Annotated in this window: 102 protein-coding genes, 1 tRNA gene and 3 pseudogenes (1 of these 106 running past the window's edge); 45 read left to right on the top strand and 61 right to left on the bottom strand. The window is 38.4% G+C overall.

Annotated features, from left to right (window positions below; genetic code table 11):
• The 9 genes from EV693_RS04100 to leuD form a co-directional block, all read left to right on the top strand.
• Positions 1-141, top strand: partial view of a hypothetical protein gene (locus tag EV693_RS04100; RefSeq protein ID WP_132501110.1) — the 3' portion only. Its footprint begins 42 nt before the window's first position; 141 of the gene's 183 nt are visible here — the last part of the coding sequence; its start codon lies off the left edge, out of view; it ends in the stop codon at positions 139-141.
• A 5-nt stretch (positions 142-146) separates the two neighbouring features.
• Positions 147-365: an MFS transporter gene (locus tag EV693_RS09750; RefSeq protein ID WP_165904871.1), complete on the top strand. Its 219-nt coding sequence runs from the start codon at positions 147-149 to the stop codon at positions 363-365.
• Between the two features lie 300 nt (positions 366-665).
• Entirely contained in the window at positions 666-905 is a 240-nt protein-coding gene (locus tag EV693_RS04090; protein WP_132501109.1) for a hypothetical protein, read from the top strand.
• 100 nt (positions 906-1005) lie between these two features.
• Positions 1006-1314, top strand: coding sequence for an ElaB/YgaM/YqjD family protein (locus EV693_RS04085; RefSeq protein WP_132501108.1), 309 nt, complete (start codon positions 1006-1008; stop codon positions 1312-1314).
• 63 nt (positions 1315-1377) lie between these two features.
• Positions 1378-1776, top strand: coding sequence for a phage holin family protein (locus EV693_RS04080; protein ID WP_132501107.1), 399 nt, complete (start codon positions 1378-1380; stop codon positions 1774-1776).
• A gap of 11 nt (positions 1777-1787) precedes the next feature.
• Positions 1788-2060 (top strand): hypothetical protein, encoded by a 273-nt coding sequence (locus EV693_RS04075; RefSeq protein ID WP_132501106.1) that lies wholly within the window; start codon positions 1788-1790, stop codon positions 2058-2060.
• Between the two features lie 173 nt (positions 2061-2233).
• On the top strand, positions 2234-3250 hold the full coding sequence (gene hemB, locus EV693_RS04070; RefSeq protein ID WP_132501105.1) for a porphobilinogen synthase: 1017 nt from the start codon (positions 2234-2236) through the stop codon (positions 3248-3250).
• Positions 3251-3631: 381 nt separating this feature from the next.
• The gene (gene leuC, locus EV693_RS04065; protein WP_132501104.1) at positions 3632-5038 is read left to right on the top strand and encodes a 3-isopropylmalate dehydratase large subunit; all 1407 of its coding nucleotides are present in this window, start codon (positions 3632-3634) and stop codon (positions 5036-5038) included.
• Positions 5039-5171: 133 nt separating this feature from the next.
• Positions 5172-5777 (top strand): 3-isopropylmalate dehydratase small subunit, encoded by a 606-nt coding sequence (leuD, locus tag EV693_RS04060; RefSeq protein WP_132501103.1) that lies wholly within the window; start codon positions 5172-5174, stop codon positions 5775-5777.
• A 68-nt stretch (positions 5778-5845) separates the two neighbouring features.
• On the opposite strand, the gene EV693_RS04055 is transcribed toward leuD, so the two are convergent.
• Positions 5846-6736 carry a transcriptional regulator GcvA gene (locus tag EV693_RS04055; RefSeq protein WP_132501102.1) on the bottom strand — a complete coding sequence of 297 codons (891 nt, stop codon included), beginning with the start codon at positions 6734-6736 and terminating at the stop codon, positions 5846-5848.
• Between the two features lie 478 nt (positions 6737-7214).
• On the opposite strand from EV693_RS04055, the gene EV693_RS04050 reads away from it, so the two are divergent.
• The 4 genes from EV693_RS04050 (at position 7215) to EV693_RS04035 (ending at position 13976) form a co-directional block, all read left to right on the top strand.
• A complete protein-coding gene (locus tag EV693_RS04050) occupies positions 7215-8261 on the top strand; it encodes a branched-chain amino acid aminotransferase (protein WP_132501101.1) in 1047 nt (348 codons plus the stop codon).
• 125 nt (positions 8262-8386) lie between these two features.
• Entirely contained in the window at positions 8387-8743 is a 357-nt protein-coding gene (locus tag EV693_RS04045; protein WP_132501100.1) for a RidA family protein, read from the top strand.
• A gap of 299 nt (positions 8744-9042) precedes the next feature.
• On the top strand, positions 9043-11451 hold the full coding sequence (locus EV693_RS04040) for a sialidase family protein (RefSeq protein WP_132501099.1): 2409 nt from the start codon (positions 9043-9045) through the stop codon (positions 11449-11451).
• Positions 11452-11582: 131 nt separating this feature from the next.
• Positions 11583-13976: a sialidase family protein gene (locus tag EV693_RS04035; RefSeq protein WP_132501098.1), complete on the top strand. Its 2394-nt coding sequence runs from the start codon at positions 11583-11585 to the stop codon at positions 13974-13976.
• Positions 13977-14116: 140 nt separating this feature from the next.
• Here EV693_RS04035 and gap read toward each other — a convergent pair whose 3' ends face one another.
• The 13 genes from gap to yhbY all read right to left on the bottom strand — a co-directional run bounded on the left by gap (position 14117) and on the right by yhbY (position 26783).
• On the bottom strand, positions 14117-15121 hold the full coding sequence (gene gap, locus EV693_RS04030; RefSeq protein ID WP_132501097.1) for a type I glyceraldehyde-3-phosphate dehydrogenase: 1005 nt from the start codon (positions 15119-15121) through the stop codon (positions 14117-14119).
• Positions 15122-15269: 148 nt separating this feature from the next.
• Positions 15270-16064: an acyl-ACP--UDP-N-acetylglucosamine O-acyltransferase gene (gene lpxA / locus EV693_RS04025; RefSeq protein WP_132501096.1), complete on the bottom strand. Its 795-nt coding sequence runs from the start codon at positions 16062-16064 to the stop codon at positions 15270-15272.
• Between the two features lie 24 nt (positions 16065-16088).
• Positions 16089-16550, bottom strand: coding sequence for a 3-hydroxyacyl-ACP dehydratase FabZ (gene fabZ / locus EV693_RS04020; RefSeq protein WP_132501141.1), 462 nt, complete (start codon positions 16548-16550; stop codon positions 16089-16091).
• A gap of 65 nt (positions 16551-16615) precedes the next feature.
• On the bottom strand, positions 16616-17638 hold the full coding sequence (gene lpxD / locus EV693_RS04015) for a UDP-3-O-(3-hydroxymyristoyl)glucosamine N-acyltransferase (protein ID WP_132501095.1): 1023 nt from the start codon (positions 17636-17638) through the stop codon (positions 16616-16618).
• Positions 17639-17641: 3 nt separating this feature from the next.
• Positions 17642-18310: an OmpH/Skp family outer membrane protein gene (locus EV693_RS04010; protein ID WP_132501094.1), complete on the bottom strand. Its 669-nt coding sequence runs from the start codon at positions 18308-18310 to the stop codon at positions 17642-17644.
• An 84-nt stretch (positions 18311-18394) separates the two neighbouring features.
• Positions 18395-20800, bottom strand: a complete 2406-nt coding sequence (gene bamA / locus EV693_RS04005; protein WP_132501093.1) for an outer membrane protein assembly factor BamA — start codon at positions 20798-20800, stop codon at positions 18395-18397.
• Between the two features lie 52 nt (positions 20801-20852).
• Positions 20853-22169, bottom strand: coding sequence for an RIP metalloprotease RseP (gene rseP, locus EV693_RS04000; RefSeq protein ID WP_132501140.1), 1317 nt, complete (start codon positions 22167-22169; stop codon positions 20853-20855).
• A 19-nt stretch (positions 22170-22188) separates the two neighbouring features.
• Positions 22189-23058 carry a phosphatidate cytidylyltransferase gene (locus tag EV693_RS03995; protein WP_132501092.1) on the bottom strand — a complete coding sequence of 290 codons (870 nt, stop codon included), beginning with the start codon at positions 23056-23058 and terminating at the stop codon, positions 22189-22191.
• Between the two features lie 31 nt (positions 23059-23089).
• Positions 23090-23803 carry a polyprenyl diphosphate synthase gene (gene uppS, locus EV693_RS03990; protein ID WP_132501091.1) on the bottom strand — a complete coding sequence of 238 codons (714 nt, stop codon included), beginning with the start codon at positions 23801-23803 and terminating at the stop codon, positions 23090-23092.
• Positions 23804-23890: 87 nt separating this feature from the next.
• On the bottom strand, positions 23891-24595 hold the full coding sequence (gene gloB / locus EV693_RS03985) for a hydroxyacylglutathione hydrolase (protein ID WP_132501090.1): 705 nt from the start codon (positions 24593-24595) through the stop codon (positions 23891-23893).
• Between the two features lie 62 nt (positions 24596-24657).
• Positions 24658-25575 (bottom strand): N-acetylglucosamine kinase, encoded by a 918-nt coding sequence (gene nagK, locus EV693_RS03980; protein ID WP_132501089.1) that lies wholly within the window; start codon positions 25573-25575, stop codon positions 24658-24660.
• 23 nt (positions 25576-25598) lie between these two features.
• A complete protein-coding gene (locus tag EV693_RS03975) occupies positions 25599-26312 on the bottom strand; it encodes a phosphatase PAP2 family protein (protein ID WP_132501139.1) in 714 nt (237 codons plus the stop codon).
• Between the two features lie 156 nt (positions 26313-26468).
• Positions 26469-26783, bottom strand: a complete 315-nt coding sequence (gene yhbY / locus EV693_RS03970) for a ribosome assembly RNA-binding protein YhbY (protein ID WP_132501088.1) — start codon at positions 26781-26783, stop codon at positions 26469-26471.
• Between the two features lie 124 nt (positions 26784-26907).
• Here yhbY and EV693_RS03965 point away from each other — a divergent pair, with 124 nt between their 5' ends.
• Entirely contained in the window at positions 26908-27669 is a 762-nt protein-coding gene (locus tag EV693_RS03965; RefSeq protein ID WP_132501087.1) for a glycosyltransferase family 2 protein, read from the top strand.
• Positions 27670-27763: 94 nt separating this feature from the next.
• Here EV693_RS03965 and trpA read toward each other — a convergent pair whose 3' ends face one another.
• From trpA to EV693_RS03930, 7 genes are all read right to left on the bottom strand, one after another.
• A complete protein-coding gene (gene trpA, locus EV693_RS03960) occupies positions 27764-28570 on the bottom strand; it encodes a tryptophan synthase subunit alpha (protein ID WP_132501086.1) in 807 nt (268 codons plus the stop codon).
• Positions 28567-29763 (bottom strand): tryptophan synthase subunit beta, encoded by a 1197-nt coding sequence (trpB, locus tag EV693_RS03955; RefSeq protein ID WP_132501085.1) that lies wholly within the window; start codon positions 29761-29763, stop codon positions 28567-28569. The genes trpA and trpB overlap by 4 nt, the downstream gene beginning before the upstream one ends.
• A gap of 137 nt (positions 29764-29900) precedes the next feature.
• The gene (locus EV693_RS03950; protein WP_132501138.1) at positions 29901-30653 is read right to left on the bottom strand and encodes an SDR family oxidoreductase; all 753 of its coding nucleotides are present in this window, start codon (positions 30651-30653) and stop codon (positions 29901-29903) included.
• A gap of 100 nt (positions 30654-30753) precedes the next feature.
• Positions 30754-31206, bottom strand: a complete 453-nt coding sequence (locus EV693_RS03945; RefSeq protein ID WP_132501084.1) for a YcgN family cysteine cluster protein — start codon at positions 31204-31206, stop codon at positions 30754-30756.
• Between the two features lie 25 nt (positions 31207-31231).
• Positions 31232-31552, bottom strand: coding sequence for a YbjQ family protein (locus EV693_RS03940; RefSeq protein ID WP_132501083.1), 321 nt, complete (start codon positions 31550-31552; stop codon positions 31232-31234).
• Positions 31552-32142 (bottom strand): RdgB/HAM1 family non-canonical purine NTP pyrophosphatase, encoded by a 591-nt coding sequence (rdgB, locus tag EV693_RS03935; RefSeq protein ID WP_132501082.1) that lies wholly within the window; start codon positions 32140-32142, stop codon positions 31552-31554. Before rdgB ends, EV693_RS03940 begins: the two co-directional genes overlap by 1 nt.
• A gap of 26 nt (positions 32143-32168) precedes the next feature.
• Positions 32169-33104 carry a Kdo(2)-lipid IV(A) acyltransferase gene (locus EV693_RS03930; RefSeq protein ID WP_132501081.1) on the bottom strand — a complete coding sequence of 312 codons (936 nt, stop codon included), beginning with the start codon at positions 33102-33104 and terminating at the stop codon, positions 32169-32171.
• A gap of 196 nt (positions 33105-33300) precedes the next feature.
• Between EV693_RS03930 and hpf the strand changes: the two genes are divergently transcribed.
• From hpf to argE, 3 genes are all read left to right on the top strand, one after another.
• Positions 33301-33627: a ribosome hibernation-promoting factor, HPF/YfiA family gene (hpf, locus tag EV693_RS03925; RefSeq protein WP_132501080.1), complete on the top strand. Its 327-nt coding sequence runs from the start codon at positions 33301-33303 to the stop codon at positions 33625-33627.
• 78 nt (positions 33628-33705) lie between these two features.
• Positions 33706-35967, top strand: coding sequence for a heavy metal translocating P-type ATPase (locus EV693_RS03920; protein ID WP_132501079.1), 2262 nt, complete (start codon positions 33706-33708; stop codon positions 35965-35967).
• A gap of 1 nt (position 35968) precedes the next feature.
• Positions 35969-37126: an acetylornithine deacetylase gene (argE, locus tag EV693_RS03915; protein WP_132501078.1), complete on the top strand. Its 1158-nt coding sequence runs from the start codon at positions 35969-35971 to the stop codon at positions 37124-37126.
• 65 nt (positions 37127-37191) lie between these two features.
• On the opposite strand, the gene EV693_RS03910 is transcribed toward argE, so the two are convergent.
• From EV693_RS03910 to EV693_RS03895, 4 genes are all read right to left on the bottom strand, one after another.
• Complete coding sequence (locus tag EV693_RS03910) at positions 37192-38505, bottom strand: NCS2 family permease (protein WP_132501077.1); 1314 nt, start codon at positions 38503-38505, stop codon at positions 37192-37194.
• Between the two features lie 132 nt (positions 38506-38637).
• Positions 38638-39837, bottom strand: coding sequence for a cystathionine beta-lyase (gene metC, locus EV693_RS03905; RefSeq protein ID WP_132501076.1), 1200 nt, complete (start codon positions 39835-39837; stop codon positions 38638-38640).
• Positions 39838-39874: 37 nt separating this feature from the next.
• Positions 39875-40438 carry a methylated-DNA--[protein]-cysteine S-methyltransferase gene (locus EV693_RS03900; RefSeq protein ID WP_132501075.1) on the bottom strand — a complete coding sequence of 188 codons (564 nt, stop codon included), beginning with the start codon at positions 40436-40438 and terminating at the stop codon, positions 39875-39877.
• A gap of 65 nt (positions 40439-40503) precedes the next feature.
• The gene (locus EV693_RS03895) at positions 40504-42126 is read right to left on the bottom strand and encodes an outer membrane protein transport protein (RefSeq protein ID WP_243694565.1); all 1623 of its coding nucleotides are present in this window, start codon (positions 42124-42126) and stop codon (positions 40504-40506) included.
• A 350-nt stretch (positions 42127-42476) separates the two neighbouring features.
• Between EV693_RS03895 and EV693_RS03890 the strand changes: the two genes are divergently transcribed.
• The 10 genes from EV693_RS03890 to iscX all read left to right on the top strand — a co-directional run bounded on the left by EV693_RS03890 (position 42477) and on the right by iscX (position 49508).
• On the top strand, positions 42477-42761 hold the full coding sequence (locus tag EV693_RS03890; protein ID WP_132501074.1) for a YfcZ/YiiS family protein: 285 nt from the start codon (positions 42477-42479) through the stop codon (positions 42759-42761).
• Between the two features lie 188 nt (positions 42762-42949).
• Entirely contained in the window at positions 42950-43396 is a 447-nt protein-coding gene (locus tag EV693_RS03885) for an Rrf2 family transcriptional regulator (RefSeq protein ID WP_132501073.1), read from the top strand.
• A gap of 66 nt (positions 43397-43462) precedes the next feature.
• Positions 43463-44677 carry an IscS subfamily cysteine desulfurase gene (locus EV693_RS03880; protein WP_132501072.1) on the top strand — a complete coding sequence of 405 codons (1215 nt, stop codon included), beginning with the start codon at positions 43463-43465 and terminating at the stop codon, positions 44675-44677.
• A 154-nt stretch (positions 44678-44831) separates the two neighbouring features.
• A complete protein-coding gene (gene iscU / locus EV693_RS03875; RefSeq protein ID WP_132501071.1) occupies positions 44832-45215 on the top strand; it encodes a Fe-S cluster assembly scaffold IscU in 384 nt (127 codons plus the stop codon).
• A 120-nt stretch (positions 45216-45335) separates the two neighbouring features.
• Positions 45336-45659, top strand: a complete 324-nt coding sequence (gene iscA, locus EV693_RS03870) for an iron-sulfur cluster assembly protein IscA (protein WP_132501070.1) — start codon at positions 45336-45338, stop codon at positions 45657-45659.
• 34 nt (positions 45660-45693) lie between these two features.
• Positions 45694-46212, top strand: coding sequence for a Fe-S protein assembly co-chaperone HscB (gene hscB / locus EV693_RS03865; RefSeq protein WP_132501069.1), 519 nt, complete (start codon positions 45694-45696; stop codon positions 46210-46212).
• A 66-nt stretch (positions 46213-46278) separates the two neighbouring features.
• On the top strand, positions 46279-46911 hold the full coding sequence (locus EV693_RS03860) for a DUF2625 family protein (RefSeq protein WP_132501068.1): 633 nt from the start codon (positions 46279-46281) through the stop codon (positions 46909-46911).
• Positions 46912-46949: 38 nt separating this feature from the next.
• A complete protein-coding gene (gene hscA / locus EV693_RS03855) occupies positions 46950-48821 on the top strand; it encodes a Fe-S protein assembly chaperone HscA (RefSeq protein ID WP_132501067.1) in 1872 nt (623 codons plus the stop codon).
• A 151-nt stretch (positions 48822-48972) separates the two neighbouring features.
• Complete coding sequence (gene fdx / locus EV693_RS03850; RefSeq protein ID WP_132501066.1) at positions 48973-49314, top strand: ISC system 2Fe-2S type ferredoxin; 342 nt, start codon at positions 48973-48975, stop codon at positions 49312-49314.
• Positions 49314-49508 carry a Fe-S cluster assembly protein IscX gene (gene iscX, locus EV693_RS03845; RefSeq protein WP_132501065.1) on the top strand — a complete coding sequence of 65 codons (195 nt, stop codon included), beginning with the start codon at positions 49314-49316 and terminating at the stop codon, positions 49506-49508. Before fdx ends, iscX begins: the two co-directional genes overlap by 1 nt.
• A gap of 137 nt (positions 49509-49645) precedes the next feature.
• Here the strand turns inward: iscX and EV693_RS03840 are convergent, their stop codons facing one another.
• Both EV693_RS03840 and EV693_RS03835 read right to left on the bottom strand, forming a co-directional pair.
• The gene (locus EV693_RS03840; RefSeq protein WP_132501064.1) at positions 49646-52420 is read right to left on the bottom strand and encodes a TonB-dependent receptor; all 2775 of its coding nucleotides are present in this window, start codon (positions 52418-52420) and stop codon (positions 49646-49648) included.
• 228 nt (positions 52421-52648) lie between these two features.
• Positions 52649-54580: an ABC transporter ATP-binding protein gene (locus tag EV693_RS03835; RefSeq protein ID WP_132501063.1), complete on the bottom strand. Its 1932-nt coding sequence runs from the start codon at positions 54578-54580 to the stop codon at positions 52649-52651.
• A gap of 79 nt (positions 54581-54659) precedes the next feature.
• On the opposite strand from EV693_RS03835, the gene EV693_RS03830 reads away from it, so the two are divergent.
• The 4 genes from EV693_RS03830 to EV693_RS03815 all read left to right on the top strand — a co-directional run bounded on the left by EV693_RS03830 (position 54660) and on the right by EV693_RS03815 (position 57482).
• The gene (locus EV693_RS03830; protein ID WP_132501062.1) at positions 54660-55283 is read left to right on the top strand and encodes a MarC family protein; all 624 of its coding nucleotides are present in this window, start codon (positions 54660-54662) and stop codon (positions 55281-55283) included.
• A gap of 78 nt (positions 55284-55361) precedes the next feature.
• A complete protein-coding gene (gene moeA / locus EV693_RS03825; RefSeq protein WP_132501061.1) occupies positions 55362-56591 on the top strand; it encodes a molybdopterin molybdotransferase MoeA in 1230 nt (409 codons plus the stop codon).
• A gap of 19 nt (positions 56592-56610) precedes the next feature.
• Positions 56611-57363, top strand: coding sequence for a molybdopterin-synthase adenylyltransferase MoeB (moeB, locus tag EV693_RS03820; RefSeq protein WP_132501060.1), 753 nt, complete (start codon positions 56611-56613; stop codon positions 57361-57363).
• Positions 57364-57406: 43 nt separating this feature from the next.
• Positions 57407-57482, top strand: a tRNA-Asn gene (locus tag EV693_RS03815).
• Positions 57483-57689: 207 nt separating this feature from the next.
• On the opposite strand, the gene EV693_RS03810 is transcribed toward EV693_RS03815, so the two are convergent.
• Positions 57690-58730 carry a glycosyltransferase family 9 protein gene (locus EV693_RS03810; RefSeq protein ID WP_132501059.1) on the bottom strand — a complete coding sequence of 347 codons (1041 nt, stop codon included), beginning with the start codon at positions 58728-58730 and terminating at the stop codon, positions 57690-57692.
• 168 nt (positions 58731-58898) lie between these two features.
• On the opposite strand from EV693_RS03810, the gene argG reads away from it, so the two are divergent.
• Positions 58899-60230 carry an argininosuccinate synthase gene (argG, locus tag EV693_RS03805; protein ID WP_132501058.1) on the top strand — a complete coding sequence of 444 codons (1332 nt, stop codon included), beginning with the start codon at positions 58899-58901 and terminating at the stop codon, positions 60228-60230.
• A 74-nt stretch (positions 60231-60304) separates the two neighbouring features.
• Here argG and EV693_RS03800 read toward each other — a convergent pair whose 3' ends face one another.
• From EV693_RS03800 to EV693_RS03660, 29 genes and pseudogenes are all read right to left on the bottom strand, one after another.
• Complete coding sequence (locus EV693_RS03800; RefSeq protein ID WP_279432608.1) at positions 60305-60655, bottom strand: DUF5358 family protein; 351 nt, start codon at positions 60653-60655, stop codon at positions 60305-60307.
• 215 nt (positions 60656-60870) lie between these two features.
• The gene (locus EV693_RS03795) at positions 60871-61479 is read right to left on the bottom strand and encodes a sigma-E factor negative regulatory protein (RefSeq protein WP_132501056.1); all 609 of its coding nucleotides are present in this window, start codon (positions 61477-61479) and stop codon (positions 60871-60873) included.
• 67 nt (positions 61480-61546) lie between these two features.
• The gene (rpoE, locus tag EV693_RS03790; protein ID WP_132501055.1) at positions 61547-62119 is read right to left on the bottom strand and encodes an RNA polymerase sigma factor RpoE; all 573 of its coding nucleotides are present in this window, start codon (positions 62117-62119) and stop codon (positions 61547-61549) included.
• Positions 62120-62253: 134 nt separating this feature from the next.
• Positions 62254-63780 (bottom strand): apolipoprotein N-acyltransferase, encoded by a 1527-nt coding sequence (lnt, locus tag EV693_RS03785; RefSeq protein WP_132501054.1) that lies wholly within the window; start codon positions 63778-63780, stop codon positions 62254-62256.
• Complete coding sequence (gene corC, locus EV693_RS03780; RefSeq protein ID WP_132501053.1) at positions 63777-64661, bottom strand: CNNM family magnesium/cobalt transport protein CorC; 885 nt, start codon at positions 64659-64661, stop codon at positions 63777-63779. Before corC ends, lnt begins: the two co-directional genes overlap by 4 nt.
• A gap of 111 nt (positions 64662-64772) precedes the next feature.
• Positions 64773-66680, bottom strand: a complete 1908-nt coding sequence (parE, locus tag EV693_RS03775; RefSeq protein WP_132501052.1) for a DNA topoisomerase IV subunit B — start codon at positions 66678-66680, stop codon at positions 64773-64775.
• 170 nt (positions 66681-66850) lie between these two features.
• On the bottom strand, positions 66851-67876 hold the full coding sequence (gene holA, locus EV693_RS03770; RefSeq protein WP_132501051.1) for a DNA polymerase III subunit delta: 1026 nt from the start codon (positions 67874-67876) through the stop codon (positions 66851-66853).
• Positions 67876-68388 carry an LPS-assembly lipoprotein LptE gene (locus tag EV693_RS03765; protein WP_132501050.1) on the bottom strand — a complete coding sequence of 171 codons (513 nt, stop codon included), beginning with the start codon at positions 68386-68388 and terminating at the stop codon, positions 67876-67878. The genes holA and EV693_RS03765 overlap by 1 nt, the downstream gene beginning before the upstream one ends.
• Positions 68389-68535: 147 nt before the next feature.
• Complete coding sequence (locus EV693_RS03760) at positions 68536-69750, bottom strand: peptidoglycan DD-metalloendopeptidase family protein (protein ID WP_132501049.1); 1215 nt, start codon at positions 69748-69750, stop codon at positions 68536-68538.
• Positions 69751-69814: 64 nt separating this feature from the next.
• Positions 69815-70309: a LysM peptidoglycan-binding domain-containing protein gene (locus tag EV693_RS03755; protein ID WP_132501048.1), complete on the bottom strand. Its 495-nt coding sequence runs from the start codon at positions 70307-70309 to the stop codon at positions 69815-69817.
• A gap of 12 nt (positions 70310-70321) precedes the next feature.
• Entirely contained in the window at positions 70322-70906 is a 585-nt protein-coding gene (locus tag EV693_RS03750; RefSeq protein ID WP_132501047.1) for a YqaA family protein, read from the bottom strand.
• Positions 70907-71683 carry a 5'/3'-nucleotidase SurE gene (gene surE / locus EV693_RS03745; RefSeq protein ID WP_132501046.1) on the bottom strand — a complete coding sequence of 259 codons (777 nt, stop codon included), beginning with the start codon at positions 71681-71683 and terminating at the stop codon, positions 70907-70909. It abuts the gene before it with no gap.
• A gap of 35 nt (positions 71684-71718) precedes the next feature.
• Positions 71719-74301, bottom strand: a complete 2583-nt coding sequence (gene leuS, locus EV693_RS03740; RefSeq protein WP_132501136.1) for a leucine--tRNA ligase — start codon at positions 74299-74301, stop codon at positions 71719-71721.
• Positions 74302-74414: 113 nt separating this feature from the next.
• On the bottom strand, positions 74415-75638 hold the full coding sequence (locus EV693_RS03735) for an MFS transporter (protein ID WP_132501045.1): 1224 nt from the start codon (positions 75636-75638) through the stop codon (positions 74415-74417).
• On the bottom strand, positions 75619-77499 hold the full coding sequence (locus EV693_RS03730) for a hypothetical protein (RefSeq protein ID WP_132501044.1): 1881 nt from the start codon (positions 77497-77499) through the stop codon (positions 75619-75621). The genes EV693_RS03735 and EV693_RS03730 overlap by 20 nt, the downstream gene beginning before the upstream one ends.
• Positions 77483-77878, bottom strand: coding sequence for a hypothetical protein (locus EV693_RS03725; RefSeq protein ID WP_132501043.1), 396 nt, complete (start codon positions 77876-77878; stop codon positions 77483-77485). Before EV693_RS03725 ends, EV693_RS03730 begins: the two co-directional genes overlap by 17 nt.
• A gap of 36 nt (positions 77879-77914) precedes the next feature.
• On the bottom strand, positions 77915-80869 hold the full coding sequence (locus tag EV693_RS03720) for a non-ribosomal peptide synthetase (protein WP_132501042.1): 2955 nt from the start codon (positions 80867-80869) through the stop codon (positions 77915-77917).
• Entirely contained in the window at positions 80811-81362 is a 552-nt protein-coding gene (locus tag EV693_RS03715) for a hypothetical protein (protein WP_132501041.1), read from the bottom strand. The genes EV693_RS03720 and EV693_RS03715 overlap by 59 nt, the downstream gene beginning before the upstream one ends.
• Positions 81363-81385: 23 nt before the next feature.
• Complete coding sequence (gene rlmC / locus EV693_RS03710; protein ID WP_132501040.1) at positions 81386-82567, bottom strand: 23S rRNA (uracil(747)-C(5))-methyltransferase RlmC; 1182 nt, start codon at positions 82565-82567, stop codon at positions 81386-81388.
• 84 nt (positions 82568-82651) lie between these two features.
• Positions 82652-83383, bottom strand: a complete 732-nt coding sequence (locus EV693_RS03705; protein ID WP_132501039.1) for a TerC family protein — start codon at positions 83381-83383, stop codon at positions 82652-82654.
• A 61-nt stretch (positions 83384-83444) separates the two neighbouring features.
• Complete coding sequence (gene mutH, locus EV693_RS03700; RefSeq protein WP_132501038.1) at positions 83445-84125, bottom strand: DNA mismatch repair endonuclease MutH; 681 nt, start codon at positions 84123-84125, stop codon at positions 83445-83447.
• A gap of 58 nt (positions 84126-84183) precedes the next feature.
• Complete coding sequence (recN, locus tag EV693_RS03695; protein WP_132501037.1) at positions 84184-85869, bottom strand: DNA repair protein RecN; 1686 nt, start codon at positions 85867-85869, stop codon at positions 84184-84186.
• 593 nt (positions 85870-86462) lie between these two features.
• Positions 86463-86726: a major capsid protein gene (locus EV693_RS03690; RefSeq protein WP_132501036.1), complete on the bottom strand. Its 264-nt coding sequence runs from the start codon at positions 86724-86726 to the stop codon at positions 86463-86465.
• Positions 86727-86938: 212 nt separating this feature from the next.
• Entirely contained in the window at positions 86939-88441 is a 1503-nt protein-coding gene (gene putP / locus EV693_RS03685; RefSeq protein ID WP_132501035.1) for a sodium/proline symporter PutP, read from the bottom strand.
• Between the two features lie 89 nt (positions 88442-88530).
• A complete protein-coding gene (metG, locus tag EV693_RS03680) occupies positions 88531-90615 on the bottom strand; it encodes a methionine--tRNA ligase (protein ID WP_132501034.1) in 2085 nt (694 codons plus the stop codon).
• 212 nt (positions 90616-90827) lie between these two features.
• Positions 90828-91954 (bottom strand): annotated as a pseudogene (locus EV693_RS03675) (IS1595 family transposase).
• 288 nt (positions 91955-92242) lie between these two features.
• Entirely contained in the window at positions 92243-94972 is a 2730-nt protein-coding gene (locus EV693_RS03670) for a DEAD/DEAH box helicase family protein (protein WP_132501033.1), read from the bottom strand.
• A complete protein-coding gene (locus tag EV693_RS03665) occupies positions 94972-97032 on the bottom strand; it encodes a site-specific DNA-methyltransferase (protein ID WP_132501032.1) in 2061 nt (686 codons plus the stop codon). The genes EV693_RS03670 and EV693_RS03665 overlap by 1 nt, the downstream gene beginning before the upstream one ends.
• A gap of 12 nt (positions 97033-97044) precedes the next feature.
• Positions 97045-97380, bottom strand: coding sequence for a helix-turn-helix domain-containing protein (locus tag EV693_RS03660; protein WP_165904870.1), 336 nt, complete (start codon positions 97378-97380; stop codon positions 97045-97047).
• Between the two features lie 120 nt (positions 97381-97500).
• Between EV693_RS03660 and EV693_RS03655 the strand changes: the two are divergent.
• A pseudogene (locus tag EV693_RS03655) lies at positions 97501-98472 on the top strand (IS1595 family transposase); the annotation flags it as partial.
• Positions 98473-98885: 413 nt separating this feature from the next.
• On the opposite strand, the gene dsbB reads toward EV693_RS03655, so the two are convergent.
• Positions 98886-99422 carry a disulfide bond formation protein DsbB gene (gene dsbB, locus EV693_RS03645; RefSeq protein ID WP_132501030.1) on the bottom strand — a complete coding sequence of 179 codons (537 nt, stop codon included), beginning with the start codon at positions 99420-99422 and terminating at the stop codon, positions 98886-98888.
• Between the two features lie 33 nt (positions 99423-99455).
• Positions 99456-100997, bottom strand: coding sequence for a sodium/proton antiporter NhaB (gene nhaB / locus EV693_RS03640; protein ID WP_132501029.1), 1542 nt, complete (start codon positions 100995-100997; stop codon positions 99456-99458).
• Positions 100998-101180: 183 nt separating this feature from the next.
• Here nhaB and fadR point away from each other — a divergent pair, with 183 nt between their 5' ends.
• Entirely contained in the window at positions 101181-101897 is a 717-nt protein-coding gene (gene fadR, locus EV693_RS03635; RefSeq protein ID WP_132501028.1) for a fatty acid metabolism transcriptional regulator FadR, read from the top strand.
• Positions 101898-102007: 110 nt separating this feature from the next.
• Here the strand turns inward: fadR and mscL are convergent, their stop codons facing one another.
• Both mscL and hemG read right to left on the bottom strand, forming a co-directional pair.
• Positions 102008-102418, bottom strand: a complete 411-nt coding sequence (gene mscL / locus EV693_RS03630) for a large-conductance mechanosensitive channel protein MscL (RefSeq protein WP_132501027.1) — start codon at positions 102416-102418, stop codon at positions 102008-102010.
• 133 nt (positions 102419-102551) lie between these two features.
• Complete coding sequence (gene hemG, locus EV693_RS03625) at positions 102552-103076, bottom strand: menaquinone-dependent protoporphyrinogen IX dehydrogenase (protein WP_132501026.1); 525 nt, start codon at positions 103074-103076, stop codon at positions 102552-102554.
• 141 nt (positions 103077-103217) lie between these two features.
• On the opposite strand from hemG, the gene ubiE reads away from it, so the two are divergent.
• The 11 genes and pseudogenes from ubiE to EV693_RS03575 all read left to right on the top strand — a co-directional run.
• Positions 103218-104048: a bifunctional demethylmenaquinone methyltransferase/2-methoxy-6-polyprenyl-1,4-benzoquinol methylase UbiE gene (gene ubiE, locus EV693_RS03620; protein ID WP_132501025.1), complete on the top strand. Its 831-nt coding sequence runs from the start codon at positions 103218-103220 to the stop codon at positions 104046-104048.
• Between the two features lie 42 nt (positions 104049-104090).
• Entirely contained in the window at positions 104091-105110 is a 1020-nt protein-coding gene (gene galE / locus EV693_RS03615; RefSeq protein ID WP_132501024.1) for a UDP-glucose 4-epimerase GalE, read from the top strand.
• A 117-nt stretch (positions 105111-105227) separates the two neighbouring features.
• Positions 105228-105875, top strand: a complete 648-nt coding sequence (gene adk / locus EV693_RS03610) for an adenylate kinase (protein ID WP_132501023.1) — start codon at positions 105228-105230, stop codon at positions 105873-105875.
• A 221-nt stretch (positions 105876-106096) separates the two neighbouring features.
• On the top strand, positions 106097-107932 hold the full coding sequence (locus EV693_RS03605) for an ABC transporter ATP-binding protein (protein WP_132501022.1): 1836 nt from the start codon (positions 106097-106099) through the stop codon (positions 107930-107932).
• A gap of 244 nt (positions 107933-108176) precedes the next feature.
• Entirely contained in the window at positions 108177-109571 is a 1395-nt protein-coding gene (gene mltF / locus EV693_RS03600) for a membrane-bound lytic murein transglycosylase MltF (RefSeq protein ID WP_132501021.1), read from the top strand.
• Between the two features lie 41 nt (positions 109572-109612).
• The gene (locus EV693_RS09475; protein ID WP_165904869.1) at positions 109613-109753 is read left to right on the top strand and encodes a hypothetical protein; all 141 of its coding nucleotides are present in this window, start codon (positions 109613-109615) and stop codon (positions 109751-109753) included.
• Between the two features lie 49 nt (positions 109754-109802).
• A complete protein-coding gene (locus tag EV693_RS03595) occupies positions 109803-111773 on the top strand; it encodes a site-specific recombinase (RefSeq protein WP_132501135.1) in 1971 nt (656 codons plus the stop codon).
• A 142-nt stretch (positions 111774-111915) separates the two neighbouring features.
• Positions 111916-113199: an aminopeptidase PepB gene (gene pepB / locus EV693_RS03590; protein WP_132501134.1), complete on the top strand. Its 1284-nt coding sequence runs from the start codon at positions 111916-111918 to the stop codon at positions 113197-113199.
• 206 nt (positions 113200-113405) lie between these two features.
• Positions 113406-113615 (top strand): ESPR domain-containing protein, encoded by a 210-nt coding sequence (locus tag EV693_RS03585; RefSeq protein WP_165904868.1) that lies wholly within the window; start codon positions 113406-113408, stop codon positions 113613-113615.
• A pseudogene (locus EV693_RS09745) lies at positions 113591-113911 on the top strand (hypothetical protein); the annotation flags it as partial. The gene EV693_RS03585 and the pseudogene EV693_RS09745, both read left to right, overlap by 25 nt.
• A 51-nt stretch (positions 113912-113962) precedes the next feature.
• The coding region (locus tag EV693_RS03575) for a hypothetical protein (protein ID WP_207906475.1) at positions 113963-115343 on the top strand (1381 nt) is incomplete at its 3' end.

Here is a 115343-nt window from a genome sequence, read left to right as displayed (position 1 = left end):
GCACTTCTTTCAATGTTGCTAGCGCTGGCAATCAATATGTACCTTCCAGCATTTTTGGAAATTGCAAAAGATCTAGACGTTTCTCAAGAAAAAATACAAAGCAGTCTAGCTATTTTTACTTTTAGATTTGCGATTGCCTAACCATTTTGGGAGCTATTTCCGATAATTTTGGACAAAAAACGATCATTTTGTTTGGAATCACAGGAAGTACAATATCCTCTTACTTTTTAACTCAAGTGAATACTATAGAATACTTCTATCTATTACGTTTTAGCCAAGGTATTTTCGATGCAGCACCTATTGTCTTGGTTGGTGCAATCATTCGAGATCGTGTTAAACGAAATCATCTATCTCAATTAATGTAGAATATCATGATTATCGCAATGATCGCCCCTCTCATTGCCCCATTATTGGTGTCTATTTAACCAAGTGGTTTCATTTATTTTAGTTGCTTGGAAAATCTATGAAATCCTCCTACAACCAAGCAACAAAATGCCACTAGGCTTTACAACAATCTTGCCTCTCTTATATCGCATAAACCTACACTGGGCTACATTATACTCAGCGGTTTTTCACTCGCTGGACTATTTTGTTTTCTGACTTCAGGCTCTGTTGTTTATATCGGCTTGTATGGCGTTTCACCCGAATATTTTGGCTACTTTTTTATGATGAACATCTGTGTATTAATGACAATGACTTTCATTAATAGCAAACTTGTTATCAAAGTCGGCTCAGAAAAAATGTTACAAATAGGATTGTCAGTCCAAACACTCTCAGGTATTTTCATCGCCCTTATTGCTGCTTTTCGGCTCGGTTTTTGGGCAATGGCAGGCTGCATTATTATCGCTAGACTCGCCTATTACTTTTTAGCTTATCGCCAAAACATAAAAACGAAAAGAGTATAAACTACTAAATTTGACATAGTATAGTAAAGATGTTAGAAATGTATTCGGCTATTGAGAATACTTTCGTAGCCAATTGACCGTAATGTTTAAGGAGAAATCTATGAGTAAATTTGATGCTAAGCGTGAAGAGCTTTTATCTGAAGTGCGTGATATCCTCACGAGTGCAGAGGCACTTTTTGATGAAAAAAGCAAAGCGAGTGCTGATGACTTGAAAAAATTAAAAGCTAATTTAAATAGCCGCTTTGAACAAGCAAAAGCATATTTCTCTGAATTGCAAGAAGAAACAACTGAAAATGCAAAACAAGTTGCTAAGCAAGCTGATGCTTTAGTACAAGATAATCCGTACAAAGCAATTACTGTTGCAGGCGTGATTGGGTTATTACTTGGATTATTAGTCAGCAAACGCTAATTTTACTGGTTTTAAAATGGCTGCAAGATAAGCAGCCATCTTTTTATTTACTGAGGAAGATCAATGCTACCAGTCAAACAGATTAAAAATAGTATCAAAAATACAGTGGTTACTGTCCTTGAACTAGCTCACGTCCGCCTTGATATGGCTCGTATTGAGTTAGTGCAACAAAAAAATTATCTTATTACAACATTAATTGCTGTTTTCGTTATCTTTGTTTCATTGTTGGTTGCGTTTTTAAGTTTATTATTCGGACTTCACAGCGTGCTTGATCCCGAAATGCAAAAGATTGTCTTCTTTTCCATCAGCGGAGGAGCAATGCTGGTGTGTCTGCTAATGGGCATCATCATTTTACGCTCTCTTAAGAAACAGAGCCATTTTATGACACAAACCCTAAATGAAATTCGTAGCGATATTATTGCGATAAAAAGTACATTAGAAACTCCATTAGAGCGTGAATAAGGAAAATAATAATGAACCATTATGAAGAAGAAACCGCCCTATTAAAAATGAAAGGTGATGCACTTAGAACAAAATTGCAAGCTCAAACACGCTCAAGTAAAAAAGAGATTTATTCTCCCTTTACTAATGGCTTGAATGTATTACAAACGACATTAAAAGCCCCTATTGGTCGGTCTTTACTTGTCGCAGTATTTACCAAGCTATTTTTAACGCCCCGCAGACTTGCTTTGCTCGGATTGGGAGCAACAGCACTTTACCTACTTAATAAAAACTCAAACAAATAAAAATATTATTCTTCCGCTGGGGGAGCTTGACTGCTTCCCTTGTTTACTGCTCTTCAACAACATTCTTTTCCAGCAGTCTCTCCCTAATTGCTTGTACTTTATCACAAACTAAAATTACTCTAGAATAGCATTCAAGCCATGAATATTTACACAATCTATAGATAGGAACTCGTATGCAAATTATTTCTTCCTCTTTTCCACAACGCCGTATGCGACGTTTGCGTAAACACGATTTTAGCCGCCGATTGATGGCAGAAAACCAACTAACCGCCAATGATTTAATCTACCCTGTTTTTGTTATAGAAGGCGAAAATCAACGAGAAAAAGTACTTTCAATGCCAAATGTAGAAAGATTAACTATCGATCAACTATTGATTGAAGCAGGTGAACTAGTCAAATATGGCGTACCTTTAATTGCTTTATTTCCTGTTGTAAATAACGAGCAAAAATCACTAATGGCAGAAGAAGCCTACAATCCTGATGGACTTGTACAACGAGCGGTGCGAGCATTAAAATGTACCTACCCTGAATTGGGCGTAATGACCGATGTTGCGTTAGATCCTTTTACTACCCACGGACAAGACGGCATTATTGATGAGACAGGTTATGTCCTCAATGATACCACCACTAACATTTTAGTGAAACAAGCTCTTTCACACGCTCAAGCAGGTGCAGATATTGTTGCCCCAAGTGATATGATGGACGGACGCATTGGCGAAATTCGTAACGCATTGGAAAAGAATGGCTTTATTAACACGCAAATTATGGCGTACTCGGCTAAATATGCCTCAAATTATTATGGCCCATTTCGTGATGCCGTGGGTTCGGCTGGTAATCTTAAGGGCGGCAATAAATTCACTTATCAAATCGATCCTGCTAATAGTAACGAAGGGTTGCACGAAGTCGCTCTGGATATTCAAGAAGGGGCTGATATGGTAATGGTCAAACCTGGAATGCCTTACTTAGATATGGTTTGGCGTGTCAAGCACAGTTTTGGTGTTCCCACTTTCGCCTATCAAGTTTCTGGCGAATATGCTATGCATATGGCAGCTATTCAAAATGGCTGGCTTAAAGAGCAAGAATGCATTTTAGAAAGTTTACTCTGTTTCAAACGAGCAGGTGCTGACGGCATTCTTACCTATTTTGCAAAAACGGTTGCAAAATGGTTATATGAACAAACTCATCAGTAACCCCAATAAATGCCTATTATGTCAATAGGCATTTATTTTTTAGGATTTGTTATTTAGAAAATCTATCTCTTCCAGCCATTATCGCCTACATAACCACCTAAAAAATAGAGCAAATTAAGCATAATTATCTAAACATACAACAATATTAATAATTTTTTACTTATTTATCAGCATAAAAAATGCTATTTCTCATTAAAATAGCATTTTACATTGTATTTTAGAACAGTTATATTCTTTGCCTCTTGTCAGCGGTACAAACCGCCAGAGAATGGCCTCTCTATAGTTCCTATGATAGCTGATGGCGTTGTTAAATTTAATGCAAAATTTTTTGCAAAACCTACCGCTTACATTATTACTTAAGTTTAAGAGCTGGATCGCACTATGAAAAAAACATTATACGAAAAATTATTTGATGCCCATATCGTTCACGAAGCCTCAGGCGAAACACCTCTACTCTACATTAATCGCCATCTTGTCCACGAAGTTACCTCGCCGCAAGCGTTTGACGGTTTGCGGGCTATGGGACGAACTGTTCGCCAACCGCGCAAAACTGTTGCCACAATGGATCATAATGTCCCAACAAATAGCCGTGATTTAGCAGGCTCTGGCGAAATGGGACGAGTTCAGATGGTTGAACTTGCTAAAAATACCGAACAATTTGGCGTTACTCTCTATGATATTAATCACATCAATCAAGGTATCGTACACGTTATGGGACCAGAACAAGGGCTAACATTACCTGGAATGACCATTGTCTGCGGCGATTCTCATACCGCTACACACGGTGCATTTGGGGCATTAGCCTTTGGTATTGGTACATCTGAAGTAGAACACGTTTTAGCCACTCAAACGGTAAAGCAAGCCCGAGCTAAAAAAATGAAAATAGAAGTTCGAGGCAAAGTGCGTGAGGGAATAACGGCGAAAGATATTGTACTTGCTATCATTGGCAAAACAACAATGGCTGGCGGCACTGGACACGTCGTCGAATTTTGTGGTGAAGCGATTCGTGATTTATCTATGGAAGGAAGAATGACCGTCTGTAATATGGCGATTGAGCTAGGTGCAAAATCAGGTTTAATTGCACCAGATGAAACCACTTTTGCTTATCTTAAAGATCGTCCATCAGCACCAAAAGGGCAAGATTGGGAAGATGCAATTGCTTACTGGAAAACGTTACATACTGATGAAGGTGCCGAGTTTGACACGGTCGTTACATTAGAAGCCGCAGAGATTGAACCTCAAGTTACTTGGGGAACAAACCCAGGTCAGGTGATTAGCGTAAACAGCCCAATCCCAAATCCTGAAACGATTTCTGATCCGATTGAACGCCAATCAGCAGAAAAAGCCTTAGCTTATATGGGATTACCACACAGCATTAAGCTTACTGATGTATCAATTGATAAAGTGTTTATTGGCTCTTGCACTAATTCACGCATTGAAGATTTGCGAGCTGCCGCAGCGGTTGCTAAAGGGCGAAAGATTGCACCTAATGTACAAGCTCTTGTCGTCCCTGGCTCTGGTTTAGTCCGAATGCAAGCTGAACAAGAGGGACTAGATAAAGTCTTTATTGAAGCAGGATTTGAATGGCGTCAGCCTGGTTGTTCAATGTGTTTGGCAATGAACAATGACCGCTTACTCCCAGGTGAACGTTGTGCTTCAACCAGTAATCGTAATTTTGAAGGTCGTCAAGGACGTGGTGGACGTACCCACCTCGTAAGCCCAGCAATGGCAGCGGCGGCGGCAATTTTTGGTAAATTTGTAGACGTTCGCAATATTGAGTTACATTAATCGTGCTGATACAGCGAGTAGCGGCAATGACAGTAAGCTATTACTAGCGGTCAATTAGCCCAATTGTGTTGCAACACAAAGACTAACATCAAGCAGATAAAACTGATTAAGACATTCATAATAGGAAGATAAAATGGCAAGAGAATTTAAACAGCATACTGGCATCGCTGTTCCACTTGACGCTTCAAATGTGGATACAGATGCTATCATTCCAAAACAATTTTTACAGAAAGTTACTCGAGTAGGATTTGGAGCACATTTGTTTCACGAATGGCGTTTTTTAGATGATGAAGGTAAACAGCCTAACCCTGATTTTGTCCTTAATTTTCCACGCTATCAAGGTGCAAGTATTTTGTTAGCTCGCGAAAATTTTGGCTGCGGCTCGTCTCGAGAACACGCCCCTTGGGCATTAGATGATTATGGTATCCGAGTGATCATCGCACCAAGTTTTGCGGATATTTTCTATGGCAACAGCCTCAATAATCAAATGTTGCCGATTCGATTAAGTGAAGAAGAAGTGGACGAATTATTTAAATTTGTAAATGCAAATGAAGGAGCAAAAATTACTGTTGACCTTGAAGCACAAACTGTTTGTGCCAATGGGAAGAGCTATTCATTTGAAATTGATAGCTTTCGCCGCCATTGTTTGCTGAATGGGTTAGATAATATCGGCTTAACCTTACAACACGCTGAAAGTATCACACAATATGAAAGTAAAATCCCTACTTTTTTACGTTAGTTCATTATAATAACACCACGCCATAAATTTATTTTTATGGCTTATCTGTTGATTATTTTTCATATTAATTATCTTTTCATTTCCCCTACAATCCATTCAACAAAACATTGCACTTTGGTACTATTTGCAGCCTGTGGCGGATACACCACATAAAATGCTTTTTCATCGTCTAAGCCTGTAGGGAATGGCTCAATCAAATTATGCTGATCCAACTCGTGTTGTGCTAAAATTCGATTGGCAATTGCAATTCCCTGCTCGTGCATTGCCGCTTGCAATGCCATAAACGTATGACTAAACATATAGCCAATTTCCTCAACATCAATGGCATCTGCAAGCTGAAAATGTTCAATGGTTCGCTTCCATTTATTACGACTGAAAACATGCAACAATGGCTTACCAATTAAATCTTGTGGCGTAGTAAGCGGATTTTTTTCTAAAAATTTAGGTGAAGCTAAAATCACCAAGGGTGATTCCGTTAAACGAATGGACTCTAAATTCTGCCAACGTCCAGAACCATAATAAATTGCGACATCAATCTCTTTACCCAATAATCCATCATCTTGATCCACTCCTTTAATTCTTACCTCAATATCAGGAAATTGTTGGTGAAAATCGTTTAGCCGTGGTACTAACCAGTGCATACCAAAGGTTTGTGGCACACTGATAGTTAATATCTGACGATTATTTTTTAGCTTAAGTTTATCGGTGGAAATGGCAATTTGTTCTAATAGCGGTCGAATTTCCTCAAAATATTGCAAGCCCAGCTCCGTCAGCTCCAATAATCGATTTCGCCGATGAAATAACTGAATACCGAGGAAGTCTTCTAATAACTTAATTTGATGACTCACTGCAGCTTGGGTAACAAATAATTCTTCCGCCGCTTTCGTAAAATTTAAATAACGAGCGGCAGATTCAAACGCCTTGAGTGCATTCAGTGGAGGAAGTTTTTTATTAGTCATAGCCGATAACTCATACTATTAGATTATTTTTTTTGATAAAGAAAATAAAAAAAATTCGTTTGTTCAATAGGTCAGACATCTCTAGAATACTGACCGTAGCTGAGAAAACGTATCAAATACTGTTTTGAGGGTTTTGCTCAAGTACAATGTTGTGTTTGCATATAGTCTAAGAGTCTTAACTTTATAAATCTTAATGTTGAGAGCCTAGACGTTGAGTGGTTAAGGCTACTCATTCACTTCCTGTATATTTTTAACCGTTTTGGTTCTATGCCACCCATTTGGGTGGTTTTTTTACGACTAAAGCTCAGCAGAAAACCCTATCATTCTAACAGAAATCCTAAAAGTCGCTACCAAAAGCATTTACTCTTATTTATTTTTAATCATTTTTGCCTTTTCCCTATTTTATTTTTATGACAATAGTGTAAATTTATTGGTATTTTTCATATAACATATTATATAACAATAAAGGACAGACACAATGGCAGAGCAATCCCAACAGATCCAACGACCTGAACAAATTGATTGGCAAAATATTGGATTTTCCTACATAAAAACGGATTACCGCTTTATTGCACACTGGAAAGGTGGCGAATGGAGTACAGGCGAGTTAAGCACGGACAACACCTTACATATCCACGAAGGTTCAACTGCTTTACACTATGGACAGCAGTGTTTTGAAGGCTTAAAAGCCTATCGCTGCAAAGATGGTTCAATCAACTTATTTCGCCCAGACCAAAATGCAAAACGTCTTCAAGCAAGCTGCGATCGCCTGCTTATGCCACAAGTTCCAAATGAACTTTTTATTCGAGCTTGTAAAGAAGTAGTCAAAGCAAATGAGCACTGGCTTGCCCCTTATGGAACAGGAGCAACTCTTTATTTACGTCCTTTCGTGATTGGCGTAGGGGAAAATATCGGTGTTCGTACCGCACCAGAGTTCATTTTTTCTGTTTTCTGCTGTCCTGTTGGTGCATATTTTAAAGGCGGTTTAGCTCCATCAAATTTCTTAGTCTCAGACTATGACCGTGCAGCACCTGCTGGTACTGGGGCAGCAAAAGTTGGTGGTAACTACGCAGCCAGTCTTTACCCTGGGAAAATAGCAAAAGAGCGTAACTTTAGCGATTGTATTTACCTTGATCCCAAAACGCACACTAAAATCGAAGAGGTCGGCTCGGCAAATTTCTTCGGTATTACCAAAGATAATAAATTTATCACGCCTGATTCACCATCAATTTTACCGAGTATCACCAAATATTCACTACTCTACCTCGCCAAAGAGCGTCTAGGGTTAGAGGCTTTAGAAGCTGATGTTTATATGGATAAATTAGATCAGTTTGCAGAGGCTGGAGCTTGCGGCACTGCGGCGGTCATCACGCCAATCGGCGGTATTCAATATGGCGAACATTTCCACGTTTTCCATTCAGAAACAGAAGTGGGTCCAATCACTAAACGTTTATACGACGAGCTTGTCGGCATTCAATTTGGCGATATTGAAGCACCAGATGGCTGGATTGTTAAAGTTGAATAATTAAAAGTACGACATAAGCGGTCAATTCAAGCGAAATTTTTGCAATTTTTTGGACTACATTGACCGCTTCATTGGCTACTTAATCGTGGCTGTTCAATAATTTTTATATAGACCATAGGAATACAATGATCCAACGTTTTTATGTGAGTAACCGACTATCTGAAATGGCTATCCACAATAATGTAGTTTACCTCGCAGGGCAAGTGCCTGAAGATTCCAGCCAAAATATGTACCAACAAACCCAACAAGTATTAAGCACTATTGACAACTTGCTGGCGGAAGCAAAAACGGATAAACACCATATTTTAATGACACAAATATTTTTGGCTGATATGTCTGAATATGATGAGATGAATCGTGCGTGGGACGAGTGGGTGTCAATTACCAACGCTCCACCTCGTGCAACCGTCGAAGCCAAATTAGCCAACCCAGCTTGGAAAGTTGAAATAGTCATTACCGCAGCTTGCTATACACAGGATTGAGGGGAGAAAATTTTAGGTTTGGGGAGGAAATCTCCCTCTAAAAACATTCTTTAAAATTTAGTTTCTGTTGAATAACAGTCGATAAATAAAGCTAATTTTGTTTTTATATCCTGCATATTGGTTTGTTTTTAAACCAACCAATCAAAATATCACCATATTTATTTCAAATTTGTGAACTTGATCACAGATTTTTTTCTCATTTTATATTACCTTACACCCTGTATAAAATTTAGCAATATCGCTGTATCGCTCAAATTTTATATGAGTGATTTCCATATATAACTCTTGAGGAATAAAAAATGAAAAAAGCCAAGCCTTTCTATCCCCTCACATTACTTTTAGTCGCAACACCTGAAGCTTTCTCCACTAATTCTTTTTGGAAAAATGATCTTAACGAAAATCTCACCAACATCACCAAACGAGCAGGTCTTGATAATTTCAGTCAAAATGTAGCAGGTCGGCCTTGGGCTGGTACTGGTCCAAATGGTGAAGTTGCAGGCACGATGCCATTACATTACAGCCGTATTCCTGCAATGACGGTTACTGATGACAATAAGCTTATCGTAATGTTTGATTTACGTTGGAATAACGCTTTTGATCAAAATCGTATTGATCCTGGTGTGGCTGTTTCTGCTGATGGTGGACACACTTGGGAAAGAAAAACGGCTTGGACATTTAATGATTCAAAAGCTCCTACTCGCCGAGCAATGGATCCGACCATTTTATACAATAGTATTGATGGCAGTATCTATGCGATGCACGGTACTTGGGCAGATGGAAATCAAAACTGGTTTAGAGATCGTGTCAACTATTTTAACGATAATCTTTGGGCGGCAACTATCTACAAATCAACAGATGGTGGCTTAACGTGGGAGAAAAGTGCAGAATTTAGTAAGCAAAACAATGCCGATATCCTTGAAAAAGTGAAAATGCGTAGACAGCCTGTCGTTGGTTTTTTGGGTGGTGTAGGGTCAGGGATTGTAATGCGTGATGGTACTTTGGTCTTCCCAATTCAAACCGCTCACGGACTTGGAAAATATAACGGCAGTATCGCCACCACTATAATGTATTCCAAAGATAATGGTAAAACGTGGGATATGCCAACCATTGATAATGCACTCGCACCAAATCAAAGCTCATTAGAAAATATGGTATTTGAGATTGGCGATAAGTTGGTGATGACAGGGCGAGAAGACAACAGAACCAAAGCGAGATGGGCATATTATACGCAAGATTTAGGCAAAACGTGGCAAGTTTACGAACCAGTCAATGATTTTAGTACTACGACCGCCGCTCCTTCTCAGGGTTCATCAATTTATGTAACGCTGAAAAATGGTCGCCGAGTGCTGCTTGTATCTAAGCCTGATGGCAACGGTAATGATGGCTACAAACGAGGCAATCTCTCCCTTTGGATGTTAGATGCCAAAGATCCCAACCACAAACATAAAGTTGCCGTAATCCGTCCAGATTCAGGAAACGGAGCAGGGGCGGGTTATTCCTCTTTAGCCTATAAAGAAGGGAACTTATTTATTGCTTTTGAAGATGACGGCGATATTACAGTAAAAAATTTAGCTGAACATATGCAAGCGATTGAAAGTAAAGCTCTTGAGTGGAATTTACCTGATGAAATCCAAATTGAAGTGGACAATATCAATCAGTTAGCTCATTTAAATCAAGGACAGAAAGATGAACTTGTTGCCAAAATGCGAAAAGCTAATGATTACGCTGTCGCACAATCTATTGCAATTGATCAGGCGATGTCAACGTTAAAAGGTGATCGTTCTAATTTTGATAAGCAAGCTCAAAAATTGGTGAAAGCCTTACCATCTCAACGCCAGCTTTTCACCAACGTGCTAAACCAGATTGCACAGGTAACACATTCAGCAGACAAAACCTATTTGGATTATAATGCAGTACAATCATTGTCTGATGAATTGAAAGCACGCTTCTTTGCATTAAGCCAGACAAAATTAGATTTCCCACAATACCGTAGTCGTACAGAAAAATTGCAATCCTATAATACCGATATTCTCTACCGCCCATTTGAGCATTTCTTCGTTCACCACAGCATCGGTTCAAAACATAACTATTCAACTGTTGGATTTAATACTCAACTTAGTGAAAACTTTCGTGCAGGCTTTTTCATTGAGCATAGCAACAGGGAACGTGAAAGTTACCATTTTGGAATTAGAGCAAAATATGATAGTAATCGCCATCAACTTTCAGGCTTTGCTCGCTATCGCACCGTCAAATATGACGACTTTTTAGAACAGCATAAAAATGCAGATATTTATCTCAATTATGGCTACTACTTCCCAATAAATTCAAAACTAACATTAACGCCAGCATTGGGTGCTTATCTGTCTCACGGCTATCGCAGCTTGATTGATGAAGATGTTGCAATTCGGAAACATACGGCTTATGCCACAGATCTTAGTCTTAATATTGTCTATAAATTAGACAATGTAAATGCATATATCCGTCCAAACGCTGCCTTAGTTAAAAATAGTACGCTACTCGCCCAATCTAACGATAGCAATAACCGCTATAAATTAAATGATGGTACACAAATGGTTTATTCTGTCAGTACAGGAATTGAAAAGCACTTTACCAATGGTTTAACTGTGGGTACAGAGGTAAAACTCCAAAAAGACAGTTCAAAATCCTCACAAACTCACTTTGGCTTAAATGTCGGTTATAAGTGGTAATAGGATAAGGATTAGTTGATTTTACCAACTAATCCTTTTTTGAACCCAATTTATCCCTGCTTTAACTATATGTAGCCGATATATTTAAAGATATTTAGATAAATATTCTCACTCACAATAAGGATATCAATATGAAAAAGCTCAACCCACTTTCACCTTTATCACTACTTTTACTTACCGCCCCCGTCTCTCTTTCTGCTAATACCTTTTGGAAAAGCGATCTTAATGAGAACCTGACAAATATTACCAAACGAGCTGGCTTTGATAACTTTAAGACCAACGTTGAAGGTAAACCTTGGGCAGGTATTGGTCCAAATGGCGAAGCCGCAGGCACTGCACCACTCTATTATAGCCGAGTCCCTGGAATGGCAATTACCGATGATAATAAAATGGTTGTGATGTTTGACTTACGCTGGAATCACGCTGGTGATGAAGGACGTATTGATCCTGGTGTCGCCGTGTCTGTCGATGGTGGACACACTTGGGAACGAAAAACCGCTTGGGAATTTGAAAATTCTAAAATGCCAACTCGCCGCACAATGGGAGCAACGGTTTTATATAACAGCATTGATAACAGCCTCTATACAATGTATGGATCTTGGGCTGGTGGGCATAAAAACTGGGATAGAGATCGTATTAATTATTTCAATAATAATATTTGGTCTGCATTGATAAGAAAATCGACTGATGGTGGTTTAACTTGGGAAAAGCATTCTGAATATAGCAAAACACAAAATCTTTCTGTATTCTCAAAGGTGAAAAGACAAGGATCTCCAACGATTGGCTTTTTAGGTGGTATTGGATCAGGCATTGTTATGCGTGATGGCACTTTAGTCTTTCCAATCCAAACAGTGCATTATAATGGGATTGCAACAACGATAATGTATTCTAAGGATAACGGTAAAACTTGGGATATGCCGACAATCGATAATGCGTTAGCACCAAACCCTAGCTCAGTTGAAGCTATGGTGTTTGAGATTGATGACAAATTGGTGATGACTGGACGAGAAGATAATCAATCTAAGGCGAGATGGGCCTATTATAGCCAAGACCTTGGTAAAACGTGGAAGGTGTACGAACCTGTCAATAATTTTAGTACAACGACCGCCGCTCCTTCTCAAGGCTCATCAATTTATGTTACTTTAAAAAATGGTCGCCGAGTGTTGCTTGTTTCCAAACCAAATGGTAATGGTAACGACGGATATGCAAGAGGAAATCTTTCTCTTTGGATGTTAGATGCAAGAGACCCAAATCACAAACATCAGGTTGCCATTATTCGTCCAGATTCTGGTAATAAGGCTGGTGCAGGTTATTCTTCTCTTGCCTATAAAGAAGGGAACCTATTTATCGCATTTGAAGACGATGGTGATATTACAGTAAAAAATTTAACCGAATATATGGATATTATTCAAAGTAAAGCTCTTGAATGGAACTTACCAGATGAAATCCAAACCGAAGTAGACAATATCAACCGACTCGCTCACTTAAATCAAGGACAAAAAGACGAACTTATCGCTAAAATGCAAAGAGCCAATGATTATGCAGTGGTACAATCTATTGCAATAAATCAGGCAATGTCTACATTAAAAGATGAAAATTTTGATCTTTATCTCCAATCTCGAGAAATCGCAAAAGCCTTACCTTCCAAACAAAATCTATTCAAGGCTCTTTTTGCTGAAATAAACGAAGTAACCCAAAAAGAGAGCAAAACCTATTTAGATTACAATGCGATACGTTCACTCTCTGATGATCTAAATACTCGTTTTTTTGCTTTGAGTAATGCAAAATTAGATTTCTCACAATATCTTGAACGTGCAGAAAAATTGCAAGCCTATAACACGGATATCCTCTACCACTCGTTTGATAATTTCTTTATTCATCATAGCCTAGGTTCAAAAAACAATCGTTCAGCAATTGGGCTTAGCTCTCGTATGAGCCACAATTTACAAGCAGGCTGGTTCTTTGAATATAACAATAAGACCAATGATAGTTATCACTTTGGTGCGAGGGCAAAATACGCAAACAATCAGCACCAAGTTTCAGGTTTTGTTCGCTACCGTACCGTCAAACACGAGGGATTTTTAGAACGTAATAAAAATGCCGATGTTTACCTAAACTATGTTTATCATTTCCCAATTGACCAACAATTAACCTTAAGCCCATCATTAGGAGCTTATATTTCTCACGCTTACAATAGCTTAATTGATGAAGACGTATTAATTGATAAACATCTCTCTTATGTGAGTGATATTGGGCTAAATATTAGCTATCAGCTAGGAAATTTAAATGCACATATTAGACCTAATGTAGCCTTTGCCAAAAGCAATACTGTACTTACACAGTCTAACGATCAACATAACCGCTATGAGCTGCAAAATAAAACCCAAGCGATCTATTCAGTTAGCACAGGTATTGAAAAACAATTCACTAATGGTTTAACTGTTGGTACAGAGATGAAACTCCAAAAATACGGTTCAAAACCATCAAAAGCGAATGTTGGTCTAAATATTAGTTACAAATGGTAAAAAACTAAGAGGACAATGAATTAAAATGCAAGTGGCAAGATTAACTTGCCACTTTTGTATAAATATTCAAATAGAAATAGGATATAGAAACGGCACCTAAACTATCCAAGATGTTAGGTGCCGTTGTATTTAATCTAAAACTAAGCTTTGTAATTATGAACTAATGCAACTAAGTCCAATACTTTATTTGAGTAGCCAGTTTCGTTATCGTACCAAGAGACTAATTTAACGAAAGTATCAGTTAATGCGATACCTGCTGCTGCATCAAAAATAGAGGTTTCGGTTTCGCCATTGAAATCTGTTGAGACAACAGCATCTTCCGTATAGCCCAAAATACCCTTCATTTCATTTTCAGAAGCACGTTTAATTTCTGCACAGATTTCAGCATAAGTTGCTGGTTTTTCAAGATTTACGGTTAAATCAACAACAGAGACGTTTGCTGTTGGAACACGGAATGCCATACCAGTTAATTTACCGTTTAATGCTGGCAACACTTTACCTACCGCTTTTGCTGCCCCTGTTGATGACGGAATGATGTTTTGTGCTGCACCACGACCACCACGCCAGTCTTTTGCAGATGGACCATCTACTGTTTTTTGCGTTGCTGTTGTTGCGTGAACAGTTGTCATTAGACCATCTTTAATTCCAAATTTTTCGTGGATTACTTTTGCTAATGGTGCCAAACAGTTTGTAGTACAAGATGCGTTAGAAACAATATCTTGTCCTGCATAAGCATCAAAGTTTACACCGTTTACAAACATTGGAGTGTTGTCTTTAGATGGACCAGTTAAAACTACTTTCTTCGCACCTGCAGTGATATGCTTACGAGCTGTTTCATCATCTAAGAATAAACCTGTTGCTTCAACGGCAACATCTACACCAATTTCATTCCATTTTAAATTTGCTGGATCACGCTCAGAAGTAACACGGATTGTTTTACCGTTCACAACTAATTGTCCGTCTTTCACTTCTACCGTGCCGTTAAAACGACCGTGTGTTGAATCATATTTAAGCATATACGCCATATAATCCACATCAATTAGGTCATTAATACCGACTACCTCAACGTCATCACGTTGTTGTGCTGCACGGAATACGATACGACCGATACGACCAAAGCCGTTAATACCAATTTTAATTGCCATAAGATTTTACCTATATTAAAAGTTAAACGAAATTTTTTCTTTATATAAAATGCATAAAAGCTTCGGAGATTATACCACAATCTTCTCTTAACACAAATTACACCAAAGCGAATAAGCGGTACGTTTTTACAAAATATTTGCAACAAGATTAACGAATAATGCCTCGAGTTGAACGCTTAAAGAAGTCTAAAAAGAGACTAATCGCTGCTTCTGTTTTTGCATAATGTTCAATTTCTGGGATCACTTCTTCCAATGTTTTGCCACTACGATAAATTAATTTATATACGTTGCGAATGGCGTGCATTGTTGCCTTTTCAAACCCTCGACGCTTTAACCCTTCAAGATTAACGCCAAATGGTTGAGCGTGATTACCTTGTGCCATCACATATGGAGGTACATCTTGACTAACCATTGAGCCGCCACCAAGCATAACGTGTGCTCCAACGATAACAAATTGGTGAATTGCCGACATTCCACCCACAATCACGAAGTCATCTAGAGTAACGTGCCCTGCAAGCGTCCCATTATTTGCGATAATACAACGATTACCAATGTTACAATCGTGTGCAATGTGAGTGTTAATCATAAACAAATTATCATCACCTACTTTTGTTACGCCCCCACCTTGGATTGTACCACGATGAATAGTTACGCTTTCTCGAATACGATTACGGTCGCCAATGATGGTTTTAGTACTTTCACCTCGATATTTTAAATCTTGATTTATTTCACCAATACTGGCAAATTGGAAAATTTCATTCTCCTTACCAATTTCTGTATCGCCTTGAATCACAACGTGTGAATGAAGTTTTGTACCTTTACCTATTTTGACGTCTTTTCCAATGACACAAAATGGTCCAATCTCAACATCAGCACCAATTACCGCACCTTGCTCAACAACAGATAATGGGCTAATTTTTGCTGAAGAATTTATATATTGCATAAGATTACCCTTCTATGTTAAGAATTATTTACGTGCACACATTAAATCAGCTTCACACACTACCTTGCCATCTACAAATGCTTTGCCTGTAAAAAGACTAATTCCACGGCGTTCTTTTAAAAAATTCACTTCAATCAACATTTGATCACCTGGTACAACAGGGCGTTTAAAACGTGCATTATCAATTGAGGCAAAATAGTAAAGTTCATCTTCTTTCAACTTGCCGTAGCTTTTCACTGCCAGCACGCCTGTCGCTTGTGCCATTGCCTCTAGAATAAAAACACCTGGAAAAACAGGCTCTCCTGGGAAATGCCCCGTAAAGCAAGGCTCATTCACACTGACATTTTTAACCGCTTTTAGCCATTTACCTTCTTCAAAATCAATCACTCGATCCACTAATAGGAATGGATAACGATGAGGAAGAATTTGCATAATTTCCGTCACTTCAATAATTCGAGCTTCTCTACTTTCTACTGGCTGTTCCATTTGAGTTGATTGTTCCATTGTTAAAATTTAAACCTCTTTAATAATTACAAAATTTTTTAGTGCTATTATTCGGCTAAACGCTTTTCTACCGCTTTTAAACGCTTATTCATTTCATCAATATTCATTGTCAGTGCTGCGGTTTTACGCCATTCTTTATTCGTTTGAAGTGGAATACCAGAAGAGTAAATTCCTTTTTCAGTAATCGGTCGCATTACCATTCCCATACCCGTAATGATCGCCCCATCACAAATTTCCATATGTCCATTGATAACACTCGCTCCACCAATTTGACAAAATCGTCCGACTTTTAGACTACCTGCCATAATTACGCCGCCTGCAACTGCGGTGCCAAAACCAATATGCACGTTGTGTGCAATTTGGCATAGATTATCAATAATTACATTATCTTCAATGATAGTAGGATCTAATGCACCGCTATCAATACAAGTACAAGCACCGATTTCGACATTATTGCCAATAATGACGCCACCTGTTTGGGGAATTTTAATCCATTTTCCTTTTTGATTAGCATAACCAAAACCATCACTACCGATCACAGTTGAAGATTGAATTAAACAATCTGAACCAATCTGAACATTATGATAGACTGTTACATTCGCCCAGAGCTGAGTACGCACATTAATTTTGCTATTTTTACCGACAAAGCAACCAGCACCAATCACAACGCCATCACCTAATTCTACTCCACTTTCAATCACTGCATTTGCACCAATAGCAACATTGTTACCTAACTTCGCAGTAGGTGAAATAACAGCACTTGGTGCAATATTTTCAGCTGCTTTAGGGGTGGTATCCATATACTGAGCTAATAGTGCATAAGCAATATAGGGCTGTTCCACAACAATCAAATTTTGAGAAGATGCACAAAATTCAACATCGTTTGGACTTACAATCAATGCCCCTGCCTGACTATTGACCAATTGTGAACGATATTTTGGATTGGAGATAAAACTAATTTGTGTAGAATTAGCTTTATCCAATGGAGCAATACTAGAAATAACTAAATCAGCGTTTCCCCGAAGAGAACCGCTGACTTGCTCCGCTAATTCAATTAAACGGAATGCCATAAATTATTTTGCCGCTGGTTTTGGTGTGTTCTTTTTGATTGTATCAAACACGACTTGAGTTAAATCATTTGCATCATTTTTAGTATAAATGACCGCTGATGAATCAATTACTAAGCTAAAGCCTTTCGCTTTAGCTGTGTCTTGAATAATTGTTTCCATTTCCCCCACGATGCTTTTTTGAATGTTTGCACGCTTTTCATCAAATTCACGTTGAACATTCGCAAATGTTTGCTGAAATTGTGCCACTTTTTGTCTAAAAGCTTCTTCACGTTTTTGAAATGCATCTACTTTTTTCTGGAAAGCTTGACCTTCCGCATTCAACGCATCTTGACGCTTTTTAATATCCGCACTACGCATTCTCGGTGCTTCTTTTTCCAAAGCTTCTATTTTTTTCTGCAATGAAGCAGTTAATACTTTCTCTTCTTCTTGCAATTTTTTTGCTTCTTCAGTCAGTTTTTTTTCTTCTTCTGCTAATTTTTTGTCTTCTTCAGCCAATTTTGCTTCTTGTGCCTTAGTTTCTTTCACAAAATCAGAATTTGGGTCAGTTAAAAGTGGGTGGTTTTGCATCAGATAATTTGGATTAACATAGGCAATCGTTTCTTCTGCCATGGCTACATTGCTGCTTAATAAAAATGCACTAGTTAAAGCCGCTAATTTAAATACTTTTTTCATTAAAATTCCTTTTAGTTTGTGTTGTATATTGAGAGAAAGTGTGAAATTTTGCAAATATTTCACAAAATCTCACCGCTTCTTCTACTAGAATGAGCCGCCAATACTGAATTGAAACTGCTCAATCTGGTCTTTTTCATATTTTTTAATTGGTTTTGCATAAGAGAAAACAAGTGGTCCAATCGGAGAATTCCATTGGAAAGCCACACCAGCGGAGGCTCTTACACGCTTATAATCTTTATAATTTTCTAAAGAGCTATAATCATACTGCGTATTATTTAAGATTGGTTTACTATTCCACTTTGTATCCCACACACTCGCCGCATCAACAAATAATGAGGTTCTGACATTGTGTTGAGATTTTTCGCTGACAAATGGCGTTGGCGTGATAAATTCAAGTGTTGCGGAGGCAATTGCGTTCCCACCCACAACATCACCGCTCATAGCATCAAATTTACCTGATTTTTCACCTAAATAAATTGCCTTCGGTCCAATAGCTCCATAAGCAAAACCTCGCAATGTGCCGATACCGCCAGCAGCATAAGTCTGATAGAACGGTAATGCTTTGCCGCTTAATCCATTAGCATAAGCTAAAGACACTTTCGAACCAATTACCCATTTATGTTCACGGTTTAATGGGAAATAATTTCGAAAATCTGCACTTATTTTGTAATAGCGATTATCTGAACCAGGTAAGGTAATTTTTGCTCCGATATTTGCACTCGACCCTTTAGTTGGCAAGAACCCACGATTTAAACTACTGTAATTCCAACCAAATGAAGTATCAAAATCATTAGTTTTGATTTTACTATAAAGATGACTTTTCTGCTCAATTGGGATATTAAGTGATTTAACGTATATCTCACGATTAAATTCACGAGGTGCATTTTTAATCGTATCGTGCGTATAGCCCGAGCTCAAATAATAGGAATTATTTTCATCAACTGGAAAACCAAGTGTTGAATTAAGTCCATAAGTACGGCGTTGATAACTCGCAGACTGCTTATTTTTAGAACTGTTATAGTCCTCGTAGAACACATTACCACCAAGACTAACGCCATCTTTTGTAAAATACGGCTCGGTATAGCCTAAATTAAGGTTGGTACCGTAATCATTACGTGCACCATTCAAGCTAATGCTCGACCCCATACCAAGGAAATTATCCTGTCTAATTCCTGCTTGGTAACTAAATCCATTACCCGTACCATACCCAATACCAAAATTAATACTTCCCGTATTTCGCTCTCTAATTTTATAAAGAATATCAACTTGATCTACCGTATTTGGTACAACAGGATAACTCATTTCAACAGCATCGTAGAAACCTGTTCGCTCTAGACGGACCTTACCCAATTCGGCTGCGGTGGTTGATAGCCAAGCCCCTTCTTGCTGACGCATTTCACGGCGTAGCGTAGAGTCTGCGGTAACATCATTGCCCTCAAAATTAATTTTTCTCACATAAGCTCGAACACCCGCCTCAACCACAAAGTTAATACGTACAGTATGGTTATCATCGTCAAAAGTAGGGTGAATATTCACTTGTGCAGTCGCAAAGCCGTGTTCCCCTAAAACTTGCTTAATACCATTTTCAATTGCAACTAAATCATCTCGGCGGAAAAGCTGACCTGCTTTAAAATCTTTTAAATGTTTATTCAGTTCTTTGTCAAGCTTCGCTGTATCACCTACTATACGGATATCACTAATACTGTACTGACTACCCTCATCAATGGCATAAGTCAATGCCACATCTTGTTTAGTCTCAAATTGCACATCAGTTGCTACGAAATTAAATTTAGCATACCCTCGATTCATATAAAAACCACGAAGCGATTCCATATCTTGCTGATACACATTTTGTTCAAATTTACTACTTTCAAAGATGTTCCACCAAGGCACATCAGGCTGAATATCCAACAACTTCATCAATTGTGCTTCTGTAAAATCCTTATTTCCTTTAATCGTAATTTTTTTTACTTTGGCAATTTCACCCTCATTGATTTCTAACTTGATATCAACGCTACCTTCTTTACGAGTTACTTTTGGTGTAATGCTAACATCGTAGCGTCCAATAGCGTGATAATGTTCAACCAATGCATTTTTAAATTGCTCTAATTTAAGCTCATCAAAAACCTCGCCTTTTGTAATTAAATTTGCTTTCAAATTTTCTGTTAGCGGCTCTTTAGGGATTGCTGAATTCCCTTTTATCTCGACGGACTCAATAATAGGCAATGGCACAATTTTAATCACCAATGTATTGCCTTCTCGCACAGCTCGCACATCTTCAAAACGATTCTGCAGAAATAATTGACGAACAACATTTGCAACATCATTGTCGGTTGCTGTTTGTCCAACTTTAATAGGTAAAGTCGAAATCAACGCCTCACTCGAGCTTACTGATGGTATGCCATCGACACGAATATCTTTTACAACAAAAGGAGCAGAAATTGCTACGCCATTTGCCATTAAAAGTGTAGAAAGTAAAAGTTTCTTCATTGGAAAAATCCCATTCATTTGCAAAATAATTGAAAAATCTAGCCGCTTGTTACTAGAAATGTACTAGATCATTAAATAAGGTAAAGACCATCAATCCTAAAACGAAAATTACCCCTAATTTCTGAAACACCATCTGAACTTTTTCAGATAAAGGCTTGCCCTTAATCGCTTGTGCAATGAGTAATATTAATTGTCCGCCATCAAGAGGTAAAATCGGGAAAAGGTTCATTACCGCTAAATTAAGGCTAATCAATGCCATAAAGCCCAGATAATAAACCCAACCAGCCTCAACCGTTATTCCAGCCCCTTTTGCCATTGAAATCGGTCCACCCATATTACTGATTGATAACTCACCAGTAAGCAAATTACCTACAAATTGTAAAATGGTTCTAACTAAGGAGACAACCTTATGTATCGCCTTTTCAAATGCGGTAAGGATATCATACTTTAATTCTGTTCGATACTTATCAGAAAGAGGCTGATATTGAGGCTGGATACCGATTAAATAACGATTTTCTTTCGATGATTTTTCAGGTTGAAGCATAAGCTGATGAACAACATCATCTCGCTTAATCTCCAATGAGATTAGCTGCCCTGTTTTCACTTGTTCAAGCAGCAATAACCAATCAAAATTTCGCCCATTTATCCTCAAAATTTCATCACCCACTTGCACTCCAGCTTTTGCCGCCGCTGAGTCTTCGACTACAACATCTATAATTGGTTCAATACTTACATTTTTAGCTCTAATGCCTAAGCTAGTCAGTGGGTTTTCTTTATAACCGTTCACCTGCCAATTGCTTAAATCCAATGTGAAAGCACGATTTATGTCTTCGCCTACTCGCTTACCCTCCACTGATACACTTTGTGTGCCAATTTTTCCCATCAATGCAAAAGTAACTTCCTCCCAATTAACCACCGCTTGTCCAGCTATTTTCTGAATTTCAAACTCTCTTGGGAGCTTAGCTTGAGCCGCAATAGTATTCGGTATCACATCATCAATCACAGGTTTAACACTTGGTATACCAATATAAAATACTACCCAATAAGCTAAAATTGCAAACAAGAAATTCGCCAAAGGCCCTGCAATCACAATAAAAGCTCGCTGTAATAATGATTTTGACTGTAATGCTTGTGATTCGAGATACTCCGCATTTTCACCATTATACATTTGGACATAACCACCAAGCGGAATAAGTGAAAAGGCAAATTCTGTACCGTACTGATCCGTTTTCTTCCAAAGCACTTTTCCAAAACCAATTGAGAAACGCCTAACTCTTACACCACACGAACGTGCTGCCCAAAAATGTCCATATTCGTGAACAAAGACAAGTACACAAATTAAGGTAAAAAATGCAAGAATTGAAGTCATCATTTAGCTCATCAATCGTTTATAAGAAAAAGAAAAAACCTGTGGTAAATACAGGCACTGCAGCTGTCAAACTATCAATACGATCCAAAATACCACCGTGTCCAGAAATTAGATTACTACTGTCTTTTATACCCGCCTGACGTTTAAACATACTTTCAGTCAAATCCCCCAAGATAGAAGCTGAAACCGTCAATGTAGACAACAACATAAAAGGGAGTATTCCTATTTTTCGTCCAAAAATATGCTCAGGCGAAACCTGTAAAAAAATAACTGCTATCAAAATAGCGACAAGAACGCCACCAATCGCCCCTTCTAACGATTTATTAGGGGAAACATTCACGGCTAATTTGCGTTTACCAATAGCTCGACCAATAAAATACGCCCCCGAGTCTGCCCCCCATACTAATAAGAAAACATACAGCAACAAGTAAGTGCCTTGCAGCGAATTAAACGGATATTGATAAAAACGTAAAGCCAAAACACTAATCAAAAAAGGAAGCAACGTTACCACTCCAAAAATAAACTTCGCACTGACTGATTTTGTCCAGTAAGAAGCAGATTTAGGATAAGTAGTAACTAAAGCTAACGCAATGATCCACCAAATGCAACCAATAAAAAGCCACGGTGTCGTTTCATCAGTCAGAAAACGAGTGGATTGAATAGAATGCGTCGTTGCCATTATCACTAAAAGCAACAAACTTGCGACAATCAGTGCCACAATAATACGCCCAATAGAGCTTTTAATCCCAGCAAATTGACTCCATTCCCACATTCCCAACACAATGAGCGACGACAAAATCAACGTAAATAGCAAAGGTGGCAGCCAAAAAATAGCCACCATAGCCAAGATAATCATCACAATCGCAGAAAATATCCGTTCTTTTAACATAAATATTGTTCCTTTAATTTTATCCCCAGCTCTAACAGCCGCCAAAACGTCGCTCACGCTGCTGGTAGGCAACAATTGCCTCACTAAAATTAGCTTGATTAAAATCAGGCCAAAGAACAGGAGTGAAAAAAAGCTCCGCATATGCAATTTGCCACAATAAAAAATTACTAATTCGTTGCTCACCGCTAGTACGAATCAGCAAATCTACCTGCGGCTGAGACGCTGTTGATAAATGCTGGGCAAAACGTTCTGGGGTAATGTCAGCAACACTTAACGAACCTTGTTCGACTTGACTTGCTAACTGCCGAGCAGCATTGACAATATCCCAATCACCACCATAATTTGCAGCAATATTTAAAATTAATCCTGAATTGCTCGCTGTTAAGCTCTCAGACTTTTCAATACGACTTTGCAAATCTGTACTAAATGCAGATTTATCGCCGATGATATTCAGTCGAATATTATTTTTATGCAATTTCTTAGACTCAGAATCTAATGCTCGCATAAATAGCGTCATTAACGCAGACACCTCTTCTTTGGGACGACGCCAATTTTCACTACTAAATGCATACAAAGTTAGCACTTTAATACCATATTTTGTTGCAAAATTAACAGCAGAATGTACCGCCCTTACGCCATTTTGATGTCCCCAAATGCGTAATTTCCCTTGCTGCTTTGCCCAACGACCATTACCGTCCATAATAATCGCAACGTGTTGAGGCATATTTTGAAGATCAAAATTCACAGAGACTCTCTTTAAACGCTTAACTTACAGCTGAAATAATTGAGAGCAGATAATACCATAATGAGCCATATTCGGAAATCTTTCAGATTAAAACTCATCTCGCTGCTGACGTAATGCAATAAATTCCGCCAAACTCACCGCTTGCATAAACGGATTTATCTGCTTTTCTAATCCTATTGTAGTTGGCAACGTTGGGCAATTTTCTGCCCGTAGAATATCCACTCGCTCTTGATGCTCTAATAATAGACAACTTGACGGCAACACTTTTAGTGCAAAACGTAAATTATGCTGGGTATATTCGTGAGCAGGATAAACAATTGTCCGATCGTCAAGCTCTCCAAAACGAGCTAATGTCTCAAATTGTGCCACATAATCCCCTGTGAATACTCGTCCACAACCTGCTGAAAACAACGCATCACCACAAAAAAGGTGCTGGTTATCCAACAAATAACTAATATGTCCTGCCGTATGCCCTGCACTTTTTATCACTTTTACAGACAAACCAAACAACGAAAATAGCTGATCAGGTTCAACTTGCTGTGTAATAAACGCCGCTGCTTCTAGCGGTCCATAAACAGGCAGGTCAGGATAATGAGCGATAATATCCGCCACGCCATCTGTATGATCGTGATGATTATGTGTTAGCAAAATAGCGGTTGGTTTTTGTGAATTTTTTGCAAGATACGCCAAGACAGGTTTTGCTTCACTCGGATCAACCACCACCACACCTTGTGGGTGAGAAATGATCCAAATATAATTATCGCTTCGTGCAGGAATAGGAAAAATATACATCTTCGCTCCGTTTGTATTTCGTCATATTTTGTGTTGCCACGGTTTGTACTGCTTAAATATAACTATTTCAAAAATAACGCCGCTGCTCCACGCACACCACCAGAATCACCGTGAATAGCTTTTTTGAATACTGGCACTTTCGCTGTACGCATTAAGTAAGGCGGTAATGCTTTTGGCAAGGCATCATACAAATAATCAAAATTAGACAAACCACCACCAAATACGACCATATCAGGATCCAGAGCCGTAATTAAATTGCCAATGCTTGCTGCCATTAATTCCACAAACATTGCCACGAATTTCACTGTTTTATCCTCATTTTGGTAAAAACGTTTGATAATTTCTTTGGCTGACAGTTCCTCACCCTGTAAATCACGGTACAACATTTCAAAACCACGCCCTGAAAGATAAGTATCTAGGCAAGCTTGATTACCACAACCGCACTGATAAATTGGAGCCTTATCCCAACCGAGCAATTTCAGTGCGTAATAATTAAGCTGTAAATGTCCAACTTCCCCAGCCATACCAATCTGACCAGAATACACTTTACCATCAAATACCAAACCACCACCAAACCCTGTACCTAAAATCAGCCCAAGCACCATTGAGTACTGTTGATTTTCCAAATCCCACGCCTCTGACAATGCAAAACAATTCGCATCATTTTCTGCTCGAATCTCTCGCCCCAAGCGGACGGATAAATCCTCTAAAATTCGCTTGCCATCAGCCACACGAATATTAGTAATTTCTGCAATCCCTGTCTCTTTATGGATAAACCCTGGCACGCCCAGTCCAACCGTGCCTTCTGCACCCAATTTTTCATCAGCACGCCGCACTAAATTTTCCACCGTGTCCAACCACGCCTCATAACTTGTTTGAGGGGTTGGTACACGCTCACTATGGCATTTCTCAAGTTTATCGTTAAACGCCGCTAACTCAATTTTCGTTCCACCAATGTCTATCCCATAAAAATAACGCATTTATCCCCCGCTACTTATAAAAATTAACGCTGTTCTTCACGACTAAAGAAAGAGTAACCTAGATTAAAAATCGGCAATGCTGCGACACGAGGCAGGTACCAAATAAAAAATACTAGATGAAATCCCCACGAAATCAGCGTACTTGCCAACAAATCAATTGGATAATGCATACCTAAACGTAAACGACTAATTAACATTAATCCGCTCCAAACAATTGCAAAAATTTGAGCAAAAACGACCGCTTTCCCACGCAATCCTGCTAAAAATCCCCCAAATAACAACAACCAAGACACCGCAAAAATCGTATGCCCAGATGGAAAAGAATAACCTAATTCCTTTGCTTGATGATGTGCGACAAAATGAGGTAATGGATAATTTTCAATCAACGCTTCTCGCTGCTCTGTTTTCGATAAACGATAAAAAGCCTCGCTTTGATTAATAAAAATCTCACTCACAAAAGGACGAGGCTCTTTAAAAATAGCCTTAGCTCCCTCTTTTATCAATTGCGTGCCAACAACCGAGCTAGCACACATCACTCCAACCAGTAGCCACGAATAATGTTTACGCACCAACCACATAATCCATAGCATAAAGACGACGCAAGTAATCAACGCATAAGGCACCGATCCTGTTTCTGTTAAAATAAATAACCAAAAATCGCCATCAAAATCTTGATAATCAAGTGCTGTCGTCCATTGCCAACTCAATCCCCACGTTGCCAGTGGTATGACTAACATTAATGCACTAAACAGCGTTACTCTCTTTAATCTAGTCTTCTTTAACATTTTTTCTCCATAAAAAACCGCTTGCGTTGTTCAATTTCAATCAACTCAAGCGGTCAAATTTATTCATTTTTTTGCAAGTTTTTTACCATTAAACAGACATTATTGCCTTTAAATAGACTTAACTGTCTTCGGCAAGCTGATCTTTTTTTCCTCACTTTGGCGGTAAAGCACTAAAATATGTCCAATTGTTTGCACCATTGACGCTTTAGTCTCTCGAATAATCGCATCAATAATTAATTGCTTTGTTTCACGCTCCGCACCTGCAATTTTTACTTTAATGAGTTCGTGATGATTGAGAGCGAGATCGATTTCGGCTAATACCCCTTCAGTTAAACCATTTCCACCCAGCATCACCACAGGGTTTAAGTGATGTGCTAAGCCTTTGAGATACTGCTTTTGTTTTGTTGTTAAAATGACTGACATTTAAATTTGCCTTAAAATATAAAAACTTAAATTGTAAAAAACAATGCAGAAAATAGCACAAATGAGGCAATTTTTAAAGTAAGATCTCGCTATTCTCACTGAGCCAAATAAAAAGAGGAAAATTATGCCAACTTTAAGCGTTGCAATGATTGTAAAAAATGAAGCACAAGACCTCGCAGCGTGTCTAGATACCGTGGCAGATTGGGTTGATGAAATTATCATTCTAGATAGCGGCAGCACCGATGAAACAAAACAAATTGCCCTAAGCTATGGTGTAAAATTTTTTGAAAATACCGATTGGCAGGGCTTTGGTAAACAACGACAATTCGCTCAACAATATGTTACAAGCGATTACGTTCTTTGGCTTGATGCTGATGAACGAGTAACACCTGAATTGAAAGATGCAATCCAACAAGCGGTGCGTCGAGACGAAAAAAATGCAGTCTATCAATTGCCTCGTCTAAGTGAGGTTTTTGGGCGGCAGATCCGCCATTCGGGTTGGTACCCAGATTATGTAACACGCCTCTACCGCACTGATTTTGCTCAATATGGTGATGAACTCGTTCACGAAAAAGTACATTATCCGAAGCACGCCAATGTGGTAAAATTAAAAGGCGATTTATTACACTACACTTATAAAGATCTTCATCATTACTTGGTTAAATCCGCCAGCTATGCTAAGGCGTGGGCAATTCAACGAGCAAACAAAGGCAAAAAAGGATCACTTTTACAAGGCATCACCCACGCCATTGCCTGTTTTGTAAAAATGTACTTCCTTAAAGCAGGCTTTTTAGATGGCAAACAAGGACTGCTGCTTGCCATCCTTTCCAGCCACTCTACCTTTATTAAATATGCTGACTTATGGAATCGTACTCGCAACGAGTAGAAAAATGAAAAAACTTAAAAACATAAAGCGAGAATCGTTCATTCTCGCTTTATGTCTTGTTTATCTATCTTGCTATCTTTTCTTCGCTCACTACTTACCGTGTAGCCGCTTTCATTTCTCGTATAAATTGCCCTAATTCCGTAAGTAAAGCGGTCTGATTTTCGAGATTTTTTTCAATAATTTTTACAATCGCTGAACCTGAAATTGCCCCATCACAGCCTAAATTCAATGCTTCTTTCACCTGTTCTGGCTTAGCAATCCCAAAGCCTTGCAAAATCGGAGCTGCATCTGACCGCTTGAGCAGATCCACTAAATTCGCCAAGTTTGAGGCGTGCTGCTGATTTTCAGCACTGGTTACGCCTGCACGAGAAACTAAATAAGTATAACCCCCCGTAAAAATAGCTATCTTGTTAATCGTTATACTATCTGCATTTGGTGGACAAATAAACACCAACTGAATACCGTGTTCTTTCGCTTCGTCTGCAAACTCTTGGGCATAAGCAACAGGCAAGTCCGCAATTAACACTGCATCAACGCCTGTTTTAGCACAACGAGCGAAAAATTCCGCTGCACTCGGTACAAACACCAAATTCGCACACAATAACAACCCAATTGGAATATCCGGATATTTCTCACGAATTTTCACCATCAAATTAAAGCAAGATTCTGTGCTGTGTCCCGCATCTAACGCTCGTTTGTTGGCAGCTTGAATCACTGGTCCATCAAGCAATGGATCAGAAAAAGGAAAGCCTAGCTCTAATGCATCAGCTCCATTCGCAATCAAGGTTTCAATAATCTCAAATGAACGCTCGAAATCAGGATCACAGAGCGTTACAAATGGCACAAAAGCCCCTTCATTTTTGGCTTTTAACTTGTGAAATAAAGTATCAAAACGACTCATTTACCCTCCTCACCATTTAAAATTTTATCGACAGTGAAAATATCTTTATCACCTCGTCCAGATAGATTCACAACCAATAACTGCGCTTTATCTGGTGCTTGTGCAATTAATTTTAATGCATACGCCAATGCGTGTGAACTTTCAAGAGCTGGAATAATTCCCTCGTGGCGAGCCAATGCTTGGAAAGCCTCTAGTGCTTCCTGATCGGTAATGGATACATACTCTGCACGCCCAACCGCATTCAAATAGGCGTGTTGCGGTCCAACTGATGGAAAATCTAACCCCGCAGAAATAGAATAAGATTCTTCAATCTGTCCATCTTGCGTTTGCATAATAGGCGACTTCATTCCAAAATAGATCCCTGTACTTCCGTGTTTAAGTGGTGCACCGTGTTCACCTGTCTCAATGCCCTTGCCTGCAGGCTCAACCCCAATTAATTTCACCTTTTCTTCGTTAATAAAGTCAGCAAACATACCAATCGCATTCGATCCCCCTCCCACTGCCGCAATAACCGCATCAGGCAAACAGTTCTCTTGCTCTAAAATTTGCTGTTTTGTCTCTTCGCCAATCATCTTTTGGAATTCCCTGACCATCGTAGGGAAAGGGTGAGGACCTGCGGCAGTCCCAATTAAATAATGTGTTGTCTCATAATTCGCCGCCCAGTCTCGCATTGCCTCGCAACACGCATCTTTCAACGAACAAGACCCTTTTTCAACAGGAACAACCTCTGCTCCCATCAAACGCATACGAAACACATTCGGAGATTGACGTTCCACATCTTTCGCCCCCATATACACCACACACGGCATATTCAACATTGCACAGGCTAATGCCGTCGCCACACCGTGTTGTCCTGCCCCAGTTTCAGCAATAATCCGAGTTTTACCCATTTTTTTTGCTAACAACGCCTGCCCTAATACCTGATTGGTTTTATGTGCTCCACCGTGCAATAAGTCTTCTCGCTTAAGATAAAGTTTAGTCTTGGTTCCCTTCGTCAAATTACGGCATAGCGTCAAAGCTGTTGGACGACCTGCATAGTTTTTCAGCAAACTACTAAATTCTGCCTGAAATTGGCTATCTGATTGTGCTGCAACGAACGCCTGCTCCAGCTCTTTAAGCACAGGCACCAAAATTTCTGGCACATACATTCCACCAAACTCCCCAAAATAGGGATTTAAAAGGGTATTTTCCATCATACTTTCTCACTAAAAATCAAAGGCTAAAATAAAATGCGTAATAGTGTACTATTAAACTAGTGCAAAATAAAGAAAATATATAGCAAACCACTGCACAACCACTTTCCGATTAAATTTTATATTCTTCTATTTCGCTATACACTGCGACTTACCAACAACGGTGAAAATGTTTGTGCGGTAGGCATTACTTCAATACGATTGATATTAACGTGTTCAGGTTGTTGGTTAAGCCATAGGACTATGTTGGCAATATCTTCAGCAGAAACATAATTGACATTTTCGTACAATTTTGCAGCCTTTTCATCATCACCTTTAAAACGTACATTAGAAAATTCTGTGCCACCACACAACCCTGGCTCTACGTTGGTAACACGAATTTTTGTACCCGCCAAATCTGCCCGCAAATTTAAGCTGAATTGTTTGACAAATGCTTTTGTTCCGCCATATACATTGCCACCAGGGTAAGGGTAGTTGCCTGCGATGGAGCCAATGTTGATGACTTGTCCGCTATTGCGTGCCACCATTTCAGGCAAAACGAGTCGTGTAACAGCAACTAAGCCTTTAATATTAGTGTCAATCATCTGATACCAATCAGATAATTCAGCTTTATCTGCGGATTCTAAACCTAATGCCAATCCTGCATTATTCACGAGTAAATCGACCGCTTGCCAGTCTGTTGGGCGGCGAGCCAATGCTTGTTCTACAGCATTTCGATCGCTGACATCAAAAGCAAGCGGTAAAAATTGCTCGCCAAATTGCAATTTCAATGCATCTAAACGTTCAGCTCGCCTGCCAGTGCCGATCACACGATACCCTGCTTCAATTAATGTGCGACAAATGGCTAATCCAAAGCCTGATGTTGCCCCTGTAACTAACGCTGTTTTCATATTCACTGCTTTATTCTCCATTCAAATCCATTTGCTGTTTGCAAATCATTGTTCAACGATAAAACAACTTTGTAAAAGTTGTGCTATTTTTGACCGCTTGTTATACTTCATCGATCACAAATTCGAACCAATCAATCACCTGATTTTCGTGAATGCCGTGGCGAATTAATATATTTGCACGCAGCACTGAATTGGGATCACCACTAATGAGAGGGTGCCAATCAAACAGTGGCTTGCCTTCATAAAGCAGGCGATAAGCACAAGTCTTAGGCAGCCAACCAAATTGCGGCAGATTTTTCTTTGTCAGCTTAGTGCAATCACTCTCAATCTTGAAACGATTTGGGTAATTGCTGCATTTTCCTGTTTCCAAATCGAGTAAATTACAAGCAACTCTCGTGTAATGAAGTTGTTCTCGCTTGCCTCGCCCTTGAATATATTTGCGATAACAACACTTTCCACAGCCATCGCATAAGGCTTCCCATTCTGCCTCATTCATTTCAAGCAGCGATTTTTTCTGCCAAAAATGGACATCAAGTTGATGAGAGCTTTGCATATTCCGAACTCATTTACCATTCTAATTAACGGACTCGCACTGCGGTGCCAGTTGCTACAACAATAAACATGCTTTTATTCCCACCCATTGATTGATAATCTAACGAAACGCCCACTACGGCATTTGCACCTAATTTTTTTGCTTCATTTTCTAGCTCTTTCAAGGCATTTTGCCGTGAAGCATTCAATTTACTTTCATACGTTCGAGAACGACCACCAATAATATCCGTAATGCTTGCAAAGAAATCTCGAAAAATATTTGCTCCAGAAACTACCTCACCAAAAACTAATCCTTTGTAGTCAATAATTTCTTTTCCTTCAATGTTATTCGTTGTGGTGATAATCATCATTCCTCCTGATTAAGTTGTTTTTTGAGTTGATTGAGTGCGATTGCACGATGAGAAAGGCGTTTTTTCTCTGCCGTATCCAATTCTGCAAAAGTACAATTTTTAGGCGGATAAAAGAACACTGGATCATAACCGAAGCCATTTTCACCTCGTTCTTCTGACAGAATTTCCCCCACGCATTCGCCAATTGCTATTCGAGGGTTCGGATCTGTAGGGTGTTGTAAAAACACAATACAGCTTAAAAATTTTGCTCGACGATCATTTTGTTCTGTCATCTTCGCCAATAGTTTTTGGCGATTAGCAGCATCATCGTGGTCTGTCCCTGCATAACGTGCAGAATACAACCCAGGCTCGCCACCTAACGCCTCAACCACTAAGCCAGAATCATCTGCGATAGCAGGCAGTCCTGTCATTTGGCTTGCATAACGAGCTTTTGATATCGCATTTTCAACAAAAGTCAGCCCTGTTTCTTCTGGAGAAGTGAATCCAAATTCAGTTTGAGCAACAACTTCAAAGCCCAAATCAGCTAATACGTCTTCCATTTCACGCACTTTACCTGCATTACCTGTCGCAAGAACAATTTTTTTCATTATTTTTCCTTTCTATTCATCAATTTTTATTCATACAAGCTCGGATCATTTTCGCTTGGGCGAGTTTTAAATCGGCGATGTAGCCACATATATTGGCTCGGTGCATTCATTATTTCTTGCTCAACCACTTTATTCATCAATGTTGCTGTCTCAATCTCATTTTGACAACCGCTAAAATCAACCGCAGGTTTAATTTTGATCGTATAGCCTGATCCATCTTCATTACGCACAGGACTAAATGGTACGACTACAGCGTTCGGTGCTGAACGTAATAACATTTGAGTTCCGACTGTCGTTGCTGCTTGTTGAACTGCAAAAAAAGGCACAAACACACTATTTTTACGTCCATAGTCGTGATCAGGGGCATACCAAATCGTCTCACCTGATTTTAGTGCCCTAATCATTCCTCGCAGATCTTTGCGATCTAACATTGCCTTATTAGAACGAATACGCCCTCTAAACTGCAACCAATTAAACACAAGATTATCATTTGGACGATAAACGCCAATCCCTTGATGATGTAACCCCACCACTCTTGCCCCTAATTCTAATGTGAGAAAATGCACACCTACGAGCAAAATTCCTACATTATCTGACCGCTTGAGATGTTCTATTCCTTCAATTTTTACCCATTTCAGAATACGCTTATCTGACCAAAACCACGCCATACCTGTTTCAATAATCGCCAGTCCCACAGATTCGCCATTTTTAGCAATCAGTGTTTCAATTTGTGCTGCACTATAATCTGGAAAACAGAGTTGTAAATTACGACGTGCGACAGCAATACGCCGTTTCCCAACGCTCAATGTTGCAAATAATTTGCCCAATCCTTTACCTATCTTGATCAAGATAGGATAAGGTAACAATAAAATTAATCGAAATAATCCTATCCCTAACCATAGTCCCCAATATTTAGGGTGTAAAAACGCAGATTGAAAGGGGGGTAACTGTTTTTTATTCATTGCACATCTCCATTGCACGCCCTACTGCAAAAACTTAATATTCCTACGTCATAAATAGGGTTAGATTATAGTCAAAAAAACACAAAAGTGTTAGGTAGTTCGAACTTTTCATATTTTGTTAGGTTTATTGCTTGAATTTTTAGTGTAAAGGCATATATTAAAAACACTACTCATCAATATCACAAAGGAGAATGCTATGACAATCAATATTTCAAGCAAACAAATGGACATCACTCCAGCAATTCGCACTCATATTGAAGAACGCTTGGCAAAATTAAATAAATGGCACACCCAGCTTATTAATCCCCATTTTATAATACATAAACAACCAAATGGCTACGAGGTTGAAGTAGCAATAGGTACACCAGTAGGTGATCTTTTTGCAAAAGCACATAATGCAGATCTCTATAAAGCAATTAATGAAGTGGAAACCAAATTAGAAACCCAATTAAATAAACAGAAACATAAAGGCGAAGCTCGCAGAGCCGATGAGAGTATCAAAACCCTCAGCAGTGAAGAATAGTTTTAGCTGATAAATGATTAAACAATAGCCGAACAATTGTTCGGCTTTTTGATAGTTTCATATTAAGGAGCAAGCTAGATGCCAAAAACCATTGTGCAAGAAAATACCTTACAAGAAACACAATTTTTAATTGATGGAATGCATTGTGCAGGCTGTGTTAGACGAATCGAAAAAACATTACTTGAAATTGAAGGCGTAGCTTTAGCCAGCGTCAATTTAGCCGATCACACCGCTTTTGTACAAAGTAACACAGATCCCAATTTGCTTATTCAAGCGGTCAAGAAAATGGGATTTAATGCAGAAATTTTAGAAAGTGAACAGGTTCGCCGAGCAAAGCAACAGACCCAAACTTTACAGGTACTCGCTCGCAAAAAACAGCAAGCCATATTAACATTACTCGTTGGGTTTACATTGATGGGATTCGGTTTATGGCAAGGAATGCACCTTAATGAAAATAACCGCTGGTTATGGGCAAGTTGGGCGGCAATTACACTAATCACACTCTATTTTTCAGGTAAATCATTTTTTATCGGGGCGTGGATTAGTCTCAAAAATCGCACCTCAACAATGGATACCCTTGTCGCACTCAGCACAGGTACAGCGTGGCTCTATTCTTTTAGTATGCTGATATTTCCGCAGCCCAATACACATCTTTATTTTGAAGCCAGCGTAATGATTATCGGTTTTATCAATTTGGGCAAATATTTAGAATTAAAAACCAAGCAACGTTCCTCTCTTGCACTAGAAAAATTACTGGATCTTGCCCCTCAACAAGCGGTCATTTTCGATGAAAATCTTACAAAAACAATCCCTGTCAAGGCAATTAAACCTGAAATGAAAATACAGGCACTCACAGGCGCTCGGCTTGCTGTTGATGGAGAACTATTGAGTGGCAAAATTTGGGCTGATGAAGCAATGCTCACAGGAGAGGCTCTACCAGTTGAAAAAAATGTAGGCGATACGCTACGAGCTGGTACGATCATCACCGATGGGGCTGGCGTGTATGTCGCTAAACAAGTCGGTAGCCAAACCGCTTTAGCAAGAATTATCCACGCTGTCCGCCACGCACAATCCAGCAAACCACCCCTTGCACAGTGGGTCGATAAAATTGCGGCGATTTTTGTGCCAGTTGTGGTTAGCATTGCACTTTTAAGTGCAATATTTTGGTGGGTTCAAGGTCAGAATTTCGCTTTTGTTATGTCGATTTTTACTACTGTGCTAATTATCGCTTGCCCGTGTGCTTTAGGATTAGCCATTCCACTTTCTACGATTGCAGGCGTAGCAAAATCTGCAGAATTTGGCGTGTTAGTGAAAAATATTGAAGCATTACAAGCTAGTAGCGAGCTTGATACCCTCGTATTCGATAAGACTGGGACATTGACTACAGGGAAAATGACGGTAAGTAACGTTCAATCGTTTGGAAATATTGATCTAAATTTATCCATTCAACTTGCCACTACGCTTGAAAAACACGCCTCCCACCCTATCGCTCAAGCGATTGTGGCATACGCTCAAAACCTACCAGAACACACCTCTTTGTCACCACAAGCCATCAGTGAAATCAAGATTGAAAAAGGATTAGGCATCAGTGGCAAATGGCAAGAAAAACAACTTAAAATCGGCAATGCACAATTTGTTAATTTTAACGAAAATTCAACCGCTTATACGGCTTCTGTTCCCTCCGCCTCTGGCCCAGCAATAATCGATCAACAATACAGCACGCAGGTCTATTTTAAGATTGATGAAAAAATAGTTGCCATATTTACGCTAGAAGATCAACTTCGCTCAGACAGCAAAGCGATGATTAACCGTTTTCAACAACAAGGCTACGAATGTATTATGCTCACAGGTGATCGCCAAACCAGTGCAGATTATTTTGCTACACAGCTCGGTTTAGACGGAGTGTTGGCGGAGGTACTGCCCGAACAAAAAGCAGAAGCAATACGCAATTTACAAGCAAAAGGCAAAAAAGTGGCAATGATTGGCGATGGCATTAATGATGCCCCAGCCCTTGCTCAAGCTGATGTTGGCATTGCGATGCAAAATGGTTCAGATATTGCGATTGAGAGTGCAGATTTATCGCTAATGCAAGCAGGATTTGCTCCTTTAATTAAAGTTTTGCCTTTTTCAAAGCAAGTATTAGCTAATATGAAACAAAGCCTTGTCGGAGCATTCATCTATAATCTGATCAGTATTACAATTGCTAGCGGCGTACTTTACCCTTTCACAGGCTGGCTATTAAATCCCATGGTTGCTGCTGTTGCAATGACATTATCTTCTATCACTGTAGTGCTTAACAGTCAAAGGTTGCTACACAAATCGAATAAGCAGGAAATTTAAAATGCCTAAGATATCATTTACCGAACGCTACCGCCAACTGATCGCCATTCCAACGATCAGTAGCCTCAAACCAGAATTCGATTTATCTAACCTTGAATTAATCGAATTACTTGCACAATGGCTGACAGATCTCGGTTTTAACACAGAGATCATTGCCGTGCCTAACAGCCGTAAAAAATATAATTTATTGGCAACTTATAATAACAGTAAAAGCTCGTCTAAAGAGGGAGGCTTACTGCTTGCAGGACATACCGATACCGTCCCTTTTGACGAAGGTCGCTGGACATTTGATCCTTTTTCACTCACAGAAAAAAACCATAAATTTTACGGTCTAGGTACTGCTGATATGAAAGGTTTTTTTGCTTTTGTCGTGGAAGCGATTAGCCAATTGGATTTAACGCAATTAACCAAGCCACTGCGTATTTTGGCAACCGCAGATGAAGAAACTACAATGCTGGGAGCAAGAACATTTGCACAGCACAGCCATATTCGCCCTGATTGTGCCATTATCGGCGAACCCACCTCGCTCAAGCCAATTCGAGCTCACAAAGGGCATATAGGGGAAGCGGTAAGAATTATGGGAAGATCAGGGCATTCTAGCGATCCTGACAAAGGCGTAAATGCCATAGAGGTGATGCACGATGTTACCAGCAATTTACTTAAAATGCGGCAAGACCTGCGTGAGCATTACCACCACGATTTATTTCAAGTACCTTACCCAACAATGAACTTTGGCAGTATTCGAGGCGGCGATGCGGTAAATCGGATTTGTGCTTGTTGCGAATTACAGCTTGATATTCGCCCTCTACCTAAGATGGCACTGCAAGACTTGCGTGATTTAATGCAGGCAAGACTCATGCCGCTGTTAGAAAAATGGGGAAATTGCATCGAAATCTACCCATTACACCAAGGTATCCCTGCTTATGAATGCGAGCATTCTGCTCAGATTGTGCAAGTGGTTGAAAAACTATTAGGCGAAAAATGTGAGGCGGCAAACTACTGTACCGAAGCCCCCTTTATTCAGCAACTTTGCCCAACCATCGTATTAGGAGCAGGCTCAATTGAACAAGCTCACCAGCCCGATGAATTTTTAGAAACCAAATTCATCGGGCCTACAACAGAATTGCTCAAAAAAGTCATTTGGCATTTTTGTCGCTAGTACAAGCAATCTAAAGCGAGTACTAGCGGTCTAAAAACAGTAAATATTTGCACATTATTTAGCAATTAAATTGCATAGCCTAAAGCATAAAATACCACTAAAACAATAGCGATAATGACTGTTCCAAGATTGAGTTGTTTCATTTCACCTGAAACAACTCGCCCAATCACTAAAGTTGCAAAGCCAAGCATAATCCCTGTTACAATATTGGCGGTTAGTACGATAAACACAGCACAAACCAAGCCTGACATTGCACCAATAAAATCATTAAAATCTAATTTTGAGACATTACTTAACATTAATAAGCCAACATACATCAAGGCTGGTGCAGTCGCATAACTTGGTACTAAAAACGCCAATGGTTGGAAAAAAAGCATTAACAAAAACAACACACCTACCACTACAGCAGTTAAACCTGTTTTACCGCCAGCAGCCGTGCCAGCGGCTGATTCAATGTAAACCGCAGCAGGTGCAGTTCCAAATAAACCTGATAGAATGCTACTGATTGAATCGGAAGTGAGTGCTTTATCGCCGTTGATGATTTGCCCGTCTTTGTCTAATAAATTCGCTTGCCCTGCCACCGCACGAATAGTCCCTGTGGCATCAAAAATCGCAGTCATTACCAAAGCAAAAACAACAGGCAAAATAGCCGCATTTAATGCCCCTAAAATATCTAGATTTAAAAATTGTGATTGTTCTCCGAACGTAGGTAATTTAAACACCTCGCCACCAAACTTGACATTAGGATCAAAAATTAGCCCAATAATGGTAATTGCAATAATGACCCACAAAATAGAGCCTTTTACTTTGAGCTTTTCTAAACCAATGATCGTAGCCAACCCAACTAGAGACATAATCACAGAAAAGGAAGTAAACACCCCCATTTTAACAGGTAAGCCAGCTTGATTTCCAACGACCAATCCTACACCATTCGCCGCAATTAGCAGCAAGAACAAACCTATGCCAATACCTGCACCGTGGGCAATGCTGGCAGGTAAATTACGCAAGATCCAACCACGAATGCCTGTAATTGAAACAAGTGTAAAGACGACACCCATTAAGAAAATTGCCCCTAATGCAACAGGGACACTAATATTTTGCCCAAGTACGAGGCTAAATGCAGTGAAAGCTGTAAGAGAAATCGCACAGCCAATCGCCATCGGTGCATTTGCCCACAAACCGATAAGGATAGAACCTAAACCTGCAACAAGACAGGTTGCAATAAACACCGAATCAGCAGGAAAACCTGCACTGCTGAGCATATTTGGCACAACAATCACCGAATAAACCATCGCCAAAAAAGTTGTTAAACCTGCAATTACTTCTTGACGGGCAGTCGAACCACGCTCTTGCAGTTTAAACACAGAGAGAAAAGACATAAAACCTCAATAAATTTTAGATAAACATAAAAAAAGAGTGGCGAATTCTACCGAAGTTTATTTTCTTAAGCAAACGTTTGCCTTGCTTTTGTTTGTGTTACCAAAAGTTGGTGTAATGAAAAGTTTGCGTAATCAAAGAGTAATCCGAGCAAAAGCAGCATCAAGGTCAGTAATTAAATCTTCCACTGCTTCAAGTCCAATATGAAGCCGAATTAATGTGCCAGTTAAAGTCCGAGTAATATTTGGACGAATACGGGCAATTTCATTCGGTTGATTAGCAAGAATGAGTGATTCAAATCCACCCCACGAATACGCCATACTAAATAGCCTAAAGTGATCGAGAAAATCGGACAGTTGCTGATCAGATAAGGTTTTGCAAAGTTCAAACGAAAATAGACCGCTTGCACCCTTAAAGTCTCGCATAAAAAATTCATAGCCTGCACAGCTTGGTAAAGCGGGGTGGTAAACGGCTTTAACTTCAGGTCGCTTCGCCAACCATTGTGCAATTTTTATACTACTCTCATGATGTTGATTTAATCTTACTGCCAGCGTTCGCAATCCACGAGCAGTCATATATGCCGTATCGGCATCAACCATCTGCCCCATCAGGTAAGAATGCTCTCTTAGCTGATCCCAACAGCGTGCGTTAGCAACAGCCGTACCAATCATTGCATCAGAATGCCCAACCAAATATTTAGTACCAGCCTGAATAGAAATATCAATACCATATTGCAAAGCAGGAAATAGCACCCCTGCTGCCCAAGTATTATCAATCATAATGATAATATCTGGATTCATTGCTCGAGCAGCATTGACAAGAGCAGGAATATCAGGCACTTCCATCGTAAGAGAGCTTGGCGATTCTAGAAACAGCACCTTGGTATGAGGCAAAATAAAATCACGAATATTGGCACCAATCAAAGGATCGTAATAACTTGTTTCTACCCCTAGTTTTTTTAAGATTTGGTTGCAAAAATATTGTGTCGGCTCATAAGCCGCACCGCTCATTAAAACGTGATCACCTTGTTCAACAAACGCAAGAATAGAATGGCTGACGGCCGCTGCTCCACAAGGGTAAAGGTAGCAACCTGTTCCCCCCTCAAGCTCGCACATTGCATCTTGTAAGGCAAAGTGAGTAAGTGTTCCACGACGACCGTAAAACAATGCTCCTTTGTAACGATTATGAGTGGCCGCTTTTTTATCTGCAACGGTATTAAAGACCAATGATGAAGCACGCTGGATAACCGCACTAACAGCACCTTGTGTGTAGCGTGATTTTCGTCCTGCGTGAACGAGTTGTGTAGCAAGTTGTGTTTGGGCTGGCTTATCCATAACAAGTTCCTCTTTATAACAAATTCTTAATGCAAAATTATTTCCAGTTTTTGCGTTTAGGGCGAACAAATTCAATCCCCTTATCCTGATAATCAATTTTTTCTAAAGTGAGCAAAAATCGCTTATTCGGTAAACCGCCACCAAAACCTGTCAAAGTTTGACTTTTACCCAGCACTCGGTGACAGGGAATTAAAATGGAAATTGGATTACGCCCCACTGCACCGCCCACCGCTCGCATTGCATTCGGCTTACCTAGTGCGTAAGCAATTTCACCATAACTTATTGTTTTTCCATAAGGGATTTTACGCAACTGCTGCCAAACACTTTGCTGAAAGGGTGTACCTTGGGGATTAAGGAAATCCAATTGAGCAAAATCTATTTTTTCACCTTGAAAGTAGCGGTCTAAAATCGTAAATGTTTTGCAAAAAATTTGCCAAATCTCACCGCTTGTTTCGTCTGCCAATTGAATATGTTCAAGAGAGATTGTTTGTTGCTCTTGCTCAAACTCAATATAGATCAAGGCGTTATCTTGTGCTAAAAGCAACAATTTCCCAACAGGAGAGGGGTAATAACAATAAAAAATAGGGAACTTCGATTTCATTACATTCAAAAATAAAAAAGCGTGTAAGAAGTTTACACGCTTTTGTTAGAGTTAGAAATGGAATGTTAGAATTTGTAGTTTACATTCAAGCCGTAGAGGTTACCTGTTGCTTTTGAGGTAAAGACAGCTCTACCTTCTTCGTTAAAGGTTGATTTACGTCCACGCAAGTGAGAATAACCAATATCTGTGCTTAAATTTGGTGTAAAGCGAATAGTTGCCCCTGCGGAATACCACGTACGATCGGTATCAGGGATCGAGATTGATGGATTACTTACGCTTGCACTTTCATCATAAGCCACCCCAGTGCGCAGAGTTAATGATGGAATGAGATCATAAGAGAAACCAATTGCGATACGAGAAGAATCATTAAAGTTCTCGGTTTTGTGGAATAGTCGATTACCATTTTGACTGTAACCATCTAAGCTCTTAAAGCTGCTCCAATCGGTGCGTTTATAGCTGTATTGTGCTGCGAGCTTGTCTGTTAATTTGTGATAGCCTGAAATTTCCCAATACGCTGGCAATACTAAAGTTAAGCTCCCAGAGATACTTGCTCCGCCTGTTACCTTTTCAACCACACCTTGTACTGGGAATGGCATTGTATTGGAATATTTTCCTTTAAAGCGTAAATCTACTGCAGAGTGATAAGCCACCCCTAGACGGTTATTTGGATTGAACTCATAAGCTAAGCCCACATTCCAACCGAATCCCCATTTAGCCCCTTCGAGTTTGTGAATAACCGTGTTGTACTGAAGGGTTTCAACAGCTTGAACAACTTTTTTCATTTGTTCAATACTAATATCCATATCATCAAAATTATTGATTCCTAATCTGCGAAGTTTTGCTGTTTTCTCTGGATCAACAACATAACTCAATTCGCCAGTACTGGTAAGTACAATATTACCTGTACTGTCTCTCTCAGGGCTAAGTACAGCATTATTAAAAAAGTTCTGTTTGTGATATGTAAGTAATTCTTTCTGTTGCTCAGCAGTTGTAGTATCACCATTCTTTTCAGCTGCCGCAATCACCCGCTCTGTCGGTAATATTGCAAGCTCTAACGCCCGTTTTAATTTAGTAGTCTGTACCTTAAGTGCTTCTGCACCTGCACCTAAATAACGCTCAATCATTGCATCGGCGTGAACCGCATTTAAACCAACACCTAAGCTAAAACCACCACCCAATTTATAAGCGCTACTTAGATTAATATTAGTTGCCGCAAGAGAAGTACGTCCACCGAATGGTCCTGCACTATAATTAGCATCAAATTCGGTTTTCATACCGTAATTCACATTAATACCCGCACCAATAGCGAAACGCTCATTAACAGGCACAACCGCATAGATATTCGGAATAAACGCTTTTGGAACAATATTTTTATGTAAAGCATCTTCTTGTGCTGGTTCAACATCGCCAACTAATCTACCTTTCTTAACCGTGTTAATTTTTCCCTCAGTAATATTAACATTGGGAGCAACATACACACCACCAGCTGAAATTTCTGCACGTTTAAACGTTGTCATTAATGCGGGGTTTGTTGCAACCACGGAAGCGTTGTCCGCCACTGCAGCATTACCCGCATAAGCAAAACCCAAGCCTGAGGTTGAAACTTCAGCTAATTGGAAAGCAGCTGCTTGTACGCCTGTCGCAGACAGTGCGATCAAAGAGGCAACAGCGGTTTTAGTAAAGGTCATAGGTTACTCCTTCAGTAATCATAAAAAATAAGCAGAAAATACCGAATACACAAAATGCGTTATATCTGCTATAAAAATAAAATTTGTAGTAAATGCATTTTTTAGGCAAATACACTTGCTTTATTCTTTCGATTCTAAAGGTAGAATCAACCGCTCGCAATGAAATTTCCTAAATGGGAGAAGTGTTCCGACCAGTTGCGGTTATTGATAATACCATCTTAGATATGTCGCAATGCATTAAAAATACAAACGTACGTCGTATTCCCATTAAAATTTTACTGGAAATTTGCGATTGTAGAATTTGGGGAGTAGAATGGCACAGATAGTTTTTAATGCCAAGGAGATGTAATATGGCTGAATGTAAAACAAACGAAACAGCAGCGTGTTGTTGTGTTGATGTTGGAACAATCATTGACAATAGTGAGTGTGCGGTTGATTTTTCTCAAGTGTATTCCACTCAAGCAGAAGCAGAAGAAGCGTTAGCATTCTTAACCAACAAAGCTCGAGCGGCTGAATCTGAACCTTGTAAAATTACGAGCGAAATAAAATCTGTAGAAAATGGATTTAAATTAAAGGTCCATTTTGATTTTTGCTGTCAAGCGGAAACAATAATTTTTCAGCTTTCTACTCGTTAAATACCATAAAGCCTGATTAGGGTAATCAGAAACAAGTATCAGAGCATATAAATAGCCTTTAACAATCAAAGACTATTTAATCTATTAGTTAAACCTCTCAAAAACGGTATTTTTATACTTGACTAAATAAGTAGGGTATATAGAATTCTACCGTTCATTGTTCATTCTTTGAGATATAAGGTGAGAATATGAAATTAACCTCAAAAGGACGCTATGCTGTAACTGCAATGCTGGATATAGCATTACACGGCAAAAAAGAGCCTGTGAGTCTTGCTGATATTGCAGAAAGACAATCTATCTCTTTATCGTATTTAGAGCAATTATTTGCTCTGTTACGCCGTGAGGGAATTGTTAGCAGCGTACGTGGGCCAGGTGGCGGTTACCAGTTAGGTAAAGATGAACAAGACATTACCGTGGGAACGATTATTAGAGCAGTGAATGAGGGTGTTGATGTAACAAAATGCAAAGGTAGTGGCAATTGTCGTCAAGATTCTCGTTGTTTAACGCATTCGTTGTGGGAACGTTTAGAAATGCAAATTGAAAATTTTCTGCATACCATACCTTTGTCTGAATTGGTTGAAGAACATTCTGAACACAATTGCGAAGCGGAAAAATGCCATAATCACCATCATTAGATGTAATCACCAACTGTTTTGGTAGCATTTGAACCAAAGCAAAAATTTTTTATTTTAGGAGAAATAATGCAATCACCTATTTATTTAGACTATGCGGCAACCTGCCCTGCAGACGAACGTGTCGTCAAAAAAATGATGGAATATATGACTAAAGACGGGATTTTTGGTAATCCAGCTTCTCGCTCTCACAAATTTGGTTGGGAAGCCGAAGAAGCCGTTGATATTGCACGCAATCAAATTGCAGACTTAATTGGTGCAGATAGTCGAGAAATCGTTTTTACCTCAGGGGCGACTGAATCTGATAACCTTGCTATCAAAGGTGCAGCACATTTCTACCAAACGAAAGGTAAGCATATTATCACCTGCAAAACAGAGCATAAAGCAGTATTAGACACTTGTCGCCAGCTAGAGCGTGAGGGCTTTGAAACTACTTATTTAGAACCAGAAAGTAATGGCATTATTGATTTAGCAAAATTAGAAGCAGCAATTCGCCCAGACACTATTTTAATTTCGATTATGCACGTTAATAATGAAATTGGTGTTATTCAGCCTATCGCTGAAATTGGTAAACTTTGCCGCTCGAAGAAGATTATTTTCCACGTTGATGCAACGCAATCTGTGGGTAAAATCCCTGTAAATGTACGAGAACTCAATGTTGATTTAATGTCGTTTTCTAGCCATAAATTGTATGGACCTAAAGGCATCGGTGGCTTGTATGTTTGTCGTAAGCCTCGTATCCGTTTAGAAGCTATCATTCATGGTGGTGGACACGAGCGTGGTATGCGTTCTGGTACATTACCAGTACATCAAATTGTCGGAATGGGTGAAGCCTATCGTATTGCAAAAGAAGAGATGACTGATGAAATGGCTCGCATTACGAAATTACGTGATCGCTTAATCGCAGGCTTTGAAGGAATGGAAGAAGTCTATATCAATGGTTCAATGGAACAGCGTGTAGGTAGTAATTTGAATATCAGCTTCAACTTTGTTGAGGGAGAAAGTTTGATGATGTCATTGCTCGATATTGCAGTTTCTTCTGGTTCAGCCTGTACTTCAGCAAGTCTTGAGCCATCTTACGTATTGCGTGCAATTGGTCGCAATGATGAACTAGCACACAGTTCACTACGCTTTTCTCTCGGTCGTTGGACAACAGAAGAAGAAATTGATCATACGATCGTAATTGTGAGAAAAGCAGTAGAGAAGTTGCGTGAACTTTCTCCACTTTGGGAAATGTTTAAAGATGGGGTGGATTTAGACGCAATTGAGTGGAATCACCATTAATTTTTTCAACAAATGGTAGGGGCGTAATGCATGCGTCCTCTAACAAAATGAAGTCAATAAGGGGACACATGCAGTGCGTCCCTATAAGAAAATGTCTTATAACGAGATAAGTAGGGACACAATGTTTTGTGTTCCATAACAAAAGGAACAAAATATGGCATACAGTAAAAAAGTGATTGATCATTACGAAAATCCACGCAATGTGGGAACATTTGATAAAGATGCAGCCGATATTGGCACAGGGATGGTCGGTGCTCCCGCTTGTGGCGACATCTTACGTTTACAGATTAAAGTCAATGATTCAGGTATTATCGAAGATGCTCGCTTTAAGGCGTACGGTTGTGGTTCAGCAATTGCTTCTAGTTCTCTAATTACCGAGTTAGTTAAGGGTAAAACATTAGATGAAGCAGGGCAGATTAAAAATAGTGAAATTGCTGAAGAGCTGGAGTTACCTCCCGTAAAAGTACACTGTTCAATTTTAGCAGAAGATGCAATTAAGGCTGCCATTGCAGATTACAAAGAAAAAAACGGTAAATAACCAAACATAATACTATACAAGGTGGGCAATATGCCCACTGTTGTTTTTCTAGAATATAAGCTTTTAAAAGGCAAATGTACTTGCTGATTTTCTTGATTTAACAGATTAAAAGGAAAAAAGATGAGTATCACTCTTACAGAAACAGCGGCAAATCGTGTTAGAACTTTCCTTGATAACCGTGGTAAAGGGATTGGACTAAGGTTAGGAGTAAAAACATCTGGCTGTTCAGGATTAGCCTATGTGTTGGAATTTGTTGATGTGTTAAATGAAGATGATCATATATTTGAACAACACGGCGTAAATGTCATTGTTGATGAAAAAAGTCTCGTTTATTTATCTGGTACAGAACTAGATTTTGTTAAAGAAGGACTAAATGAAGGGTTTAAATACAACAACCCAAACGTAAAAAACGAATGCGGTTGTGGCGAAAGCTTTAACGTATAAAAATAGCAATATAAAAATTGGAAAGGATAATCAGATGAGCAACCCATTTTCTCTGTTTAATTTACCCGTGCAATTTTCGGTGGATCGCGAGCTGCTTTCTGAAAGATACCTCACATTACAAAAACAACTTCACCCCGATAATTTTGCTTCCCATTCCGTGCAAGAACAGCGTCTAGCGATACAAAAATCAGCTGAAATTAATGACGCTTTCCAAGTGTTAAAAAGCCCTGTTCGCCGTGCTGAATCGATCATTTTGATCAATACAGGGGAAACACAAAATGTTGAAGAAAAAAGTATGCGGGATATGGACTTCTTAATGCAACAGCTTGAGTGGCGTGAGAAACTTGAGCATATCGAACATACTCAAAATGAAACGGAATTGACGGTTTTTCTCAAACAGATTAATACACAAGAGGCAGTAATTATTGCTGAACTTGATGCAACACTTTCTGCAAAAAATTGGCAAAAAGCGACCGCTTTATGCGATAAGTTACGTTATATCCAAAAGCTTATCACTGAAATTGAGCGAGTTGAAGAAGCCTTTTTTGAATAGCTTGTTGCCTCTTGGGTAAAAAGAGGTTAATTAGAACAAGCGGTCAGATTCTAAGGAAATTTTGCAATGAGATCATTAGAAGAATTACTTGATAAACAATCGGCGTGGTTAATTTTGCGTGATTGGTTCGTTTCAGCCCAAAATCATTACGAAATTTTACCCAATTGTGCTGAAGAGGCAGAAAGGGCTCTTGTGGGAATGCAACTTTCTACTCGCTCGCCATTAGGAGCGATCCTATATGAAACAGGTGGTATTTTAATTGACCATGGTTGGCTACGTTTATTGGGTGCTGGACACGAAAAATTGCCACGAAGCTTATTTGAATGGAACTTTGGTAAAACTTTCCAGCAATCAGGTGAACAACCAAGCTATTTACTGGTGGCTGATGATGCTGTCGGTGGCTACTTTGCAATTAACGCAGGTGGTCTGGGAGCAGAAATGGGACTAATTTACTACCACAATCCAAAATCCAAAACGTGGGAATGCCTTAATCTAAGTTATTCAGAATTTGTCGGCTGGGCGTTAGCTGGCGATTTAGCGAATTTTTACCAAGATTTACGTTGGGATAACTGGCAAGTAAATATTAAAAAATTACAGGGTCATCAGGTATTAAATTTAACTCACAAAATTGCTATTCCAATAGAACGCCATTATCAAAATACATTTGCTACAGAGAATATGGGGTATTCGGTGGCATAAGTGGTCAGCATAGAGAAAAATTTGTAAAGGAAAGAGAAATGGCATTACTTCAAATCGCAGAACCAGGGCAGACAGCCGCACCTCATCAAGTAAAATTAGCGGTAGGAATTGACCTCGGTACAACCAATTCTTTAGTGGCGACTGTACGCAACGGCACAGCAGAGGTGTTATTAGATGAGCAAGAATGTGCGTTAATACCGTCTGTAGTCCATTATGGAAAAAATACGCAAGACAGTGAGAATAAAAAAATCGTTGGAGTAAAAGCCTTTGAAAAAGCCGCAGAAGATCCGCAAAATACGATCATTTCATCAAAACGCTTAATTGGGCGTTCGCTGGCAGATGTGCAGAGTCGCTATCCAAATTTACCTTACCAGTTTATAGCAAGCGATAACGGTTTGCCGCTATTAGCAACGGAACAAGGCAATAAAAGCCCTGTGGAAGTATCAGCAGATATTTTGAGTCATTTAAGCCAATTTGCTGAAAAGCGTTTAGCTGGCGAATTAGCAGGCGTGGTGATTACCGTGCCAGCTTATTTTGATGATGCACAACGCCAAAGCACTAAAGACGCCGCTCGCTTGGCTGGTTTAAACGTGCTGCGTTTGATTAACGAACCAACAGCAGCAGCGATTGCCTACGGTTTAGATAGCGGTCAAGAAGGCGTGATTGCTGTATATGATTTGGGCGGTGGTACCTTTGATATTTCGATCTTGCGCCTAAGTCGTGGCGTGTTTGAAGTGTTAGCAACGGCAGGCGATACTACTTTAGGTGGCGATGATTTTGACCATTTATTGGCAGATTGGATCGCAAAACAGGCTAGTGTAGCGGTACAAACCGCTAGCGAACAGCGTGAGCTTTTAACCCTTGCGACTCAAATCAAAATTGCTCTTTCACAAGCGGTCGAAACGGAAATAAAATTTGCAGATTGGCAAGGTTCGATAAGCCGTATGCAATTTAATGAGTTGATCCAACCGCTTGTTAAACGCTCACTGCTAACGTGTCGCCGTGCAATGAGAGATGCTGGCTTAGAAAATGAGGTTATCCATGAAGTGGTGATGGTAGGTGGTTCAACTCGTGTGCCATTTATACGTGAGCAAGTGGGCGAATTCTTCGGCAAAACACCACTTACCTCTATTGATCCTGATAAGGTTGTTGCATTAGGAGCGGCGATTCAAGCTGACATTTTGGTCGGCAACAAGCCAGAAAGTGAAATGTTACTGTTAGATGTGGTGCCACTTTCGCTCGGTATTGAAACAATGGGTGGCTTGGTGGAAAAAATTATTCCACGTAATACAACAATCCCTGTGGCAAGAGCACAAGAATTTACGACGTTTAAAGATGGTCAAACTGCGATGACTGTTCACGTTGTACAAGGTGAGAGAGAGTTAGTGAATGATAACCGCTCTTTAGCCCGTTTTACGCTACGAGGTATTCCACCAATGGTTGCAGGAAGTGCAACGGTGAGAGTGACTTACCAGGTTGATGCTGACGGCTTATTAAGTGTAACAGCAATGGAAAAATCAACAAAAGTACAGGCTTCGATTCAGATTAAACCCTCTTATGGTTTAACCGATGAAGAAATTACTCAAATGATTAAATCTTCAATGAGCAATGCCAAAGAAGATATGGAAGCCCGTCTGTTAGCAGAGCAACAAGTAGAAGCAGATCGAGTCATTGATAGCGTAGTCAATGCACTAAAAATAGATGGCGATGCGATTCTAACCAAAGACGAATTTAACGCAATTGAAGCTGCTCTGACGCATTTGATTGAATTAAAAAAAGGCACCGATCGTTTTGCCATTGCAGAAGGAACAAAAGCGTTAGATATTGCAACGCAAGAATTTGCAGCAAAACGCATGAATTTATCAATCCAAAAAGCTCTTGCTGGTAAAGCGGTTGATGAAATTATCTAACTTTTACTTCCCTCTTTTTAAAGAGGGACTTGGGAAATCAAAAACGTAATTTGCAAGAAAATCGGTAAAAATGACCGCTTGCAAGTGTGTGAAAATTTCCCTCTCGGCTCTTTTTGAGCAGAGACTATTTTGATGAACTAAAGAGGAAACTATGCCAAAAATTGTTTTTTTACCACACGAAGAATTTTGCCCAGAAGGAATGGTGATTGAGGCAGAAAGTGGAGCGAATTTATTAGAAGTGGCTCACGAAGCTGGTGTAGAAATCCATCACGCTTGTGATTGCTCTTGTGCGTGTACAACTTGCCACGTAGTTATTCGTGAAGGGTTTGACTCCCTTAATGATACTAGCGATCAAGAAGAAGACATGCTAGACAAGGCTTGGGGACTAGAGATGGATAGTCGTTTAAGCTGTCAATGTGTTGTAGGTGAGGAAGATCTTGTTGTGGAAATTCCAAAATATAATTTAAATCATGCAAATGAGGCGGCACACTAATGAAATGGACTGATACTCGAATGATTGCGGAAAATCTGTATGATATGAATCCAGATTTAGATCCTACTACGGTACGTTTTACTGATATGCACAAATGGATCTGCGAGATGGCAGATTTCGATGATGATCCCGAAGCATCAAATGAGCATATTCTTGAAGCAATTTTGACTATTTGGCTTGAAGAGTATGAGTAAGGAAAGTCGATAAAAAAATCTAAATTTATTTCTCTGCACTTTAAACGTTAGGTTAAGTTCAAACGATTAAGGTGCAGATTTTTTTATTATCTGCACCTTAAAGATTTAGCTAAGAATGTTCATTTTATTCACTGCTCTTAGAACTTCGCATTAATAGCAAACACAAAATTTCTACCCATTTGTGGTACATAGGGTAGGAACGAGTTGTGAATATAAATTTGCTCATTTAACAAGTTATTTGCTCGTAATGAGAACGTATAATCAACATTCTTAATTACCTTATTATAGTCGATACCTGCATTCACAAGGTTATAACCCTTAGTTTGAGTTTCTGTAACGTGTCTTGGAACCATTTTAAGATTATTTTTATTATAGGTATCAATCTTACAACCACTAGCATCACCACGTTTACAGCCTTTAGGGTTACGATCGTCGGGTCTAATTGCTATTGTTGAAGTAGAAACCCGTTTTTGTGCAAACATTTTGGTGTATTCTAGACTTGCTGACCAATTTTCATTGAAATAACCTTGCCAACGGAAACCTAAACGAATTGGTGGGACACGTGGTGCATTAGTTGCTGGACGAGCCAGTTTATCATAATCCTCATCGCCTGGTGTGGTAGTACCGTTTTTATAGACATTAACCTCAGTGAGGCACTCACTATCTTCATTGATACTAAACCATTCTTCTGCGGTTTTGGTTGTACAGCTGGCAGCTGTTGCATAATCTGGATTAGGGATAAACTTTCTGCCTTTGGGTATGACTTGTGGCACAGTATAGCCATCTTCATCAACACGCATTTGATCTGCATCTTCTGTCAGTTCGTGTTTAGTACCAGTAGGAAGTAATTTACCCACAACAGGTGAAAGTTTACCAATTTTTCCACGCACCACATCTCCAAAGAGCGTAATGGTATGATCAGGGTGGACCTGATAGTTTAACTCACCTTCTAAGCCATAGAATTTTGCAGTGGTTTGGTTATAACGACGTAGATAAAGATTGCCTTCTTTTTGCACATTTTCATTGAAAATATAATTGTCAAAGTCACTGTAATATCCGCTTGCTTTATACGTCAAGTTCTTGCCAGTATGACGAAATGCCAATTCGTAGTTATTCGATTTTTCTTTAACTAAATCTTTATTACCGTGTTCAAATGAGCTGGTAGCTAAATGATGCCCGTGATAATAAAGCTCCATTGGTGAAGGAATACGTTCATTATGCGAATAGGTGAAAGAGATGCGATTTTCTGGCGTGACGTCATAGGCAGCGGTAGCTGCGTATGATAATGCTCTTTGGCGAAAAGGTGCCATGAGTTTATCCAAGGTTTCTTGACTTTCTATTTCGTATACCTTGGGTCTGTTTGGATCTTGTGTCAAGCTTTTATAGGCGTGATCCAGCAGTTCTTTATCATAATGAACAGGTGTTTTTTGCTGTTCATAACGCATTGCCGCTTCTAGCGTTAATTGATCAAGCTTTAAGCGTTCTAAACCAAAAATACTTAAACTTTTATTGGTGTTAGGAACCAGCAAATATGGACGGTATCGGTTTACATTGTTTGCCTGAGCTTCTTCAAAAGCGGCTGCAGATTCAAAATAGCTAGGTAGGTAAGGCTCTCCTGCACTGGATTTTTGCGTTTGATATTGTATGCCAAACATACCGCTTAAATAATGGGTTGGCGTGTGGAAAAATTCTAGGCGACTATTAAAGCCTCTATTCTTGAACACAGAGCTGGCACTGCCCTTATCCAAAGTGGTATCACGACTGGCGGATTTGTAGTTACTGAAAGTTTGCTCATTACCTGGGTCTTTTTCATTGTGATGATAGTCAGCATAAGTTAGGCTAAGTTTGATTTTATCTAAGCCTCTAATCGGCTGTTTCAATTCACCACGAACATCATAACGCTTGGTTTTCATATCAATCCATGGTGTATCATGTTCATGGTTGACCTGAAAACCTAAGGGGTTGTCATGGCTTGGCTCATCGTGATCGTGCTTACAATGCGTGTGTGGATTGTCGCTATAATCCCTATCTGACATCAGATGTGGGTAAATATTCAGATAATAACGCCCAGAACCATAAAAGCTGAGAAAATGCTCTTTATTGCTGCCACAATGAATATGCCCTGGGATACTATACTTATCTTGTCGTTGGCTGTAAGATGCCCCCAAATAACCTTTATCGTGAATAAAGGAAAGTCCAACAGTACCCACAGTGGATTTATTGTCGCTACCTGGTAGATAATTTAGTGGTTTGTCTGCTTGGAAGTGGGGAACTTTATAATCGTTAGCCTTACGTTTTAAGCCTTCAACCCTAAGGGCAAGATGATCACCTATTCCCAGAGTAGCACCTGCGGTGGTTGCAATTTCATTACTCGCCGTGTTGTAGCGTACTAACGCTTCACCCTCGATATTAGGTATTACCGCACCAAATGGCATTTGGTTAGGAATACGTCCATCGACAACATTCACCACTCCAGCAGGCGAAGCTGTGCTGTATAGCAATGTATTCGCACCTCGTACAATTTCAACCTGACTAGCAAGCAAAGTATCTGCTGCCACCACATGATCAGGAGAAAGTGAAGAAACATCAATGACATCTGTACTATTTTGTAAGATTTTTACACGCACGCCATCTTGTCCACGTATAATTGGTTTACTCGCCCCCCCACCAAAAGGATTGGAATGCACTCCAAGTTCGCCTGCCAGTGCATTACCTAATGTTGCAGAGCGTGTTTTAAGGCTTGAGCGATCAATAACTTGATCGCTAATGTTCATTTTCCCATTGAGTATAGAGCCTGTTTTACCAGTACTCGCATTCACTTGAATTTCCTCTAGCTGCTCAACGTTATTTGCATTTGCACCATTGGCGGAAAAAAGTGCTAAAAATGCCAGCGTAATAGCGTTTTTTTTCATTATATTTCCTCAAAAATAAATCCCATAATTTTTATATGGGATAATTATAACTGTAATTCCATAAAAAAAAAGCGGATTATTTGTAAAGGTACTAGAAATGATAAAAAAATCCCTTGTATTATCGTTCCGTAACACTAATCTTTGTTGAGAGAATTTGATTTCTAGACTATATAATTGTAGGGTCGATCTTATTGATATTTATAAAACAAGTATTTTTCTAATCATTTGTCACTTGGTTTGGACGATGATATTCTCTAATTCCTCTTGCAAGGCTAACCATTGAAGTTCCAATTCTTCAACCTGTTTTTTAACACCAACTTGTTCAGATAATATTTGCGTCAATTTGGATTTATTCTCCGCTTGATAGATTTCAGGACTTGTAAGAACATTTTCTAAGGACGCTAATTTTTCAGTGAGTTGAGATAATTCCGTCTCTAACTGCGTTAATTTTTTGCGTAATGGGGCAGCCTGTTGGCGACGTTCCGCATCAAGTCGCTTTTGTTCTTTACGGTCCTTTTGCTGATAATTTTGTGAGCCATTTTCAGCAGAACAAGCACTTGAATTAACTGATTTTTTTGCAAATTCAAGTGTATTCTGTTCACTTAGCCATTTTTGATAATCGTCCAGATCCCCCTTAAATTCTGCCACCTCGCCATTATTAACAAGATAAAATTCATCAACTGTACTACGCAAGAGATGGCGGTCGTGTGAAACAATCACGAGTGAACCTTGATAGTGCGTAAGTGCTTCTGTGAGTGCTTGACGCATATCAAGATCGAGATGGTTTGTTGGTTCATCAAGTAATAAAAGATTTGGTCGTTGCCAAACAATGAGAGCCAGTACCAATCGAGCTTTTTCCCCTCCAGAAAATGTATGAACAGATTGCTTAACCTTATCGCCGTGAAAATCAAAACCGCCTAAATAATTACGCAGCTCTTGCTCCGCTTGTTCAGGTGCAAGGCGAGCTAAATGCCACAACGCATTTTCATCTGGACGTAGAGTGTCTAATTGATGCTGTGCAAAATAACCCAATTGCACACCTTTTGCCAGCTGTGTATGACCTGATTGTGCTTGAATTTCACCCGCAAGCAATTTAATCAGTGTCGATTTGCCTGCACCATTCTTACCAAGCAGTCCGATACGAGAACCAGGGACAAGATTTAATTTGATCGAATGCAAAATGGTAGTATCCGCATAGCCTGCACTGACTTTTTCCATAGCAAGTAATGGACTTGGTAGCGATAATGGCGATTTAAACGCAAAAGAAAAGGGGTTATCTAGATAGGCTGGTGCGATCAGTTCCATTTTTTCCAATGCTTTAACACGACTTTGTGCCTGTTTGGCTTTACTGGCTTTCGCTTTAAAGCGTGTAATAAATTGCTGTAAATGAGCAATTTTTTGCTGCTGCTGTTGATAAGCCGCATTTTGTTGAACCAATTTTGTGGCACGCTGAATTTCAAATGCACTGTAGTTGCCTGTGTAGTCGTGCAGTTTCTGCTGTTCTATATGTAACACTCGATTGATGATAGGATCGAGGAAATCACGGTCGTGCGAAATAAGCAAAAGTGTACCCCGATATTGCTCAAGCCAGCGTTCGAGCCAAATAACCGCATCTAAATCAAGATGGTTTGTCGGTTCATCAAGTAACAACAAATCAGAACGACAAATTAATGCTTGAGCGAGATTTAAACGCATTCGCCAACCACCTGAGAATGATTTCACAGGGAGGGTAAGTTGCTCCGTTGTAAAACCCAAGCCATTGAGCAATATTGCTGCTCGGGATTCTATTGTCCAAGCATCAATTTGATCTAGTTGTCCGTGGAGTAACGCAATTTGATTGCCGTTATTGTCTTCATTTGCTTGCTGCAGTCGTGCGATAAGCTGACAATACTCTCTGTCACCTTGAATAACATACTCTATTGCAGAAATGGCTAAGGCTGGCGTTTCCTGATTTACCCAAGCAATCGACCAGTGATGAGGATATTTTGCCTCTCCCCCTTCAGCAGTAAGTTCATTTTTTAATAAAGCAAACAGAGAGGATTTTCCACAGCCATTTTTTCCAACCAGTCCCACTTTCTGTCCTGTATGAATGGTCGTATTAGCCTGTTCAAGTAATATGCTTTGTCCACGTTTTAAGGTTAAATTTGTAAAAAAGATCATTGGAATTTGAATAATTTATTTTTTTTAAGGTTAATTTAATGCACAATAGCCCATCGTTTTATTTAGTCAAGGAAAGCTCATGTTTGATTCATTAATTGTACAATTTGTCGTACTTTGGGCAGTCATTGATCCAATCGGTTCAATTCCTGTTTATCTTGCTAAAACAGTCGGATTATCTCCTGAAGATCGCCACAAGATTGCACGCAATGCGATTATTATTTCCGCTGGCATTCTACTCTTTTTCTTAATGATAGGACAATGGCTGCTCGATGCAATGCAAATTCCACTTTCTGCTTTCCAAATTGCAGGGGGATTAGTCTTGCTTTTGTTTGCATTGTCAATGATCTTTGGAGAAAGTAAACAAGATCAAGAAATTAAAATGAAAAGTAACTTACACGAATTAGCTGTTTATCCGCTCGCTGTTCCCTCAATAGCTTCACCAGGGGCAATGATGGCAGTCGTGCTACTTACTGATAACCACCGTTATAGCTTTTCAGACCAAGTGATCACAACAGGCATAATGCTATCGGTATTACTCATCACCTTTTTATTGTTAATGGCCGCAAACCGTATTCAACATTTGATTGGTAATGCGGGTGCGGCAATTATTAGTCGAGTGATGGGCTTAATTCTTTGTGCGGTTGCAGTCAATAATATTTTACTTGGTCTGCGTGATTTCATTACACAATCAGGCACTGTCTAACCTTAAAAATCCTCTCTAATGAGAGGATTTTCGTTATTGATATTTACAGCTGTCCACGTCATTTATTAAGGAAAAATAATGTCTCTTTTTACCTTAGCTCAATCATTAACTCAGCTTTTGAACACTCTCCCCTCACCAACACAATGTGAATATATCAACCTAGATCAAGCGGTCAATCGAGTATTGGCTGAAGATATTTTTTCTCCTATTTCCATACCAAGATTTGATAATTCAGCAATGGACGGTTATGCGATACGTTTTGCTGATTTAAATCAGCATCAGCATTTCACTGTCGTGGGAAAAGCCTTTGCAGGGCGACCATTTGAAGGACAAATTGGCATTGGAGAATGTGTCAGAATAATGACAGGAGCCTGTATTCCAACTGGAGCGGACACCGTTGTAATGCAAGAAAATACCAAACTTGATGCTCAGGGCAAGATCACTTTCCTAACGCTGCCAAAATGCAATGCCAATATTCGCCATTGTGGAGAAGATATTTTACAAGGAGCATTAGTACTAAAAAAAGGGACAAAACTTAACGTAACAACCTTGCCGCTATTGGCTTCACTCGGCATTGAACGTGTAGCCGTTTTCTCTCGTATCAAAGTAGCTATTCTTTCAACAGGCGATGAATTAGTCAGCGTCGGAAAACCGTTAAAAACAGGACAAATTTACGATACCAATCGTTTTACCATACGTTTAATGTTAGAAAAATTACACTGCGAAATCATTGATTACGGTGTTTTGCCTGATTGCTCTGAACAGATTGAACGAGTGTTCTGCCAAGCTCAAGAGGCTGCTGATGTGCTAATTACCAGCGGTGGTGTTTCAGTTGGCGAGGCTGATTTTACGAAAGATGTGCTTGAAAAATTGGGCAAAATTAACTTCTGGAAAATTGCGATGAAACCTGGTAAGCCCTTCGCTTTTGGAAAGCTTAATAAAACGTGGTTTTTTGGTCTACCTGGCAACCCTGTTTCAGCATTAGTAACATTTTATCAGTTGGTGCAACCTGCATTACTCAAACTAGCGGGCGTTTCAGCAGAAAAAATTGCAAATTTTTCACCGAATTTAACCGCTTGTACCACAGAGCCTCTAAAAAAAGCCGTAGGGAGACAAGATTTCCAACGAGGTTTTTATTATACCAATGCTCAAGGAAAATTAGAGGTAAAAAGTATTGGCACGCAAGGATCACATATCTTTAGTGCTTTCCAAGAAAGTAATTGCTTTATTGTACTTGAGCAGGAACGAGCTGACGTGCAAGCTGGCGAAACGGTAACCATTCAACCGTTTAATCACCTCCTCAATTAACCCAGATTATAGAATAGCTATGGAACTAACCGATCACGAAATGCTGCGTTACAATCGTCAAATTATGCTAAAAAGCGTCGATTTTGACGGACAAGAAAAACTCAAAGCCAGTCGAGTGCTGATTGTTGGGCTAGGCGGGCTGGGGTGTGCTTGCTCACAATATTTAGCAAGTACTGGCGTGGGCAATCTGACATTAGTCGATTTCGATACAATCTCATTATCTAATCTACAGCGTCAAATTTTATACACTGATGAAGATATTGGACAGCCCAAAGTGGATATTGCCAAACAGTGCTTGCAAAGATTAAATCCCAATATTTGTATTGAAAAAATCTGTGCTAAATTGACTTCAGAACAGTGGCAGAGATTAATTCCAAAGTTTGATGTGATTGTAGATTGCACGGATAATGTCGATATTCGTAATATACTAAATTTGCAATGTTTTTCACATAAACGACCGCTTATATCAGGCTCGGCAATCCGTTTTGAAGGACAAATTAGTGTGTTTACCTATCAAAAAGATGAGTCTTGCTACCAATGTTTGAGCCAACTATTCGGTGAAAGTGTATTAAGTTGTGTAGAATCAGGCGTTATTGCACCCATTGTTGGTGTGATTGGCAGCTTGCAGGCATTAGAAACAATTAAAGTACTGTTGCAAATTGGTAAAACCTTATCAGGCAAATTATTGATCATTGACGGATTAAATTTTTCCGTGCGTGAATTTCTGCTACCGAAACAAAATTGTTCAGTATGTGGAGAGATTAAAAGCTGAGATTGACAGCTAAATCCAATTAGTCTACTATCAGTAACTCTTTTCCTCCTTAGTTCAGTCGGTAGAACGGTGGACTGTTAATCCATATGTCGCTGGTTCGAGTCCAGCAGGAGGAGCCAACATTTCTCCTTATTTTTGCTTTTAATCTTTGTTTTATTTGTCTCCTTTTATAAAACAGTCATTCATTACTGAATCAGATTAAAAGCTGGCTCTCGGACTTTCTGAGAGTCTTTTTTTATCTGAAATTCTTGAACCGACTGATACGATGATTTACATGGAAAAACAACCATCATTTCAAATTTAATGAAAATCCATCATTTGAATATTTATACGCCTCTATTACCCCATATTTTATCAATAAATAATAAAATGTGAGGCAGGGCTTGCTCAATAGAGATTTTCTTTAAATTCATTTGCGAAGCCTTGTCAGAGGGTGCAGCAAAAGCAATATGCTTATTTGGATCATTAATCGGCTGCCAACGTCTTGGAGTTGCTGACAAGCGGCTTGGATAAAATCCAATCGTTGGCACGTTTAACGCTCCTGCGATATGAAGCGGTCCTGTTGAGCAAGCTATCATTAAATCTGCACAAGCTAATGATAAACTAAAATCTTCTAGTCCTTCATTTTGGTCATAAACAACTACATTAGAGTGATTGATTTTTTTCTGCAACAAGCGAGCCTTTTCTCCCTCATTTTTGCCAGCAGTTAGCACAACAACACATTGATGTCGATTCAAAATACCTTGAATTAACTCTGCAAATTGCTCTACTGACAGCGCACTGGCAGATCCCCCCGTTGAACTGTGTAAAAACAGCCATTTACAAGCGGTCGAAATAGACAAATTTTTTGCAAGTTTGTGTCGCTGAAAAATTATCTTTGCGGCTGAAAATTGCAAATAAGGAAATGTAGGTTCAATAGGTACTACATTATGATCGGTCAAAAAAGCACGCACTAAATCAAGGTTATATTCGCTTTCTGATTTTTCTGAACGGGATCGTCGTTGAGTTAAACGGTGATTATACAAAAACTGAAACAGCTTCGTTGCAGGGGCAAGGCGATAACGAATACCACTTCGCCAAGTTAATTTGGCATTATACCAACTTGATACAAAACAAATCACCGCATCAAATTGTTCTACTTTGATCGTTTGCAAAATACGCTGAAATTCTGCAGGATTATTTTTGTCCTGTGTATCTAGAATAATCTGATCTATGGACGGACAAAGCTTGGCTAGTGGGGCGGTATAATCTGGCACTAATGCAGCTATTTCAACATTTGGTAAAGACTGCTTTAACATAGCAAAAGCAGGGAAATTCACCATAAAATCGCCAATTTTATCATTACGAATCACTAAAATCTTCTTCATTCTTATCCTCAACTTTTTTGCAAAATTTTAGCATAACATAAATAGACCGCTTTACCTTATTTCTCGTAAGATTTTAGATGTAATATTTGCTATTTTCTAGTACGATATAATCACCCAACTCCGCAATCGTTTGCTTGCGTTTATTATCACACAATAATAGGAATTTATATGTCAGCTACAATCCTTGAAACTCTCCCCCTCTCACAAAAAGTCGGTATTGCTTTTTCTGGTGGCTTAGATACTTCAGCAGCACTATTATGGATGCGTAAAAAAGGGGCTGTACCTTACGCCTACACTGCAAACTTAGGTCAGCCTGATGAGGACGATTACAATGCTATTCCACAAAAAGCAATGGAGTATGGTGCAGAAAATGCTCGATTAATCGACTGCCGCAAACAGCTCGCTCACGAAGGTATTGCTGCGATTCAGTGCGGTGCTTTTCATATTTCAACAGGCGGCGTCCCCTATTTCAATACTACGCCTCTTGGTCGTGCGGTAACAGGTACAATGCTTGTGGCAGCAATGAAAGAAGACGATGTTAATATTTGGGGCGATGGTTCAACCTTTAAAGGCAATGACATCGAGCGTTTTTATCGTTATGGTCTATTGACCAATCCAAAATTAAAAATCTATAAACCGTGGCTAGATCAAGTCTTTATTGATGAACTTGGCGGACGTTTTGAGATGTCGCAATTCCTTATTGCTAACGGCTTTGACTACAAAATGTCGGTGGAAAAAGCCTATTCCACCGACTCTAATATGCTGGGTGCAACCCATGAGGCAAAAGATTTGGAAGAATTAAGCACAGGAATGCACATTGTTAAGCCGATTATGGGCGTGGCATTTTGGGATCAATCTGTTGAAATCAAACCAGAAATAGTTACTGTTACCTTCGAAGAAGGCGTGCCAGTCGCATTAAATGGCAAGCGTATTGATGATGCCGTAGAGCTAATTTTAGAAGCTAACCGCATTGGTGGTCGCCACGGTTTAGGTATGTCAGACCAAATTGAGAACCGTATCATTGAGGCGAAGTCAAGAGGGATTTATGAAGCACCTGGAATGGCATTATTGCATATTGCCTATGAACGTTTAGTTACAGGTATTCATAATGAAGATACGATCGAACAATATCGCATTAATGGATTGCGTTTAGGGCGTTTACTTTACCAAGGTCGCTGGTTTGACCCACAAGCCCTAATGCTACGAGAAACCGCCCAACGCTGGGTAGCCAAGGCTATTACTGGCACGGTAACGCTCGAATTACGCCGTGGTAACGATTATTCTATCCTCAATACTCAATCACCAAACCTGACTTACGAAGCTGAACGCTTAAGTATGGAAAAAGTGGAAGACGCACCGTTTACGCCAGCCGATCGTATTGGTCAATTAACTATGCGTAATTTGGATATTGTGGATACTCGTGGTAAATTAAGTATTTATACCGATACAGGATTACTCTCTGTACAAAACAATGTGCTGCCTCAATTGAAGAGCGAATAGTAATAGTAAAAAATATGCAAATGAATGAGCTTACTCATTTATTTGCATAAAAAATAACCTTAAAATGTGTTAGTTTAGCCGTCATCTTTATTCATCATTTCTTGTACCTGCTGATATTTCTGCTGGTATTCTATTTTAAATTTATCACAAAGTTCAGGAGAAACACTCGCACGCTGATGATTAAATTTATTAACCTGTTTAGAAAAATAATCTCTTGATTCAGGATCTTGTGCTATTTTGATTATATTCTCTAAAGAAATTAAATCTTCTAATACCTTCTCTCGATAATATCTCATTAATAACCGATCTTTTTCGGTCAAGCTATTATAAACTTGCTGATAATTCTTCTGCCCTAATTCAGGAAAAATACACTGTTCAATATTATTCATTTGACGAATGAATATCTGTATATCCGTATCTGAAATTTTATAGGTAGACTAGATTGCTAAAGGCGGATGTGCAACCACCGTGAAGCTAATAAAAAATAAAAAGAAACTAAGAAAGTATTTAAATATTTTATGGTTATATCTGCTGTATATAGAATCAAATTAAAATAAAGCCCATAAGTATTTGAAGGATAACTTATGGGAACTATTTAAAAAACCGATCAGAAATTCAATTAGTCTAAACAAATCTCTCTTTATTGGCTAGGATCAGATTCTTTTGTACTATCAAACTTATCCGATTTATCCTCCAAACGAGAACCCTGTGGTGAGATGTAATCTTGCAGTAAACGATTAATACGATATTGCTGATGAACCAATTGCTGAGAACTTATAAAATCACGGTTTTCAGTATTGTAGCTTACTGGCTGTATTGAATTGCTAAATGGTAATGTCTGTAATGTTGGCTGACTTGACTCAACAACTTGTGCAATTTCATTTTCTGAATAAAAAGAATTTACACCAAACACAGCGACAAAACAAACAGACGCTGCGATCCCCATTTGCATAACTGGCATTGTCCAGCGTTTTAATTTAAGTATCTTATCTCTAGATGATTTAGTATTCACTAATGGATCAGATGCAGGGACTACCGCTCGCTCAATCTGTTCATTATCTAATAACGCAGCCATTTTAGCCGAGAAATCTGCCCCCAAAAGCAATTCTTCCCCACGTATTACGCTACGAATGATGTGATAGTTTTGCCATTTTTGTTGCAACTCAATACTGCTGCATAATGTTTCACTAAACACTGGATCTACATTATGTCCATCTATATAACTAGAAAGCTCTTCTTTCGATTGCATATACCACTCCAATAATATTGTTTATTTAATGAGCCTTTTATATGAACGGATTAACGGCATGAATAATTTACTGTATAAACGAATTTACTTTTGCGTCAATCGCTTCTCGAGCTCTAAAAATTCTCGACCGAACCGTACCAATAGGGCATTGCATTATTTCTGCAATTTCTTCATAACTTAATCCATCAAGCTCTCGTAAGGTAATCGCCGTTTTTAGCTCATCAGGTAAATTTTCTATCGTATCAAAGACAATGCGTTTTAATTCATCAGATAACATTAAATTTTCAGGCGTATCCACTTCACGAAGATAACTGCCGCTGTTATGAATTTCCGCATCTTCAGCTAAAACATCTTCTTTAGGCGGTCTTCGACCTAATGCCGTCAAATGATTTTTTGCCGTATTTACCGCAATACGATAAAGCCAAGTATAAAAAGCACTTTCGCCTCGAAATGATTCTAGCGAACGATACGCTTTTATAAAGGATTCTTGCACAATATCAGGAATATCATCACGAGACACATAACGTGTTAGCAACCCTGCTACTCTGTTTTGATAGCGTATGACGAGTAAATTAAAGGCTTTCTTATCGCCACCTTGTGCACGTTCAACCAATACTTGATCGGTTATCTGCTCACTCATCTATTTTTGTTCTCCTAACTTATACGCTTTTCCATTTGCCTATTGCACGCTCTTTAGTGCTTTATTTATTGGAAAAGTTCACTATGGTCATTTATTTATATAAAATTTCGATCCAGATAAATCATCTTGTTATTTTATCTACGACGACTTTGCATTCTGCCAATAACTGCAAGTAACAGTATAACACCACCGATCGCCCATATTCCCCTCCGTCCCCACTCTGCGAAGAACGTTTTTCCCTCGACAACTGGAAGTGTGTATGTCAGTGCTAATTCTGAAAATTGAGGTACTTCTGCGAGAACTTTTCCCTTATGATCGATAAATGCTGTTACCCCTGTACTTGTCGCACGAATAAGCGGTTTCCCCAACTCCAATGCCCGCATTCTCGCAATTTGGAAATGTTGCCAAGGTCCAATGCTTTCGCCAAACCACGCATCATTAGAAATAGTTAATAAATAGTCTGACTGATAGGCTTTCGCATTTTTCTGAACTTGCTCGCTATAAATAATTTCATAACAAATCGCCATCGTAAATCGATGATTTGCTGCCAATAACGGCTTTTGAATAAATTCCCCCTGCGACAAATTCACGGGTAAAATAAAAACATCTCTCAACCAATCCAACGCTCGCCCAAAAGGGACATATTCGCCAAAAGGTACGAGATGATGTTTATTATAACGAGGAGAAGTCTCTAACGAATAAGGTTGTTCTGGATTTCCCAATGCAATGGCACTATTAAATAAACCATTATCAGATTGATAAAGCGTACCAATAATCATCTCTGTACCATGCCTTACGCCAGCTTGGTGTAGCTGTGCCAAGAGCGGAGCAATCTGCTGTTCAACAGCAGGTATCGCAGACTCTGGAAAAATAATCAAATCACTTTTTCCTAACAATGGCGTAAATAAACGCTCATAGGTACGAATCGTTTCTTGAAAATGGTTTGGATCCCATTTCATTTTTTGTTCAATGTTGCCTTGTAGTAAGCTGATTGTCAGTGGCTTTTGTTGAATATTGACTTCAACAAATTGAAACCTCTGAGTTACAGCTCCCCCCACAATCAATACAAACAGCGAAACACAAGCGGTTAAAATTTCTAATTTTTTTGCAGAATTGCAAAAAATTTGAACAAAATAACCGCTCGCAACAAGTACAAAAAAGGTTAATCCTTCTACCCCAAAAATGGGGGCAATGCCAAAAAAAGGAGAATCAATTAAACTGTAACCCAATTGTAACCACGGAAAACCAGTGAAAACCACTTCCCTTAAGTATTCGGTAAAGGTGAAAACCGTTGCCATCACCCACGGATTATTCACCCTAAAACGCCCGACAATATAAGTAAATAACAGCGGATAAAGTGCAAGATAAGCAGCTAAAATCAACACGGCAACATAACTGACAATCTCAGGCACGCCGCCGAATTGAATCATACTGACCTGTACCCAATTCACGCCGAACGCAAAATAACTTACCCCCCATAAGAATGTCGTCCATAATGCTGCTCTACGCTCAAATTGAGTCGCAATCCAAACCAACCCAGCGGCAGAAATAAAACTTATCCACCAATAATCAAATGGGGAATAAGCAAAAACACCTATTCCCCCACTGACAAAAGCGACCGCACAAGCGGTCAATTTTGCACTATTTTTTACCTTTTTCATTCGTTTGAACTCTCTTGTTGCATACGATCGAGTTGTTCATCGCTAACGGTAATGCGTAATTGAATGAGACGACGACTGTCTGCAGAAGTAACCTTAAATACCACCCCCTCAAGCTCAATCTCTTCACCTCGTTTTGGCAAATAACCAAATGCTTTCACCACTAAGCCACCCACCGTATCCACTTCTTCAATATTAAAATTCGTGGCAAACTGTTGATTAAAACGTTCAATATCAGTCAAGGCTAATACGGCATAACTGTGCTGCGATAACTGGCGAATTGGCTCCGCTTCTTCCTCATCAAATTCGTCTTCAATATTGCCCACAATTTGCTCTAAAATATCTTCAATAGTAACTAAACCAGACACAGCACCAAATTCATCAACAACGACCGCCATATGAAAACGCTCGGAACGAAACTCTTTAAGCATACGATCTACTCGCTTACTTTCAGGCACAATCACCGCGGGACGTAAAATTGCCATCATATCAAAGGCTTCAGAATCAGAACGCAAATACTTCAATAGCTCTTTTGCTAACAGTATTCCTTCAATAGTATCTTTGTCATCACGGATAACAGGAAAACGAGAGTGTGCAGATTCAATAATTGTATCAACACAAGCATCAAGTGGTTGTTCAGCGGTAATAAACACAATTTGTGGACGAGGGATCATAATATCACGCACGCGCAGCTCAGAAATCTCCATCACCCCCTCAATCATTTCTTTCGTGTCTTTATCAATTAATTCATTTTCAGCTGAATCACGAATGACACCAACCAAATCCTCACGATTTTTGGGTTCTTGTTGGAATAGCCCACCAAACAACGATTTTAAAAACGATTTTTTCTCTTGCGTAGCCACGCCTTGCTGTTCATCACTCATTTTGTATACTCAATCAATTAAATTACAATCAAAAATTATCATATTCTAGATAAAAAATCGACAAAGAAACATTATTCTTCTGCTAATTTTTCCATTCATTTCATCTTTAAATCAAGCTAAATCCGCTTCGTTTCCTCGATGTTGTAGCCACTGCTTACGATCTTCTGCTCGCTTTTTAGCTAATAACATATCCATTAATTCAAAGGTTGCTGATTGCTCATTCCCTTCATCAACAGGTTCTTCCAACATCAATTGCACTAAACGGCGTGTTGTCGGATCCATTGTCGTTTCTCGCAATTGACTTGGATTCATTTCACCTAAACCTTTAAAACGCTGAACATTCGGTTTTGCTTTTTTCTTCGCTAGACGAGTCAAAATGGCTTCTTTCTCATTTTCATCAAGTGCATAATGTACTTCGTCTTTACCAATATCAATGCGATAAAGTGGCGGCATTGCAACATAAACGTGTCCATTTTTAACTAAACTTGGAAAATGGCGTAAAAATAATGCACACAGCAGTGTCGCAATATGTAAACCATCAGAATCTGCGTCTGCAAGAATACAAATTTTGCCATAACGAAGTTGGCTTAAATCATCATTGTCTGGATCAATCCCCATTGCCACAGCAATATCGTGAACTTCAGTCGATGCCAAAACCTGATCAGGCGAGACTTCCCAAGTGTTCAGAATTTTTCCTCGTAATGGCAAAATAGCTTGGTATTCTTTATCACGAGCCTGTTTTGCTGATCCGCCCGCAGAATCCCCTTCTACTAAAAATAGCTCTGTTCGATTTAAATCCTGCGAAATACAATCCGCCAGTTTACCAGGTAATGCTGGACCACTTACCAATTTCTTGCGTACAACCTTTTTCTCCGCTTTCAAACGGTTCTGAGCAGAGCTAATCGCCAATTCTGCAAGCTGTTGTGCCAACTGTACATTTTGATTTAGCCATAAACTAAACGCATCTTTCACGCCATTTTCAACATAACTCGCCGCTTGACGAGAAGAGAGACGCTCTTTGGTTTGCCCTGCAAATTGAGGTTCTTGCATTTTTAATGAAAGCACATAACTACAGCGATTCCAAACATCATCAGCCGCTAATTTAACCCCTCTTGGCAATAAATTGCGGAATTCACAAAACTCAACCATCGCTTTAAACAAACCTTGACGTAAGCCATTAACGTGCGTCCCCCCTTGAGGGGTAGGAATTAAATTTACATAACTTTCACTTAATAATTCCCCTTGCATTTGCCACGTCAATGCCCAGCTTAGTGCTTCTGTCTCACCACTTATATCGCCAATGAACGCTGGATTAGGTAAATATTCACTTTCCCCTAATGCCTCCGTTAAGTAATCGGATAAGCCGTCCTCGTAATGCCACGCTTCCTGAGTATGATTAATATGGTCAGTAAAATTAATCGTTAATTTAGGACACAATACGGCTTTTGCTCGCAATAAATGTCGTAAGCGACTAACAGAAAATTTAGCAGAATCAAAATATTTTGGGTTAGGGTAAAAATGTACCCTCGTCCCCGTTTGGCGTTTTGGACAACTTCCGATGACGGTCAAATCCTCAATTTTTACTCCATTAGCAAACGCAATCGTATAAACTTCACCGCCACGCTTAATCGTGATTTCGACACGTTCAGAAAGTGCATTGACAACTGAAATTCCAACGCCGTGCAGCCCGCCCGAAAATGTGTAATTTTTATTTGAAAACTTACCGCCTGCGTGCAATTTGGTCAAAATCAACTCTACACCAGAGATTTTCTCCGTTGAGTGAATATCGACAGGCATTCCTCGCCCATTATCGATTACTTCAAGGGAATTATCTGAATGTAAAATCACATCAATTTGATTAGCAAATCCTGACAATGCTTCATCAACACTATTATCAATTACTTCCTGCCCTAAATGATTAGGGCGAGTCGTATCCGTGTACATTCCAGGACGAAGCTGAACAGGTTCAAGATCTTTTAGGACAGTGATTTCATCTGCACCATAACGTTTTTCAGACATAATAAACTCAATTTAATACTTATTAATGAATGCTCTACTTGCAATCACTCACGATAAAGATAACGAAAAATTCTATAAAAATGACCGTCTATCAATAAACAACAGCAAGCGGTCAATTATACGATTTATCTTGCAAAATGCCTTTAATTTACACGTCTTATGTCCCTATCTCATTGACCAAATTGGGTACAAAAACGAGCAAGAAACAACCAAATATCTTCATCAAACGCCTGCTTTATAGATTTTTCCAATTTTGCAAGAGACTGAATTAATTGATACAACTTCTGATAAGTCAAGCGACTTACAGCCTGCTGATAAAGCATTCGGCGAGTTTGCCATACTTTTAAGCGATCAAACTCACCACGAAGATTGCCTGAAAACAGCAGTTGATGAGCTGTAGCCTTTTGTGGAGAACGTGTTATTTCTAATAGTAAAAATAACTCTTTCTGCACAATTCTCAACAGAACAACAGGTTGAATATCTTCTTGTTGTAATTGTGCTAAAATGCGTATTGCTCGATGAATTTTCCCCTCAAGTAGTGCATCAACCCATTGAAATGGGGTAAATTGAGCAGACTGTTCTACAATTTCCTTTGCTCGAGGTAAGGTAATTTTACCGTTATTAAAAGAAAGTTTGAGCATTTGCAACGTTTGCTTTAATGCCAATAAATTCCCTTCATAATTATGGCTAAGAAATTGAATGGCTTCTAATTCGATATGCAAATTCATCGACTGAGCACGATGGGCGATCCACGCTGATAATTTTGTTATATCGGGTGTTTGGCAATTTACTTGCACAGTGTTTTGACTAATCTGGCTAAACCAGCTCTGCTTCTCAACCTGCTTCGTGAACTTTGGCAAATGTAGAATAAACAATAAATCTGGTGAAGAATAAGCAAGCAATTCTGCTAGATTTTTTTGCTGACTCACAGTGATACTATCAGGCAAGTTTAGCAATAGAGCTTGGCGGTTAAAAAACAGACCGTTAGATTGTACCTGCTCAAATAGCTGATCCCATTTGGTATCGTTTACAATGACAACATCATTTTTTTCATCAAAGCCTGATGAAAATGCTTTCTGCAAAATTTTGCTTTTAGTTTCATCAACCAACAACAAATCCTGCCCAGTTAAAAGATAAAAAGGCTGCAGTCCTTTTTCAAGGGCGAACTCAATAGCTTCAGGGAAAATACGTTGCATTATTTTACAGACTGTTTTTCTGGTGATACAGCTAATGTTTTATACACGCTTGAAATTTTAATGAGCAATTGCCACGAGGCTTGCTGATACATTTGTTTCATAATGCTCTCACTCTCATTGGATTTCGCCAATGCAGCACGAGAATCATCAAAAAACGTGCGATAAACTGATGTTTCAACTGGGTAACTGCCTTTATTTGGTATCGTAACCGTTGCGTTCACTGTGAGGCTTAACACCTTCTCTGCTTCTCTTGCCTGCTTAAATACAGAAACAACTCGTGCATCGCTAGCGACCGCATTTAACCTGATATTCGCTACCCCATCTGATTTAGCCACCGTTTGAATGCCATTCAGCTCCATCTGTTCTCGCAAAACCCTTGACATATCACTATAAGGATCCGCACTATCGAAACTTAATACTCTTAACTCAGCAGGAAGTAACTCACTATTTTTAAATTGCCAGCCACAAGCACTTAAACATAAAATAAAAATCAGAGAAAGCCATTTAAACATACATATTCCTCAAGTTTTGGTATAATAAGCGGTTAAAAATTACCGAAAATTTGCAATATTCCCCACGGCATTATATACAACAATACGGCTGTCGAGATGAACAAAATGAAGACGCACCTAAGTGCGTCCGTAAATTGAACAAACAGATTATCTTGACAGATAACGTGTCGGATCAACCGATTTTCCTTGATAACGAATTTCAAAATGTAATTTATTGCTGTTCGTACCAGAGCTTCCCAAAGTTGCAATAGTTTGCCCAGCAGCAACATTATCTTGCTCATCAACTTTAATACTATCATTGTGAGCATAAGCACTTAGGAAATCATCGTTATGTTTGATGATAATTAAATTACCATAGCCCTGTAATGCATTACCTGCATAAACAACACGTCCTGCAGCCGCTGCTTTAACTGCTTGTCCTTTTTGCCCTGCAATATCAATCCCTTTATTTCCACCTTCAGAAGCAGAAAATCCTGCAATGATTTGCCCCTCCGTTGGCCATACCCAATTTATTGATGATTTTGGTTCAGACGAAACTGGCGTTTTAGTTGGCAATGCAGAAGCAGGCACGGCAACAACACCTCCTTTAGCTTTTGCAGTTCCAACGCCTGCTTTCACAGGTCCTGTAATGGTACCATCAGAACCATAAGCTGTTCCATTTGCTCCTTGCGTATAAGTGATCGCAGGCTTCGCTGACTCTGATTTAACAGAATCTGGCGTTACAGCTACCGCATTTGCTGACATAGAAGCAACTGATGGAGAAGTAACAACAGCTTGCAATGCATTCCCCAATTTAATCACTTGTCCAATGCTTAACGGATACGGTTCACGCAAATTGTTCAACGCCGCAATTTCTTTAACATCTTTTCCTGCGATATAAGCGATTAAAAAAATCGTATCACCTTTTCTCACTGTATAGCTTTCCCCATTGTAGAAGCCCTTGTTAATTTGGCTGTAAATAGGTGCATTTTTTTCATCACGAGGAATAGTAAAATCTTGTGAAACAACTCTATTTACCGAGGCAGGTTTAACCACTGCCGATTTTACTGCCTGTTGTGCCACGGGTTGCTGAACAGTCGGTTGTGATAAAGAAGGCTGCTGTAAAACTGGTTTTTGTATAGGCTGCACAACCTGAGGTATTGCCATTGCTGTTGGCATTTGGGTTTGCTGTACTGAAGTTTGTTGTACTGGAATTTGTTGCATTTCAGTCTGCCAGCCAGCACTCGCATTATTGGCTATCGCCACTGGCTGGATTGGTGCAAGATCCGCACCGCTTGCAGAGACAACAGGCGCTGGCGATTGGTTTGAGCAAGCTACCATCATAAATGCCACAAGCGGAATGAGACAAAATGATTTTTTCATTCGTTATCCTTAAAAAAATAATTGCAAAATCGCAGCGAATACTCACCGCTTGTCGAGAGAATAATTATTGTACTCGCAACACTTGACCAATTTTGAGCTGATAAGGTTGGTTCATCTGATTTAATTGGGCAATTTCATCAACACTTTTACCCACTAAATATGCCACGAGAAAAATCGTATCACCCTTGCCGACAGTATAATTTGCCTCACGATAACAACCTTTTTGTATTTGTGTATAATCAGGCGAACCATTAGCAAGTCTCACCACTTGGCAAGCATTGGCTGGCGGAGTCATCAACACTGGCTGTGCAGGGTAAAGTGCCACTTGGGGATAAGCTGGTACAGATTGAACAGAAGGGACTGATGGCATAGGCTGGGACATTGAACCATTCATTCCTGCTGGCATTTCTGCAACTTGAATATCACTATCTAACCCCATTGGGATCGCATTAGGAATAGCATCTACATCTACCTGCGGTGCAGGCTGATTATTCATACACCCTACTAACAATGCACTCATAAAAGATAAAGGTATCCACGACTTTTTGATTTGCTTCATAAAATTTTCTCACTATTTGTATAACGTATAAATAAGGTAAGCGACTACCGCAACTGCGACAGTCCCCCAACCAATTAATTCAATTGAACGGCGAATTTTTTCTGCGTATTTACTGCCTCCCCAAGCGGATAATTTTGCCACAAGAATAAAACGTGCAAAACGAGAAATTGCCGCCGTTGCAACAAAAGGCCAAAACACCATTTGCATCACGCCAGCACAAAGGGTAAATACTTTAAAAGGGATTGGAGAAAAACCTGCGAGAAAGACAACTGCGACTCCCCACGTTTCAAACCACATCTGAGCTTCATCAAATTGTGCTTGCATTCCCCAATCCAACACCATACTTTTGACCCAATCAACGGCAAAAAACCCCAGTCCATAACCAACAATACCGCCAAGCACAGACGCAAATGTGGTATAAAACGCATAACGTGTGGCTAAATGTGGTTTACGCATCGACATTGGGATCAGCATTACATCAGGCGGAATAGGAAAAAAAATAGCTTCTATAAAACTGATAAAACTTAGCCCCAAAGCAGCAAACCGATGTGCCGCCCACGCCATCATCGTATCGTAAATTGTGCCAAATAATTTCATTTAAGCCTTTTCCTCAAACGTCCCTTTTAACCCCTCAATCGTTTGGTGAGCGGTCATATCCGCTTGTAGTGGCGTAATGGAAACATACTGATTATCCACGGCATAAAAATCCGTCCCTGCGTCCTTATCAATCGGTTTCCCACTTGCACCAATCCAATATACCGTTGCACCACGGGGATCTTGTTGTTTTACAATCTCTGCAGCAGGTGAACGCTCTCCTAAACGGGTTACCATCACGCCTGAAAGCTGATGGTACGGAAGATTAGGCACATTCACATTTAACACTTGATTAGCTGGCATTTTTGCCACCACGATTTTAGGCAATAATTCAACAACCACTTGAGCTGCAGTGTCAAAGTAGACTTCATCAGTCAAATAATTTGCCCCATTTTTCCCCACAAGCGAAACTGCAATTGAAGGCAAAGGCAAATAACGCCCCTCTAAAGCTGCTGCAACAGTCCCTGAATAAACCACATCATCACCTAAATTTGAACCGTGATTAATGCCTGACACAACTAAATCAAACTGCGTATCCAACAACCCATTTAAGGCTAGGTGGACACAATCTGCTGGTGTGCCAGCAATGACAGTATAATCACCATTATCAAAACGGTGTACTCGCAATGGTTCAACTAACGTTAAACAACTTGACGCCGCACTACGATTACGATCAGGTGCAACCACTGTTACCTGATGCCCTGCATTGCGTAACCATTTTGCTAAAACCTGAATCCCTCTTGCGTGAACCCCATCATCATTACTGACCAATATATTCATCTTGTTCCTTTTACTCAAATTTAGGTACCACTTGTTTAGCTTTTCACCGCAAAACTTAACATTTTGTATGGAATATAAATCTCTTTCACAATTTCTACATTCTCAAGGAATTTCAACACATTACTATCTGCTTTTGCAATCGCCTTCACTTCCTCTTCTGTGGCTGTAGCAGAAACAGTAATTTTTCCTCTTACTTTCCCATTGACTTGTACCACAACCAATTTTTCACTTTCTACCATTGCAGATTCATCAGCAACAACCCAAGGGGCAAAATCAATATTATCGTGTCCTAATGCCTGCCAAAGCTCAAAACAGATATGAGGTGTGATAGGATAAAGCATTCTCACCACAGCACTTAAGGCTTCGGCCATTACAGCACGATCTTGTTCGCTTTCCAATGGAGCTTTAGTCAGCTTATTCATCAGCTCCATAATCGCAGCAATCGCCGTATTAAACGTCTGACGGCGACCAATATCATCGCTCACTTTCGCAATAGTTTTATGCACATCACGGCGTAATCCCTGCTGAGTAACAGAAAGCACCTTCGGATCGAGCGTTGCTTTCGCTGGATTTTGACTGTATTCATACACCAAATTCCATACACGCCCTAAAAAGCGTTTTGCGCCTTCCACGCCTGACTCTTGCCATTCTAGTGTCATTTCAGCAGGCGAAGCGAACATCATAAATAAACGCACAGTGTCCGCACCATATTTTTCCACCATCTCTTGTGGATCAATCCCATTATTTTTGGATTTAGACATTTTGGTCATACCCGTGTACACCAACTCACGCCCTTCTGGATCGGTGGCTTTAATGATACGTCCTTTATCATCACGTTCTAATGTAACCTGCGTTGGACTTACCCAAATTCGCTCATTAGTTGGGCTGGTATAATAAAAAGCGTCAGCTAACACCATACCTTGACACAACAACTTATGTGCTGGCTCATCGGAAGTCAGTATACCTGCATCACGCAACAACTTATGGAAAAAGCGGAAATAAAGTAGGTGCATCGTAGCATGCTCAATCCCACCAATATACTGATCCACTGGCAGCCAATAGTTCGCTTCTTCAGCCTCTAGCATTCCATCGGCAAAATTAGGTGTCGTATAACGAGCATAGTACCAAGATGACTCCATAAATGTGTCAAACGTATCCGTTTCTCTTAAAGCTGGCTTGCCGTTATAGCTGGTTTTTGCCCAATTCGGATCCGCTTTAATCGGACTTTGCACGCCATTCATCACCACATTTTCAGGCAAAATTACAGGTAAATCTTGCAATGGCACAGTAACCACTTCGCCGCCCTCAAGTGTCATCATTGGAATTGGTGCTCCCCAATAACGCTGACGAGAAACCCCCCAATCACGCAAACGGAAATTCACTTGACGCTTACCAGCTCCCATCGCCTCTAATTTATCTGCGATCGCATTAAAAGCTTGTTCAAACGTTAAACCATCAAATTCGCCCGAGTGAATTAATTTTCCGTGTTCGGTATAAGCCGCCTGCGAGAAGTCCCATTCACTGTCATCAAGCGGTCTAATCACCTGATTTATTTGCAAACCATATTTTTGAGCAAACTCAAAATCACGTTCATCGTGAGCAGGTACAGCCATCACGGCACCTGTGCCATAATGCATTAATACAAAGTTAGCTACCCAAACTGGCACTTCTTTTCCAGTAAGTGGATGAATAGCAAACAACCCTATTGCCATACCTTTCTTCTCCATCGTGGCTAATTCTGCCTCTGCCACTTTGGTATTTTTTGCTTCACGGATAAATCCTGCCAACTCAGGATTAGTTTTTGCTGCAAGCTCTGCCAGTGGGTGAGCAGCAGCCACTGCAACATAACTCACGCCAAAGAAAGTATCTGGGCGAGTAGTATAAACTGGCAATGTCGCATTTGAGCCTGCGATTTTAAAGGTAATCTCCACTCCTTCAGAACGCCCAATCCAATTGCGTTGCATCGTTTTTACTTGCTCGGGCCATTGTGGAAGATTATCCAATTGATTTAACAACTCTTCCGCATAGTCTGTAATTTTAATAAACCATTGCGGAATTTCACGCTGTTCTACAGGCGTATCGCAACGCCAACAACACCCCTCGTGAACTTGCTCATTAGCCAGCACCGTTTCATCATTCGGACACCAGTTCACAGTAGAAGTCTTCTTATATACTAATCCTTTTTTATACAACTCGGTGAAAAACCATTGCTCCCATTTATAATATTCTGGACGGCAAGTCGTAACCTCTCGATCCCAATCATAAGAAAAACCCAACACTTTCAACTGGTTTTTCATATACTCAATATTTTCATAGGTCCATTTTGCAGGAGCGGTATTATTTTTTACCGCCGCCCCCTCTGCAGGCAACCCAAATGCGTCCCACCCCATTGGCTGTAACACATTTTTACCAATCATACGTTGATAACGAGAAATCACATCGCCAATCGTATAATTACGAACGTGCCCCATATGCAGACGACCTGACGGATAGGGAAGCATTGATAAGCAGTAATATTTCTCTTTTGTAGTATCTTTAATCGCTTTAAAAACTTTATTTTCTGCCCAATATTGCTGAACCTTTGGCTCAATCGCACTTGGGTTATAATGTTGCTGTATCATTTTTAACCTTAAATTTAATCGAAAAAATTAGGCGTAGCATAGCCTAAAATTACCTTTTTTTGAATGCTAAGCGGTCTATTTCAGTGATTTTTTTGCAGACTATTCGGCAGCTATTCTGCTTCTACGCTATAAAATTTGTAAGCATATAGACCCAATATTGAAACAATCGATACGCCTATTCCTATGATTAAATATTGCACTGAAGAAGTTGGCAAAAATAAATGAGAAAAAATAAACGTACCTATCGGCATAAACAGTGTTGCGACGGTAAAGATAATTGAAAATACTCGCCCGATATATTCATCAGACACCTCTTTTTGTATCGATGAAAAAAGCATAACATTAAACATAACCAAAAATATGCTATACAACAATATAAATAATGCTGAGAAAAGTAAATTATTCATCATCACCAATGATAAATAAAAAAAGACAATTGATAAGCCACTTAATGCCAGAAAGTAGAATAAATAACTTGTTTCTTTATTTTCTAATAGCTTGTAGGTAAATATACCGCCTATTATTCCACCTACTGCTTCTAAAGAGGTAAATAATGTATAGGGATGTATATGCTGACCAAAGATATAGCTTTTCTCAAATAAGTTCATACTATATGGCAAATACAAATCATAACCTGCAAAAAATATATTCACCAAAGAAGCAGTAATTATTAATGAAAGGATTTTCTTATAGCGAAGCAAATAGACAAAACCTTGTTTTATTCCTGTAAATATGCTTTCTTTTCTTTTAGATGAATCTTCAGTTTTATGCTCAAAAAGATCTAATTTAAACTCAAAATAGGCAGACGTGATAAACGTAATAAAATTAATCAAAATCACCGTGTCATAACCTAATTTATCCATCAGAACTAGGGTAACAAGTGGTGCAATAACCTTTATTAATTGATTAGAAACCTGCATAATAGAATTAAACTTTAGAATTCTTTCTTTTTCTACTGCAAATTTCACTAACGATTTTGAAGCTGGAGAGTTAAAGCTAGAAAGTACAGACAATAATACATTTACTATAATCACCATTGTTATCTTTTGCTCTGATGGCGATATTAACAATAGTAGCATTAGCATTGCAGATAATATATCTGTCACAATAACAATCATATTTTTTCTTTTTGAAATGTCCGATATCGCACCACCAAACAGATTCAACAATATTGAAACGATTGCTTCTAAACTCTGATAAATAGCTAACAACGTTGTGGAATTTAAATTTGACGTAGATAAAAACAGGTTATTTGCAAAATCAAAAAACCTATTTCCTATCACACTTGTAACTGTGCCAACATACAATTTTATTTCATTTGGTTTTATTTTCATGGTGTTTATCCTTATACTTTTTAATTATCTTATTTAAGTTAAAACTTCTTTCTGTAATTTCATTGATTATTAGATGTACATTATCACCAAGATAAGAAAAATAATCACTAACAATAAAATTATATAGATCTTTTGCATCACTATCAGACATCTTTGATAAGTATTTAAAGATACCTAGATCATAATAAAATTCCTTTTGGTTAATTTTTGCACTAAAAATTAGAGACAGTAGTTTCTTATAGTTGCTTCCTAATTTCCTAACCATAATACTTATACTCTCATTATTTTTCATTTCACATCCATAAGGATAAGCAATAACACTTATTCTCGTATCATGAAAGATCTCGCAGAAATTTAACAGCAAGTAATTTTCTATAACTTGTTTATGTGTTGAAGAAACTATTAAAAACTCTTTTTTAAATGTAAAAGGTAACAGCTGTAAATAAAAATCTATATCAATATTATATTTCACATTATTAACAGTTATTTCAATGCTTGTAGCCCTTAATTTAGAGACTAATCTGTCATTATCCTTATAGTTTTTATTTATATCAGACAGGGCTTTATTAAAATATTTCGGATAAATATTATATTTTAATAAGTCTATATCTTTATACTTAAAAAGTAACACACTTTTCGTAACCCTGATCAATTTAGAACCACACAAACTACAAATTTGTTTTTTATCCTTAAAATCAGATATTTTTAAATTTCGTACTTTCAATAAGTTTTCTTCAAGCTCTTCCACTTTACCACATGAACAAATAATAACATTTCTTTCTGACACAGTAATGTAATCACTCTGTAATAGAGAGTAAATTAAGTTACATACCTTCCCTTTCTTAGATGAATCTAAATAGAAAGTTGTATAAGCTCCTCCGTAATCTTGATATTCATTTAAGAGATTAGATATATTTTCATCAGATTTTTTATTATAAGAATTGAGGTTATTTATTGCAAATACATTATTAAAATTTATAACATCAGAAATAATTTTATTTAATAGTGGTGTAATAAACATTCCATATTTATTATGGCTATATGCTTTAATAGGCATATTAGAAATAACACAACTTCCTCTAATACCCATTATTAAATAAACAACCATTCTCTTAAAATGAATAAGCAGCTCACTAAAATTTAATTTTGTAGAATCAATAAAAGAATTAGATATTTTAGAATTATTATGAATACTAAACTCTTGATTGTTATTACTTAATTCCAAATACAATTTATCTGAATAATAATTTAGATTATATATACATACTTTAATGTCATTATTTGAGTCAATATCATCATCTATGTACTTTTGAAAATGAGTATAGTTAGCTAAACTCTTAGTGATTTTTAATAGAAGAATTTCATAACATGCGGTTAATAGTAATTTTATATTTATCTTTATGTCTTTATATTTATCTAATATTAATGGTTGATTTAGTCTACACTCAATTTCATCAAGAATTAATTCACATAAATCATGGTCAATAGATCTATTTTTTATATTCAGATATATTTCTTGTAACGAGTTATATAAATAACATTCTGAATTAGCATCAGAAGAAAAAATGACATTGAAAAATATAGTAAAATCGTTAATTTTATTCTTTTCTCTACTCTTTATTAATAAATAATCTAATAGATCATCTATTTTAGCACTATACAAAAATTGATTTCTAACACCAAAATCATCATAAGATGATTTTATATTATATATAAAACTCCCCCCTTCCAAATTAATTTTATATTCTAATCCCCCACTTTCAGATATATTTATACATTCTGTAGATTTACATTGATAATCTTTAGTATAAACAGTTATAGCATGAAGATTCGTTCTTTTAATATTAAAAATATTTAACAAAATACAATACAATACAATACAATAACTCCTCAAACTGATAAACTTCATATCTTGTATTGAAATTACTTAACACTGTTAAGTCTAGATCGCTGTTAAATCTTATCATATTCCTTGCATAGCTACCATTTAGTAAAATAACTAACTTATAATTAAAGTATTGATTAATAAACGTTGCCGTATCATGAATAATTAACTTTTTAATATTTATAATTTCCTTCATCAGTTTTTTATATAAAAACAGATTAAAATCAGACTCTAAACATTGGCTAATTATTTTTTCTTTTTCTTCTAAGAATTTATCATAAATCTCTTTTTTTACTTTAATAAATTCCTGTACATCTATAAACTTTATATTTCCCAAATTTATTTCTCTTATCATAGCAACTCTCCCTTCTTTCTAAAGAATAATTAAAAACTAAAATATATCTTTATTGGACAAAATATATAATTTTTCGTTTACAGTATATGCTGTTATATAAATATTCTTTGTTATATTATACATTTGACATTGCAACTTATACATCTCATTAATTTCCCGATCTAACTCAGTCTCCTTTATCTCCCCGAGATAATTTATAGACATAATATTGGCGTTGCTTATTTTCTCTTTTATAGTATTCAGATATTCATTTTTATTGAAATGAAATATATATGAAGGTCTGAAATTTTCTGTTGCGAATAACTCTATAATCCTCTTTGAATTTACAACATAACTATCATAATCTTCATTACGTCTTAGTATAAATGAGATACCTACATGAATATCACCTATAGTATTTTTAAATCGATAGGAATGATAATCCCTAATATTAAATAGTGTTCTTGCAGAAATACTATCCACACCTAGTTTCTCTATTGTACTTTTAGCGACTGTATATGAGATAAATATATTCATATCGGCGTTATCTAATTTCTCATAATTAGAAAGGGATAACACAAATTTACCATCTTTTAAGCTGTCTAATATATTTTCTTTTTCCTCAACTTCCGTTTTTATCAATTCATTAATATAGGCTGAAGAAATGATAGTATCAGGCGTATTTTTTGCTATGATTCCCTTACAGAATAGTTCGTAGCTGTTATTTTCATTTTGTAATTTATGACTAAGAGCATTCGTAATCTTGTGTTTGATAACATTAATGGTAGAAAAATCAGCAATACAATGGTCTAATCCACCAACTATTACAATATTATTTTTAAACCTTAAAATAACAAATAAAGATAGATAACTTTCAGTATAACGATTTAATGAAATAGTAGCTTTATAGTTATTTTCTATAAATGCTATAATATCACCATTATAATCTAGCTCCGTCAAATCTACCAATGGAATAACCTGTTTAAATTCAAACTCTTGAAAGATTAATTGTTTTTCTCTCACAATAAGTTTAGACCTTAAAATACTATTTGTATGAATGAGTCTGGTTATTGCCTCTATCACTTGCTGTTCTGAGTATGCCGTTCCCAACTTCATAGAAAAAGTAATCACGCTATTAAATTTCTCGAAATAATATCCATGTTGGATATGAATACTTGGGTATTCTGTCAAGATTTTCTCATCTCTAGAATCAAAGAAGCTGATGATGTCTTTATTCAGCTGGTGGTATTTTTCTGAAATATTTATGTCATTCGGTTTTGAAGCATTAACCCTTGATTCAACATTTAAATTTTCTACTATTTTTTCTATTGTTCTTTGGGTATAAAACAGATCAATGTCTATTTCTCTCAAGAGAGTTCTTTCTAATTTATTTGCAATATTAAATACATCTAAAGAATTTATACCCAGCTCAAAAATATCATCAGTGATTGCTATGTTATCATTTTGTGTCTGTACTTTTACTATATTTAATAATTCACCTAAAATACCTTTCTTCACAGGGATACCATTTTCTTGTGAGGTTTTATTAGATTTAGATATATAGTTTTCTACTATGAATTTTCTATCAGTTTTATTATTTTGAGTTAATTTTATCTCATTTACTTGCTCGATATAATTAGGAAGCATATATCTTGGTAAATGTGCGGACAATAACTGGTGAAGATTCTCTCTAGAGAGATTATTTTCTAAGACAATATTCGCTAAAATTTTATTTTGATAAAATGCAACACCGACACTGTTCACTTGAGCTATTCTTGATATTCTATTTTCTATATCGCCTAACTCTACCCTAATACCATTAACTTGAATTTGATCATCAAATCGCCCACAATATTCCAAACCATAATTACCTATTGAAACAAGATCACCTGTCTTATATGCTTTTTGATTTGTACTATCATAATAGAACTTTTCTTTATTTAATCTAGGGTTATTGATATACCCATCACAAACTCCATCTCCTAATAATACCAGCTCCCCTATACCGTCTTTAATGTTTATTATATCAAAATGGCAACCCGTTAATGGATAACCTATTGGGATTTTGTGCTCAAAGTAATTATTTTTTCTAAGTAGTTCATGATAAATAGCATACACTGTCGATTCTGTTGGGCCGTATAAGTTAAATAATCTGAAATTCCAATCGGATTGCTGCCACTTTTCAAAAATAGGATATTTAAACGCTTCCCCCGCTAACATAACAAATTCTAGCGAATGAAACATTTTATCCAATTCTTCATTATTGAAGTTATTTAACATCTGTAAAAAAGTAGAGGGGGAGGCAGCAAAATGTGTAATACGATACTGATAAAATAAATCAGGGCTGTTATTATAATTTCTAAAATCTGACAAATCTAAAACACAAACGGCTGATTGATAAACCCAAGAAAATATTTCTGTTATTGATACATCAAAGAAATAGGGTGTACTGAAAAGGTAGACAGATTTTTTACTAACTGGGCAAATATCTTGCATATTCTTAATTATATAATTCAAATTATTATAATTAACTGAACAACCTTTAGGTATTCCAGAGCTACCTGATGTAAAGAGTAGATATGCCTCATTATTTGGATCATAGTCAGTGGTAAATTTTTGATTTAAACACAATCTCTGATTATCAGCATAATGAATGATGTTGATGTCATTATAGTTAAACTGTATATCATCAGAGATCAAACACGTTATCTCTGCAATTTCCAGTATATTACCTATATCTTCAGCTTTTAAATTTTTATTAATAGGAACAAAACTTTTACCTGCTTTTAACACAGCAATAATTGAAATGATAATTTTACTTGAATGGCTCAGTAGTAGCCCAACTCTTCTATTGTCAGGATTCATCTTCTGTTGAAGAATAGAGGCATAATAGTTTGAAATCTCATTGACATCTTTATAGCTAAAAGAGTTCTCTTTTTCTATAATTATTATTTCATTTTCTTGCTCGATTAAATTCTGATAAAATTTTTCTAATAGGTGTAAATATGACATTTATTCCCTCCGGCTCAGTTTCAAAATTGTAAAATTTTATTTGGCTATGTTTATCAGCACAAACAGCAATAAACCTATCCTCTCTTGCTATAGTAAAAACAGAATTGATATAGTTTTGAATATCTATTCTTTTTATATCAGATAGCGTCAAGTTCTCTTTTTTCAAAATAGCTTCTTTTATACAAAATACTTCAATGTTGGTATATCTAGCTTTCAACTGCTTATCATATTTTGTCTGAATAATACGTTGATCTACATAATCCTGCTTAGATATACAATCAATACCTATTGGATAATCATTCACAGCAAAAAAAATCGTATTATTGCAATATGAAAAATTAATGTAGAGAAGCTCTCTATCTAAAATAATTTTCCCATTAACACTTCTATAAAACTGAGTCTCTAGGATCTTCTCTAAATGGCGATATATGTTATTTTTTAATTCACGTTTTATTTTAGCAATATTCTTAACTACAATTTCTATGATTATCATTGCTTACACATTTTTAAATGCTCTTATTGTCTTATTTTTCGTAATAGCACCATCGATTCATAATGAGCAGTATGTGGAAACATATCAAATAACTGCACTTTCTCTAAAATATAATCCGACAATACCGCCAAATCCTGTGCCATTGTTTTTGCATTACAGCTTGAATAAATCAGATAAGATGGTCCTAATGTATTCAGGAAGTTTGCCAACACCTTGCCTATTCCTCGACGAGGTGGATTTACAATCACTAGATCAGGAATACTCTTTTCTTCTAACGCAAATTTTGCCGAGTCTAAAGATGCAAAAGAGACATCTGTTAAGCCAATTTGCTTGGCAGACTGAATAGCACTCTCTATTGCCGCAGGAGAAATCTCAATTCCCGTCAAGCTAACATTCTTATTACATTCTTGCAACTTTTTTGCACAATGAAGCCCAAATCCGCCCACGCCACAAAATAGATCCCATAAATGACGAATGGGTAAATCGCTTACCCAAGATTGTGCTGTGGCATAGAGCTGGCTGGCTACCTGAGGATTCGTTTGAAAAAAACCTTGTGGGCGAATAAATAAAGGAATGCCATTAAAATGCTCTTCTAATGCTCTGCGTTCTGTCAGAAAAATTTCTTGTTCTCCCTCTAATAGTGCAGCGTGTTGCGGCTGAATGTTTAAACTAACGACCGAATTTTTAGGCAATTTAGCCAAAAGACCCGTTAGCTCTCGCTCAACAAGCGGTCTTTTTTGTTCACTTTTTAGTACAAAGCGTAACATAATAGCTTGATTATACTGGCTTTCTGTCAGCAAAATATACTTTAATTCCCCTCGTTTTTTTGCCACATTGTAAGGCACTAGCCCTGCACGAGCGATAAAATCTTTTAAAATAGGAAATAAGCGGTAGAACGAACTGGGGTACAAAGGACAATCAGTTAAATCAACGCCTGACATACCATTATTATCCGATAATATCCCTAATATTGGACGCTCAACACTGCCCGATACCACCATTTTCGCTTTATTTCGCAAAGAATGAATAGGCGAATAAATAGGGGCAAGAATCTGGGTTGATTGCAATAAATACGGAGAAATTAACCGCTTAAGTTCCTCCGACTTATCTGCTATTTGTTGGCAATAATCCCTTTCTATCCACTGACAAGAACTGCAACGCTTTTCAGCAAAGTGTATACATTGTAATTGATTTTCTGTTTTCATGCTTTTTGCTCATCAACCAAAATGAAAGCCCTCAAAGTCGAGGGCTTTTATTTATCTTATTAGCTTGTCTTATTAAAAAATCATCTAACTCAATTTCTGTTTTGATTGATTTTTACGCATTCTAATATTCAGTAGTTCCACAACCAATGAAAATCCCATTGCTGTGTAAACCGCAGATTTTGGAACGTGAATTCCAATTCCTTCCCCGACTAACGCAACACCAATTACAATCAAAAACGCTAACGCTAAATTTTTAATCGTTGGATTACCATCCACAAAATCACCAATTGGCTTAGCTGCAAACATCATAATCCCGACAGCAATCATAATGGCAATCACCATTACAGGTATATCTTTTGCCATTCCTACTGCAGTGATAACAGAATCCAATGAAAACACAATGTCTAAAAGTATAATTTGAACCAGCAACATCATATAGCCTGATTTTTTAGCCGAAAGCTGTCCCTCAATATGGTGCGTACCACTTACTGCCGTTTTTAACTCCATCGCACTTTTAACGATGAGGAAAATCCCACCTAGAATCAAAATGAGATCACGTCCTGAAATATCTTTACCTAGCACAGAAAAAAGCGGATCAACCAACTTCATCATCCAAGCCAATGATAGCAACAGCAGAATTCGAGTTCCCATTGCTAAACCTAAACCAATTAAACGTGCCGATTGACGCTGCGACTCAGGCAAGCGTGAAACTAAAATGCTGATCAAAATAATATTATCGATCCCCAAGACAATTTCTAATGCGGTCAATGTAAAAAGAGCAACCCAAGCCTCTGGGTTTGCGACCCACTCAAACATAAAAAATCCCTCAATTAAATCATTTCAAAAACCAAACATCATATAGAGAGATGGAACAAAATTAAAGAGAAGAATACAAAAACTTGTGTAAAATTTCTTGAGTAAATTGTTTACGCAAATAAAAACCTAAGGGCAAAGCTTGAATCGTTTCCCCATCAAGATTTGTTGCACTAGCAAGCGATTGGCTATTCTGACCTTTAGGACGCAACTGCATTACCTCCCCTAAACGCCCATTAATTTCATTTAATCTACCTAAAACAATCAATTCCATCAGCTCTTCCCAATCTTGCCGAAGTTTAAATTCTTGTTCTGGAGTCGGAGACCATAAAATAGCTTGACCAATACGCCTATTGGCGAGAGGGATATTACGTTCTCCCTCAACGGGGATCCATAATATCCGCTGTAATTTATGTCTAACGTGCGAGGTATGCCAAGTAATACCGTGATTTTGCGTAAGTGGTGCAAGGCTGACAAACGTAGTCTCAAGCGGTTTCCCCATTCGATTAACAGGAATTGTCTTAAGTTCAATGCCTAAATGAGCAAAATCTTGTTCTGCCTTACTGCCCGCTTTCGCTCCTAAAGCCACTTCGATCAATGTACCGACCCAGCCTTTATCTCGCCGCAAATTGGCAGGCACATTAATTCCCAACATTTGAGCAATCTCTCCTAGACTAAAACCTGCTAGCCATCGTGCCTTTTTAAGTAGTTCACTTTCTGTAGAAGAAAAAGTTGCAAGTTCCATATTATTTCTGTTTTCTTTGTTGTTTTCCCTCTCTACATAGAATTGAAGAAAGGGCAATTTAATTAATGTACTGCTTTGCCAAAATAAGCATTTCTTTTGCATTAGCAAGTGCAGTGTCGGTCATTTTAGAGCCTGCTAATAAACGTGCTAACGCTTTCACTCGCTCTTTTTCCGTCAATAATGTCATTTGTGTTTCTGTCTGATCATTTTCAACGTATTTCTGTACATTAAAGTGATGATTGCCGTGACTAGCAACTTGTGGCAAATGCGTAACACATAGCACTTGGCATTTTTTACCTAGCTGACGCAATAAACGCCCCACGACAGTTGCAGTCGGTCCACTGATGCCAACGTCTACCTCATCAAAAATAATCGTAGGTGTTGAGCGTTTATTCGCAGTGAGAACCTGCACCGCAAGTGAAATACGTGATAATTCACCACCTGAGGCAATTTTAGCCAGTGGCTGTGCCTGCTGTCCGAGATTACTGAGTAAATTGAATTCAACCACATCTGCACCATTCGGTGAAAGTTTGGCTATGTTATGTTGCACATCAATAAAAAATTCAGCATTTTCCATTGCCAATTGCTTAATTTGCTTGGTTACCTGTTTAGCCAGTTTTTCCGCTGCCTCACACCGTTTTTGGTAAATTTTTTCTGCCAGTAAAACACATTGTTGATAAGCAGCTTTCTCATCAGCAATCAGCTGTTCTTCATTTTCTTCAAAATGTAATAATGTTTGTAGCTCTTGGTTCAGTACAGCGTGGTGCTGCCATAAATCTGGAGCTAAAACGTGATGCTTGCGAGCCAATTGCATCGTTTTCGCAATCCGTTCATCAAGCTCATTAAGCAGCACAGGGTCTTGCTCAATTCTGCTAGCTAATCCATTAATTTCTGAACTGGCTTCCTGCACTTGAATTAACGCCTCATTCAACATTTCTAATGCGGAGCTATATTCACTATCCATTCCGACCAATTCTTCTAAATCACGAATTGCTCGATATAAAATACCGTCTACGTTTGGCTCACCTTCGCTAAGCATTTCCACCACATTTTGCGACAATGCCGTTAATTGCTCTGAATTCGCTAGGCGTGCTTGATCTTCCTCCAGTAGCTCAAACTCCCCTTCTTTTATTGCAAATTCATCTAACTCTTCCACCTGATATTGTAGCAATTGCTTACGAGCTTCATTTTCTTTGCACTGTTGCTGATAATTTTTCACTTGCCGATGCAATTTACGCCATTTGTCGTATTCCATTGCCATCTGTGCTAACAAACCTTGGATATTGGCATAATTATCAACCAGCTCTAACTGATATTCACTTTTCAATAATAACTGCGGTGCGTGCTGACCATTCAAGTGGATTAAATATTGCCCTAGCTCTCGCAGTTGAGAAATCGGAATGGGGTGATTATTCACAAATGCTTTTGATCGCCCTTCTAAATTGATCATTCGCCGTAAAATACACTCTTGCGGATTGTCTTCGTCCAGTAATTCGTGTTCCTTTAGCCATTGGTAAGCAGGGCTGTCTAACTGCATAGAAAAAACCGCACTAATATCCGCTTTATCAGTCCCATTACGAATCATACTACTTTCAGAACGATAGCCTAAGCACAGCCCCAACGCATCAATACCAATAGATTTACCTGCCCCTGTTTCACCTGTAATAACAGACATTCCCTCATTAAGTTCTAACACGAGATGGCGAACAATCGCAAAATTATTAATCGTTAATTGAGTGAGCATAAAAACACCTAAAGCACCAAAATACTGTATGTAAATATAGTAAAACTGTTTTTTTAAACAGTAAAGTACTTTTGTAAAATTTGCTTAATTTTGCAATATTATTCAAAATGTTGATATACTCAAGTTGTTGGCGTACTATTTCTTTGCCTGCAGTCATTGCGATATCAGCTCTAGATTTGTCTCTTAAATCCCGAAATTAGAACATCGAAAGCTCTTTTTTATGGGTTCGTGCCATAAAACTCCGTCTTTTGGGACGTAGATATAAGGCACAAACAGCGTAAGCGGTTTCAAGCAATTTTACGGTTGTTCTAATTTTGTATGAGATCGATCATTAGCTTGCAAAGCGAACAGTACAAACAAGATAAAACGTTTTTAGCTATTCAAAACTCACTGCACTGTTTCCCCTATGGAAAAAGAGCTAGTTTGGTTGAAATAATGCTACTCCCAAGCATTTCAATAGTCGTTAAAAGACCTAGAAAGTACGTTCAAAAACTGCTTTTCCAAGCGGAATGTTACCTAGTGTATTGTCAAATTGAGCAAAGTCTTGGTATATCAATTAGTTCTACAAACAGTTGCGACGTAATAATTGCTTTCTAACTATAGCTGATTTTCTCAATCACCGCAGGGTGAGCTTTTAACGCACCCCACACATCACCTGAAATGACACAAACATTCACATCATGACCGATTGAGCGTTTGACGGTATTTTTTCCCGCCTCAATCACGGCAAACGGATCGGAGTTATTATAATCATTGAATTTCGATGCTCCACTTAGGGTGATTTTGTTGGTCACATCATAGTTGGCTTCGTTAAGGACTAAATCGGCAACCGCTTTTTCACAACGGAGAGCAATCACATCTTATTCGTCATTGTGGCATATTGTTGCGGAGGATTGCTACTGCACCTTCACGGTAATCAATTGGATAGGCGGAAAACCTACAAATCACTAGGCGGGTTTTCCACATAGGACATGCGTTGATTTAAACGAGCAAACCTTGCTTTATTTAAATTTCTCGGTTTTAGCGATTGATTTGTATATCTCCCGCCCAATTCATTTTTTCTTAGTTCTTATAGTTCTTTACAATAAGCTTCTTCAGCTTGTTCGAAGGTGGAGGTGATTTCTGGTTTTGGAGCTGGGGTGATCAGTGAAACCAGTATGCTCGTAGAAAAGGCAAGGATAAAACCAGGGATCATTTCATAAATGTTGCTATTTGGAGCGATATCTTTCCAAAATATCACAATGAATGTGCCTGTGAGCATACCTGCCATTGCACCTTGTGTGTTTAGTCGTTTCCAAAAAAGCGAAAGGATAACAACAGGTCCAAATGCACAACCAAAACCTGCCCACGCATAAGAAACAAGTCCTAAAACTTTGCTATTAGGATCTTGTGCAAGTGCGATAGCAAGTATAGAGATAATCAGTACCATTAAACGCCCTAACCAGACGAGTTCTTTTTGGCTGGCATTTGGTCGAATAAAGCCTTTATAAAAATCTTCTGTAATGGCACTTGAGCAGATGAGTAGTTGACAGCTTAAGGTACTCATTACTGCTGCTAAAATTGCAGATAGTAAAATTCCTGCAATCCAAGGATTAAATAAGATACGTGATAATTCAATAAATACTTGTTCGTGATTCTGCGTTACTGTTGTGGCATATTCAGGGTTGGCGAAGAAATAGGCTTGCCCAAAAAAGCCAATACCAACAGCACCAAACAAGCAAATAATCATCCATACCATACTGATACGACGAGCATTTGGGATTGATTTGACGCTGTCAGCTGCCATAAAGCGTGCCAAAATGTGCGGTTGTCCAAAATAGCCTAATCCCCACGCACAAAGGCTGATCAGACCGACAAAAGTCGTGCCTGCAAAAATATCGGTGAAATCTTTACTCACAGCTGTTCCAGCTTGCATAATTACGTTATGTGTTTGTTCAACGCCACCTAGATGAAGAAGAACGAAAATAGGGGTAATAAATAGTGCGAAAAGCATTAAGGTTGCTTGAATTGTGTCTGTCCAACTTACGGCTAGAAAACCGCCGATAAAAGTATAGGCAATTGTGGCTAAAGCACCGTACCATAACGCAGTCGAATAAGAGACATTAAATAAGTTTTCAAATAACCTAGCCCCAGCGACTACGCCTGATGCACAATAAATGGTAAAGAAAAACAGGATAATGGTAGCGGACACAATTTTAAGCAATTTGGTTTTATCGCCAAAACGATGGTGAAAATAATCAGGGAGGGTTAAGGCATTTGCGTTATATTCTGTTTGAACACGTAAACGCCCTGCTACTAATAGCCAATTTAAATAAGCTCCAATAGTTAGACCAATTGCAATCCAGCCTTCAACTAGACCTGCTGAATAGACTGCACCAGGTAATCCCATGAGTAGCCAGCCCGACATATCTGACGCTCCTGCTGAAAGTCCAGTAACAAAGCTGCCTAAGCGGCGACCACCTAAAATATAGTCTGATAGATTATGTGTAAATCGGTAGGCAATAAGACCGATTAAAACCATTCCGAAGATATAGATGAGGAATGTTGTTGTGGTTGGATCTAAGCTAAACATTGCTCTATTCTCCTTATTATTTTACATTTTTTGTAATGAAAAAATCCTTACTGCATTACACAATAAGGATGACGATATGCCTATGTTTTTTATTTTACTTGCATTCCAGCAGTTACACCTGAGTCTGCGGATAATAAAAATAGATTAGCCCCTCCCGTTCCAGCGGAAAGGATCATTCCCTCGGATAAACCAAAAGACATTTTACGAGCAGCAAGATTAGCAACCATAATCACATAACGCCCTTCTAATTCTTCAGGCTGGTTATAAGCCGCTTTAATACCAGAAAATACTTGGCGTGTGTGGTCGCCCAAGTCCAGCTCAAAGCGTAATAACTTCTCTGATTTCGCAACCGCTTCACATTTCAGCACTTTTGCTACACGCAAATCCAATTTCGCAAATTCATCAATCGTAATCTCAGGTGCAATTGGCTCAATAGTCGTCTTACAAGCGGTCGAATCTACTGATTTTTTTGCAGCTTCTGTATTATTTTTATCCATATTTTTCTCTGTTTTTTCGTTGTTTGTTGCAAAAATAGCTTTGGTTTCTTCTATGATTGCATCAATTTGCTTTTTCTCTAGGCGAGAGAACAATGATTTAAATGGTGCAATAGTATGGTTAAACAATGGCGTATCTAAATTATCCCAACGTAATTCGGTTTGTAGGAACGATTCAGCTCGCTTCGCTAAGTCAGGCATTACAGGTTTAAGATAACTCATCAATACTCTAAAAAGTTCTAGACCCATTGAGCAGACTGCTTGCAACTCGCTTTCTTTGCCTTCTTGCTTTGCGATAATCCAAGGAGCTTTTTCGTCAATGTACTTATTTGCTTTGTCAGTCAGTGCCATTATTTCTCGGATTGCTTTGTTAAATTCTCGGTTTTCATAATAGCTGGCAATCGTTTCCGATTGTGCAATGATTTCTGCAAATAGCACCGAGTCTTCCAGTTCGCTTGCTAGCAGCCCATTGAAGCGTTTGGTGATAAATCCTGCGGTGCGAGAGGCTAAATTGACCAGTTTATTCACAATATCACTATTTACTCGCAACACGAAATCATCAAGATTGAAATCCAAATCTTCAATGCGATCATTCAATTTGGCGGCATAGTAATAGCGTAAACATTCAGGATCAAGATGCTTTAAATAGGTACTTGCTTGAATAAATGTCCCTCTAGACTTGGACATTTTCTGTCCATCTACAGTAACGTAACCGTGAGCGAATACATTCGTTGGTTTGCGATAGCCACTACCCTCTAGCATTGCAGGCCAGAATAAGCTGTGGAAATAGACAATATCTTTGCCAATAAAGTGGTAAAGTTCCGCATCAGAGTTTTTAACCCAAAATTCATCAAAACAGATATTTTGTTTATCGCACAAATGTTTAAATGACGCCATGTAGCCAATAGGGGCATCAAGCCAAACATAAAAGAATTTATTTTCTGCATCAGGAATTTCAAAACCAAAATAAGGGGCATCACGGCTAATATCCCACTGCTGTAAACCGTTGTCTAACCACTCTTGCATTTTATTAGCAATTTCTGTTTGGAGCGATCCTGAACGAATCCAAGCACGCAACATCGTTTCAAAATTAGGCAAATCAAAGAAAAAATGCTCTGATTCTTTGACAATAGGCGTTGCCCCTGAAATCGCAGAACGAGGGTTAATCAAATCCATTGGGCTATAGGTTGAAGCACAAACCTCACAATTATCGCCATATTGATCCGCCGCTTGGCATTTCGGACAGATCCCTTTGACAAAACGATCGGGTAAAAACATTAACTTTTCGGGATCAAATAATTGTGAAATAACACGACTTTTGATAAAGCCATTTGCTTTCAGTGTTTGATAAATTTCTGTCGTAAATCGTTTGTTTTCTACACTGTGCGTTGAATGGTAATGATCAAAACTGATGTTAAATCCTGCGAAATCAGCAATATGATCTGCTTTGGCTTTTTCAATCAGTGCTTCAGGGGTAATGCCCAATTTGTCTGCATTTAACATAATTGGTGTGCCATGTGCATCATCGGCACAGACAAAATAGACCTGATGTCCACGCATACGTTGGAATCGTACCCAAATATCCGCTTGAATATGTTCAAGCATATGCCCTAAATGTATTGCGCCATTGGCATAAGGCAAGGCACAAGTAACTAACATTTTTCGTTGCTGAATTGACATTTTTTCACCGTGATAACTAAAAATAGGCATAATTGTAGCGGAAATTGAGGGATTTAGATAGGAATTAACGAAAGATAGCAATGCACAAAACCCAAAACGCAATCTTAACCGCAGTAAAATTTCCTTACTGCAAACGTAGCCAATCCGCTCAACCTTGAAAAGATAAGCCACTTTCTCTGATACGAATCGAAATGTTATTTTACGATTAAAAGTTAAGCCGCAAGTTCATAGTTCATCATCTCATTGAGATTTTTGAAGTAGATTTGGGAAATTTCTTCAAGGCTAAATGCACTCATTCCAATTAGTTCTTGCGTGCGATGATTACCTGCCAATAACCTACCCATTCCCTTAATGGTAATACCCATAGACAACGTTTGAGAATATCACTAAATAGGTCGCCATTAGGTTTTTGGCGGTTATCCGACATAAAGGCGGCTTGGCTAGCATAGTGTAGAGCATATTTATTGTCGCATTTGTGGTGAACGCCACGATGTAAATCACGGAAACGAGCGTTAAAGGATTCAGCTAAATTGTTGTTGATACCTTTTGCACTGTAACATTCTTTATGATTCACACTCCAGCGAGTGTAATGGAAATCCAAACCTTCATAGGCTGCATTTTCATCACACATAATATCGCTACCTTGTTTCACGAATTGATGATTTAATGCCAAAACAGTCTTGGCATTTTCAGTATAGTCCATTGCCACGATGGTTCTATTTGAACCCCATAGATTTTCATCATTAGAAGCACGTTGATTTAAGCTAATGATACAACGTTTAGTCGGTCTGAATTTTGGAAATTTCCGTCCTTTTTTATCGGCTTTTTGTTTCTGTTTATGGGCGTTTTTAGCGAAGTTAGTTGGACGTAATTTGAAATTAATCCACGCACCGTCTTCGTGAATTTCCCCTTGCAATGGCGTTAAATCACGAGTTTTGAATAGGGATTCACGCAGTTTATGGCAAAGGACAAATGCTGTCTTATAGCTGATATTAAGATGACGGCTCATTGTTATTGCCGAAATCCCTTTAACTTCATTCGCAAATAATAAAATGGCTGCCAAAATATCAACGAAAGGCAATTTATGAAAAGCAAATGCTGTATTAGTCGTAATATAGAAGTGGCGTTGGCAATGTTTGCAACACCAACGTTTACGAGATTGAAGAAAATAAGCATTGTGGCGGATTCCGCAATGTGGACATACTACGTCCGTAATATCGTTAGAATTTCCCCAGCGGTTGTTTTTTAAAAGTTGAAAGGCTTCATCTTCACTTAAACGAAAGATTTGTTTGAGATTTAAATTTTTAGATTTGTTTGAAAGCAGATAATGCTGTGCCATAAGTATTCCTTGTGTGTACAAGGTACTCAAAGCCAAACGCTAGACATAAAAAATCGCCCACCTGAATTTTCAGGTCGGCTCAAAGCGTTTTGCCTTGAATACCGTACTGCCACAAGAAATACGTGGACTTTAATAAATGAGTTGCAAACCCCAAATAGTCGCCTAATAAAAGGGTTCTACGCCTATATGGTTCGCTATGCTTCTTTGAAAGAAGCTAGGCTAAATATAAATAAATGGTTCATTGGCAAATTGTAGATGTTCATCAATGATTAATGGCATTAATATAATTTATTCCACATAAATTCCATTAAATTTATCTATAAAATCAGAAGACTTCTCTGTGTAAAATGGTAAGCCAATTAGCCTATAATAAGGGGTATCTTTTTGGATAATTTTATCCTTACCATACTCTGCCGTGATAGTTTGCAGAAAATTCTCTTTCCATTGGTCTTTTTCTGTTAAATGTGCACCTTTTGGTTCAATGAAAATTTGATAATGCAAACAAGCATTGATGTTGTTTAGCGTTGTTTTTGTCTTATCTTTGAGTAATAAAATAAAATCAGGCATAAAACCCTCACCATTATCAAAATTGCTTAATTTTAATACTTCTTCATTTCGTAATAGATGGAAATCGTATTTACTCTCCCAATTTCCCATTCTTTCTTTCACAAATTGAACTAGGCTCGCTTCCAAATCCGTGCCTGCAAAATTATCCACAGCATACCATTCAGGTTTTGCTACTTCAGTTTTAACTGTATCTTTACTGACCCATTTTTCTTTAGGCTGTCCAAAAATTTCCCATAAGGTTTTTGCGGTAAATTCTTTTGTACCGATGAATGGCGTATCACTTTGTTTTAAATGCTGTTCTGCGGTTTCTAGTGCTATCAAACAAGCCTTTAATTTTTCATATGGCGAAATGGTAAGATTGCTGTCCAATCCTAAAAATTCCACTTTCCAATCTTGCATCAAATCCGTTTGCAACTCTCGGCGGCTTTTAATGCCTAGTTTTTCTTGCAAGCGGTCAAAATGGAACAAAGAATTGCTATTTTTACCTTTAATATGAATAGCTTTATCAAAAATATGTTGTTCAATCTCGCCAATAGTTAAGGTTTTTGAGTGATTGTTTTCCATACCTAACTGATTCAGTTCATCAGTATTAAACTGTGTTTCTTGTAACAATCCATTACTGTGAACCGTAATGCTTAAAGGTTGATTTAATGCCCTTAAACTATCTGCATTATTGGCTTTGGCATTTGGATTCGGCACTTTTTTATTCGACCAAATTAATAGATTTTTAAAACTTTCGTTCTGTGCCAGTTCAGGCTTAATCGCAAAACGCACCTTAATTCTATCCGTATCTTCAGGGATATAGCCGTCTTTTCGCAATTCAGCTTTCAGTTCGGAAATGTAGCGAGATTGCTCATCAAAGGTATAATAAAACAGCTCTTCCAAGATTTTTAGTTCGTGCTCTACGCCGTCAAACTTGCGTTTATTTGGCAATTTGTCTTCAAAAACAAACGGGAAATATCGAACACCACGTCCGATTAGCTGCTTTTCTGATACCGTTGCGGTTGCTGTTTTACCCGTCTTTTTATTTGAACCACCTCCATTTTGTCCTTCATACAAACGAACAATATCAAACAAATTCAACACGTCCCAACCTTCCGTTAAGCGTTCAACAGTAAAAATTGCTCGAATCGGATTATCCGCAGCTTCTAAATTATTTAAAAGTTTTTCTGTATCTACATCGGTTTTTTCGCTTTTACTTTGGTTAGTTTGCGAGTTAGTAATAATTACATTATGTGGTTGATAATTTTCCTTTAGCCAATTTACTAAATGTAACATAGTAAAATTATGTTCACGCATAAACTGCAAGGCTTGCTCTGTGCGAGTTTTACCTTGTTCATTTTCTGTACCACCATCGTTCAAATTAGGGATTAGCATAGTTAAAAAATTAAAATCTTGATGATCCGCATTTTCTACCCATTGTAAGAATGTTTGATAATCAGCCCAAGAATCATCAATGGTTTTACTACGAAACAGCATAACAGGCTTGAAATTGGCAATGCCGTATTGAATCGCAATTTGATGACGATACCAAGCAAATAATAAAGCATGGAATACACGCTCTTTTTTCGCCAATTTTGATGAAACAAGGTTGATCTGTTTGGTATAGCCTGCTTGTAAAAATTCTTTTAATGCAAATTTAGCGATGATTTTGTCGGCATATTTTTTCGCTACGTCATCATTTTCAGGTAAAGTTGCAGTAAATTCTAGTAACACATTTTTGCTTGTATTACCGTTTTTATTGAGTAGCAACTCCAATACCATATGCTCCCAACCTTTACGTTCAACTTCGTCCGAACTTGCTTTACCGCTTAATTTTGTATTTAAATCCAGCGGTATTTGTTTTTTGCTTTTAGTTTGTGCATTTAAATGATGAGCTTCATCGCCAAGCATAACGATATCCAGTTTATGCAAATCCGCCAACGTGGTTTGGTTTTCACGTTCGGTATGAATGTCGTTATATAATTTTTGAATGGTGGTAAATTTAATTTCAATACCGTCTGAAAATTCGTTAAACGTTTCCACTTTTTTAATTGGAATGACTTTGTCGCCCTGCAAGATCTTTGGTGTAAACAAAAATTTGTGGTGCGATGAATCCACAAAATTGTTTTCTGTTTTATCTACAATATTATTTTGATTCACAAAAAATAGGAAATGACGATAGCCTTTTTCATAGTAATATAGCATTAAGGCTGCCATCATCATCGTTTTGCCTGCACCTGTTGCCATATGAAACAACAAATGCGTTGGCTTATTTTTTAAATCAGGGAAATCATCTAGCTCTGAAGTGCGGTCAAAAATCAAAAAGTTTTCAAGAGCGGCTTTTTGCCAGTCAAAAAAATTAAATTTTAAGTTATTAGACACAAATTCAGGTATTTCCAATAATTCAGGTTTGTATTTTTTAACTGCTTTACGTTCGTTTTCAATCGCATCAAATAAGGTCTTTTCCATTATTGCTCTCCGTAAAACTGCTGGGTTAAAGCCTTGTCTTCGTCAGATAACACATCATCAAATTGGCTATCTGCCATATCGCTAACATTTACATAAAGTTGGTTTAAATCCAACATTTCTAACATCATCTGTTTTTGTTCATCAAGCGATAAGGCTTGAAATTCCGTTTCTTGCATAATGTCGGTAAATTCTTTAATGCTTAATGTATATTTTAAGAAATAGCGTTCGCATAGCTCATTAAACAAGGTTTTTAAGCTGTCAAAATCTTCACAAGCCAAGATTAAATCTTTTGCAGTTTTATTAAAGGCGGTGAGTTCGCAGTAAACAAAATCACCGCCACCTAGCCAGTTTACCGCCTTTGAAATACCGCCTTCTTCGCCGTCAATCAGTTTTTTTAAACGTTCCACCGCAAGCGTTTCAATATAATCCATTTGCTCAATGCCAATATATTGACGCCCCATTTTGTGGGCAACAGCAGCGGTTGTACCAGAGCCAAGATGATAGTCTAAAACAATATCCCCTTCTTTGGTTGTCATATCAATAATTCTGTGTAATAAAGCTTCTGGTTTTTTACCTGTTGGAAAACTTATTCCTCCTTCATTTTGGGTATTTTGGAAATCTATATCTTCCCAAAAATCACAAACTAAAATAGACCAATACTCTTTCAATGTTTTACCAACGATAATTTTCTTTAACCCTTGTGATATAGGGGTAAAAACTTGACCATTAAAATATAACCCTACAGATTTTCCATCAATAACATGTTCATAAATCTCATTTTTATATTCTTTTCTACTTAAATTATCTAGTTCTTTATTTTTATGAGATTGTAATCGACCTATGTTATTTTTATTTTCTACGATAAACTTTCTTATCTTTTCATTTCTAGGATCTATTTCATCTAAGCTGTTATAAGAAAAACCATTTTCTTTCAGAACATCAATTAACTTTCGGAATTTATATGTGCCATTTTCATTGATTAGAAAAAGACTATAATGTGTATCCCATGTTTCTCGTGCTGAATATTGAGGCTTTAAGTTTATACTATTATTTTTATAAAATAGAATGGTATCTTTTTGCTTAATAAGCTTTTTATCTTTATGTGCCGTTTTTGTTCCACTTGGAGTAGATGATCGAACAGCAATGTTTGCGACAAAATTATCTTCATTAAAAATTTCATCTAATAAAACACGTAAATACCCATCTTCGTTATAATCACAATGCACAAAAATAACACCATTATCAGCTAATAATTTCTTGGCTGTATTGATGCGGTTTTTCATAAAGGTAAGCCAAGTAGAACGGTTAAATTTATCGTTATAACTAAATGAGTCGTTACCTGTATTGAATGGAACATCAATATAAATCAACTTTACTTTGCCTTTAAACTTCGTAGCAAGAAGAGTATGTAAAGCCACTAAATTATTGCCTTTGATAATTAGATTTTCAGCAAGTGTGCCGTCTGAATGGCGTTTGAGTATTCCCACAGATTGTTTGCCGTTTTGAGTATAGCGAGAGAAATTTGAAAGGGCTTTCGGATCGAGTAAGCGGTCGATTTCATCGAACGCTAACACTTGATTAAAGAAAATTTCTTGGCGTTTTCGGGATTTTTTAGTGTACAATTGAGCTGAGCTCAGCTGAGCGTCCTTATTGCATTCAAAATAAGCCTCATCACCTTCTTCTGAACTCTGTCCACCGTTTAACACACAATCTTTAAACGGAAAATCCAACACTATATCAGTACTGTCTTTTAAGAAACGACTGCCGTCTGTTAAACCTATGCGGTTCTTGTATCGGGTGTATGAGTGGCTGATTTTGTTTTGTGACAAGAAAAATTGAAAATCAGCTTTCTTAAATACTAACGCCCCAGCGATCTCGGTAAAAAAATGGCGTTTTAAATCTGAGTTACTTAACAGTGCTGCCATTGTCTCTACATCGTGCTTTTCCAATTTATCTAGTAGTAAATTAAATGCTAATTCTGTTTTGTCATCATTAGCCCAAATACCGTTGCAAGAATGCAGAGCAGTTTTTAAAGTAGATAGAAGTTTATTTTGGCTCATAATAAAAATTCTCTAAAATTTTTCAGTTGAAATCGCCTTAAACGCTGTTTTCATTGTTTTTTGTACAAGATTAGGCATTAAGCGATAGTGAGTGATTAGTTGATTTTCTTCGGCTGAAAATGATTCTTTTGATATACCTTTCAGTATTTCTCCTTCTCCCAAAATCAACCAATTTAGATCGACATTAAATGTTTTGCTCATTTTAGAAAGAGCTTCTAAATTAGGTTCTCGCTTACTACGTACATAGTTGTACATTGAGCGATAAGGGATATCACAGCGTTCTGCAAAATCTTTGATTGTAAACTGATTAAGCTCAATAAGCTGATTTAATCGTTCTGAAATATTCAAATGAGTAACTCCATATTGACTTTTATTTCTCATTGTGATAAATTTTGATTTGTAAAATTATTCATTTGGGTAATTTTAATACATATTATCAGAAACATCTTTTTAGGTAAAACCATTTATATGGCACAAAGTTTTTTGTTATCTAGCTTTGCAAGAAAATTAAGTCCACTTAAGATAGCTCGCCTATCTGATGCAGATGCATTTTCTTTATTGCATGAATTACGCTGGAGAAGTGAAACAGAACAAGTTTGCCCTAAATGCGGTGTACAACATCGAGCCTACTTTATCTCTACTCGCAAACAGTGGCGATGCAAATATTGTAAACATACCTTTAGCATTACGTCAGGGACAATTTTTGCGAATCACAAGTTACCGATTCAAACCTATTTATTCGCTATTGCTTTGTTTGTGAATGCGGTAAAAGGTATTTCAGCTTGTCAGCTCTCTCGAGATTTAAACGTGCAGTACAAAACCGCTTTCACTTTATCACATAAAATCCGAGAAAGTCTGATTGTACAGCGTGAACTTTTCCCATTATCAGGCGAAATCCATATTGATGGTACTTACATGCATTCCGCTCCACGCCCAAAGAATAAGAAAACAGAACGTGTAGATAGACGTTTAAAAGAAAATGCCAATCCAAATAAACGTGCAGTATTAGTGATGCGTGAGCGTTATTCAGAGCAGGAAACATCTTCTAATCCGCAATTAGTCGGTGCAAAGAAAACCATCACGTTCCCGCAATTAGTGGGTGCACCTATTCTCTCAGAGAACACCGAAACAGTGAAGAAATTAGCTCAAACGTACATTGAGCCAAACAGTCGTATTCATGCGGACGAAAAGTCAGCTTATGATGAACTCATGGTGAATTACGACCTACAACGAGTAAACCATCAACGTGAATATCGTAGCGATGAGGGCATTACCAACAACCTTGCCGAAAGCTATTTCGCTCGCTTTAAACGTATGTATTACGGACAAGTTCACAAAATGAGCAACGTGTATCTTGATAACTATGCCAATGAAGTCGCCTATCGTGAAGATGCTCGTAAACTGGATAATTTAACTATTTTCAATGATGTCACCAGTAAATGACTCAGCACGTCATCAGATAATGTTTGGAAAGGCTAAAGGGTGATTTCATTCATATGAAACCATTTTTCAGGTTGCTTTTTAAGGATATGTGCCACTAATTGACGTGGAGACGACTGAAAACGGACATTGCGAGATTTCTTGCTTAATGAAAAATCTGAATCTCTTGTGTGATTTAGTGCAGTTCAATAGTCTAAGATTTTCTGATTTAACCCCTTTATCTTGGCTTCAAATTCAGCCCTTTCTTGTTCTGCAAGGGAGATTTCTTCAATCAATAATTTTTCTAACGCATTCATTTTTTCTTACCGTTAAATTACAATGAGGTAAGAAAAATGTAGCAGAAAAACTTAGTTCAATCTTTGTGCAACTACTACCTAATACCGAAAAAATATCAAAAATTCACCGCTTGTTCATTAATGGAATAATCCACGTTTGCGTTTTTGGATAGGTATAAACTGACTAAATATTACTAATATGAGCAATAGAGTATAAAACGCAAAAATGATAATTAACCACTGTGGCATTGTGAGCGATAAAAACGACCAAGTAATTTGGCTGCAATCACCGCCTGCTTCAAAAATAGCGGGCAGCCATTGATTTAATGGTAATGTTTCAGGAAAATCGACAAATGGAGAACATTGATTCCAAGGGGCTGGGTTAAGCTGGTAATCAGTATGTTTTATGGCTAACAAGAGCCCTTTGATTGCACCAAATACCCCCAACAATAAGGCTAGCCAGCGGATCAGTGCAGTGCGAGGAGCAATTATTCCCAATAGTCCTGAAAAAACAATGGCGAACAGTGCCAATCGCTCGTAAATGCACATTACACAAGGCTTCAATCCCATTCCGTGCTGAAAATAGAGTGCCGCTGCCTCTAATGCAATGGCACTGAATGCGAATATCACCCAACTCTTACGTTGTAATGACAGCGTTTTAAAATACCTAAACATACAGTTCTCACCTCTCATCTTTTATCATTAAGATTAGCGAGTAATTAACCAACCCCAATCAATCATTAGTGTGGTCAGTGGAGTGAGTAAAAACTCAATTGCTAAAAACCCAACTATGGATAGCACTATAGTGTACGGTAATGCCATATAAACCATTCTACCATAAGAGAGACGGATTAAGGGGGCAAATGATGAGGTTAATAAGAATAAAAATGCCGCTTGACCGTTTGGTGTTGCAACCGAAGGTAAGTTAGTACCTGTATTAATAGAGACCGCAACCAAATCAAATTGCTCACGACTTAATGCACCAGACAGCAAAGCACTTTTCGCTTCATTGATATACACGGTTCCAACAAAAACGTTATCTGAAATAGCAGAAAGCAAGCCATTAAATACATAAAATAGGGCAAGCTGTGATTCTTGTTCAGCCTCTAAAACGAATTGAATAATCGGATCAAATAGCTTTAAATCAACAATCACAGCAACGATAGAGAAAAAGACCATTAATAGAGCGGTAAAAGGCAGTGATTCTTGAAATGATTTCCCTAATGCGTGTTCATCAGTAATGCCACAAAATGCTGTACAAATAATAATAATGGTTAAACCTATTAGCCCCACATCAGCTAAATGTAGAGCTAAACCGATAATTAGCCATATACCTGCGATTGCTTGTACTACTAATTTTAGGCGGTCTTGCTTCGTCATCTTTTGTTCTTCTTGAATGTTATAACGAGCCAATACCGCCCACACAGCCAATGGCAAGCGATCGCCATAGCCAAAAACTTTGTATTTTTCAACGAGAAAACAAGTGGTGGCACCGCATATCAATACAATCAAACTAACAGGGGAAACCCGTAGGAAAAATTCACTAAATCCCCATTGAGCCTGTTCTGCAATAATTAAATTTTGTGGCTCACCGACCATGGTCATTACGCCACCTAAAGCACTCCCCACACCAGCGTGCATCAATAAGCTACGAAGGAAACCACGAAATTGTTCTAGCACTTGTTTTTTGATCACTATTTTGTTGTCATTACTAACATCGGTTGAATCTTCAATACTATTGCTTGAGGCAACTTTATGATAAACCCCATAAAATCCAAGTCCTACACTAATAATAACTGCAATCACAGTTAGAGCATCTAAAAATGCAGAAAGAAATGCGGAACTTAAACAAAATGCCAACGAGAGCATTTTTTTAGAATGAATAAAAATAATGAGCTTGGTAAAAATATAGAGTAGCAATTGCTTCATAAAATAGATACCCGCCACCATAAACATCAATAACAGTAAAACTTCAAAATTAGCTAGAATTTCCTGTTTAATATGGTGTGGACTAGTCATTCCAATGGCTACAGCTTCAATCGCTAATAATCCACCTGGTTGAAGAGGGTAACATTTTAATGCCATCGCCAACGTAAAAATAAATTCTGCAACCAATAACCAGCCTGCAACAAAGGGACTAACCAAAAAATAAATAACAGGATTTATTACCAAAAATGCTAAAATGCAGAGCTTGTACCATCGTGGGGTACAACCTAGAAAATTTTTAAACAAGCCAGTTATGTTGCTCATATTAGTTCACTCCAAGATAAAAACATAGAAAAACCTAGCTTGATTGTAATATAGTTTAGATTGAACGATAATATAAACTGATAAAGTTCTAGAAAAAGAGTGTCATTTTTGATAACCACATCACACTTTTGTGTTTTTTATACAATTTTTCCCCTTAATTGAACAGAATAACGGAATATAACAATGGATAAATCTAATCTTTTAACCTCACAAAGCCCTGCGGCATTGGCGGAGGAGTACATTGTCAAAAGTATTTGGAATAAGCATTTTGTTGCGGGTTCGGATTTGCCTTCAGAAAGGGAAATGGCTCGAATCATTGGCATTACTCGAACTACATTAAGGGAAGTTCTGCACCGTTTAGCACGAGATGGTTGGTTAAGTATTCAGCACGGTAAAGCGACGAAAGTGAATGATATTTGGGAAACAGGTGGCCCTAATATTATCAGTACCTTAATTCGGCTTGATAAAGCGTCCCAACCAATGATTATTGCCAATGTTGTTTCTTTACGCACTAGAATGGCAGAATATTACATTCCAGAAGCGGTGCGTTTCGATTCCAAAGCCTGCGAAAAATTATTTGCAGATCTTGGCTCTCTCGAAGATAGTGCAATCGCTTTTGCGGAATTTGATTATCAACTTTATCGCCGATTCACTTTTGTGGCAGAAAAGCCGATTTATGGTCTTATTCTTAATAGTTTTAAAGCACTTTATCACCAAGTCGCAACTCTCTTTTTCAGCGATGCTGAAGCTCGTCAAGTTACTCGCCAGTTTTATCATAAGCTATTGTCGGCTTGTGCCAATAAAGATCCACAGCTTGCTCACCAGTATATGGTAGAAAACCGCCAACACACTACTAAAATTTGGGGCGAAATGCTAAAAAATTTACCTGATCGCTTTTAGCCAGTAGCCACTTTTCTGATGATAAATGAGTTTGCCCCCACACAATTTGCTCCCAGATGAACTGAGAGCAAAGAGGTGAAATCACTTATTCTTATCGCAACTTGCTGTTTTTAATTACTCTTTTTTAGTAAATCACGAATTTCAGTAAGCAACTGTTCTTCAGTACTAAGTTCTACTGGCTTCGGCTCTTCTTTTTCAGGCTCTGATGATTTTTTGAGGTTATTAATCAATTTTACCATTGCAAATACCGCTGCAGCAATAATTAAGAAGTCAAAGACATTTTGGATAAATGCACCGTATTTGAGTAATACAGCTTCGGCTTCGCCTTGCTTTTCTTGGATAACAATCGCAAGATCTTTAAAATCAACTCCATCAATTAGCCAGCCGATCGGTGGCATAATAATGTCATTGACCAGTGATGAGACGATTTTACCAAATGCACCGCCGATGATCACACCAACGGCTAAATCAACGACATTACCTTTTACTGCAAATTCACGAAACTCTTTTAAAATACTCATATTTTTCCCCTAATAGTAAATACCTATCAAAAATAGTCGCATAATTATAATATATGGCTCAAAAATGTATAATGCTTTTAATCTGATTTACGTCTAGTATACTTCTCCCAGCTCCCTCTATTTTGTTTGGTAATCAAGGAAGCTGGCTAATCTGTTCTGAAAACGTAGCCACTTGTTGCCAATCCGTATACTCTACCTCTTTTTGTGTATCTGTTTCACCGCCAGTGATTTTCATAATAAATTGAATCATTATTCGATCAAACCAATGGTAGCGAGGATAACGCAATGCTCCTGCAATCACGGCAATTAAAGAAGGTTGCCATTGAATACGAGCGAGTAGTTTACGAGTATAGGTATTGGTTTTAGGTGTGTTACGATTACTTTTGCGAGCGGTCAGATTAACGCTAAAAAATGCAGAACTTTTCTGATTCAATAAGCCTTGGTGTTGGGCGATAAATTTTTCCAGTAAAGGATCAAAGCGTCCATATCGGATTGATGCACCGATCACAATTTTGTCAAATTCAAGCAGTTCTTCATGGGGAAAGTTGGGCTGCTCTCGAAGTGAAACGAGCTTGCAATTTCCTAATTCTGCAGCAATTTTATAAGCGATTTTTTCTGTCTGACCGTCTTGAGTTAAATAAAAAATAACCGTTCTCATTCTGTTTTCCTCTTTCATCAGGTTTTTGTGTTTGGCTCCCATCTTAGACTAGAGGCTATCTTAGCAGATTTTGCAAAATATTAAGGAAATCAGACCGCTTTTTTGTTATGGTATATCAAATTTTATGTGAGATTTTTTATTATGTGTCAAGATACCTCATCTTCTCAATTTGAGCTAAATGCAACCTGTCCGTCGAGCGTTTCTTCCCATCAATCAAAGGTTACCGATGGACAAACCACAACCCATTTTGGTTTTAAAATGGTCGCTAAAGAGCAAAAGCAACAGCTCGTTGCAAATGTTTTTCACAGTGTGGCGGATAAATATGATTTAATGAATGATCTGCTCTCTTTTGGTATTCATCGATTATGGAAGCGTTTTACAGTAGATTGCAGTGGCGTTCGTAAAGGACAGAAAGTGCTTGATTTAGCGGGAGGTACAGGCGATTTTACCGCTAAATTTTCTCGTATTGTTGGGCAGACTGGAGAAGTGGTTTTAGCGGATATTAACCGTTCAATGCTTGAAGTTGGACGTGAAAAATTGCGTAATTTAGGTGTAGTCAGCAATGTCAGCTATGTTCAAGCAAATGCAGAATCCTTACCTTTTGCTGAGAATAGTTTTGATTGTATTGTTATCAGTTTTGGGCTGCGTAATGTAACAGATAAAGATAAGGCGTTGCGTTCAATGTTTCGTGTGCTAAAACCAGGTGGGCGTCTATTAGTCTTGGAATTTTCAAAACCTGTTATTGCTCCTATTAGCCAGCTTTATCATTTTTATTCTTTTAATATTCTGCCAAAAGTAGGCGAAATTGTCGTTAATGACAGTGAAAGCTATCGATACCTTGCAGAATCTATTCGAATGCACCCAAAACAAGAAGATTTAAAGTTAATGATGGAAGCAGCAGGATTTGAGCAAGTCGATTACTATAACTTAAGTGCGGGCATCGTAGCTTTACACCGAGGATATAAGTTCTAATTTTAGAATTCACGATTAAATTAACTATTAAGGAGCATTGAAATGGCAATTTTAGTGACTGGAGGAGCAGGCTACATTGGCTCACATACTGTTGTTGAATTATTAAATGCTAACAAAGAGATTGTAGTATTAGATAATTTATCGAATGCTTCGCCAATTTCCTTAGATCGAGTGCAAAAGATCGCAGGAACATCAATAAAATTTTATCAGGGTGATATTTTAGATCGAGAGATGCTACGAAAAATCTTTGCACAAAATACCATTGATTCTGTTATTCATTTTGCAGGTCTAAAAGCCGTAGGTGAGAGTGTTAAAAAACCACTTCATTACTACCAAAATAATGTTACAGGCTCAATTATACTCGTAGAAGAAATGCTTAAAGCCGGTGTTCATAATTTGGTATTTAGTTCATCGGCAACGGTTTATGGCGATCCACAGGAAATCCCAATTACAGAAAATTGTCCTGTGGGCAATATTACTAGCCCTTATGGCGGTTCAAAATATATGGTTGAACAAATATTAGCGGATACGGTTAGGGCTTATTCTACGTTCAGTGCCGTGGTATTGCGTTATTTTAATCCTGTTGGAGCTCACGAAAGTGGACTAATCGGCGAAGATCCAAATGGTATACCTAATAATTTATTGCCTTATATTAGCCAAGTAGCGGTCGGAAAATTGGAGCAACTTTCCATCTTTGGAAGCGACTACGATACACACGACGGTACAGGTGTGCGTGATTATATTCACGTTGTGGATCTTGCCGTTGGGCATTTAAAAGCGTTAGAAAAACATCAAGGTGATGCAGGTTTCCACGTTTATAATCTTGGTACAGGAGTGGGCTATTCTGTGCTAGATATGTTAAAAGCATTTGAAACGGCCAATGGTATTAGCGTACCTTATAAGCTCGTTGAACGGCGTGCAGGTGATATTCCTATTTGCTATTCTGCACCACAAAAAGCACTCGAAAAATTGGGTTGGAAGACTGAACGAAATCTCACTCAAATGATGAAAGATACTTGGAATTGGCAAAAAAATAATCCAAACGGTTATCAAAGTGCCTAATAGTACCTAAAACAAACTAATATAGGCATTACATTTGCAATTTAACGCAGTTATCGCTAAGGTAGCTCGTTTTCTTTTCACTATTTATTTTAACAATTGAATAAAGATGAGGTTATTATGAAAATTATTTTATTAGGTGCACCAGGTGCTGGTAAAGGTACGCAAGCTCAATTTATTATGAACAAATTCGGCATACCGCAAATTTCTACTGGCGATATGTTCCGAGCAGCAATAAAAGAAGGAACAGAATTAGGCAAACAAGCAAAAGCATTGATGGACGAAGGCAAATTAGTTCCTGATGAATTGACCGTTGCATTAGTTAAAGCTCGTATCTCGCAACCAGATTGTGCAAAAGGTTTTTTACTTGATGGCTTTCCTCGTACTATTCCTCAGGCTGATGCATTGAAAGAAGCGAATGTAAAAATTGATTTTGTGCTGGAATTTGATGTATCTGATGAAGTAATTGTTGAACGAATGAGCGGTCGCCGTGTACACCAGCCATCAGGTCGAACTTATCATACTGTATACAACCCGCCTAAGATTGAAGGCAAAGATGATGTTACAGGCGAAGATTTGATTATTCGCCCAGATGACAAACCAGAAACGGTATTAGATCGCTTATCAATTTATCATCAACAAACTAAACCGTTGATTGCTTATTACACAGCTGAAGCCGAAGCTGGTAACACCGTTTATCACCGTTTAGACGGCACGCAATCTGTTGAAGCAGTCAGTGCAGAATTAAATAAAATTTTGAACAAATAACCCCATTCAGGCAGTAAAATAAGCTAAAAATTTTTACCCTGCTTTACCTTTCTCACCTATTATTCAGTAAGTGCGTTACAGGAGTGGGAGGAAGACTTGAGAGGGCGTGTGCAGTACGCCCATACAATTATTTTTTAATCTAATCTATATTGAAGAATAAAATATATAGGACGTTATGACATAAATCATTAATGTCCTTTTATTTTTAGGAGCGGTGAATAATGTTTAAGAAATATTTTGAGTGGTTTGAAAGACGTGTCGAACCTTACCCCAATGATCCTCCTCGCACGCCGAAAGCAGGGTTAATTCCCTTTATTCTTGATGCAACAAAAGGTATTCGATTTTATTTGCTGTTGCTGATCATTTTTGTGGCAGGCATTGGCGTAGTTGAGGCGTTACTTTTTCAATATGTGGGTGAATTAGTTGATTGGTTCAATCATTATTCTCCTGCGGAGCTATGGCGTGAAAAAGGCTGGTCGATTGTTGCAATGTTTTTGGTCGCTTTATCAAGTGTGCTGTTTGTGCATTTGGGGAGTCTTGTTCGTTTCCAAAGTTTGCAAGGTGTGTTTCCAATGCGATTGCGTTGGAATTTTCATCGTTTGATGCTTGGACAAAGTATGAGCTTTTACCAAGATGAATTTGCAGGGCGTGTCTCGGCTAAAGTAATGCAATCTGCTTTGGCTGTGCGAGATGTCATTATGACTTGTGCGGATATGCTAGTTTATACGCTGGTGTATTTTACCACTGCGAGTATTATTTTATTTCAGCTAGATGGTTGGCTCTTTTTGCCTTTTATTGCGTGGGTTATTTCATTAGCCTTAATCATCGCTATTTTTGTACCTAAATTATCTAAAGCAGCTCAAGAACAATCCGATGCTCGTAGTTTAATGACAGGGCGTATTACTGATGCTTACTCTAACATCGCAACGGTTAAGCTATTTTCTCACGACAATCGTGAATCACGTTATGCCAAGGAATCAATGGAAGAGTTTATGGTTACCGTACATAAACAAATGCGTTTAGTAACAACCATTGAAACTTTAACTTATTTTACCAGTATTGTATTAATTCTCTCTACTGCAGGTATTGGCTTATGGCTTTGGTCTATTGGTGAGGCAAGTGCAGGAGCCATTGCAACATCAACTGCTTTGGCATTACGAGTAAAGGGCTTATCACAATGGATTATGTGGCAATTTGCAGGTCTATTTGAAAATCTAGGTACGGTACAAGATGGAATGGGAACGCTTTCCAAACCGCATACTGTTGTAGATAAACCGCTTGCGAAACCGCTTATCGTCAGTCAGGGCGAAATCAAATTTGAGAATGTTGATTTTGCCTATGATCCGAATAAGCCTCTCCTTAAAAACTTTGAACTCACTATTCGTTCAGGCGAGAAAGTGGGGCTCGTTGGACGAAGTGGAGCTGGAAAATCAACACTTACCAACTTGTTATTACGCTTTTATGATATTCAAAAAGGAAGTATCCGCATAGACGGACAAAATATCAATGAAATTACACAAGAAAGCCTCCGTTCACAAATTGGGTTAGTAACCCAAGATACTTCTCTACTACATCGTTCTGTACGAGAAAATTTGATGTATGGTCGCCCAACGGCTACAGAGGAAGAAATGCAACAAGCTGTTGTGCGTGCGGCAGCTGTTGATTTTATTCCTCATCTACAAGATGCAAAAGGCAGAGTTGGGTTTGATGCTCACGTTGGTGAGCGTGGTGTCAAGCTATCGGGTGGACAACGCCAAAGAATCGCCATTGCACGAGTGATGTTAAAAGATGCTCCAATTTTGCTGCTTGATGAAGCAACCAGTGCGTTGGATTCGGAAGTTGAGGGAGCAATTCAAGAAAATCTAACTGAGTTAATGAAGGGAAAAACAGTTGTGGCAATTGCTCATCGTTTATCAACGATTATGGCAATGGATAGATTAATTGTGTTGGATAAAGGCGAAATTGTTGAGCAAGGTTCACACGAGGAATTGCTTAAACTAAATGGTGTGTATGCTAAACTTTGGGCTCACCAAAGTGGTGGTTTTTTACCTGAATAATGCACAAGTTTTAGTGAGCAATAAACTGTTCAAAAATCAATAAATTGCAAAAAATGATGTGTAATGAACCGCTTGCGAGCGGTCAGATTTCACAAAATAATTGCAATCATTGAATTGGTTTATTGATGAATATCCCTTATTCCTTCTTTGATAAAGAGAAAATGGTTTGATAAGGGCTTAGTTATATCGATTTCTATTATAATCCTTCTATTCAGAGAAAAAGCAAATCAGAGAGATAAACAAAGTGAAAGGTTTAATCATTCGATTAGTCATCAGTATCGCACTCTTGCTATGGGCTTGGGATATGGTCTCGCCTTGGCAGCAAGCTATGCAAGCAGAGGAAAATCGTTACACACAGATACAACAACGTAAAATAGTCAAAGTTGGTATGATTAATCACCCTCTGTTCTATTTCATTGGCAATGACGGTACTACAGGGATTGAGTATGATCTTACGAGTGCTTTTGCTGATTTTATGCAAGTTGATCTTAAAATTAAATCTTTCAAAACCAGTGAGGAATTATTTTCAGCATTAAAGAGCAATCAAATTGATATTGCTGCTGCAGGTTTACTTTATCAAACAGAACAAGCACAGCAATTTAATATTGGTCCTAAGTATTATTCTGCCTCTTGGCAGGTTGTATATCGCAAAGGAACACAACGTCCATACAAGTTAGAGGAACTACAATCGGAGTTAGTCGTTCCTACAGGTTCTGCTGTAATCCCTATTTTACAACAGCTACAAAAGAAATATCCCAAATTAAACTGGAAGGTTGCAGGGCAATTCACCCAAGAAGAGCTATTATTTAAAGTTGCTGATGGCACGATTCCTTATACTGTAGCGGTTTCGGTTGATGTTTCAGCCGCTCAACATATTAAACCTGATATTGCCATTGGGTTTGATTTAACCGACGAAGTACCCGTTGTTTGGTATCTACCCAATAATGGATACAGTGAACTGCAAGGTGCTGTGCTAGCCTTTATGAACCAAGTCCACGAAACAGGCTTACTTGCACGCATTGAAGAAAAATATTTTAACCACCTAAACCGTTTCGATTATGTCGATACTCAAACATTCTTACGCTCAATAGAATCAACATTACCTCAATATCAATCTCTATTTGAGAAATATCAAGGAAATCTAGATTGGCTAATGCTGGCTGCAATTGCTTATCAGGAATCTCATTGGGATCCAAATGCTACGTCTCCAACAGGCGTTCGTGGCATAATGATGCTTACCCGTGATACAGCTGCAAGAATGAACATTACCGATCGTACCGATGCTGCACAAAGCATTCAAGCAGGATCGGAATATTTGCATCTATTAATGAGCCAGCTACCGCAATCTATCTTGCCCGAAGATCGCATTTGGTTTGGGCTTGCCGCGTACAATATGGGAATGGGACATTTGCTTGATGCTCGCCGTCTTACTCGACAATTGGGAGGCGATCCTAATAATTGGTTAGATGTAAAAAGAAATCTCCCTCTACTGGCGGAAAAACGCTACTATACACAATTAAAATATGGCTATGCTCGTGGCTTTGAGGCTTTTCAATATGTGGAAAATATTCGCCGCTATTACAATATTCTCACTCAACATTTACGCATTAAAGAACAAATATCTCAAGAAACAAAATAAAATATCTATAACATTGAACAAAATTGTACAAAGGAACACAAATGTTACGTAGAAAACGCAAATTAAAACAGAAAGTTAAACGCCTTAGTAGTAACAAAGCTCGGCGTATTTTACGCATTCACCGTCTCAAACGCCGTATCTTTGCAAATCACCGTATCGGTTTTATGATGTGGCAACAATAACCATTTAAGCACTACTTCTTAGGTCTTAGGAGCTATTTTGAAAACAAAAATGCAAATTCACCATACCACTGACGTAATCAGCTTTATTGAAGCAAAATTAGCGAACAACCAAATATTTGAACTGCTTAATACACTTTGTGAATGGTTACGAAACAGCCCAGAAAGTGAAATTTCTGCTCGAGTACAATTTATTATTCGACTTTTAAAAACCAATAAATCGCTTGGGAAACAGCTCGCAAGTCAATTATGCGACTGGTTTTGCGGTATGCGACTTTACCCACTCTTTATCAGTTGTGGCATTCTTGGACGTGCAGGCTTTGGGCGAGAACTACGCAATCGCATTTATGAAAAAATGAATCCATCATTTAAAAACGTAAATGACTTACGTGATATTTTCTTCCTCCTATTTCACGACAAAAATGATACACATTGGCTTAATAGTATCCCAACTCGACAATGGGATATGCTATTAAATCTACTTCGACGCCACACCACTGAACATGATCGTGAAACGGTAAATAACCACCTACGTTACGAAGGCTTATTTGCCATCGAAATGCTAGCGATTTGGATTGCCGCAGAAGATATCGAACCTGAATTAATGCGTCTTGATCCGCAGCTCCTAGAACGTGATAGTCCATTTGTCGCACTGCAACGTGAAGTTACAAACTGGCTATATGCACAACAGCATAACCAAACATTTGACAGTAACCATCTCCACGTGATGTTTACACAATGTGAAAAGCTGATTGAACGGTTACAAAAGAAAGGTTCTACCAAAGGATCATCTCTTGATGCAGCCTATCTGCTTGAACGCCTCAAACAAACATTAACTCGTCTTGCACGTTTAATGAGCGTATTTGAGTCCAATCGCTTTCTGCCTCGCCGCATTTTATTACTCACAAAAGATCTCGCCACAGCTTCCGCTAACCAGCACAGCGTATCTAAACTATGGAAGCAAAGTGTAAAAATGTTAGCACGCAGCATTACACAAAATACTAGCGATCACGGAGAACATTACATTACCCGTACCAAAAAAGAGTACTTCAATATGTTCTACTCTGCGGCGGCTGGCGGTATATTTATCGCTTTAATGGCATTGATTAAAGTTTACATCGGTAGCACGATAGAAAATGAAATTTGGAAAGGGCTAGCAGAATCACTTAACTATAGTCTTGGTTTTATCATCATTTTTATGTTGCATTTCACCGTTGCAACCAAACAGCCTGCAATGACCGCTTCTCGATTTGCAGAAGCTGTCAAAAAAACACCACAAGGACGAGCACTCGAAATGAAGCTAGCTCAACTGCTAATTGATGTATTCCGTTCACAAAGTGCTGCCGTATTGGGCAACATCTCCGTTGCAGCTAGCCTGTCGGCATTGGTTGCCTTAATCTATAGCTATTACACTGGCACACCGTTTTTAAGCCAATCCGAAATTGATTACCAATTAAACAGTCTTAATCCAACCAAAGGCACCCTCTGGTTTGCTGCCATAGCAGGTATTTGGCTATTTTGTGCAGGGATCATTTCAGGCTATTTCGATAACCGATGCAATTACCTCAATATCAGAATGCGATTGCGTGAACACCCACTACTAAAACGAATAATGTCCGACTCTACTCGTGAACGTTTCGCTGAGTACATACACCAAAACTTCGGCTCAATAATGGGGAATACCTGCTTTGGCTTTATGTTAGGTCTCACAAGCATAATAGGCTACCTAACAGGACTGCCGCTTGATGTTCGACACGTCGCTCTCTCTTCAGCCAATCTTGGTTATGCTGGAATAAGTGGTGATTTACCGATAGCCGTCTTTTTGCAATACCTCATTTTTGTACTAATGATTGGCTCTATCAACCTAATTGTGAGTTTCTCTCTCACTCTTTGGATAGCATTGCGTTCCCTAGGTACAGAAATTCAAAGCTGGAGCAATATTGCCAAATCCATAAAACAAATTTTAAAACAACGCCCACTAAGCTTAATCTTGCCTTTACAACTTGATGATAAGCAGCCTTAGTTGCGTTGAATTGTTAAAACAACATTCGGAATAATCGTTGATAATTCAGCTTTTTTATTCCCCAAAAAAGATAATTTTGCAAAAAATTGTTAGAATATGACCGCTTTTATCTATAAATTAATAAGGATTTCCTATGACAACAATGAAAATTACACTTTCTCAACAACCTGCCCCTAAAGCTTGGGGGAAAAGTGCCATTATTTCCGCAGACAATTCAACTATCCAAATTCACCTTCAACAAGATGAGCTTAATACCATTCAAAAAGCAGCTCGTAAAATTAAGGGGCAAGGCATTAGTGAAGTAGAGCTTGTTGGTGAAGGGTGGGGAATAGAGCAATGCTGGGCATTCCAACAGGGCTTTATCAGTGTAAAAAATGCAGGTAATGTTATTTTTCCAAGCTTAGGCTGCGATCAAGCGGAATTTGATGCACGTTTAGCTTGTTCAGTTTTTGCTCGCAATTTAATTAACGAACACGCTGAAACACTTACCCCTGAAATATTAGCTCAAAGAGCGACAGAATTTATTCAACAACAGGCAGATAAGTATGCTGGCGAAGGTAAGGTTTCATTTGAAATTATTTCTGGAGAGGCATTAAAAGAAAAAGGTTATCACGGTATTTGGACAGTTGGACGAGGCTCGGCAAATCCTCCTGCAATGTTACAACTTGATTTTAATCCAACTGGGCAATCAGAAGCTCCTGTACTAGCTTGTTTAGTGGGCAAAGGAATCACTTTTGATACGGGTGGGTATAGCATTAAAAGCAGTGAAGGTATGTCTACAATGCGTGCAGATATGGGCGGTGCAGCATTGGCAACAAGTTCGTTGGGGCTTGCGATTGCGCGTGGCTTAAAACAACGTGTTAAACTATATCTGTGCTGTGCAGAAAATATGATTAGCAGCAATGCATTTAGACTCGGTGATATTATTACTTATCGAAATGGCGTGACGGCAGAAGTGTTGAATACCGATGCAGAAGGGCGTTTAGTCTTAGCTGATGGCTTAATTGATGCCGATAAACAAAAACCTCAATTAATCATTGATTGTGCAACTTTAACAGGAGCGGCGAAGGTTGCAGTAGGTAATGACTACCACTCTGTACTTTCTATGGACGATCAGTTGGTCAAAGAGCTTCTTGATGCGGCCAAAAAAGAAAATGAGCTATTTTGGCGACTACCATTTGATCATTTCCATCGTTCACAAATTCGCTCTAATTTTGCTGATATTGCAAATACTGGCACAATTCCTACACCAGCAGGTGCAAGTGTAGCGGTCGCATTTTTATCTTATTTTGTTGAAAACTATCAACAACAATGGCTACATATTGACTGTTCTGCGACGTTTCGTAAAACAGCCAATGATTTATGGGCAGTGGGTGCGACAGGAATTGGTATAAAAACATTGGCAAATATACTCACCTCTAGATAGTTATAAACAACTTATTGATTCAAAACCGCCCCCCAAAAACTTTTAGGGCGGTTTGTTTTTATAGCGTTTTTCTTATTTTTCTATTCTATTTTCTACACAAAATACATTATAATGCCAAGTGCCAAGTGCCAAGTGCCAAGTGCCAAGTGCCAAGTGCCAAGTGCCATTCAGTATTTTCAATGTTATTTAATATTAAGGAAACCCCTATGAATAAAATATTTAAGGTCGTTTTTCATTCGGCAAGCCAATCTTGGGTCGTTGTCTCTGAACTCGCCCGTTGTGCAGTAAAATCGACAACCTCCGTAGATAAACGTCAGTCAGTCAGTCAGTCAGTCAGTCAGTCAGTCAGTCAGTCAGTCAGTCAGTCAGTCAGTCAGTCAGTCAGTCCAGTATTCTCTCCTCGCCTTCTAAACTAATCAATCCTATTTCTTTAGCTATTTTTGCAATTTTATCAATAATTTCATCATCAAATGCACAATCAACACCAAATAATGGTAATAAAGCAGGTACAACTATTAGACAAAGTGATATAGCATATGGATTATCTTCCTATGCACAAAATAATTCTATTGCACTAGGAGATGAATCGAATGCGGGTGAAAATGGGAATAACGCCATAGCTATTGGTCAAGAATCATACACATATGGCAATAACGCCATCGCTCTTGGCCATAATTCTGGTGCAGCTGATCATAATACTATCGCAATTGGCTACTCTTCTAGATCACTGTATAGTGGCACTATTTCATTGGGTAATGGTGCTGTGTCGAATTATTATAACGCTATCGCAATCGGTAAGGATGCCTTTTCTTACAGAAGTTCCCTTGCATTCGGTACAAGTACATTTTCCTACACAGATTCCATCGCTTTAGGGAGCTACGCTCAAGCTAATGCATACCGTTCTATTGTTTTAGGATACAATGCTTTTAATGGTTCAGATAATAGAAGATCCGTTGTTATTGGTTCATTTGCTAATCTTCAAGGCCAAGGTAAAGGCGGTGTTCTCTTAGGGGACTTTACTACGGGTAATGGAAATAGCATTATCGCTCTTGGTAGCCGTGCAAAAGCCTATTCAAACTACGCGATGGCTTTTGGTTATAACGCTCTTGCCGATAAACAAGACGCTATCGCAGCTGGTCGTAATGCAAAAGCATTAGACCGTGATACCATTGTCCTAGGACGTGGTACCATGGCTGTTCATAATGATGCAATTGCCATCGGTAAATTTGCTTTTGCTTATAGAAACTCACTCTCTTTCGGGCAAAATACCTTTTCTTACATTGATGCCATCGCTTTGGGTAGTTATGCCCAAGCTAATGCATATCGATCACTTGTCTTTGGTTATGATGCTCGAAACAGCTTAAATAGTTTTAACTCTATCGCTATTGGTTCCTTTGCTCATCTTCAAGGTAATAGCACAGATGGCGTACTCTTAGGCTCTCGTACTTCTGGCAATGGCATTGGCGTACTTGCTCTTGGAGGAAGAGCAACTGCTCAATCCGACTACGCCTCTGCGATTGGTTATAATGCTCAAGCAACATTAAAACATTCTGTTGCTATCGGAGCATATTCCTCTACCACTGATGCAAAAGCAATCAATAACGCTAAAATTGACGACTACACCTTCAACAACTTCTTTGGTGCTATCAAAAACAGTGGACACATCGTCTCATTTGGTCGCCCTGACTTCACACGCCAGCTTAAATTTGTGGCGCCAGGTGAAGTCTCTGAACAATCTACTGATGCAATTAACGGTAGCCAGCTATATTCTATCGCTAAAACCATTATTGAAAAAATCACCGCCTCCACAGTCTCTGCTGCTCCTGCTCTCACTGTCGATAAAGCAAAGCCTGAAAAAGTAGACGGTACACTGGTGACTGACTATCAAATTGATTTGGCTGATACAACCAAAAACGATATTGAAAAAGGCGTCGATGCCCACACGACCGTCAATAACCAAGGCTTAACCTTTGCTGCTGACAATGGTAACACTCAATCCCAAAAACTTGGTAGCACACTCAGCCTAAACGGTGATAGCAATATCACCACCAAAGCAAAAGATAACACCGTTGAAATCACCCTTAACCGTAATATCTCCCTTGATTCTGTCTCAACAGGTCAAACTCGACTTGATAATCACGGCT

The organism is Nicoletella semolina, assembly GCF_004345745.1.
Classification (GTDB): Bacteria; Pseudomonadota; Gammaproteobacteria; order Enterobacterales; family Pasteurellaceae; genus Nicoletella; species Nicoletella semolina.
Note: the sequence above shows the minus strand (reverse complement) of the source record. Positions and strands in the feature narration are given on the sequence as shown.

Bases quoted from the DNA above. Each gene is read 5' to 3' on its own strand.
- EV693_RS04090 (WP_132501109.1), top strand. From the start codon at position 666: ATGATGAACATCTGTGTATTAATGACAATGACTTTCATTAATAGCAAA.
- EV693_RS04085 (WP_132501108.1), top strand. From the start codon at position 1,006: ATGAGTAAATTTGATGCTAAGCGTGAAGAGCTTTTATCTGAAGTGCGT.
- EV693_RS04080 (WP_132501107.1), top strand. From the start codon at position 1,378: ATGCTACCAGTCAAACAGATTAAAAATAGTATCAAAAATACAGTGGTT.
- EV693_RS04075 (WP_132501106.1), top strand. From the start codon at position 1,788: ATGAACCATTATGAAGAAGAAACCGCCCTATTAAAAATGAAAGGTGAT.
- hemB (WP_132501105.1), top strand. From the start codon at position 2,234: ATGCAAATTATTTCTTCCTCTTTTCCACAACGCCGTATGCGACGTTTG.
- leuC (WP_132501104.1), top strand. From the start codon at position 3,632: ATGAAAAAAACATTATACGAAAAATTATTTGATGCCCATATCGTTCAC.
- leuD (WP_132501103.1), top strand. From the start codon at position 5,172: ATGGCAAGAGAATTTAAACAGCATACTGGCATCGCTGTTCCACTTGAC.
- EV693_RS04055 (WP_132501102.1), bottom strand. From the start codon at position 6,736: ATGACTAATAAAAAACTTCCTCCACTGAATGCACTCAAGGCGTTTGAA.
- EV693_RS04050 (WP_132501101.1), top strand. From the start codon at position 7,215: ATGGCAGAGCAATCCCAACAGATCCAACGACCTGAACAAATTGATTGG.
- EV693_RS04045 (WP_132501100.1), top strand. From the start codon at position 8,387: ATGATCCAACGTTTTTATGTGAGTAACCGACTATCTGAAATGGCTATC.
- EV693_RS04040 (WP_132501099.1), top strand. From the start codon at position 9,043: ATGAAAAAAGCCAAGCCTTTCTATCCCCTCACATTACTTTTAGTCGCA.
- EV693_RS04035 (WP_132501098.1), top strand. From the start codon at position 11,583: ATGAAAAAGCTCAACCCACTTTCACCTTTATCACTACTTTTACTTACC.
- gap (WP_132501097.1), bottom strand. From the start codon at position 15,121: ATGGCAATTAAAATTGGTATTAACGGCTTTGGTCGTATCGGTCGTATC.
- lpxA (WP_132501096.1), bottom strand. From the start codon at position 16,064: ATGCAATATATAAATTCTTCAGCAAAAATTAGCCCATTATCTGTTGTT.
- fabZ (WP_132501141.1), bottom strand. From the start codon at position 16,550: ATGGAACAGCCAGTAGAAAGTAGAGAAGCTCGAATTATTGAAGTGACG.
- lpxD (WP_132501095.1), bottom strand. From the start codon at position 17,638: ATGGCATTCCGTTTAATTGAATTAGCGGAGCAAGTCAGCGGTTCTCTT.
- EV693_RS04010 (WP_132501094.1), bottom strand. From the start codon at position 18,310: ATGAAAAAAGTATTTAAATTAGCGGCTTTAACTAGTGCATTTTTATTA.
- bamA (WP_132501093.1), bottom strand. From the start codon at position 20,800: ATGAAGAAACTTTTACTTTCTACACTTTTAATGGCAAATGGCGTAGCA.
- rseP (WP_132501140.1), bottom strand. From the start codon at position 22,169: ATGACTTCAATTCTTGCATTTTTTACCTTAATTTGTGTACTTGTCTTT.
- EV693_RS03995 (WP_132501092.1), bottom strand. From the start codon at position 23,058: ATGTTAAAAGAACGGATATTTTCTGCGATTGTGATGATTATCTTGGCT.
- gloB (WP_132501090.1), bottom strand. From the start codon at position 24,595: ATGTATATTTTTCCTATTCCTGCACGAAGCGATAATTATATTTGGATC.
- nagK (WP_132501089.1), bottom strand. From the start codon at position 25,575: ATGCGTTATTTTTATGGGATAGACATTGGTGGAACGAAAATTGAGTTA.
- EV693_RS03975 (WP_132501139.1), bottom strand. From the start codon at position 26,312: ATGTTAGTCATACCACTGGCAACGTGGGGATTGAGTTGGCAATGGACG.
- yhbY (WP_132501088.1), bottom strand. From the start codon at position 26,783: ATGTCAGTCATTTTAACAACAAAACAAAAGCAGTATCTCAAAGGCTTA.
- EV693_RS03965 (WP_132501087.1), top strand. From the start codon at position 26,908: ATGCCAACTTTAAGCGTTGCAATGATTGTAAAAAATGAAGCACAAGAC.
- trpA (WP_132501086.1), bottom strand. From the start codon at position 28,570: ATGAGTCGTTTTGATACTTTATTTCACAAGTTAAAAGCCAAAAATGAA.
- trpB (WP_132501085.1), bottom strand. From the start codon at position 29,763: ATGGAAAATACCCTTTTAAATCCCTATTTTGGGGAGTTTGGTGGAATG.
- EV693_RS03950 (WP_132501138.1), bottom strand. From the start codon at position 30,653: ATGAAAACAGCGTTAGTTACAGGGGCAACATCAGGCTTTGGATTAGCC.
- EV693_RS03945 (WP_132501084.1), bottom strand. From the start codon at position 31,206: ATGCAAAGCTCTCATCAACTTGATGTCCATTTTTGGCAGAAAAAATCG.
- EV693_RS03940 (WP_132501083.1), bottom strand. From the start codon at position 31,552: ATGATTATCACCACAACGAATAACATTGAAGGAAAAGAAATTATTGAC.
- rdgB (WP_132501082.1), bottom strand. From the start codon at position 32,142: ATGAAAAAAATTGTTCTTGCGACAGGTAATGCAGGTAAAGTGCGTGAA.
- EV693_RS03930 (WP_132501081.1), bottom strand. From the start codon at position 33,104: ATGAATAAAAAACAGTTACCCCCCTTTCAATCTGCGTTTTTACACCCT.
- hpf (WP_132501080.1), top strand. From the start codon at position 33,301: ATGACAATCAATATTTCAAGCAAACAAATGGACATCACTCCAGCAATT.
- EV693_RS03920 (WP_132501079.1), top strand. From the start codon at position 33,706: ATGCCAAAAACCATTGTGCAAGAAAATACCTTACAAGAAACACAATTT.
- argE (WP_132501078.1), top strand. From the start codon at position 35,969: ATGCCTAAGATATCATTTACCGAACGCTACCGCCAACTGATCGCCATT.
- EV693_RS03910 (WP_132501077.1), bottom strand. From the start codon at position 38,505: ATGTCTTTTCTCTCTGTGTTTAAACTGCAAGAGCGTGGTTCGACTGCC.
- metC (WP_132501076.1), bottom strand. From the start codon at position 39,837: ATGGATAAGCCAGCCCAAACACAACTTGCTACACAACTCGTTCACGCA.
- EV693_RS03900 (WP_132501075.1), bottom strand. From the start codon at position 40,438: ATGAAATCGAAGTTCCCTATTTTTTATTGTTATTACCCCTCTCCTGTT.
- EV693_RS03895 (WP_243694565.1), bottom strand. From the start codon at position 42,126: ATGACCTTTACTAAAACCGCTGTTGCCTCTTTGATCGCACTGTCTGCG.
- EV693_RS03890 (WP_132501074.1), top strand. From the start codon at position 42,477: ATGGCTGAATGTAAAACAAACGAAACAGCAGCGTGTTGTTGTGTTGAT.
- EV693_RS03885 (WP_132501073.1), top strand. From the start codon at position 42,950: ATGAAATTAACCTCAAAAGGACGCTATGCTGTAACTGCAATGCTGGAT.
- EV693_RS03880 (WP_132501072.1), top strand. From the start codon at position 43,463: ATGCAATCACCTATTTATTTAGACTATGCGGCAACCTGCCCTGCAGAC.
- iscU (WP_132501071.1), top strand. From the start codon at position 44,832: ATGGCATACAGTAAAAAAGTGATTGATCATTACGAAAATCCACGCAAT.
- iscA (WP_132501070.1), top strand. From the start codon at position 45,336: ATGAGTATCACTCTTACAGAAACAGCGGCAAATCGTGTTAGAACTTTC.
- hscB (WP_132501069.1), top strand. From the start codon at position 45,694: ATGAGCAACCCATTTTCTCTGTTTAATTTACCCGTGCAATTTTCGGTG.
- EV693_RS03860 (WP_132501068.1), top strand. From the start codon at position 46,279: ATGAGATCATTAGAAGAATTACTTGATAAACAATCGGCGTGGTTAATT.
- hscA (WP_132501067.1), top strand. From the start codon at position 46,950: ATGGCATTACTTCAAATCGCAGAACCAGGGCAGACAGCCGCACCTCAT.
- fdx (WP_132501066.1), top strand. From the start codon at position 48,973: ATGCCAAAAATTGTTTTTTTACCACACGAAGAATTTTGCCCAGAAGGA.
- iscX (WP_132501065.1), top strand. From the start codon at position 49,314: ATGAAATGGACTGATACTCGAATGATTGCGGAAAATCTGTATGATATG.
- EV693_RS03840 (WP_132501064.1), bottom strand. From the start codon at position 52,420: ATGAAAAAAAACGCTATTACGCTGGCATTTTTAGCACTTTTTTCCGCC.
- EV693_RS03835 (WP_132501063.1), bottom strand. From the start codon at position 54,580: ATGATCTTTTTTACAAATTTAACCTTAAAACGTGGACAAAGCATATTA.
- EV693_RS03830 (WP_132501062.1), top strand. From the start codon at position 54,660: ATGTTTGATTCATTAATTGTACAATTTGTCGTACTTTGGGCAGTCATT.
- moeA (WP_132501061.1), top strand. From the start codon at position 55,362: ATGTCTCTTTTTACCTTAGCTCAATCATTAACTCAGCTTTTGAACACT.
- moeB (WP_132501060.1), top strand. From the start codon at position 56,611: ATGGAACTAACCGATCACGAAATGCTGCGTTACAATCGTCAAATTATG.
- EV693_RS03810 (WP_132501059.1), bottom strand. From the start codon at position 58,730: ATGAAGAAGATTTTAGTGATTCGTAATGATAAAATTGGCGATTTTATG.
- argG (WP_132501058.1), top strand. From the start codon at position 58,899: ATGTCAGCTACAATCCTTGAAACTCTCCCCCTCTCACAAAAAGTCGGT.
- EV693_RS03795 (WP_132501056.1), bottom strand. From the start codon at position 61,479: ATGCAATCGAAAGAAGAGCTTTCTAGTTATATAGATGGACATAATGTA.
- rpoE (WP_132501055.1), bottom strand. From the start codon at position 62,119: ATGAGTGAGCAGATAACCGATCAAGTATTGGTTGAACGTGCACAAGGT.
- lnt (WP_132501054.1), bottom strand. From the start codon at position 63,780: ATGAAAAAGGTAAAAAATAGTGCAAAATTGACCGCTTGTGCGGTCGCT.
- corC (WP_132501053.1), bottom strand. From the start codon at position 64,661: ATGAGTGATGAACAGCAAGGCGTGGCTACGCAAGAGAAAAAATCGTTT.
- parE (WP_132501052.1), bottom strand. From the start codon at position 66,680: ATGTCTGAAAAACGTTATGGTGCAGATGAAATCACTGTCCTAAAAGAT.
- holA (WP_132501051.1), bottom strand. From the start codon at position 67,876: ATGCAACGTATTTTCCCTGAAGCTATTGAGTTCGCCCTTGAAAAAGGA.
- EV693_RS03765 (WP_132501050.1), bottom strand. From the start codon at position 68,388: ATGTTTAAATGGCTTTCTCTGATTTTTATTTTATGTTTAAGTGCTTGT.
- EV693_RS03760 (WP_132501049.1), bottom strand. From the start codon at position 69,750: ATGAAAAAATCATTTTGTCTCATTCCGCTTGTGGCATTTATGATGGTA.
- EV693_RS03755 (WP_132501048.1), bottom strand. From the start codon at position 70,309: ATGAAGCAAATCAAAAAGTCGTGGATACCTTTATCTTTTATGAGTGCA.
- EV693_RS03750 (WP_132501047.1), bottom strand. From the start codon at position 70,906: ATGAAATTATTTGGCACAATTTACGATACGATGATGGCGTGGGCGGCA.
- surE (WP_132501046.1), bottom strand. From the start codon at position 71,683: ATGAATATATTGGTCAGTAATGATGATGGGGTTCACGCAAGAGGGATT.
- EV693_RS03735 (WP_132501045.1), bottom strand. From the start codon at position 75,638: ATGAAAATAAAACCAAATGAAATAAAATTGTATGTTGGCACAGTTACA.
- EV693_RS03725 (WP_132501043.1), bottom strand. From the start codon at position 77,878: ATGATAAGAGAAATAAATTTGGGAAATATAAAGTTTATAGATGTACAG.
- EV693_RS03720 (WP_132501042.1), bottom strand. From the start codon at position 80,869: ATGTCATATTTACACCTATTAGAAAAATTTTATCAGAATTTAATCGAG.
- EV693_RS03715 (WP_132501041.1), bottom strand. From the start codon at position 81,362: ATGATAATCATAGAAATTGTAGTTAAGAATATTGCTAAAATAAAACGT.
- rlmC (WP_132501040.1), bottom strand. From the start codon at position 82,567: ATGAAAACAGAAAATCAATTACAATGTATACACTTTGCTGAAAAGCGT.
- EV693_RS03705 (WP_132501039.1), bottom strand. From the start codon at position 83,383: ATGTTTGAGTGGGTCGCAAACCCAGAGGCTTGGGTTGCTCTTTTTACA.
- mutH (WP_132501038.1), bottom strand. From the start codon at position 84,125: ATGGAACTTGCAACTTTTTCTTCTACAGAAAGTGAACTACTTAAAAAG.
- recN (WP_132501037.1), bottom strand. From the start codon at position 85,869: ATGCTCACTCAATTAACGATTAATAATTTTGCGATTGTTCGCCATCTC.
- putP (WP_132501035.1), bottom strand. From the start codon at position 88,441: ATGTTTAGCTTAGATCCAACCACAACAACATTCCTCATCTATATCTTC.
- metG (WP_132501034.1), bottom strand. From the start codon at position 90,615: ATGTCAATTCAGCAACGAAAAATGTTAGTTACTTGTGCCTTGCCTTAT.
- EV693_RS03670 (WP_132501033.1), bottom strand. From the start codon at position 94,972: ATGGAAAAGACCTTATTTGATGCGATTGAAAACGAACGTAAAGCAGTT.
- EV693_RS03665 (WP_132501032.1), bottom strand. From the start codon at position 97,032: ATGAGCCAAAATAAACTTCTATCTACTTTAAAAACTGCTCTGCATTCT.
- dsbB (WP_132501030.1), bottom strand. From the start codon at position 99,422: ATGTTTAGGTATTTTAAAACGCTGTCATTACAACGTAAGAGTTGGGTG.
- nhaB (WP_132501029.1), bottom strand. From the start codon at position 100,997: ATGAGCAACATAACTGGCTTGTTTAAAAATTTTCTAGGTTGTACCCCA.
- fadR (WP_132501028.1), top strand. From the start codon at position 101,181: ATGGATAAATCTAATCTTTTAACCTCACAAAGCCCTGCGGCATTGGCG.
- mscL (WP_132501027.1), bottom strand. From the start codon at position 102,418: ATGAGTATTTTAAAAGAGTTTCGTGAATTTGCAGTAAAAGGTAATGTC.
- hemG (WP_132501026.1), bottom strand. From the start codon at position 103,076: ATGAGAACGGTTATTTTTTATTTAACTCAAGACGGTCAGACAGAAAAA.
- ubiE (WP_132501025.1), top strand. From the start codon at position 103,218: ATGTGTCAAGATACCTCATCTTCTCAATTTGAGCTAAATGCAACCTGT.
- galE (WP_132501024.1), top strand. From the start codon at position 104,091: ATGGCAATTTTAGTGACTGGAGGAGCAGGCTACATTGGCTCACATACT.
- adk (WP_132501023.1), top strand. From the start codon at position 105,228: ATGAAAATTATTTTATTAGGTGCACCAGGTGCTGGTAAAGGTACGCAA.
- EV693_RS03605 (WP_132501022.1), top strand. From the start codon at position 106,097: ATGTTTAAGAAATATTTTGAGTGGTTTGAAAGACGTGTCGAACCTTAC.
- EV693_RS09475 (WP_165904869.1), top strand. From the start codon at position 109,613: ATGTTACGTAGAAAACGCAAATTAAAACAGAAAGTTAAACGCCTTAGT.
- EV693_RS03595 (WP_132501135.1), top strand. From the start codon at position 109,803: ATGCAAATTCACCATACCACTGACGTAATCAGCTTTATTGAAGCAAAA.
- pepB (WP_132501134.1), top strand. From the start codon at position 111,916: ATGAAAATTACACTTTCTCAACAACCTGCCCCTAAAGCTTGGGGGAAA.
- EV693_RS03585 (WP_165904868.1), top strand. From the start codon at position 113,406: ATGAATAAAATATTTAAGGTCGTTTTTCATTCGGCAAGCCAATCTTGG.